The organism is Dyadobacter sp. NIV53 (genome assembly GCF_019711195.1).
Lineage (GTDB): Bacteria > Bacteroidota > Bacteroidia > Cytophagales > Spirosomataceae > Dyadobacter.
Window position 1 is genome coordinate 1,845,488 of record NZ_CP081299.1, and the last position, 115,343, is coordinate 1,960,830.

General features: G+C 43.3%; 98 protein-coding genes and 1 pseudogene (2 of these 99 running past the window's edge). 42 read left to right on the top strand and 57 right to left on the bottom strand.

Annotated elements, in window-relative coordinates; translation table 11 throughout:
• Both KZC02_RS07540 and KZC02_RS07545 read right to left on the bottom strand, forming a co-directional pair.
• A protein-coding gene (locus KZC02_RS07540) for a DinB family protein (protein WP_221393533.1) crosses the window boundary here: on the bottom strand, positions 1-84 show its start. It extends 402 nt beyond the left edge of the window; the window shows 84 of its 486 coding nt (coding positions 1-84); the start codon lies at positions 82-84; the stop codon falls past the left edge of the window.
• A gap of 75 nt (positions 85-159) precedes the next feature.
• Positions 160-513, bottom strand: coding sequence for a hypothetical protein (locus KZC02_RS07545; RefSeq protein WP_221393534.1), 354 nt, complete (start codon positions 511-513; stop codon positions 160-162).
• 271 nt (positions 514-784) lie between these two features.
• Here KZC02_RS07545 and KZC02_RS07550 point away from each other — a divergent pair, with 271 nt between their 5' ends.
• The 4 genes from KZC02_RS07550 to KZC02_RS07565 are packed head-to-tail and all read left to right on the top strand — an operon-like array spanning position 785 to position 3,199.
• Complete coding sequence (locus KZC02_RS07550) at positions 785-991, top strand: hypothetical protein (protein WP_221393535.1); 207 nt, start codon at positions 785-787, stop codon at positions 989-991.
• Complete coding sequence (locus KZC02_RS07555; protein ID WP_221393536.1) at positions 988-1,821, top strand: universal stress protein; 834 nt, start codon at positions 988-990, stop codon at positions 1,819-1,821. Before KZC02_RS07550 ends, KZC02_RS07555 begins: the two co-directional genes overlap by 4 nt.
• 11 nt (positions 1,822-1,832) lie before the next feature.
• A complete protein-coding gene (locus KZC02_RS07560) occupies positions 1,833-2,666 on the top strand; it encodes a universal stress protein (RefSeq protein WP_221393537.1) in 834 nt (277 codons plus the stop codon).
• A gap of 8 nt (positions 2,667-2,674) precedes the next feature.
• Positions 2,675-3,199, top strand: a complete 525-nt coding sequence (locus KZC02_RS07565) for a flavodoxin domain-containing protein (protein ID WP_221393538.1) — start codon at positions 2,675-2,677, stop codon at positions 3,197-3,199.
• Positions 3,200-3,380: 181 nt separating this feature from the next.
• On the opposite strand, the gene KZC02_RS07570 is transcribed toward KZC02_RS07565, so the two are convergent.
• On the bottom strand, positions 3,381-3,824 hold the full coding sequence (locus tag KZC02_RS07570; RefSeq protein WP_221393539.1) for a universal stress protein: 444 nt from the start codon (positions 3,822-3,824) through the stop codon (positions 3,381-3,383).
• Positions 3,825-4,169: 345 nt separating this feature from the next.
• Here KZC02_RS07570 and KZC02_RS07575 point away from each other — a divergent pair, with 345 nt between their 5' ends.
• The gene (locus tag KZC02_RS07575; RefSeq protein WP_221393540.1) at positions 4,170-4,484 is read left to right on the top strand and encodes a BON domain-containing protein; all 315 of its coding nucleotides are present in this window, start codon (positions 4,170-4,172) and stop codon (positions 4,482-4,484) included.
• Positions 4,485-4,511: 27 nt separating this feature from the next.
• Here the strand turns inward: KZC02_RS07575 and KZC02_RS07580 are convergent, their stop codons facing one another.
• Complete coding sequence (locus KZC02_RS07580) at positions 4,512-5,363, bottom strand: universal stress protein (protein ID WP_221393541.1); 852 nt, start codon at positions 5,361-5,363, stop codon at positions 4,512-4,514.
• 368 nt (positions 5,364-5,731) lie between these two features.
• Here KZC02_RS07580 and KZC02_RS07585 point away from each other — a divergent pair, with 368 nt between their 5' ends.
• The 10 genes from KZC02_RS07585 (at position 5,732) to KZC02_RS07630 (ending at position 14,565) form a co-directional block, all read left to right on the top strand.
• Positions 5,732-6,403: a BON domain-containing protein gene (locus KZC02_RS07585; RefSeq protein WP_221393542.1), complete on the top strand. Its 672-nt coding sequence runs from the start codon at positions 5,732-5,734 to the stop codon at positions 6,401-6,403.
• 101 nt (positions 6,404-6,504) lie between these two features.
• The gene (locus KZC02_RS07590; protein WP_221393543.1) at positions 6,505-7,044 is read left to right on the top strand and encodes an ATP-binding protein; all 540 of its coding nucleotides are present in this window, start codon (positions 6,505-6,507) and stop codon (positions 7,042-7,044) included.
• Positions 6,998-8,005: a hypothetical protein gene (locus tag KZC02_RS07595; RefSeq protein WP_221393544.1), complete on the top strand. Its 1,008-nt coding sequence runs from the start codon at positions 6,998-7,000 to the stop codon at positions 8,003-8,005. Before KZC02_RS07590 ends, KZC02_RS07595 begins: the two co-directional genes overlap by 47 nt.
• Before the next feature lie 174 nt (positions 8,006-8,179).
• Positions 8,180-9,265, top strand: a complete 1,086-nt coding sequence (locus KZC02_RS07600; RefSeq protein WP_221393545.1) for an ATP-binding protein — start codon at positions 8,180-8,182, stop codon at positions 9,263-9,265.
• Between the two features lie 212 nt (positions 9,266-9,477).
• Positions 9,478-10,365 (top strand): DUF6920 family protein, encoded by an 888-nt coding sequence (locus tag KZC02_RS07605; protein ID WP_221393546.1) that lies wholly within the window; start codon positions 9,478-9,480, stop codon positions 10,363-10,365.
• A gap of 89 nt (positions 10,366-10,454) precedes the next feature.
• Positions 10,455-11,447, top strand: coding sequence for an efflux RND transporter periplasmic adaptor subunit (locus KZC02_RS07610; RefSeq protein ID WP_221393547.1), 993 nt, complete (start codon positions 10,455-10,457; stop codon positions 11,445-11,447).
• Positions 11,444-12,703 carry an FtsX-like permease family protein gene (locus tag KZC02_RS07615; RefSeq protein ID WP_221393548.1) on the top strand — a complete coding sequence of 420 codons (1,260 nt, stop codon included), beginning with the start codon at positions 11,444-11,446 and terminating at the stop codon, positions 12,701-12,703. Before KZC02_RS07610 ends, KZC02_RS07615 begins: the two co-directional genes overlap by 4 nt.
• A complete protein-coding gene (locus KZC02_RS07620; RefSeq protein WP_221393549.1) occupies positions 12,703-13,410 on the top strand; it encodes an ABC transporter ATP-binding protein in 708 nt (235 codons plus the stop codon). Before KZC02_RS07615 ends, KZC02_RS07620 begins: the two co-directional genes overlap by 1 nt.
• A gap of 4 nt (positions 13,411-13,414) precedes the next feature.
• Positions 13,415-13,987, top strand: a complete 573-nt coding sequence (locus tag KZC02_RS07625) for an NAD(P)H-dependent oxidoreductase (protein WP_221393550.1) — start codon at positions 13,415-13,417, stop codon at positions 13,985-13,987.
• A 107-nt stretch (positions 13,988-14,094) separates the two neighbouring features.
• Positions 14,095-14,565 carry an Hsp20/alpha crystallin family protein gene (locus KZC02_RS07630; protein ID WP_221393551.1) on the top strand — a complete coding sequence of 157 codons (471 nt, stop codon included), beginning with the start codon at positions 14,095-14,097 and terminating at the stop codon, positions 14,563-14,565.
• An 80-nt stretch (positions 14,566-14,645) separates the two neighbouring features.
• Here the strand turns inward: KZC02_RS07630 and KZC02_RS07635 are convergent, their stop codons facing one another.
• A complete protein-coding gene (locus tag KZC02_RS07635; protein WP_221393552.1) occupies positions 14,646-15,107 on the bottom strand; it encodes a DUF1801 domain-containing protein in 462 nt (153 codons plus the stop codon).
• 90 nt (positions 15,108-15,197) lie between these two features.
• Here KZC02_RS07635 and KZC02_RS07640 point away from each other — a divergent pair, with 90 nt between their 5' ends.
• On the top strand, positions 15,198-15,530 hold the full coding sequence (locus KZC02_RS07640; RefSeq protein WP_221393553.1) for a hypothetical protein: 333 nt from the start codon (positions 15,198-15,200) through the stop codon (positions 15,528-15,530).
• A gap of 23 nt (positions 15,531-15,553) precedes the next feature.
• On the top strand, positions 15,554-18,061 hold the full coding sequence (locus KZC02_RS07645) for a cation-translocating P-type ATPase (RefSeq protein WP_221393554.1): 2,508 nt from the start codon (positions 15,554-15,556) through the stop codon (positions 18,059-18,061).
• A gap of 1,329 nt (positions 18,062-19,390) precedes the next feature.
• Here the strand turns inward: KZC02_RS07645 and KZC02_RS07650 are convergent.
• The 7 genes from KZC02_RS07650 to KZC02_RS32465 all read right to left on the bottom strand — a co-directional run bounded on the left by KZC02_RS07650 (position 19,391) and on the right by KZC02_RS32465 (position 34,626).
• Positions 19,391-22,900, bottom strand: a complete 3,510-nt coding sequence (locus KZC02_RS07650; RefSeq protein ID WP_221393555.1) for a DNRLRE domain-containing protein — start codon at positions 22,898-22,900, stop codon at positions 19,391-19,393.
• Positions 22,901-22,999: 99 nt separating this feature from the next.
• A complete protein-coding gene (locus KZC02_RS07655) occupies positions 23,000-26,509 on the bottom strand; it encodes a DNRLRE domain-containing protein (protein ID WP_221393556.1) in 3,510 nt (1,169 codons plus the stop codon).
• 99 nt (positions 26,510-26,608) lie between these two features.
• Positions 26,609-30,112, bottom strand: a complete 3,504-nt coding sequence (locus KZC02_RS07660; protein ID WP_221393557.1) for a DNRLRE domain-containing protein — start codon at positions 30,110-30,112, stop codon at positions 26,609-26,611.
• Positions 30,113-30,213: 101 nt separating this feature from the next.
• A complete protein-coding gene (locus tag KZC02_RS07665) occupies positions 30,214-33,726 on the bottom strand; it encodes a DNRLRE domain-containing protein (protein WP_221393558.1) in 3,513 nt (1,170 codons plus the stop codon).
• A gap of 54 nt (positions 33,727-33,780) precedes the next feature.
• Positions 33,781-34,074: a universal stress protein gene (locus tag KZC02_RS07670; protein WP_221393559.1), complete on the bottom strand. Its 294-nt coding sequence runs from the start codon at positions 34,072-34,074 to the stop codon at positions 33,781-33,783.
• Positions 34,052-34,405, bottom strand: a complete 354-nt coding sequence (locus KZC02_RS07675; RefSeq protein ID WP_221393560.1) for a universal stress protein — start codon at positions 34,403-34,405, stop codon at positions 34,052-34,054. Before KZC02_RS07675 ends, KZC02_RS07670 begins: the two co-directional genes overlap by 23 nt.
• Before the next feature lie 29 nt (positions 34,406-34,434).
• Complete coding sequence (locus KZC02_RS32465) at positions 34,435-34,626, bottom strand: universal stress protein (RefSeq protein WP_221393561.1); 192 nt, start codon at positions 34,624-34,626, stop codon at positions 34,435-34,437.
• 1,129 nt (positions 34,627-35,755) lie between these two features.
• On the opposite strand from KZC02_RS32465, the gene KZC02_RS07685 reads away from it, so the two are divergent.
• The 4 genes from KZC02_RS07685 to KZC02_RS07700 all read left to right on the top strand — a co-directional run bounded on the left by KZC02_RS07685 (position 35,756) and on the right by KZC02_RS07700 (position 41,341).
• The gene (locus KZC02_RS07685) at positions 35,756-36,082 is read left to right on the top strand and encodes a helix-turn-helix transcriptional regulator (RefSeq protein ID WP_221393562.1); all 327 of its coding nucleotides are present in this window, start codon (positions 35,756-35,758) and stop codon (positions 36,080-36,082) included.
• A 2-nt stretch (positions 36,083-36,084) separates the two neighbouring features.
• Entirely contained in the window at positions 36,085-38,769 is a 2,685-nt protein-coding gene (locus tag KZC02_RS07690) for an ABC transporter permease (protein ID WP_221393563.1), read from the top strand.
• Between the two features lie 73 nt (positions 38,770-38,842).
• The gene (locus KZC02_RS07695; RefSeq protein ID WP_221393564.1) at positions 38,843-40,585 is read left to right on the top strand and encodes a serine hydrolase; all 1,743 of its coding nucleotides are present in this window, start codon (positions 38,843-38,845) and stop codon (positions 40,583-40,585) included.
• Between the two features lie 312 nt (positions 40,586-40,897).
• Entirely contained in the window at positions 40,898-41,341 is a 444-nt protein-coding gene (locus KZC02_RS07700) for an SRPBCC domain-containing protein (protein WP_221393565.1), read from the top strand.
• Positions 41,342-41,593: 252 nt separating this feature from the next.
• Here KZC02_RS07700 and KZC02_RS07705 read toward each other — a convergent pair whose 3' ends face one another.
• The 10 genes from KZC02_RS07705 to KZC02_RS07745 form a co-directional block, all read right to left on the bottom strand.
• Complete coding sequence (locus KZC02_RS07705; RefSeq protein ID WP_221393566.1) at positions 41,594-42,508, bottom strand: AraC family transcriptional regulator; 915 nt, start codon at positions 42,506-42,508, stop codon at positions 41,594-41,596.
• 34 nt (positions 42,509-42,542) lie between these two features.
• Positions 42,543-43,004: an SDR family NAD(P)-dependent oxidoreductase gene (locus KZC02_RS32850; RefSeq protein ID WP_310590420.1), complete on the bottom strand. Its 462-nt coding sequence runs from the start codon at positions 43,002-43,004 to the stop codon at positions 42,543-42,545.
• Positions 42,973-43,281, bottom strand: coding sequence for an SDR family NAD(P)-dependent oxidoreductase (locus KZC02_RS32855; protein ID WP_310590421.1), 309 nt, complete (start codon positions 43,279-43,281; stop codon positions 42,973-42,975). The genes KZC02_RS32850 and KZC02_RS32855 overlap by 32 nt, the downstream gene beginning before the upstream one ends.
• An 11-nt stretch (positions 43,282-43,292) precedes the next feature.
• A complete protein-coding gene (locus tag KZC02_RS07715; protein ID WP_221393567.1) occupies positions 43,293-44,195 on the bottom strand; it encodes an NAD(P)H-binding protein in 903 nt (300 codons plus the stop codon).
• Positions 44,196-44,723: 528 nt separating this feature from the next.
• On the bottom strand, positions 44,724-45,641 hold the full coding sequence (locus tag KZC02_RS07720) for an AraC family transcriptional regulator (RefSeq protein WP_221393568.1): 918 nt from the start codon (positions 45,639-45,641) through the stop codon (positions 44,724-44,726).
• Positions 45,642-45,700: 59 nt separating this feature from the next.
• Complete coding sequence (locus KZC02_RS07725) at positions 45,701-46,501, bottom strand: SDR family oxidoreductase (RefSeq protein ID WP_221393569.1); 801 nt, start codon at positions 46,499-46,501, stop codon at positions 45,701-45,703.
• A gap of 229 nt (positions 46,502-46,730) precedes the next feature.
• Positions 46,731-47,831: an alkene reductase gene (locus tag KZC02_RS07730; protein ID WP_221393570.1), complete on the bottom strand. Its 1,101-nt coding sequence runs from the start codon at positions 47,829-47,831 to the stop codon at positions 46,731-46,733.
• A 254-nt stretch (positions 47,832-48,085) separates the two neighbouring features.
• Positions 48,086-48,979 carry an NAD(P)H-binding protein gene (locus KZC02_RS07735; protein WP_221393571.1) on the bottom strand — a complete coding sequence of 298 codons (894 nt, stop codon included), beginning with the start codon at positions 48,977-48,979 and terminating at the stop codon, positions 48,086-48,088.
• A gap of 375 nt (positions 48,980-49,354) precedes the next feature.
• Positions 49,355-50,299, bottom strand: a complete 945-nt coding sequence (locus KZC02_RS07740) for an NADP-dependent oxidoreductase (RefSeq protein ID WP_221393572.1) — start codon at positions 50,297-50,299, stop codon at positions 49,355-49,357.
• A 121-nt stretch (positions 50,300-50,420) separates the two neighbouring features.
• Positions 50,421-51,158: an AraC family transcriptional regulator gene (locus tag KZC02_RS07745; RefSeq protein WP_221393573.1), complete on the bottom strand. Its 738-nt coding sequence runs from the start codon at positions 51,156-51,158 to the stop codon at positions 50,421-50,423.
• A 534-nt stretch (positions 51,159-51,692) separates the two neighbouring features.
• On the opposite strand from KZC02_RS07745, the gene KZC02_RS07750 reads away from it, so the two are divergent.
• Complete coding sequence (locus tag KZC02_RS07750; RefSeq protein WP_221393574.1) at positions 51,693-52,247, top strand: TetR/AcrR family transcriptional regulator; 555 nt, start codon at positions 51,693-51,695, stop codon at positions 52,245-52,247.
• Positions 52,248-52,296: 49 nt separating this feature from the next.
• On the top strand, positions 52,297-53,097 hold the full coding sequence (locus KZC02_RS07755; RefSeq protein ID WP_221393575.1) for an SDR family oxidoreductase: 801 nt from the start codon (positions 52,297-52,299) through the stop codon (positions 53,095-53,097).
• Between the two features lie 127 nt (positions 53,098-53,224).
• Here the strand turns inward: KZC02_RS07755 and KZC02_RS07760 are convergent, their stop codons facing one another.
• The 5 genes from KZC02_RS07760 to KZC02_RS07780 all read right to left on the bottom strand — a co-directional run bounded on the left by KZC02_RS07760 (position 53,225) and on the right by KZC02_RS07780 (position 58,489).
• On the bottom strand, positions 53,225-54,406 hold the full coding sequence (locus KZC02_RS07760; RefSeq protein ID WP_221393576.1) for a S8 family serine peptidase: 1,182 nt from the start codon (positions 54,404-54,406) through the stop codon (positions 53,225-53,227).
• 183 nt (positions 54,407-54,589) lie between these two features.
• Positions 54,590-55,159 (bottom strand): DUF4136 domain-containing protein, encoded by a 570-nt coding sequence (locus tag KZC02_RS07765; protein WP_221393577.1) that lies wholly within the window; start codon positions 55,157-55,159, stop codon positions 54,590-54,592.
• 175 nt (positions 55,160-55,334) lie between these two features.
• Entirely contained in the window at positions 55,335-56,519 is a 1,185-nt protein-coding gene (locus KZC02_RS07770; RefSeq protein ID WP_221393578.1) for an MFS transporter, read from the bottom strand.
• Between the two features lie 195 nt (positions 56,520-56,714).
• A complete protein-coding gene (locus KZC02_RS07775) occupies positions 56,715-57,446 on the bottom strand; it encodes a LytTR family DNA-binding domain-containing protein (protein ID WP_221393579.1) in 732 nt (243 codons plus the stop codon).
• Positions 57,446-58,489 carry a sensor histidine kinase gene (locus KZC02_RS07780; RefSeq protein ID WP_221393580.1) on the bottom strand — a complete coding sequence of 348 codons (1,044 nt, stop codon included), beginning with the start codon at positions 58,487-58,489 and terminating at the stop codon, positions 57,446-57,448. Before KZC02_RS07780 ends, KZC02_RS07775 begins: the two co-directional genes overlap by 1 nt.
• A gap of 322 nt (positions 58,490-58,811) precedes the next feature.
• On the opposite strand from KZC02_RS07780, the gene KZC02_RS07785 reads away from it, so the two are divergent.
• Positions 58,812-60,065 carry a PQQ-dependent sugar dehydrogenase gene (locus tag KZC02_RS07785; RefSeq protein ID WP_221393581.1) on the top strand — a complete coding sequence of 418 codons (1,254 nt, stop codon included), beginning with the start codon at positions 58,812-58,814 and terminating at the stop codon, positions 60,063-60,065.
• 45 nt (positions 60,066-60,110) lie between these two features.
• Positions 60,111-61,022 (top strand): FAD:protein FMN transferase, encoded by a 912-nt coding sequence (locus KZC02_RS07790; RefSeq protein WP_221393582.1) that lies wholly within the window; start codon positions 60,111-60,113, stop codon positions 61,020-61,022.
• Positions 61,023-61,027: 5 nt separating this feature from the next.
• On the opposite strand, the gene moaA is transcribed toward KZC02_RS07790, so the two are convergent.
• From moaA to KZC02_RS07895, 22 genes and pseudogenes are all read right to left on the bottom strand, one after another.
• Positions 61,028-62,008 carry a GTP 3',8-cyclase MoaA gene (moaA, locus tag KZC02_RS07795; RefSeq protein WP_221393583.1) on the bottom strand — a complete coding sequence of 327 codons (981 nt, stop codon included), beginning with the start codon at positions 62,006-62,008 and terminating at the stop codon, positions 61,028-61,030.
• Between the two features lie 43 nt (positions 62,009-62,051).
• A complete protein-coding gene (locus KZC02_RS07800) occupies positions 62,052-64,316 on the bottom strand; it encodes a xanthine dehydrogenase family protein molybdopterin-binding subunit (protein ID WP_221393584.1) in 2,265 nt (754 codons plus the stop codon).
• Positions 64,317-64,348: 32 nt separating this feature from the next.
• Positions 64,349-64,804, bottom strand: coding sequence for a (2Fe-2S)-binding protein (locus KZC02_RS07805; RefSeq protein WP_221393585.1), 456 nt, complete (start codon positions 64,802-64,804; stop codon positions 64,349-64,351).
• Positions 64,805-64,938: 134 nt separating this feature from the next.
• Positions 64,939-65,187, bottom strand: a complete 249-nt coding sequence (locus KZC02_RS07810) for a hypothetical protein (protein WP_221393586.1) — start codon at positions 65,185-65,187, stop codon at positions 64,939-64,941.
• Positions 65,188-65,282: 95 nt separating this feature from the next.
• Positions 65,283-65,645: a hypothetical protein gene (locus KZC02_RS07815; RefSeq protein ID WP_221393587.1), complete on the bottom strand. Its 363-nt coding sequence runs from the start codon at positions 65,643-65,645 to the stop codon at positions 65,283-65,285.
• 233 nt (positions 65,646-65,878) lie between these two features.
• Positions 65,879-66,892 carry an aldo/keto reductase gene (locus tag KZC02_RS07820; protein WP_221393588.1) on the bottom strand — a complete coding sequence of 338 codons (1,014 nt, stop codon included), beginning with the start codon at positions 66,890-66,892 and terminating at the stop codon, positions 65,879-65,881.
• A 56-nt stretch (positions 66,893-66,948) separates the two neighbouring features.
• Positions 66,949-69,105 (bottom strand): molybdopterin cofactor-binding domain-containing protein, encoded by a 2,157-nt coding sequence (locus KZC02_RS07825; RefSeq protein WP_221393589.1) that lies wholly within the window; start codon positions 69,103-69,105, stop codon positions 66,949-66,951.
• A gap of 19 nt (positions 69,106-69,124) precedes the next feature.
• Positions 69,125-69,769 carry a hypothetical protein gene (locus KZC02_RS07830; protein WP_221393590.1) on the bottom strand — a complete coding sequence of 215 codons (645 nt, stop codon included), beginning with the start codon at positions 69,767-69,769 and terminating at the stop codon, positions 69,125-69,127.
• Positions 69,770-69,793: 24 nt separating this feature from the next.
• Positions 69,794-70,273, bottom strand: coding sequence for a (2Fe-2S)-binding protein (locus KZC02_RS07835; protein ID WP_221393591.1), 480 nt, complete (start codon positions 70,271-70,273; stop codon positions 69,794-69,796).
• A gap of 14 nt (positions 70,274-70,287) precedes the next feature.
• A complete protein-coding gene (locus KZC02_RS07840) occupies positions 70,288-70,986 on the bottom strand; it encodes a carboxymuconolactone decarboxylase family protein (protein ID WP_221393592.1) in 699 nt (232 codons plus the stop codon).
• 17 nt (positions 70,987-71,003) lie between these two features.
• Positions 71,004-71,597 carry a flavodoxin gene (locus KZC02_RS07845; RefSeq protein WP_221393593.1) on the bottom strand — a complete coding sequence of 198 codons (594 nt, stop codon included), beginning with the start codon at positions 71,595-71,597 and terminating at the stop codon, positions 71,004-71,006.
• A gap of 2 nt (positions 71,598-71,599) precedes the next feature.
• Complete coding sequence (locus tag KZC02_RS07850) at positions 71,600-72,766, bottom strand: aldo/keto reductase (protein ID WP_221393594.1); 1,167 nt, start codon at positions 72,764-72,766, stop codon at positions 71,600-71,602.
• Positions 72,767-72,899: 133 nt separating this feature from the next.
• Positions 72,900-73,802, bottom strand: coding sequence for an alpha/beta hydrolase (locus KZC02_RS07855; RefSeq protein WP_221393595.1), 903 nt, complete (start codon positions 73,800-73,802; stop codon positions 72,900-72,902).
• Between the two features lie 108 nt (positions 73,803-73,910).
• Positions 73,911-75,077, bottom strand: coding sequence for an aldo/keto reductase (locus KZC02_RS07860; RefSeq protein WP_221393596.1), 1,167 nt, complete (start codon positions 75,075-75,077; stop codon positions 73,911-73,913).
• Positions 75,078-75,192: 115 nt separating this feature from the next.
• Positions 75,193-75,669 (bottom strand): nuclear transport factor 2 family protein, encoded by a 477-nt coding sequence (locus KZC02_RS07865; RefSeq protein WP_221393597.1) that lies wholly within the window; start codon positions 75,667-75,669, stop codon positions 75,193-75,195.
• A gap of 23 nt (positions 75,670-75,692) precedes the next feature.
• A complete protein-coding gene (locus tag KZC02_RS07870) occupies positions 75,693-76,148 on the bottom strand; it encodes a cupin domain-containing protein (RefSeq protein WP_221393598.1) in 456 nt (151 codons plus the stop codon).
• Between the two features lie 257 nt (positions 76,149-76,405).
• Positions 76,406-76,840 carry a nuclear transport factor 2 family protein gene (locus KZC02_RS07875; RefSeq protein WP_221393599.1) on the bottom strand — a complete coding sequence of 145 codons (435 nt, stop codon included), beginning with the start codon at positions 76,838-76,840 and terminating at the stop codon, positions 76,406-76,408.
• A 39-nt stretch (positions 76,841-76,879) separates the two neighbouring features.
• Complete coding sequence (locus KZC02_RS07880) at positions 76,880-77,725, bottom strand: aldo/keto reductase (RefSeq protein ID WP_221393600.1); 846 nt, start codon at positions 77,723-77,725, stop codon at positions 76,880-76,882.
• A gap of 167 nt (positions 77,726-77,892) precedes the next feature.
• Entirely contained in the window at positions 77,893-78,444 is a 552-nt protein-coding gene (locus KZC02_RS33250; RefSeq protein WP_409014282.1) for a hypothetical protein, read from the bottom strand.
• A gap of 6 nt (positions 78,445-78,450) precedes the next feature.
• A pseudogene (locus tag KZC02_RS32860) lies at positions 78,451-79,848 on the bottom strand (c-type cytochrome); the annotation flags it as partial.
• A 59-nt stretch (positions 79,849-79,907) separates the two neighbouring features.
• Positions 79,908-81,485, bottom strand: a complete 1,578-nt coding sequence (locus tag KZC02_RS07890) for a carboxylesterase/lipase family protein (protein WP_221393602.1) — start codon at positions 81,483-81,485, stop codon at positions 79,908-79,910.
• A gap of 39 nt (positions 81,486-81,524) precedes the next feature.
• Positions 81,525-82,451 carry an alpha/beta hydrolase gene (locus KZC02_RS07895; RefSeq protein ID WP_221393603.1) on the bottom strand — a complete coding sequence of 309 codons (927 nt, stop codon included), beginning with the start codon at positions 82,449-82,451 and terminating at the stop codon, positions 81,525-81,527.
• Positions 82,452-82,774: 323 nt separating this feature from the next.
• Between KZC02_RS07895 and KZC02_RS07900 the strand changes: the two genes are divergently transcribed.
• The 7 genes from KZC02_RS07900 to KZC02_RS07930 all read left to right on the top strand — a co-directional run bounded on the left by KZC02_RS07900 (position 82,775) and on the right by KZC02_RS07930 (position 89,111).
• Positions 82,775-83,680, top strand: coding sequence for an AraC family transcriptional regulator (locus tag KZC02_RS07900; protein WP_221393604.1), 906 nt, complete (start codon positions 82,775-82,777; stop codon positions 83,678-83,680).
• Between the two features lie 158 nt (positions 83,681-83,838).
• The gene (locus KZC02_RS07905) at positions 83,839-84,480 is read left to right on the top strand and encodes an NAD(P)H-binding protein (RefSeq protein ID WP_221393605.1); all 642 of its coding nucleotides are present in this window, start codon (positions 83,839-83,841) and stop codon (positions 84,478-84,480) included.
• 35 nt (positions 84,481-84,515) lie between these two features.
• Positions 84,516-85,421, top strand: coding sequence for an AraC family transcriptional regulator (locus KZC02_RS07910; RefSeq protein WP_221393606.1), 906 nt, complete (start codon positions 84,516-84,518; stop codon positions 85,419-85,421).
• 48 nt (positions 85,422-85,469) lie between these two features.
• A complete protein-coding gene (locus KZC02_RS07915; protein ID WP_221393607.1) occupies positions 85,470-86,549 on the top strand; it encodes an alpha/beta fold hydrolase in 1,080 nt (359 codons plus the stop codon).
• 196 nt (positions 86,550-86,745) lie between these two features.
• Positions 86,746-87,477, top strand: coding sequence for a carboxymuconolactone decarboxylase family protein (locus KZC02_RS07920; protein WP_229254057.1), 732 nt, complete (start codon positions 86,746-86,748; stop codon positions 87,475-87,477).
• 18 nt (positions 87,478-87,495) lie between these two features.
• Positions 87,496-88,557: an alpha/beta hydrolase gene (locus KZC02_RS07925; RefSeq protein WP_221393608.1), complete on the top strand. Its 1,062-nt coding sequence runs from the start codon at positions 87,496-87,498 to the stop codon at positions 88,555-88,557.
• A gap of 38 nt (positions 88,558-88,595) precedes the next feature.
• Positions 88,596-89,111, top strand: coding sequence for a cupin domain-containing protein (locus KZC02_RS07930; RefSeq protein ID WP_229254058.1), 516 nt, complete (start codon positions 88,596-88,598; stop codon positions 89,109-89,111).
• A 5-nt stretch (positions 89,112-89,116) separates the two neighbouring features.
• Here the strand turns inward: KZC02_RS07930 and KZC02_RS07935 are convergent, their stop codons facing one another.
• Both KZC02_RS07935 and KZC02_RS07940 read right to left on the bottom strand, forming a co-directional pair.
• On the bottom strand, positions 89,117-91,564 hold the full coding sequence (locus KZC02_RS07935; RefSeq protein ID WP_229254061.1) for an alpha-L-rhamnosidase C-terminal domain-containing protein: 2,448 nt from the start codon (positions 91,562-91,564) through the stop codon (positions 89,117-89,119).
• A 48-nt stretch (positions 91,565-91,612) separates the two neighbouring features.
• Positions 91,613-93,256, bottom strand: a complete 1,644-nt coding sequence (locus tag KZC02_RS07940; protein ID WP_229254063.1) for a carboxylesterase/lipase family protein — start codon at positions 93,254-93,256, stop codon at positions 91,613-91,615.
• A 166-nt stretch (positions 93,257-93,422) separates the two neighbouring features.
• On the opposite strand from KZC02_RS07940, the gene KZC02_RS07945 reads away from it, so the two are divergent.
• Entirely contained in the window at positions 93,423-94,346 is a 924-nt protein-coding gene (locus KZC02_RS07945; RefSeq protein WP_221393609.1) for a LysR family transcriptional regulator, read from the top strand.
• 728 nt (positions 94,347-95,074) lie between these two features.
• Here the strand turns inward: KZC02_RS07945 and KZC02_RS07950 are convergent.
• The 3 genes from KZC02_RS07950 to KZC02_RS07960 all read right to left on the bottom strand — a co-directional run bounded on the left by KZC02_RS07950 (position 95,075) and on the right by KZC02_RS07960 (position 97,168).
• Complete coding sequence (locus KZC02_RS07950; RefSeq protein WP_221393610.1) at positions 95,075-95,869, bottom strand: IS3 family transposase; 795 nt, start codon at positions 95,867-95,869, stop codon at positions 95,075-95,077.
• A gap of 49 nt (positions 95,870-95,918) precedes the next feature.
• Positions 95,919-96,269, bottom strand: a complete 351-nt coding sequence (gene tnpA, locus KZC02_RS07955) for an IS66 family insertion sequence element accessory protein TnpA (RefSeq protein ID WP_221393611.1) — start codon at positions 96,267-96,269, stop codon at positions 95,919-95,921.
• Positions 96,270-96,823: 554 nt separating this feature from the next.
• The gene (locus tag KZC02_RS07960) at positions 96,824-97,168 is read right to left on the bottom strand and encodes a hypothetical protein (RefSeq protein ID WP_221393612.1); all 345 of its coding nucleotides are present in this window, start codon (positions 97,166-97,168) and stop codon (positions 96,824-96,826) included.
• A gap of 1,325 nt (positions 97,169-98,493) precedes the next feature.
• Between KZC02_RS07960 and KZC02_RS07965 the strand changes: the two genes are divergently transcribed.
• The 8 genes from KZC02_RS07965 to KZC02_RS08000 all read left to right on the top strand — a co-directional run bounded on the left by KZC02_RS07965 (position 98,494) and on the right by KZC02_RS08000 (position 110,478).
• Complete coding sequence (locus KZC02_RS07965) at positions 98,494-99,552, top strand: glycosyltransferase (protein ID WP_221393613.1); 1,059 nt, start codon at positions 98,494-98,496, stop codon at positions 99,550-99,552.
• Positions 99,549-100,571, top strand: coding sequence for a glycosyltransferase (locus KZC02_RS07970; RefSeq protein WP_221393614.1), 1,023 nt, complete (start codon positions 99,549-99,551; stop codon positions 100,569-100,571). The genes KZC02_RS07965 and KZC02_RS07970 overlap by 4 nt, the downstream gene beginning before the upstream one ends.
• Entirely contained in the window at positions 100,568-101,626 is a 1,059-nt protein-coding gene (locus KZC02_RS07975; RefSeq protein WP_221393615.1) for a glycosyltransferase, read from the top strand. The genes KZC02_RS07970 and KZC02_RS07975 overlap by 4 nt, the downstream gene beginning before the upstream one ends.
• A complete protein-coding gene (locus KZC02_RS07980; protein ID WP_221393616.1) occupies positions 101,626-102,654 on the top strand; it encodes a glycosyltransferase in 1,029 nt (342 codons plus the stop codon). Before KZC02_RS07975 ends, KZC02_RS07980 begins: the two co-directional genes overlap by 1 nt.
• Complete coding sequence (locus KZC02_RS07985) at positions 102,647-103,480, top strand: glycosyltransferase family 2 protein (protein WP_221393617.1); 834 nt, start codon at positions 102,647-102,649, stop codon at positions 103,478-103,480. The genes KZC02_RS07980 and KZC02_RS07985 overlap by 8 nt, the downstream gene beginning before the upstream one ends.
• Before the next feature lie 910 nt (positions 103,481-104,390).
• Positions 104,391-107,627 carry a SusC/RagA family TonB-linked outer membrane protein gene (locus KZC02_RS07990; RefSeq protein ID WP_221393618.1) on the top strand — a complete coding sequence of 1,079 codons (3,237 nt, stop codon included), beginning with the start codon at positions 104,391-104,393 and terminating at the stop codon, positions 107,625-107,627.
• Between the two features lie 56 nt (positions 107,628-107,683).
• A complete protein-coding gene (locus tag KZC02_RS07995) occupies positions 107,684-109,111 on the top strand; it encodes a SusD/RagB family nutrient-binding outer membrane lipoprotein (protein WP_221393619.1) in 1,428 nt (475 codons plus the stop codon).
• Between the two features lie 29 nt (positions 109,112-109,140).
• Positions 109,141-110,478 carry an MFS transporter gene (locus KZC02_RS08000; protein WP_221393620.1) on the top strand — a complete coding sequence of 446 codons (1,338 nt, stop codon included), beginning with the start codon at positions 109,141-109,143 and terminating at the stop codon, positions 110,476-110,478.
• 700 nt (positions 110,479-111,178) lie between these two features.
• Here the strand turns inward: KZC02_RS08000 and KZC02_RS08005 are convergent.
• The 3 genes from KZC02_RS08005 to KZC02_RS33255 form a co-directional block, all read right to left on the bottom strand.
• A complete protein-coding gene (locus KZC02_RS08005; RefSeq protein ID WP_221393621.1) occupies positions 111,179-111,340 on the bottom strand; it encodes a hypothetical protein in 162 nt (53 codons plus the stop codon).
• Positions 111,341-112,329: 989 nt separating this feature from the next.
• A complete protein-coding gene (locus tag KZC02_RS08010; RefSeq protein ID WP_221393622.1) occupies positions 112,330-114,291 on the bottom strand; it encodes a T9SS type A sorting domain-containing protein in 1,962 nt (653 codons plus the stop codon).
• A 482-nt stretch (positions 114,292-114,773) separates the two neighbouring features.
• Positions 114,774-114,977 (bottom strand): recombinase family protein, encoded by a 204-nt coding sequence (locus tag KZC02_RS33255; protein ID WP_409014252.1) that lies wholly within the window; start codon positions 114,975-114,977, stop codon positions 114,774-114,776.
• A gap of 149 nt (positions 114,978-115,126) precedes the next feature.
• Between KZC02_RS33255 and KZC02_RS08020 the strand changes: the two genes are divergently transcribed.
• On the top strand, positions 115,127-115,343 hold the 5' end (the start) of the coding sequence (locus KZC02_RS08020) for a hypothetical protein (protein ID WP_221393623.1). 257 nt of this gene lie beyond the right edge of the window; 217 of the gene's 474 nt are visible here — the first part of the coding sequence; its start codon is at positions 115,127-115,129; the stop codon falls past the right edge of the window.

Genomic DNA, 115,343 nt, shown 5'->3' on the forward strand with positions numbered 1-115,343 from the left:
GAGGATCGATAGCTGATTGGAAAAGCGGGTTCTTGCTTCCTTCCATAGTTCCAGCAGAATTTCGGATTTTGTTTTTGTTTCCATTTTACGTTCTACGATTATGTTTTTTTGATTTAAATAAAAGACTTGCCCAAAACAATACTGATTTTCAAAGGCCTTTCAATCTCTGAAAATGTATTTCATTTCCTTGCCGGCTGCTGCAATAATTGCGACAGTAACAATAATCACATTGGCGATGGTACCAAACTTGGCATCGCTCCAAAACATAAATATCAATACCTGGGAAACTATACCAGCTAATATTGTGGCCAAAAGCCACGCGTCGTGCTTTAGCAAGAACAAAATGGAAGCCAGTACAAATAGAAAACTGGCGATCAACCATAATATGCCGTTAGCCCGGGATATATGGTTCGTAGTAAGGTTCAGCCCGCCATAACCAAATGCCATGACAAATCCTGTCAGGTGGATAAGGCCATGAATAAACATTGCGGTAAAAAACAGGTATCTGAGCATTGGGATGAAAGTTATATGATGAATTCCCAGGTTTTTATTGATGTAAAAAAAGGAAAACAATCCGGATGCAGCGCTGACGAATCTCATGCTCAGTTATGACTTTTATCGTAGCAGTGAAAACACTACGCCGATACCGCAAGCATTTCCAGCCACATGCCTACGATCAGTTTGAAATGTGACTGTTATCATATGGAACAGCAATACTTGCTTCTAATTTTATTTCAGTAATTAATTAGGATTGAATGTTTTACGATCGATAATCAAAAAAACAATGACTACATCTTCAATTATCCCGGAAGTGCCGCCGATACCCGAACCACCGGAATTTGTTCCTACTCCGCCGATGCCCGAAAATCCGCGTTTCCCTGAAATCACGCCCGAAAACGACCCAACGCCGCTTACCTTTCCACAGGAAACACCGCCTGGAAAGTTCGCAACCTTATACTTACATATTAACCAAGTCTCCAATGCTGTATGAAAAATATTTTGATTGCAATCAACGCCGAAAAGTTAAATATTTCAGACATTGACTTAGGCTGCTACCTCGCTAAAACGAGTGGATCGAGACTAACCGGCGTGTTTCTTGAAAACCAGCTTTTGAGTGAAACACCAGCTTTAAAAACCGTTCTGGGAATGCCTTATGTTGAGACAATCGTTGCCAGCGACCTCCCGGACTACTATGAAAAACTGAAGATTTTTGACGAAAACGTCCGGATCTTTAACGAGATATGCACCAGATGCGGAGTTCAGCACTCGGTTCACCTCGACAAAACAATTCCGCTGCACGAGTTACTCTCAGAAAGTCGCTTTGGTGATCTTCTGATCATTAACCCGGCCATCAATTTTGATGATGCATCAGATGATGACTACTCAACTTTCACAACCGATGTATTAGCCAAGTCGGAATGTCCGGTACTGGTTACCCCTGTGAAGTTCGACGGCATTGATGAAATTGTTTTTACCTATGACGGTGGCGCGGCTGCGGCATTCGCCATCAGGCAATTTGCAAACATATTTCCAGAGCTTGACGAAGAAAGAATAAGCGTTGTGCAGGTCAATAAGCAAGAGGGGTCAGGTGACGAACATAATTTGAAACAGTATCTCCGTATGCATTATGCCAATGCAAGCTTCCACGAGCTGAACGGTGATCCGAATCAGGAACTTTTCAAATTTTTGTTCCAGCGAAAAAAGGCACTTGTCGTAATGGGTGCATACAGTCGTTCCAAGCTTTCCAGAAATTTCTTTCCAAGCGCTGCTGAAAAGCTGATTAAATCCCTTTCAATCCCAGTTTTTATAGCTCATCCCTAACTTCCTTTATTATGAAAAAGATCATTGTTGCGATTGACGGATTAAAATTTTCAAGAAGTGCGGCAGAATATGCAGCCCTCGTCACCCGGGAAACCAACGGCCATTTGGTCGGCGTTTTTCTGGAAGACTTTACGTATCACAGCTTTTCCATGTATAGCGCAATTCCTGACCAGGGCTTATACGACGATATTATAAGTAAGAGCGAAGAAGAAGATAAGAAAGCAAGAGCCCAGGCAATTACAGATTTCCAGGAAATATGCCGGCTTGCAAAAATCGAATACAGCGTTCACAGAGAGGAGAATTTCGCACGTAAGCAGTTGTTGCATGAAAGCATCTACGCAGACCTCCTGGTAATTGATAAAACGGAAACGATGTCGAACAATGAGGAAGAAGTTCCTTCGGATTTTATGAGAGAGCTTTTGATAAACGTGGAATGTCCGATCATGGTTGTTCCCAGGCATTTTGAGGAATTTGAAAGGGTCGTATTGCTATATGATGGGGAACCTTCGTCTGTTTTTGCGATCAAAATGTTCAGCAGCGTATTTCAGTATCTTCACAAACCCGTGGAAGTGTTGTCCGTCAAATCTTCCGAAGAAAACCTGCACCTTCCTGATAACAGGTTAATGAAAGAGTTTATGAAACGACATTATCCCAAAGCAACTTACACCGTATTACACGGCGAGCCCGAATTTGAAATTGTGGAACATCTTAAAAACAAACATCAGGATGCCCTTATCGTTTTAGGCGCTTATCGTAGAAACATCGTATCCAGATGGTTTCGCAGCAGTATGGCTGACATGCTGATGCGTGAATTAAAATCTCCACTTTTCATCGCCCATAAATAAGATTTATCATGAAAGGACTCGTGTTATACAAAGGAAAATACGGAGCAACCAAGCAGTATGCCAATTGGGTTGGAGAAAAACTTGATGCGACCGTCGTTGAAGCAGCCGCTTTATCAAGCCTTCTTTTGCAGAACTATGATTACCTGGTGATCGGCAGTTCGGTGTACATGGAAAAACTGGTTCTTGCAGACTGGCTCAAAAAAAATGGCGATCTTTTCAAAAACCGAAAGCTGTTTTTGTTTGTCGTATGTGCTACTCCGTCAACCGACAAAGTAACACAAGACAGAATTATCAGTAAAAATATTCCGGAAGCAATTTTGGCCAACTGCTCAATTTTTTTCCTGCCCGGCCGGTTGGATTTAAAAGCGTTAAACTGGCTTGATTGGCTACTGGTGAAATTTGCAGGGCGGTTCGAAAAAGACCCTATGAAGAGAAAAGTGCTTCTTAATGGCATAAATGAAGTAAAAAAAGAAAATATTACAACTTTGATAAAGGAGATAGAGGCTTTTGCACTCACTGATAAACTCCTCTAACAATTTAATTCAATGCCGTGTTTCGGAAGACTTAAATAGTCTTGCCGGAAGCGTTGCTTTTACGCTTACACTGTTGTCAGTAATTCCAGACCAGCAGGGTTAAGCGTTCTCTTTAAAAATCCTGCACTATACTCACACTTGGCACAACTGGTAATTCTCAGGTAAAGTCATTTGTTAAATCTTACGACTTGTAAAGTGCAATCAGGTCAGCTACCTGAGCAGCAAATGTAATCTTCCCAAAGTCAGATTCTGATAACAGTTGCTCAAATTCAGGTTGCTCGGAGGCAGCTACCACCACAAGATCAATTTTGTGTTCACAAATTATTTTTAGCAAACAATTCCTGGAAGGGCCTACTTCCAGTAGAAAGGCCACCTTATTATCCGCGATGCCAATTCTGCTCATTAGCCTTTCGAAGTCATTTTCTGCTTTCTCCATCAGCTCACTCAGCATGGTAATCTGTTCTTTATACGCCTTGTCCGACACCGAAGCCCGAACCGCAAAGTCTATGTTTATGATTTTGGCAACATGGACCTTGTCACCAGCGTGCGATGCCAGCGCTATTGCAAATCTGCATGCATGGTCTGCGGCCCATGAAACATTCCATGGAACTAGTATATTTTTCATTACCTGATTTGATATAGAGTATCCCTTTTTATTCACTACCAAATTATTCAGTTACCCGTTGTTATCTCAGGACTTGTACCACGTTAAGAAGTGATTGATGTCATACCTTTACACAATCGTAGTTAAAGCCTCAAAACACAGGTAGTCAAACAAATGAATCACTGCTAGGAAAAGTCGACCGGGAACGGTCTGTCATTGACCAATATCATATTCTGAATAGGTGGATAGTCATTTAGTGGTAGAAATGAATACTTTAAATTTGAAGTAGCAAAGTAAAAGTGCCATAAGATGTCAGGGACACAGCGTTTATTGTCCAAAAATCAATCACAATAGGCCTTACAGAATATGAAAAACATTGAAACATATCAGGAAAGCGATACGATTGGTACGGATTCTTTGAGCGATGCTAAAAACGTCGATTTTGGACTAAGAAAAAAAGTGTGTCTAGCATTGCAAGATGACTGCATGGTTAACATTGAGAAAATCACAGTGCGGGTACTTGGGCGTACGGTGTATCTGGAAGGAACAGTTGGTTCAGAAAAAGAACGGAACCTCGTCTACGAAGATGTGATGAATATTTTTGGCGTGAGGAATGTGGTAAACTACCTTACTTTTCCTTGTCCGTACCTGGTAAGAAATATCGCTTGTACTCCTGCATAATGAATGACGCAATTCAAAGAGACCAGATTAATCCTCATGTCCGATCGCATAAGTCCACACCTGCGCTTTTGCATGATTCACCACATCCTCAGCGATGCTTCCAAATAGCAAGTGAGTGATCCCTTTATTTCCATGGGTCGCCATCGCAATGATTGAATGTTCTAAACCCTTCGCAAATGCTAATATACCATGCTGCTCATGATGGTGATGATAGATATTAAGTTTGTAGTCATGCAGACTATAAAACTTTGCAAAGTTTTCCAGGTTGACCATCGCTTCCTTATCGGAAAACGGGCTCGCCGGTGTGCTCACATACAGCAGATACAATTCGGCATTAAGAGAATTTTGAAGCGCTTTTATACCATTAACCAGGGCATGCTGATCCAGATCAAAAGTTGTGGGAAAAACAATTTTTTTTATGGCTGAAAGTGGTTGTGCTTTATGGACAGCTAACACAGGAACCGAAGAGAAACGAACGATTTTTTCAGTATTTGATCCTATTAAAAACTCCTTCATTCCGCTGGCACCAGTCGTGCCCATGACAACAAGATCAATTTCTTTTTCTTGAATTGTTCTTAAAATTGTATCAGTTATATCTCCGGATTCGACAGAGAAGTATACCGGTACCAACGGCTTGTCAAAACTTTCCTTTATCTCGTCGAATTCCTTACTTAAATCCTCCGTCAATTCACCAGAATATAAAACCGGATCCGGATAAGAATAAGGCTGACCAGGCATGCCGTTACCATAAACTATCGCTGGCTCAATAACCTTAAGTACCAATATTTCGCCTGAATTAGCAACAGCAATATCCAGCGCAAATTTATACGCTTCTCTGGCCGAGAAGGAAAAATCGAAGGGAACCAGGATCTTTTTCATCACTTAAAATTTGAGGTACATTCATTTTATTCCACCAAGGTACTTCCGTCCAGGCCAGGGAGAAATGATATTTGTTACCGGGCAGTATGACATTTCTCATGCAACGCCGGAAGTGCAAAAAAAGGAGTCGGCGTTTTGTGCCCGTTCAGTTTTAACAGATTGCAATGACTATTAAACAAGACTTTGCAAAGCGGGCCTGATCAATAGTTTAAAAGAGAAAAAGTGCTGTCTTCATTGGAAAAGGATAATCATTTCTAATAATGACTTCTGTCATTTACCGTGCATTGGTGTCTATCTAAATTTACAAACCGACCAGACTATCAGTCGGTAGCAATGTTATTTCCATTTTCACCAATCATAAATTTCCTATGAAAACTGACATTCAAATTCAACAAGATGTAATGGAACAAATTAAATGGCAATCTCTCCTTAATGCTGCCGAAATAGGCGTTTCGGTTAAAGACGGGATTGTTACGCTATCCGGCCACGTGGACACTTATGCAAAAAAGACAGCCGCGGAAAAAGCAGCAAAAAAAGTGAAAGGTGTAAAAGCCATCGCAGAGGAAATTTGTGTTGGAATTTCGACCTCTGATAAAAAAAATGATGGTGAAATTGCGGAAGCTGTGGCGAATGCGCTCAAATGGAACAGCGCCGTAAAAGATGAGAAGATTAAAATAAAGGTGGAAGATGGATTCGTAACGCTTACAGGCGAAGTGGAATGGGATATTGAAAGAACAAACGCAACAGATGCAATTAAAAATTTGACCGGTGTTGTCATGGTGTTCAATCTGGTTACGATAAAACCTAAGCCATTGGCAGAAAATGTCAGCCAGAAAATACAAGCTGCTTTTGCACGGCATGCTTCCATTGATGCTTCCAAAATCAAGGTCGAAATCGTGGGTAACAAAGCAATTTTGACAGGATATGTGAGGTCTTTCGTGGAAAGCGAAGATGCCGAAGCCGCCGCATGGGCAGCTCCTGGTGTAAATGCCGTAGAAAATAAACTCGAAATCGGAGAAGAGGAATTTGCATACAATTAAGCGGTTATCGAATCATTGTAACAAGAAGTTTGCTGCTCTGGCAAACTTCTTGCCGTTTTTGTGAAAGCAGTAAATAATAAATTCTTTAACTGTTCCGGATTATGATAGTTATCGTATCAGGATTGCCCGGATCGGGCAAGTCGTTTTTTGCGGAAAAACTCTCAAAAGCGCTGGGGGCTGAATATATAAGCAGTGACCGCATCCGGAAGGGCTTGAATGCGTCAGGTCTATACACGTTTTCGGATAAACTTGCCATATATCTCGCCATGGCTGAGAAAACCCGTAAAGCTGTAAAGGGAAATAGAACTGTCGTTGTGGATGCGACCTTTTACCACCATACCATGCGTGACTATTTCAAACAGCTTGCAGAGGAAGAAACTGTTCCAATATATTTCATCCTGGTCAAAACCACCGAGCAGATTGCCAAAAAACGTTTGAGTGAACCCAGGGCAGATAGCGAAGCAGACTATGGTGTGTATGTGAGTATCAAAAATCAGTTTGAGAAGTATACCTTCCCTCACCTGACCCTGTTTTCCACCAATGACAATATCGAAGAAATGCTAAGTAAGACAACCGAACAGCTCTCTAAACGCCATGAACGAAAAGCAGATAAATCAATTGGCGACAGAAGGATTTTTTAGCGGTAAACCATTAGAAGGGGCGCTGGAAGAAACACATATTTCCTGGGTGATCCTTAGCAAAAAATTCGTTTTTAAGATCAAAAAACCAGTTAATTTGTCCTTCCTGGATTTTTCTACACTTCCCAAAAGAAAAGAACTTTGTGAAAAAGAATTGCTCCTGAACAAACGATTCTCGTCCATTTATTTGTCAGTCGTACCAATCCGTTGTGTGCATAATCGCTGGACAATTGGAGAAGGTGAAGGAGAAATAGTGGACTATGCCGTAATGATGAAGCGGCTGGATCCCGCCAAAAGGATGGACAAGCTTCTCGTAAAAAACCGAATACCTGCATCTTCTGTTTCTGCGTTGGCCCGCAATGTTGCGCGTTTTCATCTAAGAGCCAGGGTAATCAAAGCTCCATTTATTTTAAATGAGGCCATCTCAACCTATAACGACATACTGAGCATCAGCAAATTTGTCCGGGATAATTTGGGAGAAAATTATGTGCGTATCATTGAAAAAAGTATTGCATGGAGCGGAGAAATGCTTATTAAACTTAAAACCAGAATAGACGACAGAGTCTGCCTTGGATTCAAAAGAGACGTACATGGAGATCTGCATGCCGGAAATATATTCGCATATAAGCAGCCCATTGTCTTTGATTGTATCGAATTTAACGACTCGTACCGGCAAATAGACGTAATGAGCGAGATCGCATTTCTGTGTATGGATTTGGAAGCATATAACCGGAGAGATCTGGAACAAACATTTATCACAACGTACAAAAAAGCATTCGACTGTTTCACTGAACCGGAAGACGATGAGATTTTCAATTATTACAAATGTCTTCGTGCCAATATCAGGGCGAAAGTTCACGCGATCAATTGCGAACAGGCGGAAAATGAATTCGATCGCGAATTTCATTTGGGAAGAGTCAAAAGTTATTTGAGATTAATTGCAGAATACGCTGATATTGGATGAGCGGGATCAGTTTTTTAGATGACTTTAATCAGATCTAAAAATTCTAAATCTTTCTAACTTGACAGAGCGTACAATAACATTTCAAAACCCTCCAAATAATCATGACAAGCTTTTTAATGGTAAGGATGCTAAAAGACTCTTGTAAAATTCACACCATTTACCAAAAACAAATGTATGTCTCCTTACCCAAACAGCAGAAGAATAGAATTCCTTGCCACTTTGGTGACAGATCATATAACAGCCATGATCGCCTATTGGGATCAGGACCTGATTTGCCGGTTCGCCAACGCCTCCTATCTGAAATGGTTTGGGAAAAGAAGTGAAGATATGGTCGACAAAATAACACTGAGGGAGTTACTAGGGCCATTATACGAAAAAAATCTTCCATACATAGAGGGTGCACTACGTGGTGATGCACAAACTTTTGAACGGGAGATCCCCTTGCCCACGGGCGAACTCAGGTATTCGCTGGCCAACTATTTCCCTGACATTGAAGACGGAAAAGTCATGGGTTTCTTTGCTCATGTGGCCGATGTGCACGAAATGAAACTTCTTGAAAAAGAGCTGACCAGATCCAATCAGGTAATTACAGAGCAAAACAAACAGCTCAAAAATTTTGCTAACATCGTTTCGCACAATCTTAGGTCCTACTCCGGAAACCTGGACTCGCTGCTCCAGCTGCTGGATTTGGTTGAAACAGAGGATGAGAAAGCAATTATCCTCAATTATCTTCGCGATCTATCCAGAGGCTTCTCTGCTACTGTAAATCACCTTACGGAAATTGTGAATTTTCAAAACCAGCAGGAGAGACATCATGTAAGTTGTAATTTACTGCAGTTCGTTAACGAAACAATTACCATACTTAAACTTCAAATTGACAGTTGTAGCGCGATTATTCGGGTTAAAGTAGAATCCAAATTAGTTCTTACGACAAATCCGGCATACCTGGAAAGCATTCTGCATAACCTGATTACAAACGCGTTAAAATATCGACATCCGCAACGGCGGCCGGACATTACAATTCAAGCCTGGAAAACGGACGACGGTATCGTGCTGGACATCCGTGACAATGGTTTAGGGATTGATTTGAATAAACATGGGAAATCACTTTTTGGTATGAATCAAACATTTCATGGAAATGCTGATGCCCATGGTATTGGATTGTATATTACCAAATATCAGGTTGACTCTCTTGGTGGGGCAATTGTCGTGGAAAGTGAAGTAGACTTGGGAAGTACTTTTCGTGTAACCTTTAATTAAAAGCCGGGCTTACGTTTGTGTTAACCTCAAAAAAGCGACGCGTGTTGTAACATCATGACATTTCTCATATTATTTTGGCTACAACAATCATAGATTCCTGAAAATCAAGCCGCTAAATTTATAAAGAAATAAAACCGGCAGTAATTCAGACATTTTGATGGGTCGGTATATTTCAGTTTGAGGCTGTAAACCATAACGACATCCGAAAGATTATGAAAACCATCCATGAGCCACTGGCGCCTAAAAAAGAACTCCCTGCAAAGTCACAGCAACACTCTTCGATCATCGCTACCATTTTGTTGCTGATTATTATTGTAGCTGTCACTGCCCCTCTGACCGGCGAATTTTTTCTATCTGCTCAATTTAAAGACGAAGTTCGCCGGCTGTATTTAAACCGTGAAAAAGTATCCGCAAAGCGATTTTCGTACCAGCAGCTGGATGGGTTACCGGTGCCTGTACAAAAATACTTTAAACATGTTTTGCCAGAAGGGCAGCCAGCGATACAATCGGTTAGGATGCTCCAAAAAGGACAGTTCAAAACAGGCTTAAAAAAGGACTGGATCAATATTGACGGGGAACAATATGTAACCACCCAAAAACCAGGATTCGTCTGGAAAGGGAAAACGTATATGTTTTCAGCCAGGGATATGTATCTGAATGGTAAGGGAAAACTTGTTGTGGATCTTTTCAGTATTTACAGGTTGCAAAAAGGTGAAGGCCCAAAATATGATGAAGGAGAACTGCTTCGCTGGCTGGGTGAAAGTGTAGTATATCCAACCAACTTACTTCCCGGCGACAATCTGCTTTGGTTTCCCATCGATGACAAATCTGCACAGCTAATCTACTATTACAAAGGCATTTCGCTTTCTTACAATGTTTTTTTTAACAATAAATATGAAATTGAGCGGATGGAAACGCAGCGCTATATGGGTGATACGAATAAGGAAAAGTGGGTTAACAAACTGTCTAACTACCAGTTGCGAAATGGAATTCTGATACCTATCGACCTGGAAGCGGGATGGCAGTTGAAGGAAGGTTATTTCCCTTATGCCAAGTTTCAAATTACAAATATTGAGTACAATAAATTCGAGATGTTCTGATGTTGACAAGACTAGTCGCCTTTATTATTCTTACCGGGTCATGCGTTTCGTGTCGCAAAACTGAGGAAACAACCCGGCCAATAACAGGAATGATAACCGAGTCTGTGTACGCTTCGGGCGTTATAAAAGGTGAGAACCAGTATCAGGTGTATTCGACGGTAAACGGACTTGTGGACAAAGTTCTGGTCTCTGAGGGAGATTTGGTAAAAAAGGGAACTCCCGTTATCCAGCTTGTGAGCAGTATAGCAAGAATGAACGCGGAAAATGCGGGCATTACTGCCACCTATTCTTCGGTTTCTTCAAATGCCGAACGGCTTAACGAGCTTGAAAACAACATTTCGTTTGCCCGGCTAAAATTAGAAAACGACGCTTCGCTTCTCGAAAGACAGAAAAATCTTTGGGCACAAAAAATAGGCACACGTATTGCGTTTGAACAACGTGAGCTTGAATACCGCAACTCGTTGAATGCTTATGAAACGGCAAAACTACGACACGCCGAAACGCTGAAGCAACTGCGCTTTCAGGAACAGCAGTCCCGAAAGAATCTCCAGATCGTTCAGACGTCTGCCAATGACTATATTATTAAAAGTGAGGGAGACGGCCAAGTCTACGACATTCTGAAAAAAGCGGGAGAAATGGTGACGCCTCAGACGGCAGTTGCCATAATAGGCGATGCAGACAGATTTCTGATAGAACTGCAAATAGACGAGTACGACATCGCCAAGGTGAAAACCGGACAAAAAATCATGGTTAATATGGATAGTTATCGTGGCAAAACATTTGAAGCGAAAGTCACCAGGATTATACCGTATATGAACGAACGTTCGAAGTCCTTTACTATCGAAGCCGTGTTTGTGAAAGCGCCACCAACCCTTTATGCAAATCTGACTTGCGAAGCAAATATTGTTATAAGCCAAAAGGACAAGGCGCTCACCATTCCAAGAGATTACCTGCTGGACGGCGATTATGTGCTTTTGCAAAAGGATAAAAAACAAAAGGTATCGACCGGATTAATGGACTACAAACGCGTTGAAATTCTGGGAGGTTTAAAAGGGAACGAAAATTTGATAAAACCGCAATGACAGCCAAACTGGTATTTGAGATTTCTCGGGCTTTGCTCATCGCCAGGTGGAAACAAACGCTCGTTGCAGCGGTGGGAGTTACATTCAGCATTGCCATGTTCATTTCTTTGCTGGGTTTTATGACAGGGCTTAATGTACTGCTTGACGGACTGATATTAAACAGAGTACCTCATATCCGGCTATACAATGCCATCAGGCCCAATCCAGAACAACCTGTTATGCGTGACGACGCCTACAAAAATGCCTATCATTTTATCAGCTCTGTTAAAGCAGTGAACGGCAGGCAGGAAATCCGCAACAGCACCGCCATCATTGACTATCTTAAAAGTAACAACAACGTTATCGGTGTTACACCACGAATAACAACGCAGGTCTTTTTCAATGATGGAAATATTGATCTGAACGGAATGGTACAAGGCATTGATCCCGAGCAAGAAAACAGACTTTTTCACTTTGATGACTACATCATTGCAGGTAGCGGATCGGATCTTGCCAAAATTCCTAACAGCATCATTTTGGGCAAAACGCTCGCAGACCTTCTACTAGCCGATGTAGGGGAAGTGATCCAGCTAACGACAACGAAAGGTGAGATTTTCCAGCTGAAAGTGGTCGGTCTGTTTCAATCGGGAATTCAGGAATATGATAAAGTCCAAAGTTACGCTTCAATCAGTTTGGTGCAGAAACTGCTGGGAAAAACGGGTAGCTATGTTACAGATATACAGATCAAACTGACAAACATCAGTGACGCTCCGGCTACGGCCAAAAGCTATGCAAGAATTTTCAATACAGATGCAGAAGACATTCAGACCGCCAATGCGCAATTCGAAACAGGCAGCTTCATCCGGACCTTAATTTCCTACGCGGTCGGCATCACGGTCCTGATAGTGGCCGGATTCGGCATTTACAATATTCTCAACATGATGATCTATGAAAAAATGGACACCATCGCGATACTCAAAGCGACTGGTTTCTCAGGAAAAGACGTTCAAAAAATATTCCTGCTCATTGCACTTGTCATCGGGTTTTTCGGCGGAATTGTGGGATTACTGCTGGGTTTCGGACTTTCACTGATCATCGATCAGATCCCTTTTGTAACCCCTTCCCTACCCACCATTACCACTTATCCGGTTAACTACGATCCATGGTTTTACGGCATCGGGATTGCTTTTTCATTGGTTACCACTTTTATGGCAGGCTGGTTCCCGTCAAGGAAAGCCAGTAAAGTGGATCCGGTCGCTATTATCAGAGGGAAATAATGGGAAAGATCATTCTCGAGGCGCGACATATCAACAAGGATTTCAACGATCCGATACGTGTGCGGATTCTTTCCGACATCAGCTTTTCGATCACAGAAGGCGAGTTCGTTTCAGTTACGGGAAAATCGGGTTGCGGTAAATCGACCTTGCTCTATATTCTTTCAACAATGGATACCGATTACGAAGGGGAACTTTGGATTGACGGTGAATCCATGACAAGTAGAAAAGAGGAACAGCTCGCCAGGATACGGAATGAAAAAATTGGTTTCGTTTTCCAGTTTCATTATTTGTTAAAAGAATTTACGGTGCTGCAAAATGTGATGTTACCGGGTTTGAAGCTTAACAAATTCTCTGCCATTCAAATAGAACATCATGCGATGGACAAGTTAAAAATGCTTGGAATCGGGCACCTTGCACTGAAAAATGCCAATCAGATATCGGGCGGGGAAAAGCAGCGTGTTGCCATTGCGAGAGCATTAATAAATGACCCAATGATGATCATGGGCGACGAACCGACTGGAAATCTCGATAAAAAGAACAGTGAAATCGTGTTCGATACTTTCAAAAGACTGGCCGAAGAGTTCAACCAAACCATGCTTATTGTAACGCACGACGTAAATTTTGCCCAAAAAACGCACCGGAATATCGAAATGGAGGACGGCAGGATTATTCAGGATAAGCAGCTGGAAAAACTTTTAAAAGATTAAGGAAATGAAAATATACATTCTTCTTGCGCATCCCGATAAGGAAAGCTTTAACGGTCAAATCGCAGACAGCTATTTACAGCAAGCGCTCAAAAAAGGGCATGACGTAAGGATTCAGAGACTGGGAGATATGCAATTCGATCCCATACTTTGGAAGGGATACAAAGTTCCGCAAGATTTAGAACCGGATCTGGTGCTTGCCCAGGAAAATATACTTTGGTGTCAGAAATGGGTCATCATATATCCGATGTGGTGGGGATCTGTTCCCGCACTATTTAAGGGCTTTCTGGATCGCACGCTCAGTTCCGGATTTGCTTTTAAGTACCACGAAAATGATCCGTTTTGGGACAAACTGCTAAAAGGCAGAGCAGGCGAACTTATCGTAACGTCGGATTCGCCCTGGTGGTGGATTTGGCTGCAATACCGCAATAGCGATATCAATTCCATTAAGCGCGCGACGCTGCAATTTTGTGGCATTACGCCAGTCAAGACCACACGAATACCAAACATCCGTTTTTTGAAAGACGCCGACCGTCAAAAAATGCTGGCCAAAATCATTAGTGCTATTCCGTCTGCTTGAATCTGATCAGAATCATTCAGGATTATGCGTGGCATCATTCCCGGAGAGTCGTTCACCGGCTAATTTTAGAATGTTAAAAATTAATCTTTCACCTAAACAACAACGCTATGTCACTTGTAAAAAGAAACGGAAGCTTGTTTCCAAGACTCCTTTTAAATGACTTTTTCGATAACAACGCACTGACTACTCCATCGATGTTTAATCTGGATGACACATTTCAAAGGTTAGGTTATGCAGCCAAAGTGCCATCAGTGAACATCACAGAAAACAATGAGGAATATTCAATCCAGCTGGCGGCTCCGGGTTTGGAGAAAAAGGACTTCAAGATTGAAGTAGAGAACGACATGCTAACGATCAGCTCCCAAAAAGAACAGGAAACAAATGAAGAAAAAGACAATTATCGCAGAAGAGAATTTTCTTACCAAAGCTTTTCCCGCTCGTTTCAATTGCCGCAGAATTCGCAAACTGATAAAATTGATGCGCATTATCAGGAAGGCCTTCCTAAATTGACACTTCCCAAAAAAGAGTTGATGTTTTTTGAAACAATCATAACCTGTGGGTCGGCTTATCATTTTTAGAGTAAAAGTGGCCACAGATGGAAAGTTAAGTTGCAAAGTCTGCATCCTGATTTCAAGGTCGGACAAAGTCAAAAAATTTACTACGACCTGTTTTTAACTACACTTTCATAAAGATTAATCCATTCTGAAGGTGTCATTTTCGAGGCAAGTTTTCCAATGAATTCCAAAGGAATATTGTCAATTTTTTTAAAACGAATGCAACTTTTACCCATATCCAGTTTGGTTTTGGAATAACCAGGATATTCACTTATAAACCACTTCAACAGTTCGGTATCAGCATACAAACCCATATGGTACATAGCGATAAAATTTTTCTGAGAAATCACGCTTATAAATGGCAATGGCGACGTGGGATTACAATGATACCCGTCAGGATAAACGGTATGCGGAACGACGTAAGCCAAACTTTCCCCGCTTATAACCTCGCTGAATCCTGGCGGCAAATGATGAAGCAAAACATTTCGCAATTCGGTTACAGGCTTCCTTCTTTCAAGTGGAAGAGAATCAAGATAGTGATGAAACGGGTCTAGTTCTGACGTCATAACAAATTGAAAGTTTGATGTTTACTAAAATAGGGAGTTTTAGCTTTTCAACAAATACAAGACTTGAGGTAATTTATTTCACACCAAACCATGACCGCGGAAACAACACTTAAAGCGATAAAAGCCATTCACACGATGATATGGTTGTTCTTCAATGTCGTTATTTTTTATATGCTTTACGCTGTGGTTTCAGGAAAGATTGACATCTGGCTTTGGGTAGGATTTGGACTTGTATTTTTAGAAGGATTAACCTTACTAATTTTCAAGTGGTATTGTCCGCTGACACTGCTGGCTAAAAGATATTCGACTTCAGACAAAGACAATTTCGACATTTACCTTCCAAACTGGCTGGCAAAAAACACTAAAACCATCTACACAAGTTTGTTTGTTATCATCGTGATCATCACAATTGTCCGGCTTTGAAATACATAAATTGCTGATCTCATATGCAGACTAATCAAACAAAGATTCACAGCGGTCTGACAGATCAGCAAGTAACAGCGGCCAGAAACCGCTTTGGAAAAAATCAGGTTGAAGGTAAAAATAGAGACGGTATCCTTGGCACCATTATCGACTTGATAAAAGAACCGATGCTTATCTTGCTCGTTGTTGCAGCGGGCATTTATTTCATAACCGGTTCCCAGGGAGAAGGTGTTTTCATGCTTGGCGCCATCGTGCTGATCTCCGCCATTTCCATTTATCAGGAAAACAAAAGCCGCAACGCGCTCGCCGAACTGAAAACACTGACTCAACCGAAATGCCAGGTGATACGAGGTGGTCTTCTGGTAGAAATTTTGCTTGAAGACCTTGTTGTGGGCGACGTGCTGATTCTGGAAGAAGGAGACAAAATCCCAGCCGACGGAATCATTCTCGAATCACACGATTTTTCAGTCAACGAATCCATCCTGACGGGCGAATCCCTTTCACTGCCAAAAAGTGAAAACGACGAAGATAATAACATATATCAGGGAACACTTGTGGCTTCGGGAAGGGCAGTTTGCGAAGTAACGCGAACAGGATCCAAAACCAGACTGGCTCAAATCGGAGAGAGCCTTGATTCTATCGATCTGGAAAAAAGTCCGCTACAAATTCAGATTTCCAGTTTTGTTAGGAATATGGCCATTGTCGGAGCGGTCGTATTTCTCATCGTTTGGGGTATTAATTTTTTCCGTTCAGGAAATTTTGTAGACAGCCTTCTAAAAGCGCTCACATTGGCAATGAGCATATTACCGGAAGAAATTCCCGTGGCTTTTACCACATTCATGGCACTTGGCGCGTGGCGGCTGATGAAAATGGGAATCATCGTAAAGCGCACCCAAACGATTGAAACCCTTGGAAGTGCAACGGTTATTTGTACGGATAAAACAGGCACGATTACGCAAAACAACATGTCTCTGGCTGCATTATATGTTGGAGCAAGTAACACCATAATGAAGCCGGATGGGAACATATCAGACGATGCAGAAAAACTATTGTCTTACGCCATGTGGTCCAGCGAGCCGGTTCCATTTGATCCTATGGAAAAAGCTTTACACAAGGCCTATACAAAATTTGCGCCTCTTGATGAACGCCCGGAATTCCAGCTAATCCATGAGTATCCGCTGGAAGGAAAACCACCGATGATGACGCATGTTTTTGCCTCTAAAAATGAAAGAATAATAGCTGCAAAAGGAGCGTCGGAAGCGATTATGTCGGTATCGACGATGACTGAATCTGAGAAAAATTTTGTTCAAAATGCCATTGACACCTTTACCAAAGACGGCTACCGGGTATTGGGCGTGGCTGAAAGTACGTTTTCAAACGAGACTTTCCCGGATAAGCAACAGCAACTTCCGTTTCATTTTCTGGGACTGGTCGCATTTTACGATCCTCCGAAATCAAACATCAAATCAGTACTGGAATCCTTTTACCAGGCGGGGATTAACGTTAAAATCATTACCGGCGATAACGCTGCAACGACGCAAAACATTGCAAGGCAGGTAGGTTTCAAGGGTTCAGACCAAGTTTTGAACGGTGAAGATCTTGTGAAGCTCGATCAAAAAACTTTGCAGGAAAAAGTAAGCCAGGTTCAGATTTTTGCAAGAATGTTCCCCGAAGCGAAACTCCGTGTCATAAAAGCCCTCAAAGCAAATGGTGAAATCGTGGGCATGATCGGCGACGGGGTGAACGATGGTCCGGCATTGAAAGCGGCACATATCGGAATAGCCATGGGCAGGAAAGGAACGGAAATAGCCAAGCAGGCATCTTCACTCATTCTGGCAGACGATGACCTGGCGCTAATGATCGATGCAGTGGCGATGGGCAGAAAAATTTACACCAACCTCAAAAACGCGATCAGGTATATTATCTCCATCCACATCCCGATTATTCTGACTGTTTTTATTCCGTTGGTACTGGGTTGGAAATACCCGAATATTTTCACACCCGTCCATATCATATTTTTCGAATTGATTATGGGTCCGACGTGCTCTATTATATATGAAAATGAACCGGTACAGAGCAATCTGCTGCTACAAAAACCCAGGCGGTTCACTTCTTCATTTTTTAGCGTCAACGAGCTCTTTGTCAGTATTCTACAAGGCTTGGTAATTACAGCAGGAATGCTGTTTATCTATCAGTATGGCGTTGCAAATTCCTATAATGAACCACTTATCAGAGCCATGGTTTTCATTGGCCTGTTATCCGCAAATGTATCCCTAACACTCGTTAACCGCTCATTTCACGACTCGTTAATTACAACCTTGGCATATAAAAATAATCTGGTTTTACTCATCATTTCAATCACTGTTCTGTTATCTGCATTCATATTTTTGATACCTCAGGCAGCACAATTTTTCAGGCTTGAAACACCGGATTTTAACCAGCTCTTTTTAAGTTTTTTTATAGGAATGGGATCTACGATCTGGTTTGAAGGGGTAAAATTTTATACCAGGAGCGGGCCAATTAAGTCTTGATGCCACTGCCTTCACAACGAAACAGACAGGTATTTTTCATTCCAGAAATATATACAGTACGTGCACAAATGATAAAATGTAGCGTTTTACCTGCTCCTAAAAAAATGATAAAGTCAAAATCGATTGCACGTATTGTCGGGCCTACTCTCACAGTGATGGTGATATCGGAAATGAAAGTCTGGAATCCTGACCTTTACAACTCCCAGATCGCACCGCTAGTTTACCTTTCGGGTGTCCTTATTTTTATCGCCGGCCTATCTATTGTTAGCACGCATAACATTTGGGTTGTTGACTGGCGAATTTGTCTAACCTGCATAGGATGGCTTGCTGTAATCTTAGGACTTATTCGTATGTTTTTTCCACAGTATTGTTTACAGAGCTTTCAAAATGGACTTTCTGCATCAATTATCGAAATCTTACTTATCCTTACGGGCATTTTTTTAACATATAAAGCTTATTGGTCTGAGAAGAATTAATGTGTATCGTTTTTGTAGTTGCTTACATCGGTATACCTTCAAATTTGTGTTATTTCATTATTTGAAGATGATTTTTTAATATTCTTATTGAAATATGCATCTATCAAAAATCAGTTTATATGGGTAAGGCAAAGCCGAAAAAATCCTTTTCATCAGGTTTGCAAATATGCCTGTGCAGCGGCCTTCTGTTTCAATTACCAAAAAGTCTTTTGACGCAGAACTAATTTTCTACTTAATTCCGTGCTGTTACTACCATTTTTGCAAGCCGAATCATAGTAAACGATGAAGAACGCTTTTAAAAGAGGCACCTTACTTTTGTGAAAAAGAGTACCTGCCGTTGGTGATTCCAGGTATTTGCAACTTATACACTGCCGGTCATACTTACTGATACCCGCTCAATGTTTTTCGTGTCCACACTTAGGGCATTTATAGCCTTTCCACCATTTCAAATTGGTCAAATATGCACGCCCGGCGGCGGCCTACATTTATCCTCGTCGGAGAATTGGGTCTGAAACTTAAATAACGGTAAGCTTTTGAATATATTTTCTATATAAAATGCTTATTATCAACCAATTTAAGCATTTTTATGCATTTAGCAAGTTCCTAATTCAATTAATATTTTCAGGCAATAAGCAGAAGAATATGGCCATAGACTACTAATTGTAATGCATGATCCGGGTTTTGCAACTAAAAAAACACCTAAACGTAATAGAGGAAGACGGACAAATCATTAACGATAGAGTTTCAGATCTTCAAACAATTAGAAATATATAACGATACAAATTCAACAGAGTAAAAAAACAGGTCGTTTTGCTATTTAATAACGACCTGTTTTTTATTCCAGAGTGCTTATCTACTCTGTAATCAGCAGTTTGAAGAACTCATTCCAGACAGCTGAACGGATATTCAGGATGTACATGCCCTGCGGCAGATGCAGTTGCATCAGGTCTGCTTGCAATACCATCCTTTCCCTGAAAGCACCGAGCGGATAGCTCCTTCCTGACAAATTCGTCAGCTGAAGGTCTACCGCCCCCTGATGGTTAGGTGAAATCTGCACTGTCAGCTGCCCACTGGACGGGTTAGGATAAACTACCGAAGGTGCGGCATTGTCGGCAAGTACTTTTTTATCCGGCAGTCCTGTCCGTGCAGCAGTCGGTGCTGCCGGAACTATTATCAGCTCAGGTGGGTTTGCTGTATTTTCCCGGCTGTTAAAGCTCAGCCGGCTATTCTGATTAGTAGGATTGACCACTAAAAAGCTTACAGTGCCATCACCTGATGCCTGCGAACGTACAAAAGAAGTTACATCAATTTCGTAATACTTAATACTGCTGTTCACATTCACGCTACCCAGGATGCTGCCGGAAGCGGCAGGAGCATTGACCCAGGTAATACCCGTCTCAGTCCAGCTGTCATTGTCCATACCATAAGCAACCATGTTCACACTGGTATTATCCTGGATGTTGGAGCCGTAAAGCCTTAGTTTCGCAGAGCCAACAGGTGGAATACCGGTCAGCCGGAATCTCAGGTATGTTTTGCGCTGGTAACTGGGCAGGCTCCCAGCCTTCACTTCCAGCGTACTGGAAGTCCCGTAATTGACGACATCATTGGGAACATTACGTACGGTCGCATCAGCCACGGGATTTACGTTTATATGTGTTGAAACTACTTCAATGGCGGCAATTATGGGGTTGTCTGCTGCTCCGGATAAAAAGTTGATATCCAGTATCCCGTCACTGACATCAACAGTAAATGATTCTATCCTGGCACGTGATGCGCCGCCCGCTTCTGCAAAAATGTTGTAATCTGTGAGCTTGCGGCTACCCTCGATATCGACATGGAACCGGCGTTTATCAGATCCGCCGGCACCGCCTCTGCCGGGCACACCCCAGTATATCTCTGCAAAATGAAGTACCACTTCCGTACTGCCGTTATGGACCGGGATATGGTAGCTGAAAGATTGCCCCCAGCGCTGGTCCCTGTAAAGCCCATCGTCCAATGTCCCGGCAATTTCACCAGTGATTGCCGACGTGCGGCTAATACCATCATAGTTCTGGTCTTTGATAAATAACTGATCCTGGGAACTGGTAAAATCTTCGCCCCCGCAGTTGATCCGAAACGTGAGCGGCCGGACAACCGGCACATCTGACAGGCCAAAGCCGCAACTGCCCGCAAACCCATTCCGAAAAACAGCCGTATAACTAAAGTCCTGGTTCAGCTCCGAGCTGCTTACAGCTTCGGCAACAGACGTAGAAGGCAGATTGTCTGCACCGATCCCGCCCCGGCTGCGGCCCATAGATCCCACTTTGGAAAGTCCTGCCAGTTCAGCTGAGGTGTAATACAGGGTAAGCTCATACTCTCCTTCCGGATCGTCCCGGGAAGGGGTGACCTTGAAGGTTTTGTTGGAAATATGGTAAGGGCTGAACCAGTCTGTCTGACCTGCCCCTGCACGGTCGATGGACACTGCTGTACAGCCGTAATCATGGCTGGTCAGGTTTTTGATCCTGGCTATCAGCTTTTCGCTGACCGGATCATAGAAATAAGCCGTTGCGTTCGGGCCCAGCTGCTGCGTATCGGTCGTGACAGCTGCTGCCGCCTCGCTGGTCACCGTGCCTGTTACCAGCACATTGTCGATCGCCCACGAGCCAGTATATAAGGCTTTGAGCCGGAACCTGAGCTTCATGCTGCGGCTGGCGTAAGCGGCCGGGATCGAAATCTGTCTCCGGTAGGAACTATTTTCTGGGTTCCCAGGACCTGACTGCGAGGTCAGTGTCAGGACATTGTGCCACTGCTTTCCGTCCCATACGTCAAGGTATCCGCGGCCGTTCCAGGCATTGGGATCAAAGGCCTCATTATAGGCCAGGCTGATGGTCGACATGCCAAAGGAATCAAATACGGGTGATTCAACCGCCTTTTCCAGCGTATCTATCGGGCCCTCTTCCCCCCAGAAATCCCAGTAAGCCCATAAAAATGGCGTATTATCACCCAACCCATAATACCATAAGTTGTTATTTATTCTCCAATGATGTACAGAATCTTCACTGGGAGACCGGCTCCAGTTAGGAGGCAGCGGCGGGCCTCCTAGTGGTCGAGCAAATGCCAGTCTGTACTGGTTGAAACCTTCGGAGAACAGCACGGTATCTCTGACACCAGGCGTAAAGTCATCGTCACGGATCAACACCGTATGCTGCTGGTTGTAGTTCTCCCGGAAGGCGTTGCCGCCGGAAGCACTGCTTAAAGTATAGCCCAGCGTGATCGTTTCATTGCCTTCCACGTATGCATCGTTGTTGATGCGCACTTTAACATCCTGCGAAGGTTTGCCTGCTTCCAAAGTGAAGCTTGCTGGGGTGATGCTGTAATCGTCTCTGCTGCCGCGCGTAGCCGTCCCGGCTGTCGTCATTGTAATGGTTACCGGCTGGGAAGGCGCGGCATTGATTTTAACTGTAACGGTTTTCTCTGCATACTTTATACATACTTTCGGTTCAGGCCTGGCAATGTCCGCTTCTCTCTCACTGACAATGGTTGAATCCAGAGCGAACTGCACCGAAGGAGCAACCGCACAGGTATATACGCGCACATCGTCAATATACCAGCCCTGACGCCCCTTACAGCCCTCGTCCGTGCCCATCTCCCAGCGCAGCCGGATCGTCTGGCCGGCTTTCAGTCCGAGTGCTGACAGGTCAATGCGGCTTTGGCCCCAGCCACTGCCGGTGCTTTCACGGTGCGGGTTGGTAAAAACAGGCTGCGTAAATAAGGGATTCACGACAAACTCGTCTATCATGATGTTCATGATGTAGCCGTTATCCGTAAAGGCAGATGCCGGCAGCAGCTTCCAGTCGCCGTTATTGATCTGGTATTTTAGGTTGCCCCCATCAGTATTGCTTTCCAGGTCAAAGAAATGTTCAAAGGCCATCAGAAAAGTACCTTGTGCTGCCGGCGGTATTGTAATGGCAGGACTGGTAAGCCTCATTGCACCCGCTGACCAAGCAAAGTCACTGCACGCTTCTCTTGTCGGGTTGACTGCAAATGCCGCCTTGCCCGTTCTTGCCGGAACAGTAGAACTAACGACCCAGTCCCGGGGCAGCCAATGATCCCCACTTACCGGACCATTACTTACATTGGAGACAGTCCATGCACCCAGACCGGATTCGAAGTTCTCATAAAAAATAGCATGTTCGGAGGATGCACCATAGCAGAGCGGGGGTACCGGCTGAAAAACAGGAGCGGCAACAGCTTGGACAGACAAAACAGGGGCATTCTGGGCAAAACATGTCGCACCGGCAAGGAAAAGAAAAATAAACGGTTTGAGTACGTCTTTCAGCTGATACGCCGAAATAACGGAGAAAAAAGTAACATTTTCCATCATTGTGCAGTTTATGGTAAATAATTCAAAATGGAAGAAATAAAAGCTTGATCATATCCGACATTGCTGCATCAATTTATTGCTGCGGTTATGCTATACCAATCACTCCGCTATCAGCAGTTTTACGGCTTCGTCCAGTGTAACCGAATGGATATTGAGGGTATATATACCTGGCGGAAGACGCAGCAGGGACATATCTGCCTGTAGTATATTTTCTTCACCAACAGCACTGACAGAATAAGTATTGCCCGAAAGGCTTGTCAGCCGAAGGCTTACTTTGCCCTGATGGCGGGCAGAGACTTCAACCGTCAGCTGCTTGGAAACCGGGTTAGGGTAAACGGTGGAAGACCCCGGGACTTCTGCAGCCACCTGCTCTTGCTGACCAATCCTTGCAGCGGGTGCCGGTGTAGGCAATATCACCAGCTCGGGCGGGTTTACCGCATTTTGGCGGCTGTTAAAGCTCAGCAGGCTGTTTTGTCCGGTTGGGTTGGTCAAAAGAAAATTCACCGTACCGTCACCGGCCAGCTGCGACTGCACATAAGAGGTCACATCAATCTCATAGTATTTGACTGTATTGTTCACACTGACCGAGCCCAAAGCGCTGCCGGAACCTGCCGGGGCATTCGCCCACGTAATGCCCGTTTCACTCCAGTCGTCATTCTCTACACCGTAAGCGGCCATACTGACACTGGTACTGTTCTGGATGTTTGATCCGTATAAACGGAGTTTCGCCGAACCTGCCTGCGTGATGCCGGAAAGCGGGAATTTTAGGTACGTTTTGCGTTGGTAGCTCGGCAGGCTGCCTGCCTTGACTTCCAGCGTGCCGGCAGTGCCGTAATTGGTGGTATTGTTTGGCACATTGCGCACCGTGGCATCAGCAACCGGGTTCCGGGTTAGCTGTGTGGGCAATACTTCTATGGCTGCAACAATCGGGTTGTCAGCTGCTCCGGATAGAAAGTCAATATTTAATGTCCCGTCACTTACATCAACGGTAAAAATTTCGGTCCTGGCACGCAGCGCTCCACCGGTTTTGGTGAAAATATCATAGTCGGTCAGCTTGCGGCTGCCTTCTATATTGACATGGAATTTGCGTTTACCCGCTCCGGCCACACCGCCCCGGCTGACAATACCCCAGTAAGTTTCAGCAAAATAAAGCACGACTTGCATTTGCCCATTGCTGACAGGGATGCTGTAATTGAAAGAAGACCCGTAACGCTGGTTTAGATAAAGTCCGTCATCGTCCGTATTGAGAATATCCACACTGGTAATGACAGAATTCCGGTTAACACCGCTATAAAACTGGTCAGCCGAAAACCACCGTCCGCCAGATGCTTCAAATGCGGGCCCGGCCGAGTTGAGCCTGATTGCTTCCGGCCGAAGCGGCGGTGCGTCCGAGAGGCCAAAGCCGGAAGTGCCCGAAAACCCGTTATGGAAAACCGCACTGAATGCGAAGCTGGAATTCAGCGGTAAGCTGCTCACAGCTTCGGCCACCGAAGTGGAAGGCAAGTTTTCCACGCCAATGCCGCCCTGGCTGCGTCCCATTGATAACACCTCGGCAAAACCTGAGAGCTCAGTGCCCGTATAATACAGCGTCATTTCATACTTACCGGCAGGATCATCATAGGCAGGTGTTATCTTAAAGGTTTTTTCCGAGATATGGTGGCCACCAAACCACTCTGTCTGATGCGGACCGGCCCGGTCAATGGATACTGCAGTGCATCCGTAATCATGGCTGGTCAGGTTTTTGATGCTGGCTATGAGTTTTTCAGTGGCCGGGTCGTAGAAATAAGCTGTTGCATTCGGGCCCAGCTGCTGGGTATCGGTTGTCGCCGTCATTGCCGCCTCACTGGTAACTGTGCCTGTCACCAGCACATTGTCAATCGACCAGCCACCGAAAAGTAACAACCCGTCAGTATATAAAGCTTTGACACGGAACCTGAGCTTCATGCTCCGGCTGGCATAATCGGCAGGGATTGTGACCTGCCTGCGAAATGATTCATACCATGGAGGTCCAGGGTTTGTTGATCCGCTCACTGTATGTATCGTATGCCAATGTGCCCCGTCCCACACATCTATATGTCCTCCATCCTTCATAATCAGGTCAAGGTTTTCATTATAGGCCAGGGTGATGGCCGACATGCCGAAAGAGTCAAACACAGGGCTTTCCACTATTTTTTCCAGCGTATCCGCATTCATAACTATATCCTCCAGCTGAACCCCGATAACCCATAAAAAGGGGGTATTATCGCCCATACCATAATAATATAACATATTATTTAAAATCCAGTTGCTGCCCGAACCGTCTTTGGGGTCCCAGTTCCAGCCCGGTGGAAGAGCAGGTGCATCTTCTTGCAGCCTGTATTCGTTGAAACTTTCGGAGAACAATACCGTATTTCTGACACCGGGTACAAAATCATCGTCCTGAATCAGCACGGTATGCTGCTGGTTATAATTCTCCCGAAAGGCATTTCCACCGGCCGGGCTGCTCAAAGTGTAAGCCAAAGTAATTGTTTCATTGCCTTCCACATAAGCATCGTTGTTGATACGTACCTTTACATCCTGGGTGAGTTTGCCCTCCTGCAGAGTGAAGCTTGCCGGGGTAATCGTGTAATCCGTGGTTCTGCCGCGTGTGGCGGTCCCTGCTGTCGTAAGTGTAACAGTAACCGGCTGGGAAGGGGCGGCATTAATTCTGACCGTAACGGTCTTTTCTGCATACTTTATGCAGGCATCCGGTGCAGGTCTGGCAATATTTGCTTTTCCTTCATTGGCAATAGTCGAATCCAGTGCGAACTGTACAGTCGGGGCAACCGAGCACGTATATACGCGTACATCGTCCACATACCATCCCAACGTGCCTCTGCATCCTTCATCCGAACCCATGTCCCAGCGCAAGCGGAGCGACTGTCCAGCTTTAAGTCCCAAAGCTGTCAGATCAATACGACTCTGGCCCCATGTATTATTACTGGAACCAGTAAAAACCGGCTGACCAAATAACTGGTTTCGGTTAAATTCACTGCTCATGATATTCATAATATAGCCGTTGTCTGTAAAGGCGGAATCAGGTACCAGCTTCCAATCCCCGCTATTAATCTGGTATTTCAGGTTGCCTCCATCTACGTTACTTTCCAGGTCATAAAAGTGGTCAAAGGTCAAAGTGAAAGGTCCGGACACACCGGCAGGTATGGCTATGACAGGGCTGGTTAAATACATCACCATGGGTCCCCAGAGATCATAACAGTCTTCTGAAGGAGGATTAACAGCAAATACCGCCTTACCTGTTCGTCCGGCAGGAATATTTGACGAAACTACCCAGTCCCTGGGCAACCAGGGTTCTTCAAATCCTCCGTTTGGCCTGGGGGCATTGGAAACGGTCCATGCGCCTAAACCGGATTCAAAGTTTTCATAAAAAATAGCATGTTCGGCGGATGCGCCATAGCAAAGAGGGGGAACCGGCTGGAAGACAGATTCCGCAGCGGTTCTGGCGGAGCTCAAAGAAACAGAAGCAATCTGTGCAAAACAGGTGGCGCAGGCAAGAAAAAAGAAAATTAAAGGTTTTAGCGCCTTCTTCAACCAATGCGCCGGAAGTGAAGCGATAAAAGTGATATTTTTCATCTTTGAGCAGTTTATGATAAATATTCCAGAAGGAAAAAATTACAAGCATAAAAGTATCCGGCATGAGCACGAATAAACGTCTGCTGCCATGCCGGATACTCACTCGGTAACCATCAGTTTTACGGCTTCCTCCAGTGCAGCCGAATGGATGCCAAGGATATATATACCCGCAGGCAAGTTCAGCGGGGACAGGTCTGTCTGCACGACAGCTTTATCCCCAACAGTAGCGAGCGGATAAGTCCTGCCTGACAAACTTGTCAGCTGAAGGCTTACCTTGCCCTGATGACGGGCGGAGACTTCTACCATTAGCTGCTTTGAGGCCGGATTAGGATATACTTTGGAGGCGCCGGGCTCCATTATCACCACTTCTTCAGATAACCCGATCCGTGCAGCGGCTGGCGGAGCAGATCTGATCACCAGCTGCGGCTGTTTCGAAATCACGTTTTCACGGCTGTTAAAGCTCAGCTGGCTATTCTGATTACCTGGATTGGCTAATAAAAAGCTTACAATACCATCACCCGAAAGCTGAGACTTCACGTAAGACGTTACATCGATCTCATAATATTTAAGCGTTTTATTTACACTGACCTGACCCACGGCGTTGCCCGAGCTCGCAGGGGCATTCGCCCAGGTAATGCCTGTTTCGCTCCAGTCGTCATTATCCACACCATAAGCGGCCATAATGACATCGGTGATGTTCTGGATGTTAGACCCGTAAAGCTGCAGTTTGGCCGAACCCACCTGTGCGATGCCGGTTAGCGGGAATTTCAGGTACATTTTGCGCTGGTAGCTTGGCAGGCTGCCGGCTTTAATTTCCAGCGTGCCGGCAGTCCCATAATTGACAGAGTCATTGGGGACATTGCGAACTGTCGCATCTGCCACCGGATCCAGGATTAGCTGTGTAGGCAGTACCTCTATAGCTGCAATAATCGGGTTGTCTGCTGCACCTGAAAGAAAGTCGATATTCAACGTACCGTCACTAACATCAACGGCAAATGTTTCAGTCTTTGCACGTAACGCACCGCCCGTCCTGGTAAAAATATCATAATCCGTCAGCTTGCGGTCGGCTTCCATATTGACATGGAACTGACGTTTGCCTGTACCTGCAGCACCACCTCTGCCGGGCACACCCCAATAGGTTTCAGCAAAATGTAGTATCACCTTCATTGGCCCATTGCTGACAGGGATACTGTAACTAAAGGAAGACCCATAACGCTGATTTAGATAAAGCCCATCGTCTTCTGTATTAAGTATATCTACATTGGCAATAACAGAATTCCTGTTATTGCTGCTATAATAATACTGATCCACAGAGAAACGTCGTCCATCAGATGCTTCAAATGCGGGCCCGGCCGAGTTGAGCCTGATTGCTGCCGGCCGAAGCGGAGGTGCGTCCGAGAGGCCAAATCCGGATGTGCCTAAAAACCCGTTATGGAAAACAGCGCTAAAACCGAAGCTCAAATTCAGCGGCGAGCTGCTCACAGTTTCGGCAACAGAAGTGGATGGCAGGTTATCTGTATTAATGCCACCCGGGCTTTGACCTATTGATTTAATATCGGTACCGTTAAAGTTAGGAAGTTCAGAGTTTTTGTAATACAACGTAAGCTCATATAATCCATTTGGATCATCACTCGACGGAGTCACTTTAAATGTTTTTTTTGTGATATGATAAAAGGTGTCAAACCAGTCCGTTTCATCTGTACCCGCCCTGTCAATAGACATGGTCGTACAGCCGTAGTCATGGCTGGTCAGGTTCTTAATTCTGGCCATCAGCTTTTCGCTGACCGGATCATAAAAATAGGCTGTTGCGTTCGGGCCAAGCTGCTGCACGTCAGAAGTAACGGCCGTCGCCGCATCGCTGACAACAGTACCTGTGACCTTGACATTGTCAATCGCCCAGGCACCCCGCGACGGGGTGAGCCAGAACCTTATCTTCATGGCCCGGTTGGCATAAGCAGCCGGAATATAAATGTTCCTTATGGTAGAATCATAGTATGGATAATCCGGGTTTGTTGATGCGATTTGCGTGAGCACATTATGCCACTGCGTCCCGTCCCATACATCTACCTTTCCCCAGCTGTTTTGACCCTGATAAAAGGTTTCATCATAGGAAAGGTTGATAGCAGACATGCCAAAGGAATCAAAAGAAGGCGACTCTATTATTTTATCGCTTGCATTACCTGGATCAAATTCCCAGTTTGCAAAAAGAAATGGAGAAAAATCTTGCATTGTATATAAGGTCAGGGCATAATAAACCCGCCAGTCCGATGAAGTTCCGGTGGGGTTAACTGCTGTCCATCCCTTAGGTAAAAAATTTCTGTCAGGATTCTGCTCTAGCCAATGTTCATTAAACTGTTCAGAAAACAGTATTGTATTTCTGATGCCTGGTGTAAAATCATCATCCTCAATTAGTACCGTATGCTGCTGGTTATTGTACTCCCGAAATGCATTTCCTCCTGCAGGGCTGCTCAAAGTATAACCTAGCGAGATCGTCTCATTGCCTTCTACATACGAATCGTTGTTGATACGTACCTTGACGTCCTGAGAAAGTTTGCCTTCCTGAAGGGTAAAACTGGCTGGGGTAATGGTGTAATCGGCTGTAGCCCCCCTTGTAGCTGTCCCGTCCGTGGTTAGTGTAATGGTAACTGGCTGGGACGGGGCAGCATTGATTTTGACCTTAATGGTTTTTTCGGCATATCTCAGACACGCATCCGGAACCGGTCTGGCCGTACCCGCTTCGCCCTCACCAACAATAGTCGAATCCAGGGCAAACTGCACAGTTGGAGCAACGGAACAGGTATATATGCGTACATTATCAATGTACCAGCCCTGCCGCCCTTCGCAGCCTTCATCCGTACCCATCTCCCAGCGCAAGCGGAGCGTCTGGCCGGCTTTCAGTCCCAGTGCGGACAGATCAATTCGACTCTGGCCCCAGCCACTGCCATTGCTTTCCTGGTCAGGGTTGGTAAAAACGGGCTGGCCAAATAAAAAATTACGCGAAGTCTCATTATAATCTATCTTCATGACATATCCGTTGTCTGTAAAGACAGATGCCGGTACCAAACTCCATTCCCCATTGCCTATCTGGTATTTAAGGTTTCCACCATCGACATTGCTTTTCAAGTCAAAGAAATGATCAAAGGCCATCAATAAAACGCCCTGGACTGTTTCAGGGATAGTAATGGCGGGACTGGTAAGTCGCATAATACCCTGGCCTGAGTGCATGTCAGCACATTCCTCGCTCGTAGGGTTAACTGCAAATGCAGCTTTACCCGTCCTTCCGGCAGGGATACTGTCCGTAACAACCCAGTCACGGGGTTTCCACAGATTGGCATCGTTCTGCGGAGGGTAGCCATAATTGAAAACGGCCCATTGCCCCAGGCCTGATTCAAAATTTTCAAAAAAAATAGCCTGCTGTGCTGATGCACCATAGCAAAGCGGAGAAACTGGCTGAAAGGAGAAATCCTTAGTAGTTGCAACTGTCCTTACCTGAGAAGAATCATTTTGTGCAAAACAGAAGGTACACGCTACGTTTGCGAGGATAAAAATCCTGACAAATTGAATTAAAACAGTCGTTGAAAAGATAAAAGTAACATTTTTCATCGGTCAGCAGATTATGATAAATATTCTGATATGGAAAATTTGCAAGCATAAAATCATCCGGCATTGCAGCAGGTAATATAACCGCGGCAATGCCGGACAACTCACTCGGTAATCAGCAGTTTAACACCTTCGTCCTGCGCAGCAGAATGGATATTAAGTATATATATGCCCGGCGGAAGATGAAGCGGAGAAAGATCTGCCCGAAGTATATTTTCTTCAACAACAGCATTGACAGGATAGGAATTGCCTGACAAACCTGTTAGACAAAGGCTTACTTTACCATGGTGGAGCACCGAAACTTCTACTGTCAGCTGCTTTGAGGCAGGATTAGGATAAACCATCGAAGATACCAATCCATCTGCCACCACTTTATCTTCCTGTATTCCCGTCCGTGCAGCAGGTGCCGCTACCGGAAGTATGACCAGCTCAGGCGGATTTACTGTATTTTCACGGCTGTTAAAGCTCAGCAGACTGTTCTGGCTGGTGGCGTTGGTCAATAAAAAACTAACCGTTCGGTCACCTGCCAGCTGTGACTGTACAAAAGATGTCACATCTATTTCGTAATATTTAGCCGTATTGTCTGCATTGAACTGGCCCAGATTGCTGCCTGATCCTGCGGGTGCATTTGCCCAGGTAATGGCTGTCTCACTCCAGTCATCGTTTTCTACACCAAAAACTGCTACATTTACTTTGTTTGTATTCTGTACATTATGCCCGTATAGACGCAGTTTGGCAGAACCCACCGGCATGATACCGGCCAGTGGAAACTTCAAATACGTTTTGCGCTGGTAGCTAGGCAGACTTCCAGCCTTAACTTCCAGCGTGCTGGCAGCTCCATAGTTGAAAGATTCATTAGGGATGTTGCGCACTGTAGCATCGGCAACTGGATTCTCATTTAACTGCATAGAAACCACTTCTATGGCCGCAATGATCGGGTTATCGGCAGCACCTGAAAAGAAATCAATATCAAGTGCTCCGTCACTTACATCAACAGTAAAAGTTTCGGTTCTGGCTCTAAGAGCTCCTCCGCTTGAACTGTATATATCGTAATTTGTCAGCTTGGGGCTATCCTCTATATTGACATTAAACTGGCGCCTTCCTTTTCCTTGCCTCCCTGACAAGCCCCAATAAATCTCAGCAAAATGTAAAACCACTTTCATTCTTCCATTATGGACGGGAATCCGGTAACTGAAAGCATAATCCCAGATCACACCGGGTCCCCAACGCTGGCTGCGGTACAACCCGTCATCAACTGTACCAGCAATATCCCCTTTGATCACCGTTGTATGCGGGTCTCGATCATTGAAGTAATAATAGTGCTGGTCTTTTACAAACAAGCGGTTTTGGGAATCTGTGAAATCCTGACCTCCACAGTTGATCCGTAGTGTGACTGGCCGGAAAATCAGCGTATCTGAAAGGCCAAAACCTGAACCGCCATAAAACCCTTTATTGAATACAGCTGTAAAACTATAATCAGAATTCATAGGCTTACCGCTTACAGCTTCTGTAATGGAATTCGAAGGCAGGCTTCCAGCACCGATACCTCCCCGGCTTCGGCCCATTGATGCCACTTTGGCAAGGCCTGAAAGTTCAGCTTCCGTATAATAAAGTGTCATTTCATATACACCTTCCGGATCGTCGTTGGCAGGCGATACCTCAAATGTTTTTTCAGAAATATGGTAACCATTAAACCAGTTTTTCAAATGTTTGCCAGCCCTGTTAATGGATACGGTCGTGCAGCCATAGTCATGGCCGGTCAGGTTTTTAATTCTGGCAATCAGCTTACCACTAGCTGGGTCATAAAAATAAGCTGTTGCGTTCGGACCCAGCTGCTGCCAGTCAGACGTAACATCCGTTGCCGCTTCGCTGGTCAAAGTTCCTGTAACCAACACATTGTCGATTGACCAGGAGCCGGCATACAAGGCTTTTAACCGAAACCTGAGCTTCATGCTGTGGCTGGCATAAGCGGCGGGAATAGAAACTTCTCTTTTATACGACTCATAAGAGGGATATCCATTGCCCGACTGCGAGGTCAGTGTCATCACGTTGTGCCACTCCTTGCCGTCCCAAACATCAAGGTAACCGCTGCCGTTCCAGGCATAAGGATCGAAGGTCTCATCATAGGCAAGGTTGATGGCAGACATGCCGAAAGAATCGAACACAGGGGTTTCTACTGTTTTCTCAAGGGTATCCAAATGGGTTTGATCTCCCCAGAAGTTCCAGTAGGCCCAAAGAAACGGTGTGTTATCGCCCATACCAACAGCCCATAACTGGTTGTTAATTATCCAGTTATAGTCAGAATCATTCTCCGGGACCCAGTTCCAACCCTGGGGAATAGGCCGTCCTGGTTGTTCAGGTCCATTGAAATCTTCAGAGAATAATTTAATGCTTCTGGCTCCCGGTGTAAAATCATCGTCCTGGATCAGCACCGTATGCTGCTGGTTGTAATTCTCCCGCAGTGCATTGCCTCCTGCCGGACTGCTCAAAGTATAACCCAATGTAATTGTCTCATTCCCCTCCACATATGCATCGTTATTAATGCGCACTTTGATGTCCTCTGAGAGTTTGCCTTCTTCCAGTGTAAAACTGGCCGGCGTAATGGTGTAATCGGCCTTGCTGCCGCGTGTGGCTGTACCAGCTGTTGTCAGCGTCACAGTAACCGGCTGGGATGGCGGCGCATTGATTTTGACTGTAATTGTTTTTTCTGCATAATGAATGCACCTTTCCCATCCCGATCTGGCGATATTCGCTTCTTTCTCATTGACAGTGGAAGAATCCAAAGCAAACTGCACAGAAGGAACAACCGAACATGTATATACGCGCACATCATCTACAAACCAGCCTTGTCTTCCTTTACAACCTTCATCAGTTCCCATATCCCAGCGGAACCGGATCGTCTGGCCGGCATCCAGCCCTAGTGCAGTCAGGTTGATCCGGCTCTGGCCCCAGCCGCTGCCTTCACCTTCCGGGTTGGTAAAAGCAGGCTGTCCAAATAAGGGGTTCAGGTTAAACTCATCGCTCATGATACTCATGATATATCCATTGTCGGTAAAGGCTGAGGCTGGCAACAGATTCCAGCCTCCGTTATTGATCTGGTATTTCAGGTTGCCTCCATCTACATTACTTTGAAGGTCATAAAAGTGCTCAAAGGCCAAAGTGAAAGGACCGGACGCACCGGCAGGAATGGCAATGACAGGACTGGTTAAATACATCACAACTGGCCCGCGGCGGGTGCCGCAGTTTTCTGATGCAGGGTTTACAGCAAACGCTGCTTTACCTGTCCTTCCGGCAGGGATAATGTCGGTAACTACCCAGTTACGGGTCAGCCACGGATCTTCATTCCCTCCGTTAGGCCTGGTGGCATTAGATACTGTCCATGCACCAAGCCCGGATTCAAAATCTTCGTAAAAAATGGCATGTTCGGCAGATGCACCGAAGCAAAGCGGAGGAACCGGCTGGAAGAAAGGATTGGCGGCAACCCTTAGTTTAATTAAAGTAGCAGGACCACTCTGGGCAAAACAGGCTGTTCCAGTAAGAAAAGAGAATATTAGCCAGTTGGATATGTGCCTCAACCGAAATAGTAAAAAGACGGAGAAAAAAGTAGAATTTTCCATTGTTAAGCGGTTTTAATGAAATACTATTTCTGATAAATGGTATACGATTAAATATTAATCCTGATGACCGGTCACATAGGTCCATATCGGTTCATAAGCGTGGTTGGTAACATCTTCTGCTATGCTTCCCACAAACAAATGGGTAAGTCCCTGATGGCCTTCGGTAGACATGGCAATCATGCAGTGGTCAAATTCAGATGCAAATTTTAAAATCCCTTGCTGAATATTCGGATTCTGACGAACATTAACCGTGAATTTATCCAGCTGATAAAATTTTGCAAGATTATCCAGTGCAATTCTCGTTTCATCGTCAGCAGTCGTTTCATCAGAAGTCTGAATAAAAAGCAAATGTACCGTTGCCCCGAAAATTGCCTGGAAGCGTTTTTAGCTTCCCGATCAGCACACTTTGTTTTAAATCAAGACTGGTCGGGAATATAATGTCCTTTATTCTGGAAACCGGCATGGCCTGATGAATCGTAAAAACCGGAACGGGTGCAGTACGGACAATTTTTTCAGTATTTGACCCGATGAGCAGTTCTCTAAGGCTCGCAGCACCTTTAGTTCCCATTACCACCAGGTCAATATTATTTTCTTCTATCGTTTTTAATATCGTCTGGTGCAGTTCACCCTGCTCAATCAAAAGCTTTACCGGAACGCTTTGCGGATAGTCCTGAATCAAAGCATTAAAATCATTTTTTGTATCTTCTGTCAGATCTGCCAGTGTGGCTCCAGGGTCAACATAATAAGGCTGCGCATAGATACTGCTGTCAAAAAAAGTGTCAGGTCAACTACATGTAAAACGATCAGTTCTCCATCGTTCGCAGAAGCAATATCCCAGGCAAATTTGTAAGCCTGCATGGCTTCATCTGAAAAATCACAGGGTACCAGTATCTTTTTCATGATCATTGAAATTTTATAGTCGACAATACTGTAATAGTATATTCAATTTAATACACTAAATTACTTGTAATAAAATCATAATATAATGATAGTCTTTGCTCAAAAAAATGACTTTTGTCATAAGACACAATTCTGTTTGATGGACTTTTAAAGCAGGTAAATAACATACCAACAACGCATTCAATAATTCCAGGCATCGATTGATAAAGTCAATTGTATTTAAGCAGGTAATCATTTCATGGCGGGTTTTATCAAGTAGACTTACAGTCTTCGCATGGTTGTAAATGTCGCAACTACAAAAACTAGGTAACGCTTTTATTCTTTTGAGTGGGGACTACTTATAAGAATGCAGGTAACGACTTAATGAAAAAGTAGTGAAAGGAGAAACTTATACTCAGCTGGTGTTTTCACGGGTTATCTTCGTGTTTTTATTTCCACGCGTTGAAAATAGTCTCTATTTCCCCGGGTTTCAGCATTAGGGGACGAATGGAAGTAGGGACAATTATTATGTTTTATATTCTGCTTACCATCAGCGGAAGGCTGATAATGGTAGGGTTAGCACACAATTAATAGCTCATCACAAGCATGAACTTGTTTGTACAGCTGTTCTTAATTTTTTTTATAGAGCTTCAAAAAAAGTCATGCAGATTAACAAAAAGCATACCGATTGATGTAGCGTTAACGGTCATTCCAAATGCCGTAATGGTCCAAATGAAAATTGCATAAATACAATGGATTGTAATATCATACCACTAGCCATTTTATCAAAACGAATCAGTTTGTTAACAAGAGTTTTGTTTAAATTAACGTGTGTACTCTCGTATTAAGTGTAATTTAAAATTGCCTCCTAAACAGGAAAAGGCTTTTTGATCATAAATATCATAAACTTATGGAGTACAGAAATACCACCGATTTTTACGAGCATCAAATGCGATAGAGAAATCTATTAAGACAGGTAGCTACATATTTATACGCGATCTCTGTGCCAGTATTACTAGCCAAAAACGTACAAATGGTGTTCGATAGCGAACATCAGGGATCTATAAATCAGCATTTGCAAGCCATCAATGTTATGGCATTATATTTGTTTAACAAACAACAATGATATAAATCTTCAAGCAAAGGTTAAATGGCAAGAGCTTATCTGGGAGAATTTGAGGAGCTCGTTCTCCTGACTGTTGCAGTGCTTGATTCAGACGCGTACGGCGTAACCATTGCAGCTGAACTAAACCGGCGAACCGAAAGACCTGTAAGCTTAGGCGGAGTCCACGTAGCACTATATAGGTTAGAAGAAAAAGCTTTTGTCAGTTCGGAGTTAGGTAACCCCACAGCCGCCCGTGGGGGAAGGCGAAAGCGCATATTTACTGTCACTACACTTGGCAAACACATGTTATCGGATATGCGTGAGCTTAGAAATCAACTCTGGGAGTCAATCCCTTTACCATTTATTTCTTGATCATGGCCGACCATCTTTCAGAGCCTACCCCTCCCAACTGGGCTGATTCCTTTTTGAAATGGACATGCCCTTCGGAGCAACACGAAGAAATCATAGGTGATTTACACGAACAGTATACAATTGATGCATCGGAATTTGGAAATGCTGTCGCCAGAAGACGGTACCTTATACAAGTGTTAAAATTCTCACGGCCTTACTTTCTAAAACGCAAGATCAATGCACTGAGTGAAACGGCCACATACCCAGCACCATTTTTTGTTAATCCGAATATGATCAAAAATTACTTCAAAATTGCCTTCAGGAGCTTTGGAAAAAACAAAGCTTATACGCTTATCAACGTTTTAGGACTGTCATTGGGATTAACCATAACCATGCTGATTTCATTATGGGTTTGGGATGAGTGGATGTACAATAAAGCCGGTAGAAACCATCAATATGTAGGACGTGTCATTTCTCATGCCGCTCAAAACGGCATCATCGTCAGTTCCCCCAATATGCCATTTCCCTTGGCTGCCGAGCTTCGAGAAAACTTTCCGACGGATTTTCAAAACGTAGCGATCTCATGGGACACACAAGATTACAGCTTACTCTCGGGCGAAAACAAATTCAGAAAAAAGGGCCGGTTTATGGAGCCCGATGGCGCAAAGATTCTTCCTCTTGAAATGATCGAGGGAAGCAAAGCGGCCCTAACAAATCCGTCCCATCTATTGCTATCAGAATCTGCCGCATTATCAATTTTCGGCACAAGTCAGCCAATTGGTCAGATTTTGAAGATTGATAATGAACTGGAGGGAATGGTAGCTGGCATTTACAAAGATTTCCCTCAAAATTCAGACTACTATGATTTGTCGTTTATAGCCCCCTGGAAGCTGTTTGCATCTGGCAAAAGGATGCAGTGGGTCAATGATCTGAAAGATAACTGGAATGTAAATACTTTCGAAATTCTCGTTCAGACACAGCAAAACAGTTCTATTAAAAGGGCATCTGAAAAGATAAGGCATGTTTTACGCAGGCACATAAAGGAGAGTAAGCATACCGGCTCGATACCGACATTATCCCTGCACCCGATGGACAAATGGCATTTGTATTCCACCTGGGAAAACGGCCAGAATACCGAGGGTCAGATCTATTATGTCAAATTATTTGCTTCCATAGCGATTTTCATCTTGCTGCTGGCCTGCATTAATTTTATAAACCTGAGCACAGCCCGCTCGGGCCAGCGGGTAAGGGAAGTCGGCGTTCGAAAAGCAATCGGGTCAAAGCGCGGCCAACTTATAGTCCAATTCATTGCTGAGTCATTTATACTGGTTGCGTTTTCCATGCTGGTTGCGTTGCTGTTAGTACAATTGACCCTACCCCAGTTCAACGCAATTGCCGATAAGAAAATCGGCTCTCTTTTAATAAATGGAGCTGCATTCAACATACACCTACTATTTATTAGTGCAGCATTCTGTATTTTGGTAAGCCTGGTTGCCGGGGGCTATCCCGCGCTCTACTTATCCTCTTTCAAACCAGTTAATATCCTGAAATCCGGCTCAGCAAGCACTGCGAGGGTTTCTTCTCTGCCAAGAAAAATACTTGTCGTTTTACAATTTACAATTTCCATTTCGCTCATCATTGGTACTGTAGGGGTATTCCGCCAGATTCAGTTTGGGCAAAACAGAGCAACAGGCTACGATCGGAATGGGCTAATGTATGTAAAGATTCCGCCTGCTACTAAATCTTTAGAAGCACTAAAAAATGACCTGCTTCAATCCGGCATGATTGCATCGGTAGCACAATCCTCCGGTCCCGTGACCGATATACTATCTAATTCGAGAGGATTTTCTTGGCAGGGAAAGTCGGCCGGTGACCGGGACGACTTTGCAGTAATCGCAGCTTCACATCGATATGGCGAAACGGTTGGCTGGCGGATTCTTCAGGGAAGAGACTTTTCGACCGACTTTGTTTCTGATTCTTCCGCCATCATTATCAATCAGTCGGCTGTTAAATATATGGGGCTTGACAATCCTGTTGGCAAAACAATCAGGTGGAAAGACGGCACTTTCAATGATTCGGAATACCATATTGTAGGCGTGGTACAAGATATGATCATGAAATCGCCCTACGAACCCGTAAAGCAGGCCATTTATTTCATGGCCTACGCACCTAATTACTTATATATCAAATTAGGCCCTGGGGTAAGTATAACCAATGCTTTTGCAAAAATACGTCCTCTATTTGATCAACATATACCTGGTACCTTGTTGGATTTCCAGCTTGCTGACCAGCAATACGATACAAAGTTCAAGGTTGAAAACCGTGTGGCTAAATTGAGCTTTCTTTTCGCTGTCGTGGCCATTTGTATTTCGTGTCTTGGCATATTTGGTCTGGCCGCCTTTACTGCCGAGCAAAGGCGAAGTGAAATCGGCATACGCAAAGTACTGGGCGCTTCCATTGCAAGTGTGTGGAAATTGATTTCGAAGGACTTTGTGTACCTGACTTTGATTGCCATTGCCATTGCAACACCGGTAAGCTATTATTTCTTGGCCCAGTTGTTGGCGAAGTATCATTATCATTCCACTATTCCCTGGTGGATCTTTGGCGGATCAGGATTGGCCGCGCTCACACTTACAATTTTCACCGTGAGTTATCAGGCAATAAAAGCAGCACTTACAGATCCGGTAAAAGCGCTCCGTTCTGAGTAATGTTTCTACTCAATTTTCTCAGAGACTTCATGAAGTTAAAGCCGGTTTAACCCTCTTTCGCAATATGTTTATAATGCACAACTACTTTAAAACTTTCCGGCTCAGTTGGATTGCGGCGACTTCAATTTTAAGGAGTCCATTATCGTGGACTTTATTTTTGATCAATATTTTTGTCTGTTTTGCGGGTTGGTCGCAAAAAACCAACCCTATCACCCAAAAAATTGATAGCATCACAAATGTTTACCGTCCAGATGGACCAGGTGGTCAATTATCGGTTAGTAAAAACGGCGAATTAATTTACTCCAAAGCATGGGGGCTTGCCGAACTCGAACATCGTGTCCCGCTAACAACCCAAACATTGATCGAAGCCGGATCTGTTTCCAAGCAATTTACAGCCGCCGCCATTCTGCTCCTTGAGAAACAAGGTAAATTGTCCTTAAATGATCACGTATCGAAGTATTTCCCTGCACTTGGCAAGTACGGACATCCTATTCTTATCAGACATCTTATTCATCACACAAGTGGCATGCGCGAATGGGGTGATGTTGCCGAGCTAGGTGGGCGGCCAAAGACACTTAGGATCTTGAGTAATCAAGAGGTTGCGGCCATTATTTGCAGTCAGAAAGAGCTGAACAGTATTCCCGGTGAGCGCTTTCAATACAGCAATTCCAATTACATTCTGTTGGCATTGATCGTTGAGAAGGTTAGCGGGTTGTCTCTCGCTGCGTTTACCGATAAATTTATTTTCAAGCCCGCTGAAATGAAGCATTCGGAATGGAGAACTAACTATCAAAAGCTAGTTTTTGCTAGGAGCCAGGCATACGATACGAAAGACGGCAATTTCCAGTTAGCCATGCCAGAAAACAACATCCACGGGTCAGGAGGACTCCTTACAACTGCCGAAGAACTTGTGAAATGGAGCAACTTTTATTTGAACGCAAGACTGGGAGGAGATACTTTTTTTACCAAGCAAACAAGTGTGGATACACTGAACAATGGGGATTTAAACCAGTATGCAGCCGGGATGTTTGTTGCCGGAGATAGTACAAAACGCATATTTCAGCATGGTGGAGCGACAGCCGGGTATCGCGCCAAGCTTGTCTCTTTACCAGATGCTGGAATATCAGTTGCCTGGCTGAGCAATACATCCATGTTGGACACAACAGGAAAAGACTTAGCGATGGATGTTGCCACTTTTCTTGCGAGCCCCTCCTATTTTGAGTTAGCTGCCAAAACAAAGAGAATCACATATTCAGATTCAAACATCAAAGAACTCGAGGCGTACACTGGACTTTATAAAAGCAGTCATAGTACGCGTGAGGTTCAAATTGAGCTGCGACCAAACGGCCTTGAAATGTCTGGCAATGCTCTGACAAGAATTAACAAGACACAATTTGATTTTTACGGCATCCTATTCTCATTCGAGCATAATGGCCAACTTATCATCATTCCGCCTTCCTCAGAGCCGATGTATTACCACCTGACCGACTCAGCTGGGTCTAACATCCCTCACGAAGTTTATTTAGGACACTATTACTCTGATGAAGCCAAAGCTCCAATCATAATCAAAAGCGTGAATGAAAAACTCATTGCTCAATTTGCATCAGGCGATGAGTGCGACCTAATTAATCACTTCAAAGATGGATTTATTTCGTCTTGTGATCCAAAGGCAGATATCTTCTTTAAACGCGACAAATATGGCAGAGTAACGAGCCTGGATGTAAGTACCCAGCGTGCACTACATATAGAATTTGTCAAGCAGACAGGCTCATATCGGCATCGTAGTGGAAAAACGTCAGAGACAAAATATCATTAAGAGTATCGATAAAAACGCTCGTTAATAGAAAACGTGATGATTTGGCAAGTACGATATAACCTACTTCAAAAACAGTTTACTGAACAATTTAGCCTTTTTCCTGGCTAGAATCAAGTAAATCACGATGCAGGTAACAGTTCATTTTAACCACCGAATTAATTTTGGTTGAAAGCTTATAGACCAAATTTATATGCTTCATAAAACTGCCATTTGACATATTGATATTTTCTACAGCTTCGAAATTGATCCAACGGTCATATTGATAGCTACAATATAAAGCCTATCTTACAGTTTATAATTGTTGAGATAAGTATGAACAACCCACTAGTTAAAGATTTTACATATAACGTAGCGATTATTAAAGTTTGGGAGGCTTTAACAAGTACGGATAAAATGAAGGAATGGTATTTTCCACAACTTCGAGGGTTTGAACCTGTAATTGGATTTAAATTTGAATTTGATGATGACAATGCTGGATACCAAAAAGAATGGATTGTAACCAAAGTGGTAGAAGGTCAAACGTTGGCCCACAGCTGGGCTTATAAAGGCTATCCAGGAAGCTCAGAAGTTCTTTTTGATTTGTTTTCGGATAATAGCACAACTACGTTAAGGATCACACAAACAGATTTGGAAAGCTTCCCAAATCATCCACACTTCCAAAGAGAGCGGTTTGAATCGGGATGGGATAATCTTCTTGGCCAGAACCTGAAACAGCTTCTTGAAAAAAATTGGATATGGCAGGCAAAACACTTGTAAGAAAGCTTTTTACCCGCCGTATTAACACGCAATATTTATTTACCACCGGTCTAACTGCCCTGTACCTAATAACTTCTCCGACCAAAGGACGCATGTACAAATGTCTGGGAAAGTACCCAAGGCAATTGCGATTTACTGGCCAAATGATTAAAATCTAATCGCATAGCAGTAGACATGCTAATATATCTACCTTAATTTGTCCTAAAAGCATTATAAGTTCTCACCAGCACATCCACAATTGACATTTCTCTATCAATTAAATGATTGCCTGAAAGCAAGTGGAGAAAGGCTTGTTTTTGTTTTGAACAGGCGGCTGAAAGATTGAGGGTATTCAAATCCTAGTTCATATGCGATTTCAGAGACGGACAAGTTGGAAGTTGAAAGTCTTTCCTTCGCTCTGTCCATAAGTTTTTCCTGAATATGGTGCTGGGCATTTTCTCCTGTCAAAGAGCGCAGCATATCGCTGAGATAGCTTGCCGACATGCTAAGTCTATCGCCCAGCATTTGAACTGTCGGAACGCCGCTTTCAGAGGCTGTTCCATTATTAAAATATTCGTCTAAAATATCCTCTATTTTTTGCAGCAGGTTATTGTTCGCTGCTTTTCTGGTAATAAACTGGCGCCCATAAAACCGGTTGCTATAATTAAGCAGCAGCTCAATCTGGGAAATCAATACATCTTGACTGAAATGATCAATCCTGCTATCAAGCTCTTCCTGGATGATATTGAAAACAGCAAAAATTGCAGCGCGTTCTTTGTCTGAGAGATGCAAAGCTTCATTGGCAGCGTAGTTGAAAAAGCCATATTGCTTAATTGTACTGGCCAAAGGGTAAGAAAGGAAAAAGTCAGGGTGAACAAGAAGAATGTAGCCGGAGCTTGCATTACCATTGGGACTTTCAAAAATTTGACCGGGCGCAGTAAACACCAGGCCACCTTCACCGAAGTCATAATAATTTTGACCGTATTTGGCTTTCCCGCACAGGCTCATCTTAAAGGCAATTTTGTAAAAAGGCATGACCATTGATGGTGGCAATACGCCCGGATTGATGGTCATGTCCTTAATGTTGACAAAACTTACCATCGGATGAACAGGCTTAGGAAGTCCAAACACCCGATGAAAGTCGGTTAATGATTCAAATTTGTACAAAGCAGGGGCTTCTGTTTTCATAACATAAAGATATTGAACTTTAACCAGATATGCCTTACCAGGGCGTTACACCTGTCTGGGGATTATATTCTTCGCTAAAAAATTGCCCGGTCGGGCCATCGCTGCCAATCATTGCGTACTTGGCAATACGCGATCCTCCTTCCTGAACTGTTCCAGTGCCCCGGTGGCCGTTAAAGTCAGTAGCCACAAAGCCAGGGCAAACTGCATTAACCTTGAATGGTGTCTCCCGCAGCTCGTAAGCCAGATCAATGGTGTACATATTCATAGCAGCTTTGGAGGACGGATATACTGCGGCTTTGTGACCGTAATATTTCCAGGTTGGATCGCTGTGCAGCGTCAAAGAGCACCCACTCGATGATACATTCACAATGCGCGGCTCTGGCGACTTGCACAACAGGTCAATAAAGGCCTGTGTTACCCGGACTACTCCGTACAAGTTGGTATCAAATACTTTTTTGTATTGATCAATATTCGCTTCCAGCGCCGATTGCGGCATCCCGCCATTGATTCCTTGCGTTGTTGATCAGCGCATCCAGCACCTGAGTTTTCTCTCCAATTAAGTTACGCGCGGACAGCACTGAGGCCGCATCTGTTACATCCAACTGGATTGCTTCGGCATTATCCAGGCCTTCTGTTTTCAACTTTTCGACTGCTTCCAAGCCATTGTCTAAATTGCGGCTTCCCAGATAAACATGGTATCCTTGTCTGAGGAGCTGGCGAGCTGTTTCAAAGCCAACGCCTTTGTTAGCTCCGGTAATCAATACTTTTTTCATGATTGATTGGATTACTTGTGATAGGTCAATGCAAACTCTTTTGCAAAATCAGCCAGCTTTACTTTTCCCAGAGCCGGTTTGTTTCGATAATAGTCTTCGTACAAACTTCCTCTTTGCTGTGCTGCTTGCATTTCAACTATGCCCTTAGCGATCCATTCATTCATACCTGCATCCAGCATTTGTTGCAGCATCTGTTCAGGCGGGATAACCTGCCATTTTAAATCGGGCATACCGATGGCTTCACCTAACGCTTTTGCGATTTCATTGGGAGATGCTTCGTCACTTGCCAGATAATGAACTGACCTTTCCTTGAAAGGTTCTTCCATTTCTCGCGCAATGACTGCAGCAATGTCCAAGGGAGATACCCAAAACTCTTTCTGGTCGCCTCCATAGGATTGTATAATTGCAGATTGCGATTTGATTGAAGCGATATACCTGTATAAATTCGTATAAAAGCCGACTGGTCTCATGAATTTGATGGCAACGGATTCCGGAAGCTGATTCAGGATGTTCTCGACCGTATTGTGCAGATACAAACTTCCGATCCCTTCGTTGGTATGAGCCCCAATGCTACTTAAATGTACTATTTTTTTTACGCCAGAATTTTCGACGGCTTGCTTATAGTTGTTTCCAACCGTCTTAAAAGCTGCAACAAAATCTGCATTTTTATCAAAGATGTTGCCGATACCTTCCCATGCTTCCATCAGATACACAATGTCAGCTTCTTTAAAAGTGGCTGTTAGAAAATCGGGGTCTTGTATGGTACCAATAGCTGCCTTTGCCCCCAATGCCTCAATAGCCTCGCGCCGCGCCGCTTTACTGCTTACGATGGTCAGGTCATGTTTTTTCCGGATTAATTCTTCTGCTAAGGGTTTACCAATATTGCCTAGCGAACCAGTTATTACAATTTTCATAATGTTCTGTTTTTTTGTATTGCAAAGTTGTGCATCCTTCAAAAAGCAGATCTAACAGAATCAACGGATTTTATAACAAAATTGAGGAAACACCAAGTTAGAGGCAGCACTTGTACAAGGTTTATTCTCCCACATTGTAAAGCAAGGTCTTAGACCAGTGCTCGCAGATTTTATCGCATTGCTTCTACTGATTCTTTGGAATCGATATTAGAAATCAGCCAAACATGTTTTGGCCCTGATACTCTTTCAGTTTTGATTTTGGCTGAATCGGCTGGATATAGCTGTGAAAGTTTTTTGAATCCATGTTCATTTTTGAACCAATACAATCATGGACCAGTGTAATCGCTTTGTGCAATGGGTGTAACAATTGTAGTTGGTTACCGGCCAGTTTTGTTCAAAACAGCCCGCCTTACCTGTAGTATTTTCGACAACCAGGTCTTAGAAATATTATAATTGCCAATAATATTGTGCGCATCCCATGGGATGATTCCGGTTTCGGCCGGTACGTTTTTTAATAGCCTGCCTTTCTTAATTAAAGCTCGCTCTGAATTCCAGGGGGGAAAAGTTTGTCTTTGATTTGAATAACTTACTAAAAGACTGCGAATGCTCAAAACCTAGCTGGTATGCTATTTCCCCTATTGTCAGATCACTAAATGTCAACACTTCCTTAGCCTTTTCGATAACTTTGTTATGAATGTGCTGCTGCGTATTCTGGCCGGTTAGTGCGCGGAGCATGTCGCCCAGGTACCGTGGCGAAACGTGCAGCTCACCAGAAAGATACTGAACGCTTGGGAGCCCTTTCAGCAAAGCAGTCTCATCATTGAAATAATTTTCCAGCAACATGTCCAGCTTGTCCAGCAATGCATTGTGGATCGGGTTGCGGGTAATGAATTGGCGTTTGTAAAACCGTTGACTGTAATTCAGCATCAGTTCCAGCTGCGAAATCAACACATCTTGGCTCAACTCGTCGATAGCCGTTTCGAGTTCGTCACCGATGTTACGGGCAATGCCCTCAATGATCAACTTTTCTTTGTCCGACAAATGCAGCGATTCGGTCACCGAGTAGGAGAAAAAGCCATAATGCTTCATTTTGGCGTCCAGTGGATAGTTTCGCAGAAAATCCGGATGGACCAGCAAGGTAAATCCGAGGGTCGTTTCGGCCACTTCAAGGCCCGTTAGCGGCTGGCCCGGCGAAGAAAAAAACATTCCGCCTACCTGAAAATCATAGGTGGTTTGCCCATATCGCATCCGGCAGCCCGGCGATTCGTTGTAGGTAATATTATAAAAGTCCATGGCAAAAGTATCGGCCAGCATTTCGGCCGTGATCTGCACCTTGTTGAAATCCAACAAGCTGATCAGCGGATGCAATGGTTGTGGCAGGCCGAATGCACGCTGCATTTCTCCAATGGAGTGGTACACGCGCGGTTTAAGATGTTCCCTTTTCATAATCACATAATGCTCTGCCGACGCAAATCGTTCCGGTCTGCGTCAGCAAACATTCAATTTTAAACAGCGGCTAACAATTGTTTGATTCCGTCCCTAAAAGCCTCGTCGCCCTCAGCCAGTCGCTTCGCATACCATTCTTTGGCATCGTCGCCACAAACGTATCGTAATGTGTCTGTTCCATCGGTAGCTGCGCCGTACACCACTTCGGCAATTTGTTCAGATGTCGTCGCGGCTTGGTCAGGTGCCAGCATCGCCGTGAATTTGTTTATCAATGCTTCATAAGCCGGGTGCGAGGCAAACACCGACTTCGCACCGATTTCCGTCGCCACCAATCCGGGTTCAATGGTTTTAATCCCGATTCCAACCTCATTCAGCTCATAGGACAAGCTTTCCGCCCAGCCTTCCAGCGCAAATTTACTGGCATCGTACATTGAGCTTACCGGGAAAGCCATCAGCCCTGCCGATGAGCCGGTCGTGATAAAAAGCCCTGCTTTCCGCTCGCGGAAATAGGGAATAAAGGCCTGCGTCACCCGCACGACACCGAAAAAATTGGTTTCCATTTGCTGTACCAGCTGCTCATCGGTCATCGCTTCTAATACGCCGAACAATCCATAGCCCGCATTGTTAAATACCACATCGATATCGCCCAAAGCCAACACTTGCTGCTTGGTTTGGCGGATTTGCGCCGGATTGGTTACGTCAAGGGGCAGCACGGTTACATTATCCAGCGCATTGAGTTCTGTTTCATTTTCAGGCTTGCGCATGGTCGCGATCACCTTCCAGCCTTTGGCTGCAAACAATTTGGCCGTAGCCCTTCCGATACCTGTTGAAGCACCAGTAATAAAAATAGTCTTTGTCATTTGTCTTACTTGTTATTTTCAGGAGACAAATTTATGCGGCGCGCGGCTGGCGCTTGTAGTGGATATGGAGATTGTTGTAGCCAAAATGGTCGGGCTATCCTTTACTTCTCGCTAGCCAGTGCCAGCTCTTTTTGCGTATCTTCACCCAATGCCATCCTGAGCGTCGCGGGCTGAAATCGACGCTATCAACGATGACCTAAAACGTAGTATCGATGACATCACACTCTGCTTAACCGTTAACTTTTTCATTAAAAGTCAAAAACGGATAGTTTATATACCCTTTCGCGCCACCGCCAAACATCTTTGCCCTGTCTGGTTCGTTGAGCGCTGCACTTTTTTCAAATCGTTCTGGCAAGTCAGGATTTGCCAGGAAAAGTGTACCGAATGAGACGAGTCCGGCGATGCCTTTTTCAAGTTCTGCTTCGGCGGAAAGTTTGTCATAACCTGCATTGGCAATAACCGATTGCTGTATCATGCTGCCAAACAGTTCGATTTCATCATCCGCCGGATAGTGAGCAGGCGAAGGAAAGTATGGACTGCGCCTCATCAGTTCTACAAAGGCAAAATCCAGTTTGTTTAGCTCTTCAATCAGATAAGTGTATGTGCTGGCAGGATCATCCAAAATCATATGGCCATAGGGATGAAAGGGCGAAATTTTAATCCCTACCTTATCACCACCAACTGCCCCTACTATTTCCTGCATGACTTCCAGCACAAAACGAGCTTTGTTGGGAATGCTTCCACCGTATTCATCTGTTCTCTGGTTTGCACTTTCGGCCAGAAACTGGCTTGGCAGGTAACCATTTGCAGCATGAAGTTCTACCCCATCAAAACCGGCTTCAATTGCATTCCTGGCGGCCTGGCCATAATCCCTGACCGTTTGTTTGATTTGGTCAATGGTAATTTCCCGGGGTGTTTCATAATCCTTCATACCCTGTGAAGTGAAATGTTGCATGCCTTGTATCGGCAGTGCCGATGGCGCAAGTGGTAGTTTGCCATTTCGATCGATCGAGTGCCCGACGCGGCCTGTGTGCCAGAGCTGGGCGATGATTAGCCCTCCATGATCATGTACAGATTTTGTGACTTTTTTCCAGGCCTCGATCTGATCATTGCTGTAAATACCGGGCGTTAGCGGGCTGCCGGTTGCATCTTCACTTATTCGGATGGCTTCGCTAAATAGCAGACCCGCACTCACTCTTTGCGTGTAATATTGAATTGTCATATCACCTACAATCCCGTTCTGATCTGCGCGGCTTCTGGTCATCGCAGACATCACCATTTTGTTCTTTAAAGCTAGATCTCCTAACTGTATTTTTTCTAATAATTTCATGATAATAATTAATTGATTGTCATATTATTGATGATGCAAAGGTTGCTGTATAGAGCAGGATGAACTTGTATCAGATCACTGATTTAGGAGCAAAGAACAGTAAGAAGGTATTGGTTTGTTACCAAGGAATTTCAGCGGTATCAAGATTCGATCCTTCATTGAAAAATTATCAGTAGGTCCGTCCTAGCCGATCAGTGCATTTTACTGGATACGCTAAGAGAATTAGCTTCCCAATAGCCAACATTTGATTTAATTTACTTGTTAAAGAGTGGCAAATAAACCTCTTCCACAAATGCTTTTGCTGTTTTGGGCGTGGTAGTCGAATCATCTCGTTTTTGATAATTCATAAACCCGGTTTTAATGGCTGTTCCCATTTCGATCAGGTTATCGGCAAAATCTTCTGAAAATCCGTTGCCTAAAAATGCTTGTTTTACCTGCTCTACCGGCAGCTGCACATACGCCAGTTCCGGATTACCAATGGCCTTACCAATAATAGTGGTAAACTGCCGGTAAGTATAGTCTTTTGGTCCCATCACGGCATGGACACTTTTATCGTTGAAGTCAAGGTTTGCCAAATGCACGGCCGCGATTTTTGCAACATCTTCTGTGGCGACCATCGGTATGGCATGGTCTCCATCTGCTGCTGTGCCGTTGAATCCCATTTTTTTAACGACACCTATTGTTCTTAAAAAGTTTTCCATAAAATAGGCAGAGCGGATGTGCACTACATTTACATCCTTCAACTGGTTTAACCTCACCTCTTGTTCACCAGTCCCGGCCATCATACCATTTCCTTCGTGCATGTGAGATCCAAGACTGCTCATATTGACGATGTGTTTGATGCCAGAATTTTCGATGGCCTCAATTAAACCGCTTGTAACCTGTCTCTGGTAGGCTCTTGTATTCTCAGCCTTAACATTGTCGGGCAACAGCACAAAAGCACTATCGGCATTTTTAAAGGCAGCGGTCAGCGTCTGAACATCGGTGATATCCCCTGCAATAATCTCAGCTCCCAGACTGCGGAATTTTTCTAATTTTTCGGTATGGCGTGCGATTAACGTCACCTGATTCCCCTGGTTTAAAAGGATTTCTGAAATCTTGCTGCCCACTGTTCCTGTGGCCCCCAATACAACTACTTTCGTTTTCATATCATTATGTTAAAATGTTGTTGAATAATTACTATGCAAAGTTGGCCTGATTGCGGGTGGTAAACTTGTACCAGATCACTGTTCTTGTGACTTCTGGCATTATCTATGAAGATTGCCGCTATACATTCCTCGCTCAAAATGAGTCGAGTTTGTCTGCGTGAAGCGGGTAATCTTTGCCATTACCTGCTATCTTTATATAACGGTTATAGTTATACGCATCAGGCAGTTTGAAGAACTGGACCTTCGGTATAGACCTGCGGTTTCAGGTCTAATAAAGATTTGTAACCCTTCCAAAGTGCCACCAACTTCTAGCACCCGCTCCTAATGATAGAAGTCATCCCTGTGGGGATGCATGGGGATAAGCTTATAGGGCATCTAGTTGACTTCTACGACAACTTTCCCAATGTAGCCACCCCGCTCAGCATATTGATACGCTTCTTTGTAGTCAGCGAACGAGAATACTTTGTTGACTTCAATATTCAACCCATTTTTCACTGCACCCAGCAAAATATCCGTGTACTTAGTGGAAGGGCTGGCAAGCACTATAATATGCTTTTTGGATGTAAAAAGGTTTTTGATAAACGACAGTGGGATTTCGATTGGCCGGGGCGTCGGGTTTAGAAACAGCGCTTTTGACTTCATAATTTGTTTGGCATTTTTATATCCCATTTTGCCTGACAGATCAATGACGATATCATAGGTCGCTTTACGCCCAAGCACATCTTCCCTTGCATAGTCTATTACTGAATTTGCTCCCCATTTCCTTGCAAATTCTGCTCCTTTGCTGCTTGTTACAGCTGTTACACTGGCGCCTTTCTGTTTTAACAATTGAAGCAGAAACATACCAAAACCACCGGTCGCTCCATTGACCAATATGTTGGTTTGCGAATTGATATCACCCATTTTCTCCAACGCGGTAACTGCTGCCGTACCCACTACCGGAATAGAAGCTGCCTGGGCAAAGCTGATATCAACAGGTTTTTTCCAGACCAGGGAAGAGGTTACAGCAATATACTCCGATGAAACGCCCTCTTTCATCATATTTTTTACCACGCCAAAAACTTCGTCGCCTATTTCAAGGCCACTTACCGAAGCCCCGATCTCTTCAACGATGCCGGCGAAATCAGTACCGGTATGCTTTGGAAAATTCGAACACGACATCAATGTCATTTCCCCTTTTCTGATTTTCCAATCCATGGGGTTGATGGAAAACGCTTTTACTTTAATCAGAACCTGATCTGCTTTGATCGTTGGTTTTGACTGTTCTACGGTTTGCAGCACGCCTGCGGTTCCAAACTCTTGATATACGATGGCTTTCATGATATTATTTATGTTTAAATGATGTCACAAAGTTGCATCCTGTGACACTGCCAAACTTGTATCAGATCACTGATCTGCATGAGAGGCTCCGTGTAGCCGTATTAATATGGATAAAGATGGATCAATAGATCTCAATCAGATCACTATTGTGCTTTAAGGCCTTAGGCGGCATTCCAAACATTTCGTACATATATTTATTAAGTTGGGGAAGATCGTAAAAGCCCGTGTCGTAGGCAATGTCAGTAAGGCTTCTGTCCTTGTCAGAAAGTGTAATATAGATGGCCTGGCGCAAACGTGTCCACAGCAGATATTTGGATAAGCTGCTTCCGGTCTGTTTCTTGAAAAGTGAGGCCAGTCGCGACGGAGAAAGAAAGACAATATCGGCAAATGTTTGCGGGGTGATGTTCTGCTCAGAATAGTTGGCCTTGATGTATTCGACGATTCTTGTAACCCTTTCATCATAATCAATGGAAGGTAATTTAGATACTATAGTATCAATTACCTTGCTCACATCCAAACTGTCTTCCGGTGTCTGAAAAAATGAATTTGTTTCAGCAGGCGAGTCAAAAACGATATAGTCTTGATTTTCGTTGAACCTGCCTGCCAATTCCAAACCAACATTCGAGTAAGGCTCTATATTCAGTACATTCAAGGTTCCTTTTTCGGCCTCGCAAAAATGGGGAACATGCGGTTTTATCAGAAAACCATGGATGCGCTCGTAAAGTGTTCCTCTGATCGTTGAATTAAAAGGAGCATCATTTGATAAGACGATTTGATATGCGGAATGGTGATGAATCTCAACAGTGAGATTATGGGCTTTAAGAGCAAGAATAAACGGGTTATTGCTGTGTTTTTTCATAGAACTTATCTAAACAATTGAGAATTGTCGGGAATTTACAGATTATGTAGGTAATCCCATACTGCAATTTGGTAATCATTGCATGACATCAGCTAGCACTTTTGCCCAGAGCTTTTGCTAAGCCAGGCGAATATGAATATTGAGGTTGAACCTCTTTTCGAATAACAATCCAGCAAAGCAGTTGGGGAACAAATACCAGTAGCATACACTTGTACAAGTTACATTTAAAGGTGGATATCATTTCTGATTTCTGTACTATAATGCCTTAAATCAACTTCCATTCTAATGAACTCGCATGAAGCTAACCTCTTGAAAGATTTCAGAAATACCACCGTTTTTAATGATCCCGCCTGCGCAAAATATTTCTGTTAAAACAGTGCAAAACAATTCTAAAATTTACAGAATCGGCTCTTTTCAGAACCAAATGGGAAGAAAATCACATGGCATTGATAGTACGGAAAAACCACCGATTAATTAAGAGAAAATTTTGTCTACTAACTTTGGAATGATCATTCCATACATTATCTTTACTGGATGAATAAGAGGTTACAAATCATACAGGCCGGAATAAAGCTGTTTGTCGAGAACGACATTCAGGCAACGCCCATGTCGGCGATTGCAAAAGAAGCCGGAACTGGAATGGGAACGATCTATAATTACTTTGCAACAAAGGAAGAGCTGATCAATGAAATTTATCTTTTTATAAAACAGCAACAACTTCACCATGCTTCACTGGCCAATCAGCAGGATAGTGTAAAACTGCATTTTTTGCAGTTTTCAGAAACCTTCATCACTTTCTTACTTGCAAACCCCTCCTACTTTTATTTTATCGACCAAATAAAAAATTCTCCCATCCTGACCAGCGAAACTAGGTCACAGGGTTCACAAGTTTACCAGCCTTTTCTTGAAATCTTGTCGAAAGGACAGCAGCAAGGGATCATTAAAAACATTGACATCGAAGAAATCATGCACTTTTTAGAAGGTGGACTGATGGGATTTATGCGCTGGGCGATTTCCAAAGGAAAAAGTGCAGACAAATCCATTGTGGTCAACCATATTCAACTCGCCTGGGATGCTGTAAAAAGCTAAAAAAATTTACAATTTAATTGGAATGAATATTCACTCTAAAATATCAACTATGAAAACAATACTAATTACCGGAGCATCGACCGGTATCGGAAAGGCCACAGCTCTATACTTTGCAGATAAAGGATGGAATGTTATAGCGACAATGCGAAACCTAGTGCCAGATTCTGCCCTTGCAGGAAAGACTAACATTACTTGTCTTCAATTGGATGTAACAGATAATGTCAGCATTGAAAGTGCTGTACAAAAAGCCATAAGCAAATTTGGTAAGATTGACGTGCTTTTCAACAATGCAGGTTATGCATTGGCAGGAGCATTTGAAGCCGTTACTGAAAGTCAAATCAGAAAACAATTCGAAACCAATGTTTTTGGCGTCATGAATGTAACAAGAGCTATTTTACCTAATTTCAGAAGTAATCATGCCGGTATCATTCTCAATACTACGTCATCCGGCGGCATCATCACTTTCCCTCTTTACTCTGCTTATAACAGCAGTAAATGGGCCATAGAAGGATTTATGGAATCACTCCAATTTGAGTTAAGGCAGTTTGGCATCGTCATCAAGAACATTGAGCCCGCAGGTGTAAAGAGCGAATTTGTTGGAAACATTGAGTTTATCAGTAACCCCGTATATGACAATTACTCCAACAGCGCACAGCAAGGGACATTGGACGGATACAAAAATGCTCCAACGGCGGATGTTGTTGCAAAGGTTGCCTATAAAGCAGCAACCGATGGAAAGAAAAAATTACGTTATGCCGGTACACCGCAGGCTGGCTTCATCTTCTTTATAAGATGGCTTTTACCACTAAAATGGTTCACTAGCATCATCGCAAACCAAATAGAAAAGTAATTGCATAAAGTACACATAACCAGTAAATCTCAACGACCGGATTAAATCTATAAATAGATGATATCTATATTTCAGAGTTAAATCGATGCACAAGGCCCGATTAAAAATATTTGTACTAAACAAAATTTTATTGCCTTGCAATCGGATCTGGTTGTCCGTCAGGATCATTGAGCGCAAAACCTCTTGTTGGAATGTTTCTGCCCCGGATCAGTAACAAACCAGCTACATGTGGTGCAGCCATAGAAGTTCCGGAAAGAACAGCATACCTCCCATTTCTGTAAGTAGAAGCTATTCGGACTCCATAAGCCGCTACGTCCACAACATCATTACCATAGTTAGAGAAGCTGGCAAAAGTGCCCGCACTATCTACGGCAGAAACAGTAAATATATTGGGATGATTAATCCTGCCGGGAGAGAAATCTCTTGCCGGCTTTCCTTCATTGCCGGCCGCAATGGAAAATAAAATCCCTTTCTGAGCAGCAGCTTGAATTTCCCGTTCAAGTGCAACAGATGTGCCCTCTCCGCCTAAACTCATATTCACCACATCCCCTACACGGCCGTTGGTGTTGATATAGGCAATGGCAGCGACAGTACTCGACAGCCGTCCTTCTCCTACCTGGTTCAAAACTTTTAGGGAAACAATTCTTACTCCGGAAGCAATCCCTAATAAGCCCACCCGGTTATTAAGTGCGCCAATGATCCCAGCAACATGGGTACCATGTCCATTTTCATCATCCGCAGTAGTGGATCCCGTAATGAATGAGCGGCTTCTCACTGTATCTATACTTAAATCGGGATGGTCTAAATCTATCCCGGTATCAACGATCCAAGCAGTTTTTTCAGTAAAATTCGTACCGTTCCCATAACCTGTTTTGCGAATACTCCACGTTACACTAAGCGGCTCTGTCACTTCCAGGCAAGTGCACATGGATAAGATGCGGTCAGGTTCAATGGACTCGATAGATTCATCGCTTTCCAAATTTGCAAGCTGCTGTTTGCTCAAGTGAGCTATAACACCTTTCCGGGCACCTGCAAAAGTAGCATGCATGGCAGATTGTTGAATCTGATACTTTGAAAATAAGCTGGCAGTGACCGAAGCGACACGTGCATTTGCTCCTGACAAACTCTGTACCTCTTTGTAAGTTAAAATATACTCGCCGTCAATAATTTCACCATTTCTCGAAGAGGCACTTACCAGGCAATCTTCTGGTACTACCGCTTCCGGAGCTGGCTCCTGCTGTTTATGACAGGCTATAAAAGTGCACAATGAAGCTATTAGTATCCCTTTTGATATGTTTAGCGCTTTCATAATGAAATTTTGTAAGGATTAAATCTGGCAAACACTGCCCTGATCAGGTGATTGCAAAGAAGTTAACGATGCAAAAGTTCCCAACGTATGACAGACTGGAAAAAGGTGAGAGTTTACCTCACCTCTGACCCTCGGTTTCAAATACAATAATTCCATTTAGTTATTAAATTCTTCTGATCCTGTTCACCTCCCTACCTGCTCACTGTATTTTCTCGGATCATAACCTTTCGCAAACAGCGGATATTGATCGAAAATGCGTCTTACTACACTCCGATAATGGTTGTTTGAGGTTTCAGCACCTTTAAAAATTCCGGAAGCATAACCTCGCCACACAACCTGGTCAGTTTCAGCATCAATGAGCGAAACAATTAATGCACCTTTATCAAGTGAATACTTGATTGGCTCGTAGCGAAAACCATCGTTTTCAGTGTCCACCCAGTTCTTGATAACCGGCTGCATATAACCCTGATACCGCAGATTATCATAGAAAATTCCATAGTTGACCAACAGCGTCGGCTTATCTGCTGACAGCTTGTACCCTCTTACCTGCATTTGACGCCGAATGGCCTCATAGATCTCTGTACATAAATTATTAGTATCGCGTTCGCATTCCAGGAACGTGTAGGACGAGTAATCCTTGAAATTAGTTTCGTAACTGTAATCATGCTCAACAAATACCTTTTTAGTACTATTACATCCTGTTACGAGCATCAATGTGGAAGCGAAAAAGAAACTTAGAGTAAATCTGTGCATACTTAAATCTTTATCTGTGAGAACTGGGACATAAACTGTTACTATTAATAGTTACGCAGTTCAAACATTCTATGTTGAACCTAATTGAAAGAATTCGCCCAACGACAGCCGAACCCAGCCCAACGTAAGAATAACCCGACGAACTACAATCTGCCTGCTCAATCCTGGCACGGACCTACCCGCTGCCTTTCTTCAAATCAGATCCAGAACACAAGATCATAAGGCAAAGTGGAACTGCCAGCAAAACAATTCCTGAACATGTTAATACCGCTTTTACTCCACCTATTTCGAAAAAAATCCAACCACCAACGGCTCCAAAAGCAATAGAAAGCTGAATGACGGCAAGCAATAAAAAGCTGCCATTAGAAGTAAAATTTTGGGTTAACCACTTGGCCCATCCAATCATAAACGGCCCGTTAAAAAAACCCAGAAATATGATCAGGATATAAGTTAACCAAAGAATCTGGTCACATAATACCATGCCCAACAAAGCACAAGATAAGGCAGCTGGCAAAACAATAAGTTTTAAAAAGGGATTATTGCTCAATATTAACGGATCGAGCCAACCACCAAGAAAATTGGAAATCACAAACGTCATTAAAAAAGCAAAAGATGAATAGCCGTGAAAATCTGCAACAGCTTTTACAAAAGGCCCCAGGTACAGGATGAATGCGAACTGCCCGCCCAATAATAGAACGACTACCAGTGTGGCAATTTTGTTTGCACGGTGCGCTAAAAGGTCAATTAAGGCCGGGCCACTATTCTGAGATTTAGATTTAAAATCCTGCGGCCCGACCATTAGGCCAAAAAATGACGTAATCACGAATATGCCAATCAAAAGCCCTGAAGTTTTCCAACCGAGCATTTTTTCAAGAACAGATCCAAGCATCACAACAGTCCCACTGGCCAACAATAGCCCGGGAAAGACTATTGATAAAGATTTTGTAATAGTCTTTTCAGAACCCAGGGTTCTGAAAACTGTAATAAATATTAACGAGAAGCTGCCAGTCACAATTCCGAGCAAAACCCTTCCAATAACAGACATGATCTGATTGGAGCCCATTGAAATGAGTATGCTTGACAAAATCAGCAATAACAAAAGTGTAAGAATAACATTGCCCTGATTGATTTTTCGGGCGACATTTGTGCCCGACAGCATCGTAAAAAAAGCGGTTAGGGCAGTAACCGCACGTCCAAGCATATGCTTATTAAATCCAAGCTCATCTGCAATAGTAATAGCTGAACCTGTTAAAATCAGCTCTGCTGTGATTGACCCTAATAGACCCAGAGACAAAACAAAAATAGTTTGCCAGGAAGGCCTTTCTGCATATACTCCGACGATATCCACATCTTTTTCCATAGTTACTGTCTTAAAATATGCCGGCTACACTTCTCAAAATTGCAGTGTCTGATAATTAATAAATGCAGAGCCTGTATTACATGTAAAATTCAGGCTAATTCTTCTACCTAATGGTATACAGATTCCTGATATGTATACCAATATTCCTGTTTTAGGCCTTTAATTCCCATAGGTGTTTAAATTTTATTGCAGCTATTACAAAGTATCCGATGAAAGATTATCGGGAATTAAGTTGTCGAGTTTATTCTTGTAAATGCGCCCGATTGGAATTTCCTCATTGCCGATTCTGATGTAATTGGAACTGATCGCCTGAATGTGATCCAACGAAATAATGAAGGATTTATGAATCCTGATAAAGCGGTCAGGTGGCAATTTTTCTTCCAGATATCCGATCCTGAGGTATGAAACCAACGGGCCGGATTTGGTATGAACACGCACGTAATCTTTCAAACTTTCAATCCACAGAATATCATCCAGAAATAGCTTCACCATCTCTTTATCAACTTTAAAATATTGGTAATCCCTTTCTATTTTAGGAACCACCATTGCATCATTGGCGGGCAACGCATTCTGAGCAAAACGATAAATCTTACCTACCGATAGCAGAAACCGTTCAAATGAGATAGGCTTTACCAGAAAATCAAGTACATCAAATTCATAGCTTTCCAACGCATATTCACGAAAGGCCGTCGTGAATATGACTTTTGGTCTGTAACCTAATGGACGCAGCAGATCAAAACCTGTTAATTTCGGCATTTGAATGTCCAGGAATATGACATCCACTTGCGTTTGCTGCAACTGTTGCAATCCTTGCGTAGGGCTATTAGATACCCCAACCAGTTCCAAATCCGGTAAACGGCCGATATAATCAACCATTAAGTCTGTGGCCAGCGGCTCATCATCGAGCACAAAACAACGTATTACCATCAGGAAATGTTAAATTTTAATACTGCCAGAAATTGCTCGTCCTCGGGCATGGTTACTATTTCGTAATCGCCGGGAAAAAGAATATCAAGGCGTTTTCTAAGGTTTATTAAGCCCAATCCTGAGCTTGACGGCACCTGATTTTCGGGCACAGAGTTTTCTACGGAAAATACCAGCCGATTTTTGTCAATGGATAAATTCATAATGATCCAGCAAAGGCCTTCAGTTTGAGCAGCGCCATGTTTGAATGCATTTTCTACAAACGTCAATAAAAGCATTGGAGGCAGCTTTATTTGATTTGCGTTGGTAAGAGAACTAAAATTGGTTTGGATATCAAGGCGATCGCCATAGCGAATTTTTTCCAGGGATATGTAATCATTTAAATAGGCAATTTCTTTTGCTAATGGCACATGATCCTGGTGACTCTCATGGAGTTGATAGCTAAGCAGCCCACCCAGCCGATGCAGCAGATTTGGCATCTGATTTGGGTTGTGCAGCGAAACGGATACCAGATTATTAAGTGTATTAAAAAGAAAATGCGGCTGAACCTGCGATTGGAGAAGCCGGTATTCGGCAGCCAATTTCTCCCTGCGGTATGTCTCACTTAACCGTTGCTGCTGCAAGGTATTTTTCACAAGTTCAACAGTTACAAATAAAGCTACAATTAAGTGCAGCTGCGTAGTTTCAGCGAGAAGTTTAGGAAGATACCAAAATGGTTTATGCAATGCCTGCGGAAAGTAATTCGGATAAAACCAGAAATAATTAAGAGAACGTCGTAAAATACCAAAAACGACCAGGCCGCCAATAAGACTTATCCAAAAGCCTATCATCTGCCCATTCATCAAAAAGCGCCGGACGGTAACAAGTAAATGCCAGTAGGCAGCAATCATAATCAGCGGAAGGTGCAGACTGATAGAGCGAAAAGTCCACTCGAAGTTATCGAAATTTGCTCCCGTGTTCAGCCATTCAAACAGGAAATAGCCAACCCAAAACGCGGCCTGCGTCCACACGCCCTTAAATGGTTTTAACGACTGAGTATCAAACATTATTTATTTATAAACACAACGATATACTGGAAAGCTCAATTACGTTTGAAGTTAGCTGTTTATTAAACATTAGTTGATACAATTTAGCCCAACAACAAAGGTAGCCTCCCCTAATGTTGAGAAAAACCACAAACGACCTGTTTCCCCGATAAACGTTTAAAGTACTGCCGTGTTGTTGTATGGGAGGGTTTTGATGTCGTTCGTCTAAAAACAGTCTTTTCATTTCACAAAATTCGAATGCTTTGCGTAACCGGGTTATATGCGTAACGCTAAATCGGTCCGCTAATAACTCATCTTAATTTAAAACTAACAAAGAAAAACCATGACAACAAAAATTTTGAAAGTACTGGCAATTTCGGCCTTTGTTGTAATATCCTGTAAAAAGAACGATACAGAGCCAACCACAAATCCTCCGGTTGCCATTGACACGACAACAACAACGACGCCAGGCACACCAGTAGAAACCATTCGTCCCAACAGTTCTTACAGACCTGCATTTGCGGGACAAACCAGGGTTGCAGGTGTCAAAACAGCAACGCCCATCGAAGGGCGCATATTAACAAGTAACCTGAGCAGTCCTTGGGGAATCACCGTGCTGCCGGATGGGAGGTTGCTGATAACGGAAAAGGCGGGAACGATGCGTATTGCCACCACTGCCGGTGTATTAAGTGCACCCATTACAGGTTTGCCTGCTGTTAATCCTGCTGGCCAGGGAGGGTTGCTGGGTGTACGGATCGACCCGGCCTTTTCAGCAAACAGGATGGTTTACTGGGTATTTTCAGAACCCACAGCTGAAGGTAATTTAACGTCTGTCGGAAAGGGAAGATTAAGGGAAGATGAAGCCATGATTGAAAACCCGACCGTTATTTACCGCGCGCTACCAGCTTACAGAGGGACAGCACATTACGGAGGAAGGATTCTATTTGACCGGGACGGCAATCTGCTGGTCAGTGCGGGCGAGCGGGCCGACAATGCAACCCGAACACAGGCACAATCTCTGAATTCCGGATTTGGGAAAATTGTGCGGATTACCAATGAAGGTCAGCCGGTAGCGGGCAACCCATTTATAGGGCAGGCAGATGCACGGCCTGAAATATTCTCCTATGGCCACCGCAATCCGCAGGGCCTGGCAATCCATCCGGTAACCGGTGATCTGTGGAATACTGAACATGGTCCCCGGGGAGGCGACGAACTGAACAGAGTGGAAGCAGGAAAAAATTATGGCTGGCCAATCATCACTTATGGTCTGGAATATTCCGGGACTGCGGTAGGTGCAGCCATTCAAACGCGCGATGGTATGGAGCAACCTGCTTATTATTGGGATCCGGTCGTCTCACCAAGTGGCATTGGCTTTTACAGCAGCGACAGCATTCCTGAATGGAAAAACAATTTATTTATTGGAAGTTTGAGTGGCATGCATGTGGTAAGATTAGTAATTACAGACAATAAAATTACTGGCGAAGAGCGTCTGTTTGCTTCTGAAAACCAGCGGTTCAGAGACATTACTCAGGGAAATGACGGAGCATTGTATGCCATTACAGATGCTGGAAGGCTTTACCGGATCTACAAACGCTAGTGATCATAAACAATTCTCTCATCATAGAAATAAAATAGACGCGTTATGGACGAGTCAGTTGATGACAATAGCAACTCTTTATTTGTATTTGATGCCATCGGTACCCATTGGGAAATTGAGACATATGAACCATTGACTGATGGGATAAAGAAAAAAGTACTGGATCGGATTGAGTCCTTTGACAAAACTTATTCCCGGTTCCGGACTGATTCACTTGTTACTGAAATTGCCTCTGCCTCTAACGGAGGCAATTTTAACTTTCCGGTTGATTGTATCCCCATTTTTGAGCTATATGACAAGCTTCATAACCTGACGGGCGGAGCTGTGGATCCACTGGTGGGGCGGAGACTTGAAGTGCTTGGTTATGACAGAAACTACTCGCTTACACCAGCAAATGACATACTCCTGCATAAGAACCATGAGCAGAAAGCATGTTGGGGAAAAGATGTTTTCCGGGACCGTCAGAGCTTGATAACAAACCGACCGGTGGTGATTGATATTGGTGCAGCCGGTAAAGGATATCTGGTCGATCTGGTTAGTGAGATTCTTCTTAAAGAAGAAGTAACAGAGTTCATCATTGATGCAGGCGGAGATATCCGGCACTCCGGAATTTGGAAGTTCCCAATCGGAATGCAGCATCCGTTACAGCTTGAACATGTTATTGGCGTTATTGATTTGCAGGATAGTGCCATTTGCGCTTCTGCATCCAACAAACGGGCTTGGGGCGAAGGATTGCACCACATACTCGATGCCAGGGTTGGACTGCCCGTTCAGGACGTAATTGCCACCTGGGTCATTGCCAAAAACGCGCTGATAGCAGACGGATTGGCGACTGCACTTTTCTTTATTAGCGCAGACAAATTGAAGGGGCATTTTCAATTTTCCTCCGTTCGCATGTTTTCTAATAATACGATTGAGAAGTCAAAAAACTTTAAAGGTGAGCTATTTTTAGATTGAGAAAATTATCCCCCAATCGTAATCATGCTTCTATTGAGAATTTTGTCGGCATCAATTTCCCCGAAATCCGTTGTCATCTGACCACCCAGCTGAAAATGCTTGGCTGCGATAGTCTGATGGATTAATGGAAGAATCTGCTGCCCGTTTCGTAAAGCCGTTAAAAGATCGGTTTCACCATTGGAAAAAAGGCAGTTCTTAAGCTTGCCGTCGGCAGTCAGGCGCATCCGGTTGCAGTCTGAGCAGAAATGAGAACTCATCGTACTGATCACACCGAAAGTTCCTACATGCCCCGGCACCCGGAATCTTTTGGCTGTATCATGTGCTTTTCTATCAACGGAGGAAAAATCATATCTATCTGAAATAACCTGCAATATTTCATTCAGTGTCATCACCTGATTGTTTGTCCACCGATTCCCGGTAAAAGGCATAAATTCGATGAAACGTACATCCACCGGCGTTGATTTGGTCCATGCAACAAAATCAATCAATTCATAATCATTCAAACCTTTCATGACCACGACGTTTACTTTCACATGAAAACCGTTTTCCAGGCACAGCTGAATATTTTCTAAAACACTGTCAAACTGATTTCTTCGGGTGACTTTATTGAACTTTTCATGGTTTAAAGTATCAAGGCTAATATTGAGCGAACGAACCCCTGCCTCGTTAAGAACATCAATGAACTTATGCAGCCTTGTGCCGTTTGTTGTCATTGTGAGTTCAACGGGAAGTTTTGCGAGAGTAAGTATTATGTCGGCAGCGTCATGACGCACCAAAGGTTCACCTCCTGTAAGCCGGATTTTATTCACCCCGGCCGCGACAAACGTCGTGGCCAGGGCTTCAATTTCGGAGCATTGCATTAATTTGGAAGTCGGAGTAAACAAATACTCCTCTTCCGGCATGCAGTAGAAACACCTCAAATTACAATTATCGGTTAACGATATACGCAGGTAATTATGAACACGGTTGAAACTATCTCTAATCATTATTAGGTTTTGGCGATTCCACTTAATTTTTTCTCCATTAGTCTTATATCGTCGTTTTTACATTCTTTTCAAAATCCGGCTGAAAAGGCTGATTATAGAATCTCCTCCCCTTGTTCTTATAAAGCGCATTCGCCACTGCACCAAACACCGGTGGAAACGGCGGTTCTCCTAAACCCGTTGGATCCAGATCATTTTGGACAAAATGTACTTCGATACTTTTAGGCGCTTCATTGATGCGGATCATTCGGTAATTGTGAAAATTCGTCTGCTGCGGCACGCCGTCTTTATGTGTCAAAGCGCCATAAAATGCGTTGCCTATTCCATCAACCACCGCTCCCTGCACCATATTGGTTGCCGATTCGGGGTTAATGACAATGCCACAATCCATCGCGCTGAACACGCGCTCTACATAAGGCTGTCCGTCCCGCGTCACCATATCGACAACATGGGCCGCATAGGAATTGTGACAGAAATAAGCGGCCACACCACGGTTGTATTTCTCATTGCCTGGCTTGCCCCAACCGGATTTCTCACGAAGCAATTCCAGTACACCGGCGTATCTTCCTGCATCATACTCATTGTTCTTACCCACCGGACTTTCCTTTGCCTTTTTTAAAAGCTCCAACCTGAATTCAATCGGATCTTTTCCTGCGGCTTCGGCCACTTCATCCAGAAACGATTGTTCAGCCGCTGCATTAAAATTGGAACGTGGTGCCCTGAAAGCCCCAATCGTAATATTGGAAGCGATTTGCCAGCCTTCCGCCAGATAATTATCCACCGCTCCGGCCGGAAAACGATTTGCATGTATCGCATGCTCGGGTATTCCCCCACCCTTTACATGAAAAGCAATCAGGTTTTTGTCTGCATCCAGCGCGGCGCGGTAAGTCGCTGTATACATCGGGCGGTAAATGCCGTAAGTCATATCATCCTCACGGGTGTACATCAGTTTCACCGGTGCCTTTACTTTTTTAGAGATTAAGCCGGCCTCTGAAAGATAATGTCCGTACGCCCTGCGCCCAAAACCGCCACCCATACGCGTCATTTGTATCTCAATTTTATCGGCAGGCAGATTTAACAGTTTCGCAAGTGTAGGCTCTGTCCAACCCGGTGCCTGCAACGGACCTGCGAAGAGTGCTTTTTCATCGGTTACATGGGCGAAGAAATTCATCGGTTCCATGCAATTGTGCGCCAGAAACGGGGCATTATAAGTGCGTTCGATCACCTGCGCTGCATTTTTGAAAGCCGTTTCAGGGTCGCCATCTTTTCTTAATTGCTGGGCGGGTTTATTTGCAAACTCGTGCATTTGCTGCATTTGAGTGCTTGTCGTTTCAAGCGCTCCGGGAACAACAACTTCCTTTTTTCCACCTCTGCCGCCCATGGTATCCTTGGTATCACCCGCATTTTCCCAGTTAGCGACCAGCTTTTTACGCGCATTCATCACTTCCCATGTAGTATTACCAACTACTACCAGCAACTCGTTGAATGTACGGGTATCGAATCCGCCTTGTTCAAATCCGTCCTCGTATAATTTCAGACTAAAAATATCTTTGATACCCGGCATCTTCAGTGCCTGGACCGCATCGAACGATTTGAGTTTCATTCCAAAAGCTGGCGGGTGCTGGATCATGGCGATCAGCATACCATCCACTTGATAATCCAATCCAAAAAGAGGTTTACCACTTACAATTTTATGACCTTCTACATTTTTAGTGGCCTTTCTGACAATTGTAAAATCTTTTGGTGCTTTCAGCGGCAAGTCCTTTGGCACAGGAACGGCAGCCGCCTTACTAGCCAAATCACCGTATTTCGCAGACTTCCCGCTTGGATGCGATAGCACGCCTGCTTTGGTCGTCACTTCGCCAACTGGTACATTCCATGTCTGAGCTGCCGCTTCACGCAGCATTTGCCTGGCGGCTGCACCGGCTTGCCGCAGTGGCTTCCAGTACATCCGGACTGAATTACTCCCGCCCGTAAACTGAGCACCTAATTTTGCAGGATCATGCGGCCCCATTTCGACGGTGACGTTTTTCCAGTCCACATCCAGTTCCTCTGCCAGCATCATAGGCAAAGAAGTCATTACATTCTGACCGAACTCAGGGTTGGGACAAATGAGTTTAATCTTGTTGTCAGGTGTGATATGAATGTAGCCATTCAGCGATGCCCATTGCTCCGGCAGGTTAAGCGCCTGCATTTTGTCAGCAGATTTGAAACTGGATAACCAGCTCACCGTAAGCAACATCCCTCCTCCGGAAAGCACCGAAGCTTTCAAAAATGAGCGTCTATCGTAGGTTGTTTTATTAGTTTCCATGGTGAAATTCTTGTTTTGGATTTAGGATAACATTATTTCTTCGCTACTGACTTAACAGCATCTTTGATCCTCAGATACGTACCACAGCGGCATATATTACCGCTCATGTGGGCATCAATATCCTTGTCCGAAGGATTGGGATTAGATTTTAACAGCGCCGCAGCACTCATGATCTGGCCAGACTGACAATATCCGCATTGAGCCACATCATGCTCAATCCAGGCCATCTGAACCGGATGATCTCCTTTTTCAGACAACCCTTCTATTGTCGTAACAGCGGACTTGCCCACTGCCGAAACAGGCAGTTGACAGGAACGAACTGCATTTCCATCCAGATGCACCGTGCACGCACCACATTGTGCGACTCCGCAGCCATATTTGGTTCCCCGCAAGTCAAGGTGATCACGCAAAAGCCAAAGGACAGGGGTGGATGGATCAACTTCTACTTTCCTGACTTTACCATTGATCTTTAAGTTAAATACAGCCACGGTGTTAATATTTTTATAAGTAATGTATAAAAGCTAAGATAAATATTTTGAAACCAACAAAAAAACATAACTATAGACATTCGCCCAACGACCAGATTCTTCGACGAACGGCAAATTTCCCAATGGTAAATACTTTAATTCGGGTTACTAATTTGGTAAAAGATCTTTCTCAGCATCCTGTTAACCTCTTCCTCCTCAGGAAAATCGAAAGTAAATTCGGTGTTTATTGCCTGTAAAATTGCCCGGGCCTTATCTATGGATTCTTTCTTTTCCGGAAATTCCCTCAGAATATTTTGCCAGTATTCATCAATGAATTCGTTCGGCGATTCTATCCAGATTTTAAAATTCGGATCTTCAAGCAGATCAATTATTTCTTCTACCATAGGGGATTAAATTTAAGTAGCAGATATATTTTGTGGCAACACCCGACAGTGTAGATCGTAACAAGCGGATCCCAGACAGCGAAAAGCCGGTTTGCCTAGTCGACTTTTGCAGCCTGCTGTTTAATCTGCCTGATCGCATCATTAAAGCCGACCGGCGTACCACTCGATCCTGCCAATCGCCCTACTCTGACCTGGCTTATGTGCTTTCCGTTTACCACCTCCGGCACCGCAGCCGCAAAGCGACGTTGCAAATCCAAAGACGTCGGATCAGTCGCATGCGTTTGTACCTGAGTATTGCTTACGATCGCACTTGTAAGTGTAACTGTGACCGTAATGTGAGACGGAAGGCCGCCATATTCGCCCCTTGCAGAATAAACACCATCGACGTAAACGGTATCCCCAATAACGATCTCCTCAGGTAAATCTTTGATTTCAGATTCCGGAGATGAACACGCCATTAATGCGCATAAAGAAAAGCCAATCAACATTGACTTTATAATCTTCTTTTTCCTTTTCATCATAATATTTACTATTGACCAATACGGCTCATCAAAAAGTTGGTTGTTATGTAAGATTACTTCCTCGCAGCATTTTGTACTGCGCTTGCCGCTCTTTTTTCAGACATTTACCAACATGCAGCACGGTAGCCAATCTGGCAGCTGCACCGATCATATTTTGAAATGATACTTAATTAATTGTCAACCATCTTTTGCATGGCTTCGGCATAACGTGCACCTTGTACCTTAATTTGTGACGCCGCACGCTGAATCTCCATTAATTCATTATCGCTAAGCTTAATATTTGCTCCACCCAAATTCTCTTCTAATCTATGCAATTTGGTCGTGCCAGGAATTGGCACAATCCAGGGCTTTTGGGCCAGCAGCCAAGCCAGTGCTATTTGCGCAGGTGTGGCCGGCACTCCGGTGGCCGGCACCCCGGTTCCATTTTTCTCCCCTGCGATTTTTCCTAGCAGATCAACCATTGCCTGATTTGCCTTGCGAGCCTCTGCTGTGAAACGTGGCACTGTATTTCTAAAATCCGTTTTATCAAATGTGGTGTTCTCGTCAATCTTACCCGTCAGAAAACCCTTGCCCAGCGGACTAAAAGGTACAAAACCGATCCCTAATTCTTCCAATGTAGGTATAATCTCATTTTCGGGTTCTCGCCACCATAAGGAATATTCACTCTGAAGCGCAGCAACAGGTTGTACCGCATGCGCTTTGCGGATCGTTTGCACACCTGCTTCTGACAGACCAAAATACTTTACTTTTCCTGCCTGGATCAAATCTTTAACAGTTCCCGCAACATCTTCAATTGGTACCTCAGGATCAACCCGGTGCTGATATAAAAGATCAATATAGTCTGTTCTCAGACGTTTTAAAGACGCTTCAACAAAAGCTATAATACTTTCCGGCTTACTGTTAAGCCCACCTTTTGAGTCGCCGCCTTCGAAACCAAATTTTGTTGCAATCACTACCTGATTCCTGAATGGTTCCAGCGCTTCTCCTAATAATTCTTCGTTTGCAAAGGGGCCATAAGCCTCGGCTGTATCAAAAAAAGTAACTCCCTGATCAAATGCTGCATTGATTAATGCAATAGCATCCTTTCTCTCAGCAGCAGGCCCATAACCAAAGCTAAGCCCCATGCAGCCCAGACCCAGAGCAGATACTTCCAGACCACTATTTCCTAATTGTCTTTTTTTCATTATTTTATTGATTTCAAGTTGTTGATTTCATAAATTATTTGATCCAAAAGATCATACTAAACGTTCTGTAAGCTAAACGGCAGTTTCCGGATACGTTTCCCCGTCAAATCAAAAATTGCATTTGTCAGTGCCGGAGCGAAAGGTGGCAATCCCGGTTCTCCTACCCCACCGGCATCTGCATCGTTGTCCATAATGTGTATGTCAATTGGGGGAATATCCGTAATGCGCGGCATTTGATAGGTGCTGAAATTATGGTCGACCGCCATGCCGTCTTTGAATTTAACCTGATGGATCGTCGCAGCGCCAAGTGCCATAACAACCGATCCTTCAATCTGTGCTTTGATTGTATCGGGATTCACATACCAGCCGCAATCCATCACCGCCCAAACCTGATCGACTTTCACACCGCCTGATTCCCGCTTTGAAACTTTTACGACCTGTGCTACGGTGCTGGAAAAACATTCAGTAATTGCCACCCCATACCCTGCACCCTTTGCCCTACTCTTCCAACCGGACACTTCTTCGATTTTATCAATCAGCTTTTGCAAACGATCTTCTTTCAAATAAGCGCGTCTGAAGTCCAGTGGATCTTTCCCCGCCTCCAATGCCAGTTCATCCAGAAAACTTTCATACGCAAAACCGTTCGTAGACGCATATACGGAGCGCCACCACATCGTCGGGATCGGTGTTTCAAAAGGAACGTCCATGATCGCCAGATTTTTGATCGACTCTGTGTAGGGTTTCAGAAAACCTTCCGAGGTACTGCGATTTGCAACGTCTTTTTTGCCACCACGCCAGTGATCATTATTTTGACCGGCCATCCTGACTTTAAATGCATCGATCTCACCGTTATTGATCACACCTTCACACCGGTATGTAATTCCCGGACGGAATGGCCCCTGGGTTGCGTCATCCTCCCGCGTCCATACCACCTGCACCGGTCCTTTTATTTCTTTTGAAATTACAGCAGCTTCATGCGGATAATCCATAAAAGCTTTCCGTCCAAAACCGCCACCCAGAAACGTCATATTCACAATCACTTTTTCTTTGGGAATCGACATTTCTTTACTGATATAATCCTGTACCCATTCCGGAGCTTGGATCGGCCCCCAAATTTCCAGCTTGTCATCATGATAGTGGGCTACGCAATTAAGCGGCTCCATCGCAGCATGATATTGGTATGGCGTCTCGTAAATAACATCTATTTTTTTAGACGCTTTTGCTATAATTTCATTCGGTTCACCCTGCTTTTTGAAAGTTAAGCCTTCCTGCGTTTGTAAAACTTCGGCCTGACGTTTGTAAATTTCTTCGGTGTCCAAATGTTCAAATCCTGTATCGTCCCACTCCACTTTCAAAGCTTTTTTTCCCTGAATCGCTGCCCAGGTAGAATCTGCAACTACCGCCACACCTTCACGATAAGTATCAAAAACGCCCATTTTTACTTTGAAAACATTTTTAACACCGGGTACTTGTCTGGTCTTTGTGTCATCAAAGCTCTTTACTTTTCCTCTTAATCTCGGGTTTCGTTCAACTGCTGCATACATCATGCCCGGAATCATTTTATCCAATCCAAAAACAGCAGAACCGTTGGTTTTCATTGGCGTATCCAACCGGCGCAATGGCTTTCCAATTAACTTGTAATCTGCACGTTTCTTCAAAACTACGTCTTTTGGAGCTTCCAGTTTTGATGCTGCTTCAACAAGTTCGCCATAATGCAGCCGTTTGCCAGAAGGCTTGTGAATGACATGACCACCTTCGGCGTAACATTCTATTTTCGGCACTCCCCATTTGGTTGCAGCAGCCTGGATCAGCATTTCACGTGCGGTTGCACTTAGTTTTAACAGATTTTTGTATGAACCTCTTACCGTTGAGCTACCACCTGTAACCTGATTTCCATATTTTTTGGCGTTGCCCGGAGCAAAGACCACATTGATTTCATTGAGATTTACTTCCAGTTCTTCTGCAACAATTTGCGGAACGGCCTGATAGGAACCCTGACCCATTTCTGCACGGTGGTCAAAAATCGTGACCTTACCTGATGCATCAATGTGTACCCAGGAATTCATCTCTACCCCGAAATTATTGGCTTCGGCAGCATTAATAATCTTTGCAGGTTTTGCATTGCCCGGCCAGTAAAAGCCGAGCGAAAACACCGCGCCTGTGACAGCAGATGTTTTTAAAAAATTTCTTCTTGATACTGTTTGGTTGTCCATAGTGTCGTTGATGAATGGGTTACTTTTTAGGCGCATAAGCACCTTTTTTGATCCATGTCAGCCATGCTTTTTTAAATTCAGCGTGACTCACTGGCGGCAAAGTTCTTCCTTCCCCAGGATTCCACACTGCAAGCACCAGCCCATCGTCTGCGTGTTCTATCAGCTTTTTGATGTCTTTATTGCCATTCTTTTTCTTGTCCATCAGCTGTATAGCAAGCTCATGAGCACTTTTCCCTTCGAAAACCATCTTCATAGCAGCAGGCGGCAAATGCCAGTCGGGGTTACCAGGAGGTGTATGCAAACCCGGTGTATTGGTTTCCTGGTGGCAATTCGAGCATTTCATCGCATACACACCTTTACCTTCTACACCACGTTTAGGTCCCATAACATGTAAATGACTGTCATCGCCTTGTAATGGTATATCACCAGCCGGGTGACAGTTCATACAGCGGGGACTCATCAACGTCTTATATACCGTTTCAAATGCTTTGACAGATTCGATACTGTCCCGGTTAATAGTACTGAAGGTGATTTTTTTCACCGGTGCTTCGTCTTTTTTAAACGCGGACGCTCCTACGGCGATGATAAATACTAATATGGACAGCACAGCGGCTGTCTTTACGGAAACGAAATTACCCGTTCCGGCTTTTGGATCTTGCTTCATATAATAAGATTTAGATGTCTGGAATTAGCCCTGCGGAGCTGCTTTTTTCTGCGCTTCTGCGGCCAGATGAATCGCTGCACGAATACGCAGATACGTACCACACCGGCATATGTTACCTGCCATGCCATCATCGATATCCTTATCAGTCGGATTAGGATTTTCACGCAGCAGAACAACCGCGGACATGATCTGTCCTGAATGACAATACCCACATTGAGGAACATCTATTTCCTGCCAGGCTTTTTGCACCGGGTGAGAATTCGTTTCCGATAAACCCTCAATTGTTACGACTTGCTTACCTACTGCCCTACTTACTTTGGTGACACATGACCGGACAGCTTCTCCGTCCAGATGCACCACGCAAGCACCGCACTGGGCTACGCCGCAGCCATATTTTGTGCCTTTCAGACCAGCCAGATCCCGGATTGCCCACAGGAGCGGCATTTGAGGATCCGCTTCGAGGGGATACTCTTTTTTGTTGATACTTAAAGTGATTTTCGCCATGGTGAGTTAGTTTATTATTTTCTTGTACTCGTAATTCTTTCTAAAACTTGCATGCCTGCAGCCGCTTCATTTTTTCCTATTTTGATCTCAATGATTGAAAGTAATTGCCGGATCTGTTGCTCCGTAAACCCCAAATTCAGGCAAATTCCTATATGCCCGCCCAACTGAGATTCTACACCTCCCAGTGCGGTCAGGGCAGATATTGTGGAAAGCTCCCGCTGCTTGTTGTCAAGTACTCCGCGGGTAAATATATCATTGAAAAGATGTTCTTTTAAAAGCGTATCAATCGCAGGGATAAAAGCCGCATATCCGGTTTTTGGACCAGTTTCGGACCTTCCTGTGAGTGATTCCAGGACTTTTTTACCCGTTTGATATTTGTTAACGTCTGCCACTTTTGAAGGTTTCTGCCCTTCCGGATCAGCAATGCCTTTTGATTTTCTCTCAGTCAGCACGGTATTAAATGTGTTAATTCCGTTCAAACTTCTGGGAAAACCACAGTAGGCCGACAAGTGAATAAGCTCTTCTTTAACCTCGTTAATAGTAAGACCGGCTATCAATCCTTCATTCAATGCCTGCTTCAAACCTTGCAAATCCCCTTTTGCAGTGAATGCAGAAATGGATACGATGCTTCGCTGCTTCGTATCCAAACTATCACTTTTAAAGGTTTTATTAGCAGCCGCCACTTCATTGAAAATGAACGCTGAAATAATCATCAATATCCTCTTTGGCCTCATATCATTTTAAGTTTTTGCAGCCACTTTTTTATATCAGTCTCCGTCTGCTTTGCCTTGTCTTCTTTGATCATCAGCAGTTGCCCGTCCCTTTCAGATCCGCCTTTGGTTGTATAACCTTCCAGTACTTTGCATTCAGGACAAAGTTCTTTCACCGTTTCGAAAGTACTCCCAACACCATAACCTCCATTTGTGTTAAAAGGAATAACCGTTTTACCGACCAGATCATATTGTTTCAAAAAGCTTTTCATAGGTGGCGGCAGTTTCATGCCCCAGGTAGGAAAGCCGACAAACACGACATCATATTTTTCAATATCCTCGATTTTCGTTTTCAAAGGCGGCAGGAAGCCAGTTTCATTTTCCCTTGCTACCTGGTCTACGGTTGCCTTGTAATTCTTCGGATAAGGCTTTGCCAGTACCAGCGATGTCAATGTTCCGCCTACATTTTTCTGGATCATTTCAGCTACCGCCTTCGTATTATTCGTTCTTGACAAATACACAATCAATATCTTTTTAGGGGTTATTGATTGTGCATTTGCATTAGTCCAGGTCATAGCCGCAGCTAATATTATTGTAATAATTATGTTTTTCATATTTATAGCTTCGGTGGTGCTTCTACACCCGATAGAGCTAAGACCCCGGCAGGCAAACGGGCTCCTAGGATTTCAATCGCTGATAATTCTGAATTAAACTGGCTGAGCTCACTTGCTGAAAATGTTATGCTATCTCCACCGTTATTTTCCAACATGTGCGCCATTTGTGTTGTCCCTGGAATTGGCACAATCCACGGTTTCTTGGCCATCAGCCAAGCCAACGATATCTGGGCAGGAGTTGCTTCTTTTTGTACAGCCCATTTTTTCACCAAATCTACAAGTCTCAAATTGTTAGGTAGATTCTCCGGCGAAAAACGTGTCTCTGAGCCTCGAAGATCTCCGGGAGCGAAGCGTGTATTTGCATCCAGAGTTCCTGTTAGAAAGCCAACACCAAGCGGGCTCCAGCATACAAAGCCGATACCGAGCTCCTCACAAAGCGGAATGATCACATCTTCCGGTCCCCGCCATAATAGCGAGTATTCGTTTTGAATAGCTGTAACCGGATGAATAGCGTGTGCCCGTCTGACGGTTTGTGGCCCGGGTTCGGAAAATCCATAATGAAGCACCTTTCCCTGGTCAATCAGATCTTTGATTGCACCGGCAACGTCTTCAATGGGAACATTTGGATCTACCCGGTGCTGATATAGCAAGTCAATACGGTCGGTGCGAAGACGTGTAAGCATATTTTCTACAACGAGCCTGATATGTTCTGGACGGCTGTTCAAACCCGCTAGCTGACGACCGGTTTGCTGGTCAATATTCCAGCCATACTTTGTTTCTATAACGATGTTGTTTCGAAAAGAGGCGACCGCTTCGCCAAGGATACGTTCACTTTCCCAGGGGCCGTATGCTTCTGCTGTGTCAAACAAGGTAACACCCTTGTCATAAGCAGTCCTGATGATATTGAGCATTTCGGGTCTGGAAGGAACTGTGCCTTGATATGTACGATGCATGTTCTGCACACCAAGACCAATGCCGGATACTTCCAGTGTGCCACCCAGCCTTCGCCGGCTGCTGACCTGCTGATCAGGCAAATTGGTATCTCCTTCAGGTGAATGATCCGTGCAAGCAGTAGTCAGCAATGCTCCGCCTGCCAGACCTAAACCTGTCTTAAAAAAATTACGTCGGTTGAAACCTGTTTCTACTTTTTTACTGATTGTGTCTTCCATGTTTGATATGATTGAAAAGATGAGTAGTCAAATATTCAAGGTAACCTGATGAAAGAGAAGGGAATTTATACAAACTGAAGACGGTAATCCTAAAAAAGGATTTTCCACTTCGTTGTTCAACTCATATTAATTACTAAAATTGTTTCACGAGCCAACTGTCAAAAGCAGGTATCCAATCTCCTCTATACCCATAACCGTGTGGCCAGTCTTGGAGAACAAGCGTTTCGACTGGTACGTTAGCCTGCTTGAGTGCAGTTACACAAGCTCCAAATTGCGTTACAAACGGATCGCGTGTACCATAACAAAAAAATGCAGGAGGCAGATTAGAATTTCTGAACCTTTCAACATCCGTAGATGCTACGCTGAGTCTACCATAAAAAGAATAGATATGCCCGATTGCCGCTACGTTAGCTGAGATTCTGTCCAGTGAATCAGGAACATACCGGGTATCAAGTGATGAACCATTAACAGATCCTTTATAATTCAATGCCATTTCACCACAGAGGATGCCACCTGCTGAAAATCCCATGACAGCAATATCGTCTTCTTTAATTCCGTATTCACTTGCATGGAGCCTGACAAACCTAACTGCCCGGGCCAGATCCAATGCTCCTTCCTGCTGGGTATATGGGCTTAGCCGGTAGTTAACTACAAAACTTTGATAGCCCAATTCGCTTAACGCCCTTGCCACAGGTGTTCCTTCTCCGTTATTATTGCGGAACTGAAAAGCACCACCAGCACAAATAAGCACGGCCCCTTTTATTGCAATTCCTTCTTTAACAGGGAAATATACCATAAACGGACGAAAATTGGGGCCATCAGGGTTCCCCGAGTTTGCTACTGACTGAGTGGTAGTGGTTGCAGGCATGTTACCTTGAGGCCAGAGAAGGATAGTCCCTTCACCAATTGGTGAGATGCTCGAAGTATCCGTTTCTGGCGGAGTTTCAACAGAGGGTATATTAATTTCCGGTTTATCTGTGGTGCAAGCCGTAAACAATGGATAAATTATTAACAGCACTTTAAGATAATCAGTCATAGATAATTATATTTTGACATGCGTTAAAAATTCACATTCAACCTAAAACAGATTTCTAATCATCCAGCTAAAAAACCTGGCTTGCTCCAACTACTGACAGTCAAACACCTATTTCTTTACCGGCGCTTCAACATCGGAGAATGCAAGCACGAATTCCGGCAAACGAGCTCCTTTAATTTCAATTTTTGCCAGTTCTGTATTAAACTGAGTTAACTCGTCCACAGTAAACTTTACCGAATCTGCACCATTGTTTTCCAGCATGTGCGCCATTTGTGTTGTGCCTGGAATAGGCACAATCCATGGTTTTTGCGCCAAAAGCCATGCAAGTGATATCTGGGCTGCAGTGGCTTGTTTTTGCGCACCCCACTTTTTGACCAAATCCACAAGTGCCAGATTATTCGCAATATTCTCAGGGGAAAACCTGGATTCCCCACCGCGAATGTCACCCGGAGCATACTTTGTATTTGCATCAATAGCTCCCGTCAGAAACCCAACACCAAGTGGACTCCATGGAACAAAGCCAATGCCCAATTCCTGGCAAAGCGGAATGATTACTTTTTCCGGTCCCCGCCATAAAAGAGAATATTCATTCTGAATCGCCGTTACCGGATGAATGGCATGTGCCCGTCTAACCGTTTGTGGTCCTGGTTCTGATAGTCCGTAATGAAGTACTTTTCCTTCTTTGATAAGATCTTTAATTGCTCCCACAACGTCTTCAATCGGAACATTTGGATCCACCCGGTGCTGATATAATAAATCTATACGGTCGGTTTTTAAACGTGTCAGCATTCCTTCAACTACCTCCTTAATATGTTCCGGACGACTATTCAGACCTGGAAGACGCTGACCGGTTTTTTGATCAATATTCCAGCCATACTTGGTTTCAATAACCACTTTGTTCCGAATCGGGACAAGTGCTTCACCCAGAATTTTTTCTACCTCAAAAGGACCGTAAGCCTCGGCAGCATCAAACAGCGTAACGCCATTATCATAAGCTGTCCGGATGATGTTGTGCATTTCAGTCCGGGAAGGGATCGTCGTTTGATAGGTGCGGCTCATATTCTGAACGCCCAAACCGATGCTGGAGACTTCAAGTTTGCCAAGCTTACGTCTTGTCGATACTTTTGTCTTCGGTGGCCTGGAGTTAGTACCTGCTGCACTTGCCGATGTTTGGCCGGCAGTAGACAGTAATGCCCCACCGGCTAGCGTCAATCCTGTTTTTAGCAGATCGCGGCGGTTAAAACTTGAAGCAGATTGTTCTATTGAATTGTCCATTGAAACATTGTTTGTAGGAACCAGAAGTTCTGGTAATTTTTGTTGTTTTATAAATAGCAACGATTAGGTTCGATAACAATCCCTTATATATCGCCAACGACATTTATGCAAACCATTACTTAACTGCCCTGGCCAGCTTTGAGAAAGTGAGCGAGCCCATTGTCCATTTGCCATTTTCGTTGACATAAACCTCGGTCACCATAAACGGATTTACTACCTCGTTTCCTCCAACTACTGCCACCAGGTCTAAATCATTTAAAAGGATAGCAGTGTTGCCAATAAAATTGACAGAAGCCGAATGTACAGTTGCCTTTTTATACCAAATGTTACCCGATTTGATTACGTCTAATTCCCGGCTTTTACCCCAGCTGCCGCCCATGTGAACAAACATGGCTTTTTCATTGAATAAGGCATTAAGCTTATCCACATTCTTGTCAGACATCCATTGCCATTTATCTTTTGAGAGCGTGAGGATTTCCTGTTCCGATTTACCTGGCGTTTGTGCCTTCGAAGTTTCTGTAATGAAAATCAGAAAATACAATCCAAGAACTGATACTTTCAGAAAGGTTTTTACAAATGTTTGAGTTTGCATAAGTTCGTAGTTTAGGTTAAAATCTATTTCTTACTGTTGTACTCCGCATCGGCAACTTTTTGCAGCCATATTGTTTTTCCTTTCTGCGCTGGTGAAGTAGCAATATAGGTTACGCCGCTTTCAGGAGTTGCTCCATGCCAATGTTCTATGCCCGGCTGGCATTTAACTACGTCCCCTCTTTTGACGGTTTGTTTTGTTTTGCCTTTTTCCTGATAATACCCTACGCCATCTGTAATGATAAGGATCTGGCCTCCCGGATGGCTATGCCAGTTAAGCCTTGCACCAGGGTCAAAAATAGCAACCGACGTGCCGTAACTGAAAACACTATCAGCCGGACTTAATTCTGTGAGCCATACATCTCCTACATGATGTACATTAGCTGCTTTTTCACCTTTTGGAAATATAGGTGAAGTCTGCGCCACTGCCCGGTTAGACCATGCAGCGGATATTACAATCATTAATATCAATACCTTTTTCATAATTCTTTATTTGTTATTTATCTTCTGGCTTTCTTTCGTCCGGCATTCATAATTTCCCACGATCCTATTATTTCTCATTTTTGAACATATGCAATTGCATGTAAAATGCTGCCACACTAACGCCGAATCTAAATATTTGAATCGTCATTTTCAGCTCAATTCGCCGAACGGCAAAAGATCAATCCCCAACAGCGTTGAATTTCGACAAACGACAGTAGTAGGCTTCGTCGAAGCTCGTATGATCAATAAATCGAAGGTTAATTTAGAGCCTGTTTATCCTGCCAGGTAAATACTGATTTTCTTTTACTGATTAGCCACTGTTGATTTGACTTTTCGTATTCATCATGATAATACATACCAATTGTCGTTTTCATCTTTGTCCCATCTTCTGTGCCAATAAGCGTTACTGTGCAATAGGCAACTCCCGTGGCCTTAGAACCATCAATTAACACGACTGTTTGTTGTCCATTGAAGTGATAAGCCGTTTCAAAATTGCTCAGGAAAGATGTAAACGTATCTTCGATTTCGCTACGTCCGGTCAGGGTTGAAGTCAGCTGACCATCAAAATACAACTCTACCACCCCGTTTTCAGAAAAAAGTAAGGCCTGCTCACGCATCTTTCTTTGATCGCCATAGATGGCGTAGGTGTCAACTAATTCCCTAAGCGCAATTCTATCTTCGATTTGGTTCATTGTAATATTTTATGATTATGATTTTATAACGAGGTGGAATTAAAGTTTTCGTTCACCCAGCCATTTAACCATGGCAGGATCACGATGGTCAAAGAAGCTGCTGGCGTTTGTATCCAGCACTTTGATAGCATCCATATCCTCAGTACTTAGCTGAAAATCAAAAATGTTGAAGTTCTCTGCCATTCTTTCTTTACGTACAGATTTAGGAATGGCGACGACCCCTCTTTGCGTAAGCCAGCGGACTACTACCTGCGCGATCGTTTTGTTATATTTCTTACCGATGGATGCTAAATGCTCGTTTTGGAACAAGCCATTTTTCCCTTCTGCAAATGGTCCCCAGGACTCGATCTGGACATTGTTCTCAACCAGAAACTTTTGTGCTTCTGTTTGCTGATGAAAAGGATGGGTTTCAATTTGGTTAACAGCCGGAATGATTTCGTTGTGAACAATCAGATCCATAAGTCTGTCGGGTTGGAAATTGCTGACGCCGATTGCTCTGACTCTGCCTTCCTTATACAATTCCTCCATTGCTCTCCATTCCCCATATACATCACCAAAAGGCTGATGGATCAGATACAGATCCAGGTAATCCAGCTGTAATTTTTTCAGTGAGACTTCAAAGGCTTTTTTAGTGTCCTGATATCCGTTGGACTGTATCCAGAGCTTGGTTGTGATAAAGAGATCCTCCCTCGGAACACCGCTCTTTTTAATCGCATCCCCTACTGCTCCTTCATTTCCATAGGAAGCGGCTGTATCAATTAAACGGTAACCCGATGCAATCGCATCCAGTACGCTTTGTTCACATTCCTTAGGATCAGGAACCTGAAAAACGCCAAAACCCAGAAGGGGCATTTCTATACCATTATTTAATTTTACTTTTTCCATTTTGTTTTTTGTTTTTGTTGATGATGCAAAGTTCCTGACTTGTACTGGCAGATTTAGTATACCAATTCCTGTTTTACCTACCAATATTCCTGTTGTAAAACTGCATCAAGCCTAAAATTGTCCGCCGCTTTTCCAGTAAGCAATAAATTTTAATAGCTGGTTTCTTCCTACTGAACGCCTACAACTGCACGGATCATCCCGTCTGCTTTCGTAATCAGGTATAGTTCTCCGTCACTATCCTCAGCTAACCGCAGGTCAATACGACCGGCCCCTGCGATGGCGCCTCTGCCAGGCAGGCCCGGATTTTTGCCGCCGCGCTTTCGATAAGTTTCTTCCGAAAGTGCCCGAAGTTGGGTGCCAAGTTCGTGAATGGGGGCCAAAGTAAGCGGGTTACCATCATCGGCCGCCAGCACATCTTTCATGTATGCGTACCAGATACGGCCCGTCGTGATGTCACTGAAAACAAAGGTCTCTTTTAAAGCTGGAATTCGTTTCCCACGGTAGGCAAAACCGTTGGCAATCGCATCGCCACCGCCGGGTGCGTGGGGATATGCAACGACCGCATAGGTTGGCTTTACCGTGCCACGCGTTACTGTGTCTGAGAGCTGAACTGCAATCATATCGTCCGTCGGCAATGGCCCCATCGCGTTACCTTCAGCCATACTCTGGGTTCCCTCCCGTAGCGGATAGCCATAGTTAGCTCCCTTTTTGATGATCATCACCGTCTCCCAACTAACGAGTCCAATGTTGAAGGCTAACAGTACTGGCTCGCGTGGGCGTGAAGGGTTGATATACCAGGTCAGGCGGTGCGGATTACGCAGACCGTATGCCCAGATTTCCTTTCTTGCCCCGGCAACCGAGACGAAAGGGTTGTCGTTGGGAATCCGGTATTGGCCGTTCTCACTGACCGTACTTACCGAAGCATGCTCGCTCAATGAGGGAATTATGCGAAGAACCTTGCCTTTAAAAGTGTCAAGCCGTTGGGCATGCAACCGCATGGGCCCAGGCCGCTCACCCGTACCTGCGTCTCCAATGCCCAGGTACATAACCCGCCAGTCGGCGTCGCCTGGCCGCGCTGTGGGATTGAAAGTAATTTCATTGAGTGGATGAAAGAGTCCGGGAACATATAGACGAAATACCTCACGTGCCGTACCCTCGAAAGTAGTGTTCCCGATATTCTGATCCTTCCACTCCACGATAACCAACTCACGTTCGAACCGCACATCGCCGGGAGCAACCGGCTTTGCCAGCGCTGGTGTGGTCTTGTAGTCGGTCAAGTCCAATCCGGGCACTATGCCAGCCTTCGGGGTTACGGTCTCTTGAGGCGTGGCGGTATTTTCCATGTGGAGCGTATAAAATATTCCGTTTCGCTTATAGTCCGGATCGAAAACGAAGTTCATCAGACCCGCAGCGTAGCCCATTGTCGACGAGAACTTTGGAAATAATCCACCGTGATCGCCCGTGCCGTTGAAATTCAGATACGTTGTAAGTTGTTTTGTCTGCTTGTTGAGAATATATAGCGGACCGGTCAGGTCATTTAGGAAGGAACGTCGGCTCCCCGGTTCATCAAGCATGATACTCCCTCGTGCGAGCACCCCGGCCACGCGGTCGGCCGACATGTCACCGGTAATCGGCATTTCGAGGTAATCGGCTAACTTAAGTGTACGATCAGTGGTCGGAGTGGCAGGTCCGGTTTTCTTCGGCAGTGCCGCTGTAGATACTGCCCCAGTGGATACTGCCACCCCTTGTGCCGATGCAAGAGAGCGAACATAAGAGACTACATTTCGGATCTCGACGTCTGAGAGGCGTCCTTCGAAGGGCGGCATCATCCCCGAAGGAAAGCCTTTCTTGATCAAGGTGAAAACTTCAGCATCAGTAGAACCATGATCCCAGGCCTGATCCGTCAGGTTGGGCGGTTGCTTCCCACCCCGCTCGGTAATAATTGAAATTTCGATGCCCGCTTTGACTGCTCCCTGTGCTGCTTCTCCGTGACAATTTGCGCAATTGACGGTGTAAAGACGCTGTCCGTCAGCTAGTGATTGCCTCGATGTCTGTGATCGACCTGTTGTCGTAAATATGGCGACAAGTATAAAAGATGTCGTGAATATATGGGCGATGTTCATAATTTTTGTTTCATTAGGTATTACTTACCAACTAAATTCCTGTTTCGAAGCTACACCCTCTACTTTTCCGCAGCCTTTTCCATTACATCCAGCCGTGCTTTCTTTGGATCGGGACCACCTACGGCAGAACCATCGCTCTTAAACTCAATAATCTCACCTTTTTTTGGATCATAAACGGGCCATTTCGGAAGTCCGCTTCCATTTGGATCCCCGGTTTTAGCAAAATTTGCCCAATAAGTATTCATCATTTTGGCAACTTCCATATCCTTAGGTGCGATTGCTGCTCCATCCCGCGAAGTTAGATTGTTGAAGACATAAGCGATTTCGGATGCATGAGATGCACCATATTTCATTCTCTGTTTCATCGGCTCAGAAACGTAAGAAAAAAGATAAATAAAGGCCCGGTCGCCTTTGGCTGTATATGTATTTGCAGTGAACCTGGCTGGTTCAGCCCATACCTTATCTGTATTAACCATCGTAAGTATTTGGGCCAAATCTGCTTTACCTTCCGGATCATAGGCCGTAGCGAGCTCCTTTTTCACAGGCTCAAATTGTGCCAGTAACTCTTCTTTTGACCTCGCATTGACAAAACCAGCAGGCACTTCTGCACTGTTTGAACCAATTATAAGTGGTACACGTATCTGCCTGCCAGCCTTGTATGCGCTCTCGAATGTTTCCACAACAAATTTGCCATCCAGGATTGGGCCGGCGTAAATGGGAGCTCCTCCCTGGCCATTGCTTTCTTGTCCGCTATCTACAATATCCTCTACGGAAAGCGAACGGAGTTTAGTCAAAGCTGCCTCATCTTTACCTTCGATACCATGTTTGACGGCAAAATTTACGCCTATTGTCTCCGCTGAAATAGGGTAATATTTGTCGGCATTTTCTTTGCTTATTGGTCTGCTTGATAAAACGCCGTCGCGGCCACCGCCGGACTCAATGATTGCTTTTTGAAACAATCCTTTTGCAGCCGGAATGGTCAGAAGTGAATGCACCGAAACACCGCCGGCAGACTCTCCGAAAATCGTAACATTATTGGGATCACCACCAAATGCTGCAATATTCTTTTGCACCCATTTGAGCGCAGCAACCTGATCCATATAAGCATAACTGCCCTTTGGTTCGTTTGAATGCTCGTTAGTCAATGCAGGAAAAGCAAAATGGCCAAGCCGTCCCAGACGGTAATTAAAAGTCAATAGAATGACGCCTTGCTTTGCAAACTGATTGCCGAAAGTTTCAGGGCGGGAGCCGCTGCCTCCCACAAAGCCGCCACCATAGATCCAGACCATAACTGGTAATTTCGCTCCTGACTTAACACCAGCCGGCTTCCATATATTAAGAAAAAGGCAATCTTCGGATGTGTTTTCCGCAATCTTTCCCCCAGTACGCGGCCAGGCAGCCTGCGCACAATCTGCACAAAATTTGCTCGCTTCCCGTACTCCTTGCCAGCCAGGAAAGGGTTGCGGTGGCCGCCAGCGGTACTCTCCTACCGGCGCGGCTGCATAAGGAATTCCCTTGAAGCTGTCGACCTCTCCTTCTGTTGCACCACGAAGGTCTCCGGAATTAGTATGAACTGTGGGTTGTGCATGCAAACCCAGACTAAAAAAAACGGCTAATCCTGCTATTATTTTTCTCATTTCTTATTGTGTTTATGATGACTTAACTCCCTTATTCAATTACCGACTCATCTGACTCTTCCAAAAAACCACTGCATTGTTTAGCCAACCTGTGGCATCTGTACCTGTTCCCAGACCAAACCCATGACCTGCATTTTTGTACCGTTCATAAGAAACAGTGACACCTGCATTTTTCAGATTTTGAACCCGCCGTTCTACTGTATTTACATTGGCTATCCCGTCGTCGGCACTGACGTTGATGAATGTGGAAGGAAAATCCTTGCTGTATGAAGATTGCCCGGTGTAAGAAATAACAGCGGTAACAGGTTTGGGATAATTACCCGGCACGAAGGCGTTAACGCCGTACTGTGCAATGTTCCCCACCATTCTTGCTCCCGCCGAGCCGACCCATAATGAATAATCTTTGGTATTTACTTTTAATGTGGAAGCATTTTCGAAAACGAAACGTATCGCATTTGCCAGATCCTCAGTAGCCCATTGTTCACTGCCAATCCGGTAACGTATCACAAAAGCATTGAATTTCTTTTTGCTGATTTCAGATGCTAATGGAAACCCTTCATGCAACGAACCCACGTAGGCAAATCCTCCACCGGGACAGATTATGGCAAAAGGTGCATCCGGATCTCCGCGAAAGAAAAACAGTCCGGTATTATTTTTCGCAGGGTCCTGCTTTTTCTGCTGCTCATTATAGAAGCTGTAATAGATAGTTTTGTTCTGGTTCGCATCATCAATCAGGCGGTTGAGCGCCTTTACTACGTCATCAGGATTAACAGCATTGTGATAAGGCAACAGGGAGGAAATGTTATTAATTGAAGTTTTATAGTTAGATGAATTATTATCCCTTGGCAACATCAATTCACCAAAACCCTTAAATGCCGGATGCCCGGCAATATCCTCAACAAGATCGGCGGCAGTCAGATGCTTGCCCAATGTTCCGTTGATTGTGGTTTCATCTTGAGTTTTCATTTTATTGTTAAATGCTGAATTCTGTGCTTTGCAGTTTTCTGTGATCATGGCACACAGCAACAGTATTGTGTTAAATCCAGTCATTTTTATTCGATTTAGATTTTATATCATTGCCCTTCCAAACAAATACATTTGTCCTTGATATGAGGATTAAATTTTAGGATATTCCCATGCATTTATTGCATTGTAAATGTCGACTTTATTTAATGAGCAAATAGTATACAGATTCCTGATTTGTCTACCAATATTCCTGATTTGGTCATAGATATGATCAAAGACCGTATCTAAGCAGTAATTTAGCATCACTAAAATAAGATGAGATTATGGAAGATATAATTCGGTTTGACTCTGTAAGCCAGTACAATGCATTCAATCAGCAGGAAACTTTGCACCCGCTGGTAAGCGTTATTGATCTGTCAACAGCAAGTCCCCGGCGAAAAACCAGCCAGTACCTGGGATGTTATGGCATTTTCCTTAAAGAGGTAATTTGCGGGGACCTTCGGTATGGTAAAGAATATTACGATTACCAGGAAGGCACGCTGGTTTTCATGGCTCCCGGACAGGTTTTCACAGTGGAAAATGACGGAGAGCTGTACCAGCCCAAAGGACATGCACTGGTATTTCATCCGGATCTGCTGCATGGTACTGCTCTGAATACAAGAATGCATGAGTATTCCCTCTTTGGCTATCAGCTAAACGAGGCACTTCATCTATCGAAGCGCGAAACGCAAATTGTGATGGATTGCCTTGGCAAAATCAGCTATGAGCTGGAACGGGCCATCGACAAGCACAGCAAAAAACTTATTGTTGCCAATATTGAATTGTTCCTGGATTACTGCGTGCGTTTCTATGATCGCCAGTTCATCACCCGTGACACTATTCATAAAGGTTATTTAGCAAAATTTGAGGCACTTTTAAGCAGCTATTTTGCTTCGGATAAACCTCAAACGATAGGATTGCCGTCGGTCGCATATTGCGCTAGCGAGCTAAATCTATCCCCCAAATATTTTGGTGACCTGGTAAAAAGAGAGACTGGACAATCCGCTCAGGAGTATATACAAACCAAGGTGATTGAGGCGGCAAAAGAACGGATATTTGATGGCAGCAAAACCATTAATGAAATAGCTTTTGAATTGGGATTTAAATACCCACAGCATTTCAGCAGGCTATTTAAACAACATATTGGCCAGTCACCAAACGAATACCGGATATTTAAAGACTTGAATTAAAGGCCAGGTAGTATAATCCAGCGACCTTAATCAGATGATAGCTGATTGAAGTACCGCCTTATGTGATGAAAAAACAGGTACATGCAGGAAATATTGCTAGCCTGACTGAACAATGAAACCATAATGCATTCTAATTACTGCTGTTTAATAATTGAACTATGAAAATCTTGATATTGGGTGCCGCTGGCCAGATAGGAAGAATGCTGACCGACTATTTAGTTGAACAAACCGATCATCAGCTAGTGCTTTATGCGCGCAGTGCCAACACAAGGTTGAAACCAAAGGACACATCGCGGGTGACGATTATTTCGGGCAATTTCCAGGATCATAAAACCTTATTGGAAGCTATGGACGGTGTAGATGTCGTTTATGTAAACGATATGGGAAATAGTAAAAATACCCAAACCATAGTCAATGCCATGAAGGAAGCGGGGTTAAATCGAATTATTGTAGCTTCTATATTGGGAATATATAATGAAGTACCAGGCGCTTTTGGTAAATGGAACATCAGTATGGTTGGCGCAAACGGTATTCAAAAACATAGCGAATCGGCCGCCCTGGTAGAAGTTCCTGAATTGAACTACACAATTCTTCGATTAACATGGCTTTATAACCTGGAAGGCAACAAAAAATATCATCTCACCTATAAAGGACAGCCATTTGAGGGAGCACAGGTGACAAGGCAGGCGGTTGCCCAACTCATTGTTGATATAATAGAAGACAAATCCGGAAAATACATAAAAACGAGTCTGGGAGTTGGTGAGCCCAATACCAACTGGGATAAACCATCCTTCTACTAACGATGTTTTTAAACAAATAATTAACAAAAAGTTTTATGGAAGATGTACTAAGATTCAAGACAATCCGGGAATATAACGCCTTCAATAATCACACTACGCTTCACCCGTTGGTGAGCATTGTCGATCTTTCAAAGGCTGATCCCAGGGAACTTCGCCGAATGGCTTACGAGTTTTATGTTGTTTTTCTCAAACAGATTTATTGCGGTGATTTGCGTTATGGACTTAATACATATGATTATGAGGAAGGGACACTCATTTTTCTTGCGCCAGGCCAGATTATAGGTGAAAATGACAAAGAAAACATTTATCAGCCACAGGGGTATGCATTGGTTTTTCACCCAGATCTTTTGCAGGGTACGACGCTTGGACGGCATATGAGTGATTATACATTTTTCTCCTATGAAGTTAGTGAAGCCTTGCATCTTTCTGAAAAGGAGCGAATGATTGTCAGGGATTGCTTTTCAAAAATTGAATATGAACTGGGACAGGGAATTGACAAACACAGTAAAAAACTTATAGCAGCTAATATTGAGCTATTTTTGGACTATTGTGTCAGGTTCTACGACCGCCAGTTCATTACCCGCGAAACCGCTAATAAAGGTATTCTGGAAAGATTTGACAGCCTTTTAAATCAATATTTTCAGTCAGATAAGCCAACAAAAATCGGTCTTCCTACCGTGGCATATTGTGCCGAAGAACTCAACTTATCCTCAAATTATTTCGGGGATCTGATAAAAAAGGATACCGGAAAGTCAGCTCAGGAATTCATTCAGATGACGATCATCAATATGGCCAAGGAAAGGGTATTTGACCTGGACAAATCAGTTGGAGAAATCGCTTACGAGCTCGGATTCAAGTATCCCCAGCATTTCAGCCGCCTTTTTAAACAGCGGGTGGGACAGACACCAAATGAGTACCGGCTACTTAAAAACGTCAATTAATTGGTAAAAGCAAACTGGCAGTACTTAATAATAAGAAATTTTATGAAAATGAAATCCATAAAATATCTGGGCATTTGTGCGGCAATATTGGCTACATCCATATCATTGAATGCCCAAAATAAATTCAAACCGCTGCTCATTGAAGAGCAAGGCAGTTTTACTGTCGGTGGAACAAAGGTAACCGAGCCGGGAAAGTTCGATTTGAACAACGCATTGAAACCCCAAGGCCAAACCTTTCATGGCGATCACGCTTACGTATTTTATCAGATTCCCGTCAAGGCCCGTAAGTATCCATTGGTTTTTTTGCACGGTGCCGGAGAATCGAAAAAATCGTGGGAAACAACCTCCGATGGAAGAGAAGGCTTTCAAAATATTTTTCTCAGACGTGGTTTTGGAGTTTACCTGCTTGATCAGCCCAGACGTGGCGAAGCCGGCAAGAGCACTGTTGCAGCAACGGTGACCCCAACTGCTGACGAACAATTCTGGTTTACACAATTCCGGATCGGCAATTATCCCGACTATTTCCCAAATGTTCAGTTTCCAAAGGATTCTGCTTCCCTGGAACAGTTTTTCAGAAAAATGACACCGAACACAGGTGCTTTTGATGCCAAGGTGATTACGGATGCAGTATCCGGATTATTTGATAAGATCGGGGAAGGCATACTGGTGACGCATTCACAGGGAGGTGGCCCGGGCTGGATGACGGCTATTAAAAATGAAAAGGTCAAAGCTGTTGTTGCCTATGAACCGTACAGCGGTTTTGTGTTCCCCAAAGGAGAAGCGCCTGAGCCTATCAAATCAGCAGGGCTTTTTGGCGAACTGAAAGGTGTAGAAATCCCGTTCCAGGATTTTGAAAAGCTGACCAGGATACCAATTGTGATTTACTATGGCGATAATATCGCCAAGGAGCCGACCACCGTATGGAATAAAGACCATTGGCGCTCAGGGCTTGAAATGGCCAGGTTATGGGCGGGCACAATCAACAAACATGGTGGCAATGCAACGGTTGTACACCTACCAGAAATTGGGATCAAAGGCAATACGCACTTTCCTTTTTCTGATCTGAATAATGTGCAGGTGGCCGACGCTTTATCCAATTGGTTAAAGGAGAAAGGTTTAGATAAGTAAGAAATATTCCCATCTTCTTATATGATGTATCGAACTAAACCCTTCCTACCTGCGAAGCCAAAATTCAATGTAAAAACTGGATTAGGAATATTGGTAGTAAAAACAGTAATACGTATCCGTTTATGTGAGCGTCAATCCTGAACTTTGTATCATTAATTCTTCTAAGCAAGAAGGGAATTTGATAACTGGACAAAATATGGAAATGATACTCACCAAGCTTTTAAAATCTTCATTGTTTGTCACAATGCTGATTGTGGCAAACACGGCCAATGCTCAAACGCATACAGATCAGAATTTAAGCAAAAAGCAGCACGCCATTGTCAGCATTGCAGCAAACACCGCAAAAGGCGACTTACCAAAGTTAAAATCAGAACTTGCTGCCGGACTTGAGGCAGGACTAACTATCCAGCAGATTAAGGAGGTGATCATCCATGTGTATGCTTATGCTGGATTCCCCCGCAGCATTCGGGGATTACAAACTTTTATGAGTGTTCTGGAGCAACGCAAGGCCAAAGGCATTACTGATGTAATGGGCAATGACGCATCTGCAATAAAAGATGATCGAAGCAAATATGAAAGAGGCAAAGCCGTCCTGGATTCTCTTTTAGGCGCTCCGCAAAATGGTCCTCAAACAGGCTATTCCGCATTTGCTCCCACCATAGAAGTCTTTCTTAAAGAACATCTCTTCGCCGACATTTTTGAAAGGGACATATTGACCTACACGGAAAGAGAACTGGCAACCGTATCTGCCCTTGCCGGTATTGGAGGTGTAGAGCCTATGCTGCAATCACACTTTAAAATCTGTCTGAATGTAGGTCTGACGGCCGAACAGTTACAACAATTCATCGGCGTTATCAGAAAGACGGCTGGTGAAAAAGAAGCACAGTCTGCAAAATCCGTATTGGATGAAGTATTGAAAAAGAAGTAAAATTAATTATTGAAACAAATGAAAAAATTAACATCAATTGTCGCATTAGCCGTCTCAATGGCAGCTGCCGATACTATAAATGCCCAGTCTACACAAAAAGTAAAGCAAAAAAATTCATATACGCTGGTATATGAGGGTGCCCTTACGAAAAATGAAGATGGCAAAGTGAACATCCATCCGGTGAAATATAAACTGAACGGCATTGAAGTTGCGGCGAATGTTTATACACCTGCAAACTACGATGCATCAAAAAAATACCCGGCAATAGCAGTTGCTCACCCTAACGGTGGTATTAAAGAGCAGACAGCCGGATTATATGCGCAGCGTCTGGCGGAAGCAGGGTATATAACCATTGCTGCCAACGCGGCATACCAGGGAGCTAGCGGCGGGGAGCCGCGTCATACGGACAATCCTAATTACCGTACCGAAGACATTCATGGTATGGCTGACTACATTACACAGTATGCAGGCGTTGATGCAAACCGTCTGGGTGTGCTGGGCATTTGTGGTGGCGGTGGTTACACTTTAAAAGCAGCACAGTCAGACAAACGTTTCAAAGCCGTTGCTACCCTGAGCATGTTCAACTCAGGGGAAGTAAGGCGGAATGGTTTTCAAAATTCGCAATTAAACACCATTCAGGAGCGCTTGAAACAAGCTTCGGACGCCCGTGCGCAGCAGGCAGCGGGTGGAAAAATCATTTACGCAGGTGTGGCTAGTATAACAGACGAAGAAATTGCTAAAACTACCACAGATTTGTATAGGGAAGGCTACGAATACTATTACAGAACGCATGCACACCCAAATTCAACTTTTCTTTACACCATGAGCAGTTTGCAGGATTTGATGACCTGGGATGCTGCCGCGAATATGAATTTGATTAATCAGCCTCTTTTGATGATGGCTGGAAGCAAAGCAGATACGAAATACATGACAGATGAAGCATTTAGTAAAGCAACTAACGCCAAAAATAAAGAGCTTTTTGTCATTGATGGAGCCACCCATATCCAAACTTACTGGAAGCCAGAATATGTATCGCAGGCAGAAAGCAAATTGCTCGGGTTCTATAAAGCGAACCTTTAAGGTTCAATGTGATCAATAAGACATTAAAACAACGTGCGATGAAACCAATAACGTTAAAAAACAGTGTTTTGATATTTTCCGTTGTCTTTAGCGCACTGGGAATAATATCCTGCAACAATGATAACAAGCAGCAGCATGCTTCAACAACAGAAGCGGATACTGCTATGGTATTCCCTAAGGGCAATAAAGTAACGAATGATAACTTTACCGGAACGGTCTGGCTCAACTATCTGGCTGAAAATGACACTACTTACAATGTAAATATTGGTTCAGTGACCTTTGAACCAGGAGCGAGAACCAACTGGCATCTTCATAAAGGTGGACAAATACTCCTGGTGACCAAGGGAAAAGGTCTGTATCAACAGAAAGGTGAACCAATTAAAATCATCAAAGAAGGTGACGTTGTTAAATGTCCGCCCAATATTGAGCATTGGCACGGCGCTACAAAAACAGATGCCATGACGCATATCGCAATTGGCACCAATACAAATATTGGTGGGGCAGTATGGTTAAAGCCCGTTACTGATGAAGAGTTTAGCAAGGTGCCCGAGTGATGTCATCACAACTTAAATGCGTTTTTCCCTGGCTTTAATGCCAGGGTTTTGCCTTTCCAGACAAAGTTGCCCGAAATTTTTTCTGGAAGACTGATCTCGGCATGCATGGCGCCTTGATTTACTTTATAATTAACCATGATTTTCCCATTCGGATGCGGCATTTCTCCACTGATATCACTGATCGAGCCTAAATGTGGCGTAATTAATACTTTTGAGAAGCCGGCCGCACCACTGTTAATCCCCAGGACGATACGGAAAAATTCAATGTTTGGACTTGATCCCCAGGCGTGGCAGTCCGACCTGGAAGTATTTACATCTGAGGTTTCTGCCCAGGTAGTAAGTCCCAGGTTCATGTTCTCACGCCATTTGCCCAGCCAACTCATATAGTCATCACCCAGTCCAGCTTCTGTAAGAGCCTGATGTAGATAAAATTTGAAGTAAATTGATGCTGGTGCAAGGCTGGTATCAGCAAGCATTTTTATAGCCAGAGGTTTTGCCTGCTCTTTGCCAACAACGCCTGAAAGAATTGCCAGTGAGTTAGCATGCTGTGAATAGTTGTCCTTTTCAGGTGTGTTTGCAAAAAGGCCTTTACCAGCATCCCAGTACTTAGCCTGAATGGTTTTTTTCAATTGTGCGGCGCGGCTTGTGTAATGGGCTGCCAAATCTTTCAGTCCTAAACTGCTTTCAAGTTCAGCCGCCAGTTGGTAAGTCCAAAGCAGCTGCATATCCAGTACCGCAGATTCTCCGTTTTTTCCGATTGGTGCCATTCCAAAGTTCCAGCCTTTTCCCTGCGACCAGTCTGTAAAAACCCAATAGGGTACATCTTTCAAAGAGCCATCTGCTTGCTGATAACGTTCAAAAAAGGAGATCACCTGTCTTGCTCCCGGAAGCTTATCTTTGATAAACAGACTGTCCGGACGGTATTTGTAATAATCATGCAGCATCGCTACCCACCATAATGAGAATGTTGGTATCTGCTGATGCAGGTCTGTGGGATAGCGGCTTAGCGTGATTCCTTCGGCAATGCGCGAGTGATCCATTAGTGTAAGCGCATTCCGGACCAGCCGATCGTCACCGGCATTATACATGGAAACCAATGCCTGTATCCTGGCATCGCCGATATACTGTAACTGCTCATAGTATGGACAATCCATATAAGTTTCAAAAGCACATAATCTTGCAGTTCGCCATCCGATATCCAGCATCTTTCCCATTTCTGCATTCTGGGTTTGAAGCTTTGCTTTCTGCTCGAATGGATAGCCGGTGAAAGTGCCGTAAATATCATCGATGACAAGCGGTTCTGCTTTTGTTGTGACACTCAGTTGTATATAGCGGTAAGTCCGCCAGCTCAGCGGTGTGAATTGCTGGTTGACTGCTCCATTTGAAAGTATACTATCAGCCCTGCCAATAAAGATCTTTTCATCGGTTTCGTTACGATTGCCTTTGGAAAGCATAGGAAGTCTCGGACTATTTAATACTTCCTTTTTTCCTACATAAAGACCTTCTGCATAACCTATTGATATTCCAGCGCCTTTACCACTGCTGAATTCCAGTGTTGGATAAGCATTGGTTAAAAATCCCTGGTCCAGTAAAATGGTCGTTTTCGTATTGGCTGGAATGGTGACGCTGGTTTTGGCAGCAGGAAAACCAGCAGGAACCTGCACGCCTTCTGCTTTTCTGGTTGTTGCAAGCCGCTGGACGGTCATATCCATTTGTGGTAGCTGCGATTGAACCAGCATCCATCCCGAAGAATTTACAGCTGCATCTTTTGTTGTGCCCGGACCTATCAGACGCGCTTTTACCCATTTGTTGTCGTCATAATCTGCTTTCTCCCAGCCGCTGACATGTGTGTTCATATCCACCCGCTCAGCCGGACCCGCCACATAATAACCTGGAACCTTTACTGAAATCGGCTGATAACTTTCATCCTTAATCGTTTTCCAGGTGTCGTTTGTGTTTAGTATATCTTCGGCAGCAGTATTTCCCTGCAGAATAAATCCGGTCAGATACGAAATCTGGGATTCAGGTTTTACACGGCCTTCATTCCAGACCACAGCGGCAATAGTATTACTTCCGGCCTGTAAGTAAGAAGCAATATTAACCGTTTCAAAATTCCAGAAATACAGATCTCCCCTTGCCGGACCTTGTGAAACATGTTTACCATTTACAAAAAGCTTATACCGGTTATCACCCGAAACATGTATAATAAAGGAAGAAGGTTTTGCTGTTAGCTCGATAGTTTTTCTAAACTTGAATACGCCGTACTCTTTCAATGTCAAATCCGAAGAAGCATTAAAACGGTTGATAGGCATGCCTGGCCCGGTGATCCACTGCGCTTTCCACGGCTTTTGCAAAAGATCTGAACTCAGCTGCTGCGCTGCAAGGGGCTGGAACAAAAAGTGTGTCATTATCAAAAAGGAAGCCACAGCGACGCAGAATATATTTGGTCTCATGTATAGGTATTAACGGGATTGTTTTAAAATAAGTAAAGAACCATTGGTTTATACTTTGCCGATCGATCTCCACATTTCAAGCTCTTCTGTGAACCGGTTATGGATTACTTCGCATTTTGTATCGATGCGCATTGTCGGCCTGTCTTTCAGGTTGTAGGCAGGCCATTCTGGTACGTCTTTGGCAGCTGGTTTTCCTGTCCTTGCAAAGGTTGTCCAAAGCTCAGCGAAATGATGCGAGGCCTCAAACCGCTCCGGTTTGTTCCCTCCGAAGAAACTTTCCTTTGGCTGGGAGCCATCCCTGGGTGGAATTTCATTATTGAATTTGAATGAAATATCCATGGCATGTGGTGTACCCATGGCGTAGTCCGTTCCCGGTATTTTTTTCTCTGATTTGTAACCAAAATTATATAAATAAACCGGTGCACCGTTCTGTTTTGCCTTTTTCTCTGCAATATCCACTGAGCCAAGTCCCATCATGGAGATTGATGAAATTGCTACAAAAATATCGGGTGCGGAGGCATCAGGCCTTGCTTTCCGGTAGGTTTCAATCATTTTTCTGGTATCCTGGCCGTATTTAGGTTCCAGCTTCTTTTGTAAACCATCAAAATCCAGTTTAAAAGGTTCAGTGTCTTTTCGTTCCCAGGCAAAGAAAGTGTATTCGTCTTCATTCCATCCGACCAATAGTGGCTTATTCCTGGATATTTCAGGCGCAGAAGGCTCAAACGGATGATGTGGAAGGACTTTTCCATCTACGACCGGACCGAAACCACCAGCATTACGCTGCATAACTCCTTTATTGTTATTCTTTTCACTAAACGGCGCTACAGAAGGTAACTTACCCTGCATAACAAGCAGATCCGCAGCAGGTACATCCAGTAATTTTCTCCAGTCTTTAGGCGAAATATTCAGCTCTCTCAAAAGCATCGCCGTAGTTTCAGCCGCTGCTTCTTTAGTACTCATCCGTACACCCGGACCGCTTTCAATAGATGCCTTATTGAAGTATGGCGCAGCCGCTGGCATTGCATACAAACAAGATGTTTTGGCTCCCCCACCCGACTCACCAAAAATCATCACATTATTAGGATCTCCGCCAAATTGGGCAATATTTTGGCTCACCCATTTTAAGCCATCAGCAATGTCAAGTATGCCCATATTACCAGAACCTGCATAGTCTGCACCAGCGATTTCATCAAGATAAAGAAAACCCAGCAATCCCAGACGATGATTGGTCTGCACCACAACTACATCAAAATTTCGCGCCAGATTTGATCCATCCTGCCCTGGCGAGGCTCCGGATCCAATCACAAATCCACCACCATGGCTATAAAACATGACCGGGCGCTTTTTGTTGTCATTTGCAGGAGTCCAGACATTCAGAAACAGACAATCTTCGGAAGGTGCCGGCTCATTCCGGCGCGGCGATTGAATAGCAGGTGCACCAAACTGAGTGGCATCCCTTACACCTGTCCAGGGCTGTAAAGGAGCAGGACGGCGGAATCTTCTATCTCCTGAAATTTTGCCGCCATAAGGTATTCCTTTAAATATATTAACGCCCTCATTGCGAATGCCCCGCACTTTGCCGGGTGCAATTTCAACATCAACAAATTCACCTGATCTTCCTGACGTTGAAAAACCAAGCGCAGGCAATGTAACTGCCAAGGTCGCTAATGATAAAAACTGTTTTCTATTCATAGTACATATAATGCTTAGTAATATTTTTCAAACGTTAAATCGTCCGGATTCAATGGGAAGCAATAATACAAGATAATCATGTAAAAGTCTGATTGTATTTTCTTTCCGTCTGATAAGTATTTCTTATCAGGTATTGTCTTGATCAATAGACGAATCAAAAAGCAAAATGGAACTACGTCAGTTAAAATATTTTATAGGAGTTGCCGAGGAACTGCACTTCGGCAATGCGGCCAGGCACCTGTTTATTTCACAACCTGCATTGAGTCAGCAAATCAGGCTATTAGAAGCAGACTTAGGCGTGGAGTTGTTTGTAGGAATATCTCGTACTAAGCTACATAAGGTGGAGCTAACCGAAGCGGGTAAAGTCTTTCTTCTTGATGCTAAACACATCCTGCAATTGACTGACAAGGCAGTTCGTAGCGCCCGCCAGGTCGGGGCAAAACAGCAAGTAATTAATTTAGGAGTTTTTAAACTTATACTTCCAGAGCGGGTTATGGGTATGCTCGAGCTCTTCTCAGCCCATTTCCCATTAGTAGAAATCAAGCTGGTGGAACTTCCTAACCCGGTTCAGGTACAGACAAGCATCGCAAACGATCAGATTGACTTGGGCCTGAGCGTACTTCCACTCGTTTGTGAAGGACTTATAGCAACACAGTACACTCAAGCCGATTACACAATACTAATTAACAAAGATCATCACTTGGCTGGCGTGAAAGCAGTTATGCTAACTCAATTAAAAAAAGAAAAGTGGATTGATCACGGGCCAGAGGCTGGCCTATTTTACGGACAGCTGGAAGAAGTTTGCCGTCAGGCCGGATTTCACAGAGAAAGTAACATTGCACAATATGTACCATCCTTTGACTTGTTAAAAAGTATGGTAAGGTCAGGTAAAGGAATTGCTTTTATTCCCGCTTCTCTGGACTTGAGGCAGGAGCCTAATCTTGTCTCCATGCCTATCATTAATGCCAATGGGACACCATTTAAAGAGATTGTGATTAAGCACGTTCTGATCCATAAATCCGAACAGCCATCACCACTGGTACAAGCATTGAGTGGATTACTAAAATTACAAATTCGTCAAAACTTTTAATGCCAGTTTTAATTTATGAAGAGTGCTTTAATGATCTTTTTCAAAAATTAGAAAAGTACATTTTAACCCGGTTGCTGATGAAGTTTAATGAAACATCAACACTACTGGAAGTCTTCTGGCCTAGATAATACATTCATTTACGAATGTTTCCAAAGTACGATTATACCACGGTATAAATGAACTGGTGTAAATCTAAAGGATATATAGAAAAACTCAATTTTCCAGAAAACCATTTTCTTCGTACACAGTTTTAATCACTTTTGAAAAACGTACTTCTTATTTTCGCACCGACCTCTTCAAAGTTACATCTGTTGAAAGATTGACGTCATATTAGCATTCCCTGTCCAATTGTGACTTTAGTAGAAAAGCAGGTAGGCAAATAGTGTTCTAAACATTTCCATTATAATTACTCATATAGTAAGATCTGCAATTTTATTCAAATCCTCCATAAACTGGTTCGACAACAGTTCGGCTCCGGGTACATTTAAAGAGCGTAAATGATTGTTTATCAATTATTTACGCTCTTTTTAATTTAAAACGTTAACACTATGATTAACACTTTTTAAGTTCTTCTATTTTTATCTGTTAATCATTCCAGTCAAATATTAATCGGGAAGTAATATCATCAGTTGTGTAGCATCTTTCCTTTATCCCACATTTTTTTCCTCCTCTTCTGTTATCAAGAGTTTAGAAGTAACGTTGCTCTTTCCGCTTAAAAACTGGACTAGTTACGCAGCGATTTGAAAGTTAAAATATTCTTTTGGTGTTTTCATTTTTAAAGCTGAATGAGGAGCAAAATTATTATATTCATCTACCCATTTTTGTATTTGTGACATCACAACTGTTGGATTATCGAGACAATTTTCAAAGACGTAATCTCTTTTAAAAGTGCCATTCAGTGCCTCACACATGCCATTTGATTGTGGTGAATATGTCGGTGTATTACAATCTTCAATATTCCATTGTTTAAGACTTTTTCTTAGATTTTTCTCTATGTATTCAGGTCCGTTATCATGTAGTAGTTGAAGCTGCCCTTTTGGCGGTAAACTTTCACCGAATCTTTCAAATAGGGCATTCTGTACTAATAATTCGATATCACATCCTTGAATATGCGTGCCTGCTTTCCAGCTAATAATTGATCTGTCACAACAGTCGATCACAAAGGCCAGTCGAAGTTTTTGACCATTCCAACACTTAATAGACGTTATGTCGCTAGCCCATCTTGTATTGGATTTAACAACGGCTATTTTTCCAGTATGAATCCTACTATTTCCTCTGGTTCGAAATCGTTTTAATAGTAAACCTTCCTCTTTCATAAAGCGGTGAACCATATATTTGGATAATGTAACACCATAATCCCTTTGTAAAATAGCTCGCACACGAGGTGTTCCATAGGTTGACTTCATGCTTGATATTGATCGAATATTAGCCTTAGCCGCATCTGACAGGTATTTTTTTACAATTTTCTTTCTCTTGGGATAAGGCCTGGCTTGGTAATAGATGCTAGATTTGGCAACTCCCAATATTTTGATGATTCGGTTGATACTTAATCCGAATTCCCTGGATAGCGATTCAACTGCCGGTTTCGTAGTTGATCCATCTCCAGCTTTTTTTTAGAACCTTAATATCAAGTGTGGCCTCTCCCAGAGCCCTCTTAAGTTCATCATTTTCTCTTCGCAAGACCTCTAACTCCGTTTTAGAGTGTAGCTGGCCATCATTTTTTATACTCATAACTGCTCCTGATTTTGCATCCTTACGCCATTTATATAGCTGGCTTGATATTAGACCGTGTCGACGACAAAACTCGGGACAAGACAAGCCAGATAAATCCCATTCTTCCACTAAGTAAGCCTTTTGTTGCGAGGTAAGCAATTTTCTTCCTGATGAACTTAGGCGTGCATTCTTAATCATCTCTGATACCATTTCTGTTTCTCGTTTGAGGCTACAAACTGGTCCAATGATTCAAACGGTTAGGAACAACGTTCGTAGTATAGCTTCTCTCTTATCCTGGATCATGTTATCAATACATTGACGAAAAATCCTTATTTAGTTTAGCATAACAAATATCCAGGACTTATAAGATACAACTTGTAAGTGCTTTTTTATTTGATACACAATTTGATAAACAAGTATTAAGTGACTTTTTAGAATGGAAAGATGTCTGTCTACGAATACAATTATAGGATTTGAAGAAATACCAAAATTTTTAAACAGACTCTTAGTGGTTTTTAAACTACTTAAAGGGCAAAGATAAGTTTTTGAAGCAACCTTAGATTAACCTTTTAAACGTAACCCTCTGTAAACCGATTTATCAGACAATAATATCCTTTAATAGCTGATATAATAAAATTTCAAGAACTCATGCTGGTTTTATTTATGAAGTCCAGAAATGCTGCATGACCAAATTACCACTGCTGATTACTCCAATGTCAGACTTCGGCATTGAAAATATTGATGTCAGCTGACGTTTTAATAATTTAATCCGGATTGGTAAATCTTATTTGAATTGCGTTTTTAATTTCTGAAAAGTCATCTGCAGATAGAATTTCTTTTGTCATCAAATTAATATCATTCAAAAATGGTAAAAAATCTGAGATAGATGTTTTAATAGCTTGTATTATAGGGTACTTCCTTTGATCAGCATCAAACTCAGTCACCAAGCTTTTCCATTCAGCTTCCAAGTCTTTCCAGTAAGTAAAATAATCACGGAGCACTGTAGTACTATTGAGGTCTAAATTTTCTACACGAATCAGATAATTATTTTTCAGAAGTTCAGTACTATAAAGGCTGGAATTTCTATAAAGTTTGTATAGCTCAAACATACAGTATTCATATCGTAGGTACTTGTCACTATGGGCAATAACCACAAACGCATCACTTGTGGATTTTCCTCTGTCCCGGTTTTACAACCATAGTATATCCCACTGCGCTGAACGCCAAACAGCTTACATTGGCTACGAATGCTGAGTTTTGACCTAGAATCTACCAGTTGCTTGCGAGTGCCTACCGGGATGAGTTGAGGGCACTGAAAAGTTACACATGTGCCTCATGTTGTTTACGTACCCATTTGTGTGAGGTCATGTAATATCTCCGTTTTTGCAGACATAATTTGAGCCGAGATCAAAAGCCTTAAATGAGCCATGTATGTAATCAATTTGTAATAAAATTATTATATACACAATCATTCAATTAAAAGGGATTGATTGGCATCCTCATAAAAAAAGCCTTGCCTTATGAAAAAGCTGTTACATGCGCTGTTGATCTCACTTGTTTTTGTTGCCTGCAAAAATGATGATACTGAACAGAGCCGGAAATTGCTGCCATTGTGCATATGTGGAAACTCATTGCTTACGAAATACAGCAGACGGTAAAAATCTGGGTTCATGTTGACGAGGAACCGAAGGCAGAAGTACCAACTAATAGCTAATGTATAGGCATTGATTGTATCGGATGCGACACATGGGATATTGAACAAGCTGGAAATGAGCTTATTATACCTCTCTGTGAACCCTTTGCTGACTGAAGGTCAAAGTACATTATGGAATAATCTGAAAGGTTTCAATCAGTTGCAAAGGCAAATTCAGTGTCTTATAGAAAAAAGGTTATTCATCAAAAGGCCATTCAAGGTTAAAAACGCTGTATATGCTTTTTGTTTGGTCCTGGAGGTTAGCGTACCTGGCTAAGCGCGTTTTCACCGATTTGGTTAATCTGCATGACAATGCAGTAAAGAAGGTGTTACTTAATGAATAAATTTCAGTTGTATCAAATATTTCGGGATACCTCAAAAACAAGTTACAACCCACAGTGATAACAATATTCTTACCAATCCATCTTCCTGCAACCGGTTTAAACTGATCGTTGTCGTAAACAAGCAAGTAATACTATTCTGCGGTCGGCCGTTCAATGGACTTATACGCCTAACTCCGACCATTTCCCAATCAAATTTAAATGGGCTTGCCATGTGCCAATGTTAAACTAGCTCAAAAAACTGAATTTATAAATTAGAGAATAGTTTACGGCATGCATTTTATACACATTGTAAGTCAATGATATTAAAAAGCAATGCACATAAGGTTCGATGAACGTTTGTATATGGCCTTTTACGACTGACTGATTATTAGCCATACAGATTCGCGCTGCTCCTATTATGAATATTTTACTTGTATCAGGTCCCGGGATAACACTGAAAGAGCCTTATAACAGCGGTATAGAAGCTTTTATAGTTTCTTTTGCCAACCAACTTGTTGATGAAGGGCATACTGTAGATGTTATTGCGCATGAGGCGGAAGCCAGCGCTAAATTTACGCTGGTAAACCCTTTCACTGTATCTAATAAAGCTGAACCTGATTTTTTTACATGTTTCAAAGAAAAACTTCAGTTCAAAAAGCTGGATGCCGATTTATATGATGTCATTCATTACAACATGTTTTACCCGCATCTGTTGGAGGCAGGATTGCATTTCAATAAAACGTCGTTGCTGACGCTGCATTCACCGGCTGACGAAAAACGAATATCTGCGTATAAAGAACTTTCGCGGCAAAAAGATGTCACATTCGTAGCGATATCAGAAAGGGTCAAACGGCAATGGGACCAGGCGCTTGAGACAGATATGCCGCTTATAAACAACGGTATAAACGTGGATCTTTGGCCCACAAAAAGTTCGGAGGACCGTGCGTATCTGCTGTGGTCGGCACGAATCAACGAAGAAAAGAATGTTGCAGCTGCCATCTGCGTGGCAAAATATATGCAGCTGCCGCTGAAGATTGCTGGCAGAATTGTTGACCAGTATTATTTTGATGAGCAGGTTAAACCGCAACTTAACGATCAAATTCAGTATGTAGGGCACGTGACGCAACACGAACTAAGCAGCTTAGCGAAAAAAGCATCTGCTTATCTCGCAACGGCAACATGGCAGGAGCCGTTTGGTTTGGCTGCATTGGAAATGTTGGCGAGCGGATTGCCAGTTGTTGGCTTTAATACTGCTGTTCCGCCGGATTGGGTGCATGAAAGTGTATTAACAACTGCATCTCTCCGTTGGCAAGACTTGGTAGAGCTGGTTAAAAAGAGTAATGCGATCAGTCCGGGTACATGTAAAGAATTCGCATCGAACATGAATATACAAAATATGACTTTGAACTACGTAAAGCTATATAAAGAAGTATTGTCGCAAAAATGTATTGTTGAAAAAGCTACAGCCGAAATATGAAGATTGCGGTCATAGCCAAAACCAGACTGCCGATCGCCGAGCCATTTCGTGGAGGCCTGGAAGCGTTTACGCACGCACTATGTAAAGAGTACATACGTCTCGGTCACGAAATCACTTTGTATGCACATGCAGATAGCGATCCCGAACTGAATGTAAAAGGATTTTACGGCGATGAGTATCGGGAAAACAAATACTTCGAAATATATGAGAGCGACGAATACCTCTCGATACTTGAAGATATTGAACAAAATGATTTCGATATTGTTCATAACAATTCAACGCATGAGCTACCGATACTTTGGGGCGTGAAGGCTGCAATTCCGGTGGTCACGACAATACATACGCCACCAATAAGCAAATTAAAAGCAGCTGTTAAGATTTGCTCGGGCTCTGAAAATCTTCATTTCGTAATACCTTCAAAGTCCTTTGAAGCTACGTGGCAGCCATATATGAATAACGGTTCAATCGTCATTTACAACGGTGTTGACCTGGATAAGTGGCCGCTCGTACGCACAAGTCAAGACTATCTGTTTTGGTTTGGAAGGATCGTGCATGATAAAGGTCTGGACATTGTGATAGACGCGGCCCACGAACTCAATATGCCCTTAAAATTTGCCGGACCGCTCGACGATAAGAAATATTTTGATGAACAAATCAGTCCTCGAATGACGGAAAAAGATACATACCTCGGTCACTTAAAACAGTCTGATATACACTTGAACATGAAAGGAGCAGCCGCTGTGGTAAATGCCGTGCGCTGGGAAGAACCTTTTGGCCTTACCAACATAGAAGCCATGTCATCGGGCGTGCCGATAGCCGGATTCAACCGCGGTGCTTTTCGGGAATTAGTTAATATGGAGAGTGGAGTTATAGCGGAGCAAAAAAACGTCAAATCTCTTGCAAGAGCAATTGCAGCTGCGATACCGCTTGAAAGCGATAAAGTCAGGCGCCACGCAGAAACATTTTCTTTGAAAACGATGGCTCAGCGCTATATCAATTATTTTGAGAAAGTTCTATGAAAATACTGATTGTTGCCGGACCATTTATCTCGTTGCGTGAGCCATACAATGGTGGCACGGAGGCATTCATCGTCGAGCACGCAAATGCATTGGTGCGCCTGGGGCATATCGTCGATGTGATTGCAAAGGACGCGGACGAAAAAAATCTGTTTCAGGTGATTGAATTTCATGAGAGCCCGCTTAGCATGAAAGATGATTCGTACCGGCCCTGTCCGGAATTGCTCGGCCAGCAACATTATCAAACATTACAATTTGGATTGTTTGACGTGAGCCGTTACGACGTCATTCACTATAATTCATTTATACCCGAAATCTATGCAGTCGGTGCACTTCATAAAATTCCTTGCGTACTTACATTGCATTTGCCGCCGACCGAAAAATTTGTTCTGATGTATCAGTTTTTTACGAAGCATGCTCCGGTCTTATCTGTCGGCATTTCGAAGCGAATGAGCGAACAATGGAAGGCATTCCTCGGCAAAGATGTGGAGGTAATCTTAAACGGAATAGTACTCGATAAATGGAAGTTACATGTTCGAAATGCTGACGGTTATCTATTATGGAGCGGACGTATTACAAAAGAAAAGAACGTTGAAGCAGCTATACATCTTGCCAATTATTTAAAACAGCCACTAAGAATTGTCGGGCCCATATTTGATAAGGAATATTTCCTTGACCGTGTTCAGCCGCAGCTAAACGAACGTATTGAATACATCTCCCATGCCACTCAGCAGCAGTTAAGCAAACTGGCGGCAGGCGCTTCGGCGTATCTGGCAACCGCTACCTGGGAAGAACCTTTCGGGCTGAGTACGGTGGAGATGCTTGCAAGTGGTTTGCCCGTAGTAGGGTTTAATACCGCCATACCTCCGGAGCTTCGCAACGAAAAAGTATCCATATCAGTTGATTCACATGACTGGCGGGATCTTATAGAGCCGTTAGAAACCGCCAAAAAATCGGAACCGGCAGCTTGCAGAGACTTTGCAGCCTCATTTGATATGACAAAAACTTCCGCGGCTTACGTAAACATCTATGAACGCATAGCGAAAAACCCGAGGTGATGAAGAAGCCAACGATATTCTATTTCGTACATGCACACGGGAACGGCCATAGGGCAACATTCAATATGTTGTATCCAGCATTATCAGTTTTTTTCGAGGTTATAGCGATAACGACAAATAATGAAATAAGCAGGTATCTGCAGAAAAAACACGACGTTCAGGCGCTGGAACTTCCTCCAAAATATCCGGCTGGCTACGAAATACCGGAGCATACATTTTCACAAGCTTTTGAAGTTACACCGTATGCGGTCGAGCCAGCAAGTCGGGCAAAAACGCTGGCTGAGGCGATAGAGTTTTATAAGCCAAAAGCTTTTTACTGCGACGGAGTTCCTGAGTTGGCAATCATGGTTCGGGGGATGGGGGTCCCGGTCGTTTTAGTCCACCTGCCCGGAAATGTGATGAACGATCCAACACAGGTTTTTGCTCATGAACTTGCGGATCATATTGTAGCTCATTTTCCTTCTTCTTTGGAACAGGCGGACTACCAGTTTACGTCCAAAACATATTACAGCGGATATATTTCACAATATGCTGGCAGTGAATTGAAGCGAAGCAACCCTTCAGATACCAATAACGCAACAGTCATGTCAGGTTACGATAATTACGATGAAACGGTACTTAAAAACATGACGAAAGATCAAAATACACAGTTTACTATTATCGGTAATAAGCGGTATTATGATTTAGGTAAAAATTGTACACTGCTCGGCCTGGTTAAAGACATTAGGGAAGCTGTTGCTGGGGAAATAGTGATTTCTGCGGCTGGTCAAAACACGATTGCGGAGCTTTTGTCGCTTGGTAAACGTCTGATCCTGCTTCCGGAACCCAGGCCGTATGACGAGCAAGCAGTACATGCAAATGTGTTAGCTAATCAAAATGTTGCGCTGTTGGCGCAGGAAACTTTCAGCGCTGAGCAGTGGCAAAACGTGTTGCAAAAAGCGAAAGTATTTACACCTTTTTATAGAAATTTGGTGAATGCGTCAGCACCTGAAGAGATAGCTCAAAAAATAAAAATCTGGTATGCCTGAATTCAGTATTGTAACGATTGTCAAGGGAAGGCGAAAGCAATTAGCCAATCTGCTTGACTCGATAAAAGCATCGACGGTTCTTCCTTCGGATATACAAGTTGTTTGTATGGACGACCTGGACGGAATTGTAACTCCTGTTGGCTTAAATGTGAACATCCATTTAATTAAGGAAATTCATGAGCTACCATTAGCTGCAGCGCGGAATATGGGAATCGCCGCTGCAAAAACAGGCAACGTCATATTTATAGATGTAGATTGCATCGTATCGCCGACCCTGTTTGCAAATATGCTGATGGCTTTGCAACCGAATAATGTAATTACAGCTTATCCTATGTATCTGCCGGTATTGCCTGACACAGGAAATTATGATGATCTAAAGCATTTAGCAGCAACGCACCCTGCCCGGGAGCACATACCGGCAGGCCAGCCGGTTGAACATTTGCAATTCTGGTCTTTAATATTTGCTATTCAAAAGCAAACGTTTGAAAAAATGGGTGGCTTCGATGAATCCTTTACAGGGTATGGGGCAGAAGATACAGATTTTGCCATGATGTTTCACAAGGCGGACGTTAAGCTGATTTTTGTACGCGATTACGTATTACACCAACATCACGATAAGTACGATCCTCCCGTAAACCACTTTCATTCCATTATCGAAAACGCTACACGGTACAGGCAGAAATGGGATGTTTTACCCATGCAGCGCTGGTTGAGAGCATTTGAAGAAATGGGCTTAATAAAAATCGATCAGGAAGATAACATCACAGTCATTCAAAAACCTATAGATAGCCAGCTAAAAAACAGTGTTTCGGCCAATCCGTATTGATACGTGCATCTGCTACTGTTTTTAGTGTACATTTAAATCGTAACATCAATCTTTCCAATGTTATCCTATTCCCAATCGATTTATTAAGCTGGTCAATTCTGACCAAAATAAAATATCCTTCATTTCAGATATTACAATGGTCAATGGTTCCAAATTTTCCACTTCTACTTCCAGGTATCAATAAGTTTTTCCCCAATTCACCACGCTCCTGTAAAATCTGTTTGTAACATTACTTTTTAGCTTATCAGTTTCGAAAGATCATTCACAGCCTATAGTCCATCGGAAAATATATTACTGAACTTATTTTTTAATGCTCCTGACATACGGTTGTCACCGAGGCCTACTTATTTTGTTTCATTTAAATTAATGCAGCTATAAAATGAGCCTGTACCCAGATTCCTACAATTGTGGTTATCATTAGCCCAATAAATGCATGGAATACTTTTTGTAGACCCAGTCTGAAAGAGCCGGCTACATTACAAACAGTGGCAAAATATAGCAGCTAAACTTATTACACTTCATTTGAGCAATTTGTTTTGCGAATTATTAACTATTCGGGTATTTTTCATCTAACCAACATTTAAAGTGACGAGACAGTGCTTCACAAATTTAGTCATTGCTTCCAGTGATGAGTGATCTGAATATCTCAGTAACAGGCTTACCCTCAAGATAAAATTAAAAAATCATTTTAATACCGGGATGATCCGCTGCCTTTACCGGTATGATACGTCTATGATCAAAATTCCCATTACGGTTTTGAATATGACAGTTGACTTATTTCGCCAGGCAGAAAAATCCGGATTCTGCCAACAAGCTTATTGTAAGCTTGTTAAAACATTTTACAATTCTTAATTATCATTATGAAAAAAAATTACTGTTGATTTTATTAATAATAACTACCGGAAATTCAATGCTATGGGCTCAGGATCTCACAATAAGCGGATTTATAGGTACAAGTGAATCAGATGAAGGGTTTCCGGGTGCAGCAGTACTGGTAAAAGGAACCACCATTGGCACTATTAGCGATGCTAAAGGAGCATTCATGTTAAGTGTCCCTTCGTCGGCTACAACTATCGTCTTCTCGGCGTTAGGGATGCAAACCATGGAAGAACCTATTGCAGGACGTACAACAATTAATATTTTACTTCGTCCGAATACCAAAGAACTTACTGAAGTTGTCATTACTGCGCTTGGCTTAAAAGGAGAACGAGACAAATTTGCTTCATCCATATCTACGTTGGAAGGAAGGGCAATTGCAAAGACCGGAGAAACAAGTTTATTAACAGGCCTGAGCGGAAAGACATCCGGTGTACTGATTACACGCAGCGGCGGTGACCCGGGCGCAGGAGCCTATATTCAGATCAGGGGACAAAATACAATTAACGGCAATGCACAACCTTTATTTATCATTGATGGAGTGCCGGTAAGTAATGCCAGTGATAATGCAGGAACAGCCGCTAACAACGGCATTATTCAGCAATCACGCATTAACGACATAAACCCGGAAGATATCGAACGGATGGAGGTTTTGAAAGGCGCATCTGCTGCGGCCTTGTGGGGAACCAGGGCCGCCAATGGTGTGATCGTAATTACAACTAAAAAAGGACAGAATACGAATGGAAAGGTCAATATTGCCTTTAAATCTACTGTTTCATTTGATCGGGTGAACAAAATGCCTGCATTGCAGCGCACTTATGGCCAGGGCTCGGCCGGGCTTTATCTGCAGGGCAACCGAAACAGTTTTGGTGACCTGATAGCAAGCCGTTCCGGTGGCCAGGATACTTATATCAGCGATCCTGCTTCTCCGGGATATCAGGGTAGCGTTGTATTTCCGGATGGTACAAGCCGCTATGCGATCGCACCCGGCACAGCAACCAACCCGCATGGAGGAAAGAACGATCAGAGTACGTACGATCATACCAAAGATGTATTTCAAACCGGCCATTTCACAGATAACAGCTTGAACATCAGTGGTGGCGACAGCAAGTCAACATTTCTGGTCAGCTATTCCAATCTTAATCAGGACGGAGTTATTAAAGCGTTTAGTAATTACAAGCGCAATACCGCCCGCATTAATGTTGGCAGTCAGTTTACGAACTGGCTTAGGGCCTCGGCCAATGTGGGTTATACCAAAGTGCAGTCTTCAAGAGTACAGGAAGGTGACAATGTGGACGGAATTATGCTGGGCGGCCTTCGTACACCGCCTGATTTTGACAATGCTATTTCTAGCGGAACATTTACAAACCCATCCGGACAAGTATTTAATAATGCGCATGTTTCTTACCGGAATCCCCTGGGAAAAGATTTGAGTACCATTTATTCAAATCCGGTCTGGAATATTAATAACAACAGAAATACCAGTGATGTGGACCGGCTCATCGGAACCGTGCAGCTGGACATTATACCGGTTTCATGGCTGAACATTACAGGACGCACAGGTGTGGATAATTTTACCGATAACCGTTTAGAACGTTTTGCAAAAAATTCAGCTGGTTTTGCAAACGGTTTTTTATCTAAAAACTGGATATCAGAGAAACAGTTTAACACGGATATGTTTGCCAGTGCAAATCAAACTTTTAATAATCAGTTCAGCGGTTCACTTCTGTTGGGTATCAATTACAACAGCCGCAGACGGGCTACGCTTACTGGATCGATCACAAACCTGATTGTTCCAACGGCTCCGGATATTCTGACCAATGCACTCAATTCAAACCTCACGGCAGGCAATTATAATTCCCTCATACGGACTTACGCATACTATGCTCAGGCTGAGTTACAGGCATACAACATGTTTTTTCTGACATTAACAGGCCGTAATGAAAGCGCATCCACATTTGGTTCCAAAACAAAAAACAGCTTTTTCTTCCCGTCAGCTGCATTAGCGTGGCAGTTTTCGAGGTTAGGTCCATTGGAAAACAGTGATGTTTTGAGCTTTGGCAAGCTCCGGCTAACCTGGGGACAAGTAGGTATCCAGCCACAGCCTTATCAGAATTTCACGGCTTTTGGACCGGCATCCTATGGGGATGTTTTCACAAGAGGTTTGACGGCGGCGAGCGCGTTATATGGTGGAGGATACGTCCGCAGCACAACGGCAGGAAATGATTACCTGCGCCCGGAACGAAAATCTGAATCAGAAATTGGCGTAGATCTGCGTTTTCTGAACAACCGGGTCACTTTTTCTGCAACGGCTTATAGCAACCATACCAAGGATGTAATTCTGGCATTGAACGTCGCAAGCGGCACAGGTTTTACTGTACGAAATGTAAATGCAGCCGAGTTGTCCAACAAAGGACTTGAACTGGATGCAAGTGCCAGCCTGCTGCCCAAAGGTGATTTTAGCTGGAATTTGTCTGGAAATTTTTCCCTCAATCGTAGCAATGTTGTTTCACTTGCAGGAGCCTCTGTTTATACACTGCCGGACAGCTACATGCAAAACTCATCTTTAATGCCGGGACAGCCATTTGGTATTTTCTATTCAACTGATTTCCTTAAAAATGAATCAGGAAAATACGTGCTGGATGCAAATGGATTTCCGCAGGGTGGCACTAAAAACGAAATCATCGGTAATCCAAACCCTAAATGGCGGGGTGGTTTGGGAAGTACATTTGCTTACAAAAATTTATCTCTTTATGTTTTGTTTGACCGTATTGCAGGTAATGATTTTTTTAACGGAACCCGCGGTTCGCTTTACAATTTTGGTACGCATGGAGATCAGGGACACACGGTGGTAGCACCGGCGGGCGGCCTGAAAGATGTGAATGGGAACACCATTGCTGAAGGAACTGCTTTTCAGGGACAAATCAGGGATTTTGGTGCCGGACCCGTTGCCATTAATCAGGCATGGTGGCAAGGACGCGGCACAGCATCGACGTCGGCATCTTACAAGCAATTTGTTGAAGACGGAAGTGTGTCACGCTTACGTGAAATAACGCTGGCATATAGTTTAAAAAGTCCCGGTTTTCGCCGTTTCTCACATCTTTCCCAGGTAGATTTCAGCGTGACAGGCCGCAATCTTATTTTATGGACCAAATACACAGGTACTGATCCCGAGGTGAATATTTCCGGAGCCGGATTGTCCCGGGGCCAGGATTGGTTTACGAATCCCAATACGAAGTCTGTATTGTTTAGTGTACGTGTGATGTATTAATGGTGCTCAAAATAATTGGAACCAATGGTTTTGATAATTATAATCTATAAAAAAATATGAAAAAAATATTTGCAGTTAAAATAGTACTGGCCCTGCTGGTGACCCAAATGATGGGAAGCTGCGAGCAGAGTTTTGATCAGCCCGACATTAAAAACAACCCGAATGCTGTAACAAATGTGGACATTGCCACATTGCTTGCAGGTACCGAGCTGGGCGTATCCATGTTACACGAAGACACTGATGTTCGCATTGCTTCCATGTGGGCCGGCGAACTGGCCGGTTTGTCGCGGGCCCATCAGGGATTTGGTCAGTACATTGTCTCATCCCAGACTTTTAGCTGGAATGTTCTTTATCCTGTTGCCAGCCAGGCGCGATTAATTCAGGCAAAAGCTGATGTACTTGGTGATAAATGGACAAAGGGTATTGGCCAGGTTCTGGAAGCCCTGGTTATTGCCAAAGCGACTTCTCTGTATGGTGATGTACCTTACAGCCAGGCATTTGATGAAACCAACTATCCTACCCCGGTATTTGACAAACAAATTGTTATCTATAAAGCCCTGCAGTCAACACTTGATAATGCGATCATCAACTTGTCCGCTCCAACAGGATTGGCTTTTTCACAGCAGGACTTTTTATATAAAGGCGACGTAATCAAATGGAAAGCTGCCGCAAACACACTCAAGGCCAGGTTATACCTGCACACGGCAGAGTACGACAATGCAATTGCAAGCGCTGCCAATGGTATCAAAAGTCAGACAGCTGATATGCTTATCCCTCACGGTACAAGCCTGGGTATAGACCAGAATCAAAATTATGATTTTTTCCGAGTTAACCGTGCAGGTGATACCGGTTTCGACGGTGCCTATCTGCCAAAATTAATGCAGTCGCGGATTACATCGGCCAATACCAAAACCGATGAAACTGCACTCTACTATCATTATTTTAAAACCGGCATAATTGCACCCGGCAGTCTGGATGCTAATACAACCGACGGAGCTTTTACGGCAAGCTCGCAGCATCCTGTTTTAACTTTTTATGAAAATGAGTTGATTATTGCAGAAGCACAGGCACGAAAAAACATGAATTCGGAGGCACTGATTGCATTAAATGCAGTGCGTACAGGGTTGGCAGGCGGCTACCTGAACGGCGCCACTTTGCCATCCAGCGGACGGAAATATGAATCATATATACTGAATGATTTTTCAGCAACGGGTCTTGCAAATCCAACTCAGGCCGCCACGGTTCAACTGGCACTACTTCAGGAAATCATAGCCCAGCGCTACATCATATTTTTAATGCAATATGAAGCATTTAATGATTACCGGCGACTGGCGAAAGCCGTTCCGGTTATGCAATTGCCTATCACTTTATATGCCGGCAGCCGCAAACCACAACGTTTCATTTATCCTCAAAACGAGATTGCCACCAATCCAAATGTCCCAACTCCCCTGCCTGACCAATTTACAAACGTCCCAATTTTCTAAAAGAGCACCTGCCGGCCAATCAACGTCTTATGAAAAGTAAAAAATTACCTGCATTGTCAGAAAGTACGAATTTGAGATATGCCAATTTTATTGCACTATATTTTGCAGAAGGACTTCACATGGGAATGCTCTTTGTCGGTATTCCGGCCTGGCTGGCCATGCAGGGAAAAACTCCAACAGAAATTGGTGGCTTTGCAGTCGCTTGCTCACTACCCTGGACGTTTAAGTTTATAGCAGCCCCGCTTATGGATCGATACACTTATTTGCCCATGGGGCGAAAACGTCCCTGGGTAATTTTTGGCCAAATCGGCTTAACATTAAGTTTCGTGGCAATGGGTTTTGTGCCTGATCCGCTTCATAACCTGGATCTTTTGATGGGAGCGGCTTTTGTCGTCTCCTGTTTTGGTGCCCTTCAGGACGCAGCTACTGACGGGATGGCTGTCGATGTGCTTGCCGACCACCAACAGGCACGTGCTAACGGGTTTATGGGCGGGGCAAGAATGATTGGCAGTTCGCTGGCGCTGGCTGTTGGCAGCTGGCTGTTAAGTTTATATGATTTTACAGTTGCCATACTTGTAATCTCGGCTATGATTGGCCTTATGACACTGGTGCCGGTCTGCCTGCGTGAGCAGCCGGGTGAAAAAATCCTGCCCTGGGGAGATGGCAAAGTATCTGTACAAAATCAAACATTACAGGTTACGAGCTGGTCAACAATTTTGAAATCCTTATGTAGTCTTTTTCGCTTAAAGGATTCTCTGCTTGTTGCGGCACTCATGTTTGTTTCCATGGGTTCTTACAATTATTTTGAAACACTACTCCCAATATTTGCAGTTAAAATTACCGGATGGACCAATACATTATATTCTCAGGCCTTTGCTACTGCTGATCTGATTGGTGGCATTGCAGGACTTTTAATTGGCGGTTATCTGATTGAGCGATTTGGGAAAAAGCGCATGATCGGTACCTATTTTTTTCTGATCATGTTGATAACGAGCACGCTTATTCTATCAACGTCATATTGGGAAAACAGTACCTTTCTTTACGGCTTTATAATTATTTACAGGTGGCTGAATGCCTTTGCTAAAATTGGTGTTTATGCCATCGCTATGCAATGCTGTTCAAAAAAAGTTTCTGCAAGTCAGTTTACCTTTTATATGACCCTGGGTTCGCTGGGTTCCATGGTTGGTGCCACACTGATTGGCCCCATAAAAGAAAATTTTAGCTGGGATATTACATTTTTCTTATTTGTGATCATGCTTGCCCTGGCATGGCTCATTATGTACTTTTTAAACATTCCCAGACTTTCTGACCATATCACAAAATCTGAACACACACAGGCCGATCATCATGTATTGGTAAATATTTAGAGGTAGCATATATACCTAAAATTTGTGGACAATATAACCTATCTACACTCCTGTTTTTTTGCATAAAAAAAACTTGCACAGCACAAATTCATATCGCCATATTCATGAATAAGGCAGGTCACAGTATGCCAGATTTTATAAAAAAACGGAGGTTTTGTTTTACTTGCCGTCTCATAATCGGTCTCTTAATTGCCGCATGTAACACAATCTATTTACTGACAGGTACTCCTTTAGTTCATAAATCACAGTGTAAGTCATTGAGGTATTAATGATGATGGGTTCCTTATAAAATGTAATATTGTTATACCAAAGGTTCAAGAGAATTCCTTCATATCTTTCTAATTAAGCATTCATGCTTTGTTCTAAGATAAACACAATTGCTATCACAAAAATTTTATTTAATTGGGGCAAAACAACTCAATCGTATACTTCCCCCGCGAGTTGCTCGAACGGCTTTATTCATACCTGAATGCAGTTATAGTCAATTCTCAGCACTTACAAACTCCCGGATAAATCAGCTGAGCAAAAGGAGAAGTTCATAAATTGATTTTACACGAGTCATAGGGAAAATTGAACGTTTGAGTAATTGAGCCCATAGTTTTCACAATTTTGTCCTTCATTTTGATTTTGCCAAGAGCCGTAAAGAACTCACCCTCGGCGATCAGGTTTTCAACCATAAATTTTGGAGGCACTATATATGCTATGGCCATATACTGCCGGACTGCTCCTTACCGCATAGGATCTGGTCGCACACAAATGTCCATTCAATATCGTCTGTGCAAAAAGAAAAAAATCCCTCATTGTCGCCTTCAGTGATTGCTGCATTTGCCTTTTCCAATATCGCTTTGTTGTTCAATTCCATTTCCATATTGTGATAAATGCATACCTTGAATCCCAAGCATTTATTCCAATTTCCTTTTTTCAGATAAGTTAAAATTGTTTACAATCCCAACGTGTCCTACTCAATACTGATTATTATAACCGGGTGAAAGCATCAGATAAATTAAAACCAGTGTTAATAAATCGGGAAGTATTTGAATAAATTATGTCCTGTTCGCCCAACATGAATGAAACATTACTATCTGCAAAATTTATAATAAGGTGCTTTTGCATTTTTAAACCATCTTTTAATAACTCGTTTGTCACAGGCACGGATAGCGAAAAGTTTTGGCTGTATAGTGCTTTGGTTAAATAAGCATAGAGATCATCAACCGTCTGAAAATCTACCGGATCAATTAACAAAGTCGGATCATTAGCTTTTACAAGTTGTAAAAATATTATATGTATTTTATTAAGGTAAAGGTTCAAATTCAATCAGCTTCGTTTTTTGAGATTATTAAAAATTCAGATTAAAGTATTTCACTCCCATTTGTAACAAAATCGTAGGTTTGCGGTATTAAGGTTCACTTTAAGGGAGAATACACCATCACCGTCATCATGTATTACCATGTTATCTTTTTTCCAATCAAACGATGTATAGAATCTATTGAAATTTTTAATGACCTAATTGCTAATGCATCCAATCCAGACTTACCGATTATTGTAGATTTTAATACCGGGAAAATGTTGTCGCTTGTACTTTTTCAAATCTATTGCAAAATGACCTTCTCTCATGGTGCCAGATATAATACCTTTAATGATATGCTCACTAGTTTTACTTGCCGATAACTTTTATTCAAATACATATTAAGCGACCATTTGTAGCAAATCTCCAGACTTGCATTTATCCGGGTTCAAGGTCGATTACTGAAATAGATTCAGCTAGGCTAAGTCACTATAAGTTTAAAAAAAATACATATCATGCACAGGTATGCTTTACCCGAATTAATCTTTAGCAATCAAAGGCTGTTTTTACTTTTGAACCGTAATTTTCTTTAAATATTCACCTGTTTGAAAGATATAAGTTCCGGATTGTAAATTTGATGTGGATATGGTCTGCGAGGGCTTAGCCGGAAGATCATAAATTATTTGTCCGTTCAGATTTAGAATTTTAATATTGCGACTGGTATGTGGAGCATCAATTGTTACGCTGATTGTCGCTGGGTTTGGATATACATTAAAGCTATCCTGAGCTGAATTAATCCTTATAATCCTTGAGTATGAAACATTACCATTATAATCCAGTTGTTTTAACCTGTAAAAGTCGGTAGAGGAATAGGAAATATCTAAAAACCGGTACGTCGACTGTAATGCTGTATTTCCTTTGCCATCTGCAAATCCAATTTTTATAAAAGATTTGGCATCCACGCTCCGCTCAATTTCAAATCCGGTATTGTCAAATTCCTCCGTGGTATGCCATTCCAGGAGATTTCCGTTAAGGGTATGTTTTCCCGTAAAACTGGCTAACGTTACAGGCAACGGATTATCGGCCTGCATATAATCATTGCTATAAAGGGTTAATTGCGGAACCTTTTTGTTTGTAATCACTACGCGGTAAGTGCCTGCTTCGCTCATCTTATATGAACTATCACCCACGACTGTTGCAACTTGCACATCGTTTTTGTACCAGTAATAGGTATTGTTTTCAATGGTTCCACCTGCATGTACCGATAGTACGCCGATGTTGTTTATTAAAGGTAAAAACGCCTGAGACTGCAACTGATCTATCACGGAACTATTGGTTTCTAAACCATCAAATGTAAAACGGTTATCGCTCAGGTTTATGTCGCTATCTTCTGGTTTCATTTTTAAATCAGGAACTCTGCCTGAAAATCTGTTTGAATGAAGATATAAATATTTGAGATTTGGCAATGTTCCAATAAAATCAGGAATATTTCCGGAAAGACGTGCACTCGATAGATTGAGCCAGGCAAGTAAGGTCAGATTGGCAAACGTAGAAGGAATTTCACCATATATCTGATTTGTACCCAATGACAAATCTATCAAAGATGTCGCAAGCCCTAATTCATCCGGAATTGTCCCTGATAATTGGTTGCCAGCCAAGGAAAGCCCGCTTAAATTGATGAGTTTCCCCAGTTCTGGTGGTATGGAGCCACTTATATTATTATGAGTCAAAGATAGATCTTGTAATTTGATGCAGTTTCCTATTGCCGCAGGAATTACTCCTGACAACATGTTACTATACAGATGTAATGTTTCAAGAACAATCAGATTCCCGATGGATGTTGGTATAAAACCGGTCAACTGGTTATTATGTAAATAAATGGTTTTCAAATTTACAAGATTTCCTATTTCAATCGGAATAGTTTCGCTTAGCTGGTTTTCACTAAGATAAAGATCTCTTAATTTTTTCAGTTTTCCCAATTGAACCGGAATGCCTCCTGTCAGTTTGTTTGCCGATAATTCAAGTAATTCCAGTGACGCAAGATTTCCTAATTCCAATGGGATTGATCCCGTAAATTGATTTGCAGCAAGATGTAACCGAACCAACGAGGTTAGTTGGCCAAGCTGTGCTGGAATCACTCCGGTAAGTTGGTTATATGGCAAATTGAAATGGATAAGTTTTTTCAGATTTCCAAGTTCTGCCGGGATCTCACCTGTTAAATTATTTATGGCCAAGTCCAGATACGTCAATTCACTTAAATTGCTCAGGCTAGCCGGAACATTTCCGGAAAGGTTCTTTTGTGGCAAACTAATCGAAGTAACCCGTCCGCCATTACAACTTACTCCCTGCCACCCACATGGATTGTCTCCGGGCAACCCAGATATATCCCAGCCATAAGTAGGGGCGGCCCAACTTGAACCATTTGTGGATTTAAATAAATCGATAAGCGCTAATCGATCACTTTCAAGAGATTGAGCATGGATTTGATATGTAAACAAAAGAGCAAACAAGGAGGAGAATAACTTCATATAAAAAATTTAACAAGTAAAACTGATCGCATGGCAAGATAGATTATATTATCAAAAGGGCGCTTGAATTTGTAGAAAATATTGTATAAAAATACAGATTTGATGTTTTATCATGTCTGCTTTACTTGCAAGGCTTAATGTTGATAATTATTTAATTTTGCTTATTGACCAAAAAAAGTTCCGATGATTTGTTATCGGTTCGTTTAGTAAGACTATGTCAATCTTACTGCTTTGAGAAAGCAAAAAAACTTCAAAGTTCAAAACTTCATCAAGCTTTTCCCAAGTAAACATCAAAGGGCGATCATTCAAAATCTTCCTTTCGTTAGAAGCGTTCGATAATCTAAGGAAACACTTTAAAGCATGATTGCGCTCCTAACCAGATATAGTTTGGAAAAATATACAATCATGCTAAAACCTGAGCTGACTGATCATTGCTTCAGGTTCCGGATGCTCCCTTATCACTCCTTTACTCTCCAAATTTATTATTTAAACATCTTCTTACACCCTACCTTTTTTAGCGCTTCAATTTGCAGATCTAAATTCTGGTCTTTGGCGGCGGCCGTAGATACCCTTGCGTAACCTATGATCATACATAATCTCAAAAACTCATGTTTTTCAAATATACAATAACTTAATTTTTGAGACAGGTTTTTGAGACTACCGTAAAGCAAGGAGAATACTAACATATTATAAATGTCTCAATCTCGTTAAATCTCCGTTTTTGCGGAGAAAGCTTACAACAACATATTGCAATGATTTTATAGACAGTTGATAAAATAAGAATAATGATATAAAGATTTCTTATATATTGCAAGCTCAATCTTATAATGCTGACATGAGACTAATTTATATGGCTGTCATTTTTGTTGTGGTCGTTATGACCAGTCGGTGGACACCTAAAAAGAAGCCATCCGGCTATCCACAAGATTTCACGTTCCGGCTGGAAAGAACGGCGTTCAACTACGATTCACAAACTCATAAATATAATTACTTTGATAAGTCAGTTATCGTTGCCCTGACAGATGAAGAACTCCAGGCAATTTATGAGTATG

Bases quoted from the DNA above. Each gene is read 5' to 3' on its own strand.
- KZC02_RS07645 (WP_221393554.1), top strand. From the start codon at position 15,554: ATGCAGACTAATCAAACAAAGATTCACAGCGGTCTGACAGATCAGCAA.
- KZC02_RS07970 (WP_221393614.1), top strand. From the start codon at position 99,549: ATGAAGATTGCGGTCATAGCCAAAACCAGACTGCCGATCGCCGAGCCA.
- KZC02_RS07740 (WP_221393572.1), bottom strand. From the start codon at position 50,299: ATGAAAGCCATCGTATATCAAGAGTTTGGAACCGCAGGCGTGCTGCAA.
- KZC02_RS07695 (WP_221393564.1), top strand. From the start codon at position 38,843: ATGCACAACTACTTTAAAACTTTCCGGCTCAGTTGGATTGCGGCGACT.
- KZC02_RS07810 (WP_221393586.1), bottom strand. From the start codon at position 65,187: ATGGTAGAAGAAATAATTGATCTGCTTGAAGATCCGAATTTTAAAATC.
- KZC02_RS07610 (WP_221393547.1), top strand. From the start codon at position 10,455: ATGATAACCGAGTCTGTGTACGCTTCGGGCGTTATAAAAGGTGAGAAC.
- KZC02_RS07815 (WP_221393587.1), bottom strand. From the start codon at position 65,645: ATGGCGTGTTCATCTCCGGAATCTGAAATCAAAGATTTACCTGAGGAG.
- KZC02_RS07865 (WP_221393597.1), bottom strand. From the start codon at position 75,669: ATGCAAACTCAAACATTTGTAAAAACCTTTCTGAAAGTATCAGTTCTT.
- KZC02_RS07620 (WP_221393549.1), top strand. From the start codon at position 12,703: ATGGGAAAGATCATTCTCGAGGCGCGACATATCAACAAGGATTTCAAC.
- KZC02_RS07905 (WP_221393605.1), top strand. From the start codon at position 83,839: ATGAAAATCTTGATATTGGGTGCCGCTGGCCAGATAGGAAGAATGCTG.
- KZC02_RS07765 (WP_221393577.1), bottom strand. From the start codon at position 55,159: ATGCACAGATTTACTCTAAGTTTCTTTTTCGCTTCCACATTGATGCTC.
- KZC02_RS07590 (WP_221393543.1), top strand. From the start codon at position 6,505: ATGATAGTTATCGTATCAGGATTGCCCGGATCGGGCAAGTCGTTTTTT.
- KZC02_RS07930 (WP_229254058.1), top strand. From the start codon at position 88,596: ATGAAACCAATAACGTTAAAAAACAGTGTTTTGATATTTTCCGTTGTC.
- KZC02_RS07755 (WP_221393575.1), top strand. From the start codon at position 52,297: ATGAAAACAATACTAATTACCGGAGCATCGACCGGTATCGGAAAGGCC.
- KZC02_RS07855 (WP_221393595.1), bottom strand. From the start codon at position 73,802: ATGACTGATTATCTTAAAGTGCTGTTAATAATTTATCCATTGTTTACG.
- KZC02_RS07735 (WP_221393571.1), bottom strand. From the start codon at position 48,979: ATGAAAACGAAAGTAGTTGTATTGGGGGCCACAGGAACAGTGGGCAGC.
- KZC02_RS07595 (WP_221393544.1), top strand. From the start codon at position 6,998: ATGAACGAAAAGCAGATAAATCAATTGGCGACAGAAGGATTTTTTAGC.
- tnpA (WP_221393611.1), bottom strand. From the start codon at position 96,269: ATGGTATCAGAGATGATTAAGAATGCACGCCTAAGTTCATCAGGAAGA.
- KZC02_RS07700 (WP_221393565.1), top strand. From the start codon at position 40,898: ATGAACAACCCACTAGTTAAAGATTTTACATATAACGTAGCGATTATT.
- KZC02_RS07665 (WP_221393558.1), bottom strand. From the start codon at position 33,726: ATGGAAAATTCTACTTTTTTCTCCGTCTTTTTACTATTTCGGTTGAGG.
- KZC02_RS07845 (WP_221393593.1), bottom strand. From the start codon at position 71,597: ATGAAAAACATAATTATTACAATAATATTAGCTGCGGCTATGACCTGG.
- KZC02_RS07915 (WP_221393607.1), top strand. From the start codon at position 85,470: ATGAAATCCATAAAATATCTGGGCATTTGTGCGGCAATATTGGCTACA.
- KZC02_RS33255 (WP_409014252.1), bottom strand. From the start codon at position 114,977: ATGTTAGTATTCTCCTTGCTTTACGGTAGTCTCAAAAACCTGTCTCAA.
- KZC02_RS07730 (WP_221393570.1), bottom strand. From the start codon at position 47,831: ATGAAATTATTAGAAAAAATACAGTTAGGAGATCTAGCTTTAAAGAAC.
- KZC02_RS07655 (WP_221393556.1), bottom strand. From the start codon at position 26,509: ATGAAAAATATCACTTTTATCGCTTCACTTCCGGCGCATTGGTTGAAG.
- KZC02_RS08005 (WP_221393621.1), bottom strand. From the start codon at position 111,340: ATGGAATTGAACAACAAAGCGATATTGGAAAAGGCAAATGCAGCAATC.
- KZC02_RS07830 (WP_221393590.1), bottom strand. From the start codon at position 69,769: ATGAAGCAAGATCCAAAAGCCGGAACGGGTAATTTCGTTTCCGTAAAG.
- KZC02_RS07850 (WP_221393594.1), bottom strand. From the start codon at position 72,766: ATGGAAGACACAATCAGTAAAAAAGTAGAAACAGGTTTCAACCGACGT.
- KZC02_RS07835 (WP_221393591.1), bottom strand. From the start codon at position 70,273: ATGGCGAAAATCACTTTAAGTATCAACAAAAAAGAGTATCCCCTCGAA.
- KZC02_RS07945 (WP_221393609.1), top strand. From the start codon at position 93,423: ATGGAACTACGTCAGTTAAAATATTTTATAGGAGTTGCCGAGGAACTG.
- KZC02_RS07690 (WP_221393563.1), top strand. From the start codon at position 36,085: ATGGCCGACCATCTTTCAGAGCCTACCCCTCCCAACTGGGCTGATTCC.
- KZC02_RS07560 (WP_221393537.1), top strand. From the start codon at position 1,833: ATGAAAAAGATCATTGTTGCGATTGACGGATTAAAATTTTCAAGAAGT.
- KZC02_RS07975 (WP_221393615.1), top strand. From the start codon at position 100,568: ATGAAAATACTGATTGTTGCCGGACCATTTATCTCGTTGCGTGAGCCA.
- KZC02_RS07920 (WP_229254057.1), top strand. From the start codon at position 86,746: ATGGAAATGATACTCACCAAGCTTTTAAAATCTTCATTGTTTGTCACA.
- KZC02_RS07625 (WP_221393550.1), top strand. From the start codon at position 13,415: ATGAAAATATACATTCTTCTTGCGCATCCCGATAAGGAAAGCTTTAAC.
- KZC02_RS07605 (WP_221393546.1), top strand. From the start codon at position 9,478: ATGAAAACCATCCATGAGCCACTGGCGCCTAAAAAAGAACTCCCTGCA.
- KZC02_RS07630 (WP_221393551.1), top strand. From the start codon at position 14,095: ATGTCACTTGTAAAAAGAAACGGAAGCTTGTTTCCAAGACTCCTTTTA.
- KZC02_RS07570 (WP_221393539.1), bottom strand. From the start codon at position 3,824: ATGAAAAATATACTAGTTCCATGGAATGTTTCATGGGCCGCAGACCAT.
- KZC02_RS07770 (WP_221393578.1), bottom strand. From the start codon at position 56,519: ATGGAAAAAGATGTGGATATCGTCGGAGTATATGCAGAAAGGCCTTCC.
- KZC02_RS07545 (WP_221393534.1), bottom strand. From the start codon at position 513: ATGCTCAGATACCTGTTTTTTACCGCAATGTTTATTCATGGCCTTATC.
- KZC02_RS07600 (WP_221393545.1), top strand. From the start codon at position 8,180: ATGTCTCCTTACCCAAACAGCAGAAGAATAGAATTCCTTGCCACTTTG.
- KZC02_RS07900 (WP_221393604.1), top strand. From the start codon at position 82,775: ATGGAAGATATAATTCGGTTTGACTCTGTAAGCCAGTACAATGCATTC.
- KZC02_RS07825 (WP_221393589.1), bottom strand. From the start codon at position 69,105: ATGGACAACCAAACAGTATCAAGAAGAAATTTTTTAAAAACATCTGCT.
- KZC02_RS07720 (WP_221393568.1), bottom strand. From the start codon at position 45,641: ATGAAAAGGGAACATCTTAAACCGCGCGTGTACCACTCCATTGGAGAA.
- KZC02_RS07775 (WP_221393579.1), bottom strand. From the start codon at position 57,446: ATGGTAATACGTTGTTTTGTGCTCGATGATGAGCCGCTGGCCACAGAC.
- KZC02_RS32465 (WP_221393561.1), bottom strand. From the start codon at position 34,626: ATGAAAAAGATACTGGTACCCTGTGATTTTTCAGATGAAGCCATGCAG.
- KZC02_RS07660 (WP_221393557.1), bottom strand. From the start codon at position 30,112: ATGAAAAATGTTACTTTTATCTTTTCAACGACTGTTTTAATTCAATTT.
- KZC02_RS07890 (WP_221393602.1), bottom strand. From the start codon at position 81,485: ATGAGAAAAATAATAGCAGGATTAGCCGTTTTTTTTAGTCTGGGTTTG.
- KZC02_RS08000 (WP_221393620.1), top strand. From the start codon at position 109,141: ATGAAAAGTAAAAAATTACCTGCATTGTCAGAAAGTACGAATTTGAGA.
- KZC02_RS07995 (WP_221393619.1), top strand. From the start codon at position 107,684: ATGAAAAAAATATTTGCAGTTAAAATAGTACTGGCCCTGCTGGTGACC.
- KZC02_RS07585 (WP_221393542.1), top strand. From the start codon at position 5,732: ATGAAAACTGACATTCAAATTCAACAAGATGTAATGGAACAAATTAAA.
- KZC02_RS07750 (WP_221393574.1), top strand. From the start codon at position 51,693: ATGAATAAGAGGTTACAAATCATACAGGCCGGAATAAAGCTGTTTGTC.
- KZC02_RS07550 (WP_221393535.1), top strand. From the start codon at position 785: ATGACTACATCTTCAATTATCCCGGAAGTGCCGCCGATACCCGAACCA.
- KZC02_RS07725 (WP_221393569.1), bottom strand. From the start codon at position 46,501: ATGACAAAGACTATTTTTATTACTGGTGCTTCAACAGGTATCGGAAGG.
- KZC02_RS07925 (WP_221393608.1), top strand. From the start codon at position 87,496: ATGAAAAAATTAACATCAATTGTCGCATTAGCCGTCTCAATGGCAGCT.
- KZC02_RS08010 (WP_221393622.1), bottom strand. From the start codon at position 114,291: ATGAAGTTATTCTCCTCCTTGTTTGCTCTTTTGTTTACATATCAAATC.
- KZC02_RS07790 (WP_221393582.1), top strand. From the start codon at position 60,111: ATGGACGAGTCAGTTGATGACAATAGCAACTCTTTATTTGTATTTGAT.
- KZC02_RS07745 (WP_221393573.1), bottom strand. From the start codon at position 51,158: ATGAAAAAACACAGCAATAACCCGTTTATTCTTGCTCTTAAAGCCCAT.
- KZC02_RS07650 (WP_221393555.1), bottom strand. From the start codon at position 22,900: ATGATGGAAAATGTTACTTTTTTCTCCGTTATTTCGGCGTATCAGCTG.
- KZC02_RS07910 (WP_221393606.1), top strand. From the start codon at position 84,516: ATGGAAGATGTACTAAGATTCAAGACAATCCGGGAATATAACGCCTTC.
- KZC02_RS07940 (WP_229254063.1), bottom strand. From the start codon at position 93,256: ATGAATAGAAAACAGTTTTTATCATTAGCGACCTTGGCAGTTACATTG.
- KZC02_RS07985 (WP_221393617.1), top strand. From the start codon at position 102,647: ATGCCTGAATTCAGTATTGTAACGATTGTCAAGGGAAGGCGAAAGCAA.
- KZC02_RS07580 (WP_221393541.1), bottom strand. From the start codon at position 5,363: ATGAAAAAGATCCTGGTTCCCTTCGATTTTTCCTTCTCGGCCAGAGAA.
- KZC02_RS07785 (WP_221393581.1), top strand. From the start codon at position 58,812: ATGACAACAAAAATTTTGAAAGTACTGGCAATTTCGGCCTTTGTTGTA.
- KZC02_RS07615 (WP_221393548.1), top strand. From the start codon at position 11,444: ATGACAGCCAAACTGGTATTTGAGATTTCTCGGGCTTTGCTCATCGCC.
- KZC02_RS07715 (WP_221393567.1), bottom strand. From the start codon at position 44,195: ATGAAAATTGTAATAACTGGTTCGCTAGGCAATATTGGTAAACCCTTA.
- KZC02_RS07870 (WP_221393598.1), bottom strand. From the start codon at position 76,148: ATGAAAAAGGTATTGATATTAATGATTGTAATATCCGCTGCATGGTCT.
- KZC02_RS07895 (WP_221393603.1), bottom strand. From the start codon at position 82,451: ATGAAAACTCAAGATGAAACCACAATCAACGGAACATTGGGCAAGCAT.
- KZC02_RS07635 (WP_221393552.1), bottom strand. From the start codon at position 15,107: ATGACGTCAGAACTAGACCCGTTTCATCACTATCTTGATTCTCTTCCA.
- KZC02_RS07555 (WP_221393536.1), top strand. From the start codon at position 988: ATGAAAAATATTTTGATTGCAATCAACGCCGAAAAGTTAAATATTTCA.
- KZC02_RS07685 (WP_221393562.1), top strand. From the start codon at position 35,756: ATGGCAAGAGCTTATCTGGGAGAATTTGAGGAGCTCGTTCTCCTGACT.
- KZC02_RS32850 (WP_310590420.1), bottom strand. From the start codon at position 43,004: ATGCCGCAATCGGCGCTGGAAGCGAATATTGATCAATACAAAAAAGTA.
- KZC02_RS07565 (WP_221393538.1), top strand. From the start codon at position 2,675: ATGAAAGGACTCGTGTTATACAAAGGAAAATACGGAGCAACCAAGCAG.
- KZC02_RS07640 (WP_221393553.1), top strand. From the start codon at position 15,198: ATGACCGCGGAAACAACACTTAAAGCGATAAAAGCCATTCACACGATG.
- KZC02_RS07780 (WP_221393580.1), bottom strand. From the start codon at position 58,489: ATGTTTGATACTCAGTCGTTAAAACCATTTAAGGGCGTGTGGACGCAG.
- KZC02_RS07800 (WP_221393584.1), bottom strand. From the start codon at position 64,316: ATGGAAACTAATAAAACAACCTACGATAGACGCTCATTTTTGAAAGCT.
- KZC02_RS07705 (WP_221393566.1), bottom strand. From the start codon at position 42,508: ATGAAAACAGAAGCCCCTGCTTTGTACAAATTTGAATCATTAACCGAC.
- KZC02_RS07860 (WP_221393596.1), bottom strand. From the start codon at position 75,077: ATGGACAATTCAATAGAACAATCTGCTTCAAGTTTTAACCGCCGCGAT.
- KZC02_RS07990 (WP_221393618.1), top strand. From the start codon at position 104,391: ATGCTATGGGCTCAGGATCTCACAATAAGCGGATTTATAGGTACAAGT.
- KZC02_RS07980 (WP_221393616.1), top strand. From the start codon at position 101,626: ATGAAGAAGCCAACGATATTCTATTTCGTACATGCACACGGGAACGGC.
- moaA (WP_221393583.1), bottom strand. From the start codon at position 62,008: ATGATTAGAGATAGTTTCAACCGTGTTCATAATTACCTGCGTATATCG.
- KZC02_RS07880 (WP_221393600.1), bottom strand. From the start codon at position 77,725: ATGGAAAAAGTAAAATTAAATAATGGTATAGAAATGCCCCTTCTGGGT.
- KZC02_RS33250 (WP_409014282.1), bottom strand. From the start codon at position 78,444: ATGATCATCAAAAAGGGAGCTAACTATGGCTATCCGCTACGGGAGGGA.
- KZC02_RS32855 (WP_310590421.1), bottom strand. From the start codon at position 43,281: ATGAAAAAAGTATTGATTACCGGAGCTAACAAAGGCGTTGGCTTTGAA.
- KZC02_RS07935 (WP_229254061.1), bottom strand. From the start codon at position 91,564: ATGAGACCAAATATATTCTGCGTCGCTGTGGCTTCCTTTTTGATAATG.
- KZC02_RS07965 (WP_221393613.1), top strand. From the start codon at position 98,494: ATGAATATTTTACTTGTATCAGGTCCCGGGATAACACTGAAAGAGCCT.
- KZC02_RS07820 (WP_221393588.1), bottom strand. From the start codon at position 66,892: ATGAAAAAAAGACAATTAGGAAATAGTGGTCTGGAAGTATCTGCTCTG.
- KZC02_RS07575 (WP_221393540.1), top strand. From the start codon at position 4,170: ATGAAAAACATTGAAACATATCAGGAAAGCGATACGATTGGTACGGAT.
- KZC02_RS07875 (WP_221393599.1), bottom strand. From the start codon at position 76,840: ATGAACCAAATCGAAGATAGAATTGCGCTTAGGGAATTAGTTGACACC.
- KZC02_RS07960 (WP_221393612.1), bottom strand. From the start codon at position 97,168: ATGTTTGAGCTATACAAACTTTATAGAAATTCCAGCCTTTATAGTACT.
- KZC02_RS07840 (WP_221393592.1), bottom strand. From the start codon at position 70,986: ATGATTATTTCAGCGTTCATTTTCAATGAAGTGGCGGCTGCTAATAAA.
- KZC02_RS07760 (WP_221393576.1), bottom strand. From the start codon at position 54,406: ATGAAAGCGCTAAACATATCAAAAGGGATACTAATAGCTTCATTGTGC.